Source organism: Streptomyces sp. NPDC002324 (assembly GCF_053593335.1).
This window is the reverse complement of the sequence record NZ_JBSFCF010000014.1, coordinates 94,849-195,455: the sequence shown is the minus strand read 5'-3', so window position 1 is coordinate 195,455 and position 100,607 is coordinate 94,849. Positions and strand designations below refer to the sequence as shown.

The window sequence follows — 100,607 nt, the reverse complement described above, 5'->3', positions numbered from 1 at the left end:
GCGGGCCCGGGGCGCCGCGCTGTGGCAACCCTACTCCTCTTCGCACCAGCGCGCCGTCGTCGGCCCTCACCAGTCCAGCAGCTCGTCCTCCCCGTCCCGGTCCTCCGCGTCCGCGTCGTCGCCCAGGGCCTCGGCCACCGCCGCGACCACCCGCGGATCGAGCATGGTGCGCGCGGCCGTGTCGCGTGTGCCTCCGAAGCCGGCGTCGCTCACCGCGACGCTGACGACGTAGCCGCCGTCCACGGAGAAGGTGCGGAACTGCCATTCGACACCCGTGCCCGGTGCCCCGTCCGGGGCCAGGACCCGCGCGGGCCGGCCGTCGCCGCTGAAGCCGAAGTCGGTGAAGCGGAACCGCAGCCCTTGCCCGATGGCCTTGCTGTAGGCCTCCTTCAGGGTCCACATGCGCACCAGCGCCGCGCCCCGCCGCTGCGCCGGAAGCCTCTCCAGGACGGTCAGTTCGTGCGGCGTGCAGACGTGGCGGTGCAGCCCGCGCGTGTAGAGCGGACGGTCCGCCCGCTCGGCGTCCACCCCGATCAGCCCCTTGGTGGCGAGCCCGATGAGCAGCAGGTCCTCGGTGTGGCTGAGGCTGATGTCCACCGCGTCGTAGCCCCGCAGATAGGGCCGGCCGGTGGGGCCGTAGCCGAGTTCGACGGCCTGCGGGGGCACGCGCAGCGCCACCGCGGCGGCGAACTTCAGCAGCACCCGGGAAGCGGCGAACCTCGTCCGCACGTCCGGGTGCGTCATCTCCAGGTAGCGGTCCCAGTCCCTTCCCAGCAAGGCGCGCAGCCGCGGACCGCCCGCCCGGTCCGGCCGCCAGTCGGCGAGCCGGGCGTGCAACACCGCGACCTCGTGCTTCTCCAGGTCCGCGCGCACCTGGTCCCAGGCTCCGTCACGACCGGAGATCCGCACCGGCTCCCCGAGCGATGGGCTGGGTGCCGTCGTCCTCCGCGCCGTCATCGAAGCCCTCCATTTCCTGCTTGAGATCACCGAGTACGTCGGCGGCGGCTCCGCCGTCGAGGATCCGGTGGTCGAAGGTGAGTCCGAGCCGCATCACCGGGGCGATCGCGAGCCGCCCGTCCCTGACGACCGGCCGGTCGACGACGCGGCCCGCGCACAGGGTGACGGCGGTGCCCCCGCTGGAGTGGAAGCCGTCGACGGGGCGGTGGCCCAGCGAGCTGACGGCCACGGTGCCGAAGACGCCCGGCCGTCCGGCGGGGTCGCGCGTCGCGGCGGCGAAGGCCAGCCGCCCGAGCGGCACCGGCAGCCGGCCGAGCAGCCGGACACCGCGGAACTCGGCCAGCTGTTCGGTGCCGGGTCCGCGGTAGCGGTCCACGCGCCGCTGGATCTCGTCCAGGCCGGCGCGTTCCAGGGCGGGCAGCAGCGCGGAGAGCACGGTCCGTTCCCCGTCCACGGTGCGGTCCAGCGCCAGCTTGGCGGTGACCTCCGTGAACCGCAGGGTCCTCGGTCCGCGCAGCCCGAACAGCCGCGCCGGGGCGAGTGCCGCGTTGGCCTCCGGGTGCCGGTGCAGCACCCGGCCGGTGGCGTGCAGCAGATAGGTGACGACCGAGTAGCGCCGCCCGGCGGCCCGCGCCGCCGCGCGATGGGCCTCGATCCGGGTCATGTCGATGTCGGTGTCGAGGTGGACGGGCCGCTGCCGGGCGGCGTGTTCCAGGAAGTACAGGGTGTGCCTGCGCCGGCGCTCGGGGTGCGCCCGGGCGGGGGCCGGCGGGTTCCCGCTGGCCCCGGAACCGGTCACGGCCGGGCCGCCAGCTGGTAGATCTCGCCGAGGCTGCGGGCCTCCAGCAGCCGGCCCACGGGCAGCGAGCGGCCGGCGGCCTGTTCCAGGGCGGTGACCAGTTTCAGCAGGTACAGCGAGTCCCATTCGGGCAGCTGGTCCAGGTCGGCGGAGACCTGGTACTCCTCCAGCGGCATCCCGAGCTCGTCCCTGACGAGGCGGACGAAATCGTCGATGGTGTGCATGCGTACGGCCCTCCGGGGCGGGTGTGTGACGGGGCGGGTTCGTGGGGGACGGTGTGTGGGGGACGGTGTGTGGGGGACGGTCAGATTTTTTCGAGGGCGAAACCGGACTTGATCCACTTGCTGGACTCGACGGCGACCGCCAGCGCGCGCTGCCCCTGGCCGATCTTCTCCAGCAGCGCCTCCAGCTGGAGGAAGGGCAGGGCGTTGCCGTTGTTCCCGGTGTCCGCGACGCAGGACACCTCGACGGCGCCGGGCAGGCCGAGTTCCTCCGCGATCCGCCGCGTCATACGGCCGGACAGCTGCGGCGGGAGCAGGAAGTCGACCTGTTCGGGGGTCCAGTCGAGGTCCTCCAGCAGCTCCCAGAGGATCTCCACGGCCATGACGGGGACGGACTCCTCGATGGCCTTGTAGTCCTCGCGTACCGCCTGCCGGTCCTCGTGGCGGTCGGCGAGCCCGAACCAGTCGATGATCTGGCCGGGCTCCCGGCCGAGGCCGGTGAACCGGTTGAGGACGTTGCGCAGGGCCAGGCGCTGTCCGCGCGGCTCCGAGGTGACCACGGCGGCGCCCGCTCCGTCGCCGAACAGCACGTAGTTGACGAGGTCGCTGGGGGCGGCCGCGGACAGGTCCCGGTTCAGGTCGAGGTGCTTGCTGCAGACGTCGCCGCCGATCACCAGGCCCGCCGTGTGTCCCCCGCCGGTGACCAGGGTGTGGCCGAGCTGGAGGGCCTGTACGGCGCCGGCGCAGCCGGACTGGAGCTGGTAGGTGGGGATCTGGTCCAGGCCGAGCTGGTCGGCGACGTGGTTGACGGTGGCCGGCATGAGGTGGTCCGGGGTCGCGGTGCCCATGACCACGAAGTCGATCTCGTGCAGGTCGAGACCGGACGCGCCGAGCGCCCGTTCGGCGGCTCGGGCGCACAGGTCGGCGAGCGACCAGCGCACCTCGCCGGTCTCCAGGTCCCGGGCGAAGTGCCGGGTCCGGGTGCCGATGAACACGTCGATCCACTCTTCGTTGACGCCGAGCGTCCTCGCCAGCGCCGCGTTGTCGACCGGGTCGCCCGGCAGCGCGGTGCCGACCGCGGCGAGGTAGGAGACCGGCCCGCCGGGAGCGGAGCCGTGCTGGGTGGGGTGTTCCGACTGCATACGAGCGGTCCTTCCTTGGAGTCCGTCACGGTGCGACGCCCTTGCCGTGACCACGGGGTGGTTACGCGACGGCCGAACCGGCGCGGTCCTGGAGGTAGTCGGCGAGGTCACCGACCGAGGACAGCCGGGGGAGCAGGTCCTGCACGCTGATCGTCTCCAGGCCGTCCAGCCGTTCCTGGAGCCGGTCCTTGAGCTCCATGATCATCACCGAGTCGAAGCCCAGGTCCTCGTAGAGCAGGGACTGCCGCGAGACCTCGTCCGTGGCGTAGCCGCCCACCTCCGCGACGGCCTCGATGACGGCGCGCGCCACCGGGGTCGCCGACGCGTCCTCCGCGGCGGTGGGCAGCACGGCGGTGAGGACGGCACCGTGCGCGGCCGGCTGCTCCCGGGGGTGCGGCGAGCCGGTGTCCGCGCGGTCGGGTACGACGCTGAGGTCGGCCGCCGGAGCGGCCCGTACGGCGGTGCGGGTCCAGAACCGGTGGGCGTCGGAGAACGCGTAGGGGGCGAGCCGCTGCGGCTGCCGCTCCTCCTGCGGGTAGACGGCGTCCCAGTGGGGGTCGAGTCCGCTGCGGAAGAGTTCGGCCAGCGCCTCGGCGAACGTACGGCCGTCGGCGTCCTCGCCCGACACGGGGGCCACGGCGTGCACCCCGGCACCGGCGGCGGAGCGCAGGGAGCGCGCCATGCCGCTGAGCACCGGGCGGGGGCCGACCTCCACGAGATGGGTGGGGCCCGCCTCCAGCAGCCGGGTCATCGCGTCACCGAACAGCACGGGGGCGCCGATGTGTTCGGTCCAGTACTTGGCGTCCATCGGCTCCGCCTCCAGGAGCCGCCCGCGCACGGTGGAGTACACCGGGAGCTTCGGTACTCCGCCGCCGATCTCGTCCGCGAGCGCGGCGAACCGGTCCAGCATCGGATCCATCAGCGGCGAGTGGAAGGCGTGCGAGACCTCCAGGCGGCGGGTCCTGACGTTCCGTCGGGTCAGCCGGTCGTCGATCCGTCCCAGTGCCGCCAGGTCCCCGGAGAGCACGGTGGCCCGGGGGCCGTTGACCGCGCCGACCCCCACCAGGGGTTCGGCGGCGACGAGTTCGGCCAGCTCCGCGAGCGGCGCCCGTACGGCGAGCATGCCGCCGCCCTCGGGCAGCCGCTCCATCAGGGCGCCCCGGGCGGCGATCAGCCGGGCGGCCTGCTCCAGCGGGAAGACCTCGGCCAGCACGGCGGCGGCGTACTCGCCGACGCTGTGCCCGAGCAGCAGCGCGGGCGGCACCCCGAGTTCGCCGAGACTCGCCGCCACGGCGTACTCGACGGCGAACAGGGCGGGCTGGGCCCAGCCGGTGCGGTGCACGGCCTCGTCGCCGGCGAGCAGCAGGTCGCGCACCGAGCCGCCGACGTGCGGGGCGAGCGCCTCGTCGGCCTCGTTGAGGAACCTGCGGTACAGCGGCGACTGCAGATACAGCCGCGCGGTCATCGCCGGGTACTGCGAGCCCTGGCCGGTGAACAGCAGCGCCACCTGGGGCCTGCCCGCCGTGTTGCCGACGAGCCGAGCGAGCAGGTCGTCGTCGCCGGCGGCCTCGCGCAGCGTCGTGACCAGTTCGCCGGTGTCCCGGGCGGGCACCGCGAAGCGGTAGCGGTGGCCCGTCTTGGTGCGGTTGCTGCTCCAGGACAGCGGGCCCGCCGGCACCCTGCGCTTGTCCAGGGTGTCGGCCTGGACCAGCAGGTTGCGGCGGAGGGCGGCCGTCGAGGGGGCGGTCAGCGTGAAGACGCCGGCGCCCAGCCCCGTGGCACCGGTGGTCCGGCCGGTACGCCCCGGCTCGGTGTCCCGCGCCTCGGGGCGCGCGGCGTAGGGCGGCGCGGACTCCAGGACGGCGTGGGCGTTGGTGCCGCCCATCCCGAAGCTGCTCAGGCCGCCGATCGCCGGCCCCGAGCGCAGCCGCAGCGGTGCCTTGAGCAGCCGTATCCCCAGCTTGGCGAGTTTCAGCGCCGGGTTCTCCCGGGCGGCGAACCGGCTGGCGGGGACCGTCTTGTGATGCAGCGACAGGGCGACCTTGATGAGCCCGGCGATGCCCGCGGCGCCCTCGGTGTGCCCGATGTTGCCCTTGACCGAGCCGAGGGCCAGCGGGCGTCCGGTGCGCCCGGCGTGCAGCTGGCCGAGGGCCTTGGTCTCGATCATGTCGCCCAGGACGGTGCCGGTGCCGTGGGCCTCGGTGAAGACGACGTCGGACGGCTCGACACCGGCCCGGCGGTAGGCGGCGGCCAGCACCTCCTGCTGGGACCAGCGGTTGGGTGCGGTGATGCCGTTGCTGCGGCCGTCCTGGTTGACGGCGGTGCCGCGGATCACCGCGTACACCGGCTGGCCGTCGGCGATCGCGTCCTCCAGCCGGCGCAGCACCACCGCGCCGACCCCCTCGCCCCGGCCGATGCCGTCGGCGTCGGCGCTGAAGGGCTTGCACCGGCCGTCGGGGGCGGACAGTCCGGCCTGTGTGTAGAAGATGCCGAGCGCCGGGGTGAGCGCCACGTTGACCCCGGCGGCGATGGCGGTGTCGCACTCCCCCGCCAGCAGCGCGTTGCAGGCCAGGTGGACGGCGACGAGGGAGGAGGAGCAGGCGGTGTCCACCGCCAGGCTGGGTCCCTTGAGGTCGAGGTGGTACGAGACCCGGTTGGCGGTCATGCAGTAGCCGTTGCCGGAGCCGAGCTGGGCGGTGACCTGGGCGTAGTCGGTCATGTGCAGGTGCGCCCACTCGTTGCCCATGATGCCCACGAAGACGCCGGTGTCGGTGCCGGCCAGTCGCTGCGGGGCGATCCCGGCGTCCTCGACGGCACGCCAGGCGCACTGGAGCAGCAGCCGCTGCTGCGGGTCCATCGCGGCCGCCTCGCGCGGCGAGACGGTGAAGAACTCGTTGTCGAAGGCGTCCGGGTCGGAGATGAACCCGCCCTCGGTGGTGTTGGAGTGTCCTTCCGCGCCGGCGCGCGAGTGGAAGTCACGGGCGTCCCAGCGTTGCCGGGGCACCTTCCCCACCCCGTCGCCGGAGCGCATCAGCATGTCCCAGTAGGCGGCCGGGTCGGGCGCCCCCGGGAACCGGCAGTCGATGCCGACGATGGCGACGGGCCTCATCGATTCTCGCCCTCCATCGCCCGCAGTTCCTCCACCAGGTGCTCGGCCAGCGCCGCGACGGTCGGGTAGTCCCAGGCCACGGTGGGTTCGAGGACGAGGTCGAAGTCCTCCTCGATGTCGCCGCACAGGCTCAGCGCCGCGACCGAGTCCAGTCCGTACTCGGCCAGCGGCACGGTGGGCGAGATCTCGGACGGCGTGCGCCTGAGGTAGAGGGCGATCCGGTCGGCGAGCCAGCTGCTCAGCGACTCGACGGTGTGTGCGGTGTGCTCGTTGTTCGCGGTGCGGTCGGTCGCGGGGACAGTCATGGGAGAACTCCTCGGTGAAGGCGCGTCGGGTCCGGCCGGCCTGCGGTCAGCCGGCCAGCGGGGTGTCGTAGAGGTCGTAGCTGCGGCGTTCGTGGAAGCGCCGGAGCACTTCCTCGTGCACCCGGCCCTCGCACCCGGGCGGCAGGTCGGCCGGGCGCTGCCCGAGCCGGCGCGCGAGCCGGTGCAGTGCGGCGGCCACCCAGGCCGGGTCGGCCAGGAAGGGATCGTCACCGCCCTGTGCCCCGCGCCAGACGCCGAGCACGGACGCGGCCGCGAGGAACACCGCGTAGCGGTCGGCGAGCGCGAAGCTGGCGGGGCTGGCGAGGGCCGTGCGGTCCTGCGGGGAGAGGCTCAGGCTGTCCTCCTGGAGTTGGCGCAGCTGGTCCAGCATCCGCATGACGAGGGCCTGCACCGCGAGTTCCTCGGGGGAGCCGCTGGGCAGCCCGTCGGCGGCGGCGACCAGCGAGGCGCTCAGGCTGTCCCGGCCGCTGGCGAGGGCGAGGCTCCCGAAGGGGATGCCGGGCAGCCCCTCCCGCGGCCGGAACAGACTCTGCGGGGCCTCGTCGCCCGAGAACCAGGCGCGCCGGGCCAGCCGGGACAACTGCGGGATGATGGTGGCCTGGCAGGCCGCCGAGCCCGCGTGGCCGAGGCTGAGCACCGGCAGGTCGCGGACGTGCTTCTGGAAGAGGCCGAACTCCCCCTCGCGCACGTAGAACCGCGCCCCGAGCACGATCGACAGGTCGTACATGGTGTCGGTGAGCATCTTGGGCACCAGGTACTTCACGGCCGCCGCGTAGACGCTGGTCTCGTCGGGCAGCAGATGCACCGCCCGGGTGCCGACCGTCGCCATGCTGTCGCAGATGAGCAGGTCGAGGAAGGCGCCGGTGAGGGTGGAGGAGGCGTGCGGGATCTCCATCACCGAGCGCCGGTAGAGCTGACGCCCGAGGGCGAACCGCACCACCGTGCGCAGGCTGGTGTCGAGGGCGCCGACGGCCATGCTGGGCACGGCGCTGCGGGTGATCTGGAAGGAACGCAGCGCCAGTTCCACGCCCTGGCCCCGGGCGCCGAGCAGGGTGCTGTCGGGCACCGGGCAGTCGGTGAAGTCCAGCCCGGACAGCCGGCAGCCGCGCACCCCGACGGCGGTGTAGCGGGGCAGGACCGCGAAGCGCTCCCGGTCGAGCTGGTCGCGTTCGACGAGCAGCACCGAGTGGCTGCGGCTGCCCGGACTGTCGTCGGTACGGCTGAACAGGGCGAAGGCGTCGGCCCGGTCCGCGTTGTTGATGACCTCCTTGCGGCCGTCGAGACGGAAGCCGCCGGGCACGGGGTCGGCCCGGAACTCGTTGCGCACGAAGTCGTTGCCGTGCGGCAGCTCGTGATAGGCGACGGAGACCTTCGATCCGCCCAGCAGCAGCTCCGCCGTCCGGCGGCGCTGCTCCTCGCTGCCGGCCGTCCACACGTTGACGGCGGCCATGAAGGACGTGATGCCGTAGCCGAGGCCGAGGGCGACGTCGCGCCGGAAGACCTGCCGCATCACGCGGACGAGCGTGTCGAGCCGGTCGAGGCGCCCGCCGAGGTCGGTGGGCACGAACTCGGCGTTGAGGACCACGTCGTCGAGGAGCCGCTCACCGGCGGCGGGCAGTTCCCCGGCCTCGTCGGCGGCCAGCAGCCCGGCGGCGCCGAGCGGGTTGGCGGGGTCCTGGGGGTCCCCGAAACGGTTCTCCAGGTCGGCGATCCTCGCCTGGACCGCGCTCTCGCGCGCCTGATGCGTGGCCGGGTCGGTGACAGGGGCGGTACCGGCCGGGGCTGCCTTGCCGTGCAGCCCCTGGACCGCGGGATCACTCAGCATGACGTCCCCTCGGGTGTCCGGGTGCCGCCGACGGCGGCCCGGGTGTCGGTGTGTCCTTGCGGTACGGCGGCCGGCGGACCGCCGTCACCGCCGGGTGCGTGGGTGCGCGGGGCGGCGCCGGGTGCGTGGGTGCTCCGGGTGTCACCGCCGGGTGCCCCGGTGCCCCGCTCGGTGGTCCCGCCCAGGGTGAACGGGAGCAGGGAGAACAGTTCGCCCGCCTGCCGCGCGGCCCGCAGCCGCTCCAGCAGCGCGGGGTAGGCGTCGGGGTCCCCCGCGTCCGGCTCGCCCAGCTTCACCAGCAGCCGGTCGAGGACGGGCCACAGCCACACCCCGTCGCGCCACAGCTCCCTGGTGCGTCCCGCGTCCGCCGCCCGGTGGTTGTACGTCCACAGGCCGAGGCAGGCGGCGCCGGCCAGGCACAGGCCGTACCTCCGGGCCACGTCGAAGGCGGCGGGCGGGACGTCGGAGACGACGGCGCGGTGGGCGTCCATCGCCTCGTGGACCCGGCCGGTCACGGCGAGCAGCCGCTCCGCCGCCCCCAGCGCGCCCTTGAGTTCCGGCCGCCGGGCGGCCTCGGCGCGCAGGTCCGCGACCGACGCCGGCAGCGTCGCCATGATGCCGCTGCCGCGCCGGGCCACGAGGGAGAGCCGTGCCGGGTCCAGCGGGGGCAGCGGGGTGGCCAGGTCGAAGGCGCGGACGGCGCCCTCGGTGTCGCCGCCGCCGCGCAGCCAGCCCCGGGACAGCGAACGGAACTGGTTGACCAGGGAGTTGAGGTTGACCAGGGTGTTGCCGTCGAAGAGGCCGACGATGCGGTGGTCGCGGTCGACCTTCTGGAACATGCCCCGGGCGTGGACGTCCTTCAGGAAGGCCCGGGCGCCGAGCAGCCGGGTCAGCTCACCGATCACGCCCTCGGTCCCGGTGGGCACCAGGTACTTGGTGACCGCGGCGGCCACGCTCAGCTCGTCGGGGACGGTGTGCACGGACCGGGCGGCGACGGTGGCCAGTGCCTCCCCGGCCAGGACGTCCGCCGCGGCCGAGGCGAGCACGTGCCGTGCCTGCGGCAGGTCGATCAGCCGCCGTCCGAACAGCTCGCGCCGCTCGGCGAAGTCCAGGGCGATGCCCAGCGCGTGGTCGGCCGCGCCCAGCGACAGCGAGGCGCACATGGTGCGGGTGAGCTGGAGGGCCTTGAGCACGGTCTCGACGCCGCCGCCCTCCCCGCCGACCGCCGCGTCCGCCGGCACCGGGGCGCCGTCGAGGACGATCCCGCTGATGTCGGCGCCCCGGATGCCGTGCGTGCGGATCTTGTCCACGTGGCGGTAGTGCTCCCCCTCGGTCAGCCGCCGCTTGTCGACGAGCAGCACGGTGAAGCCGCGCGGCCCGCCGTCCTCGGAAGTGCGGGTGAGCACCGACAGGAGGCTGCCCCGGGTGGCGTTGTTGATCAGCCACTTCTCGCCGCTGACCCGCCAGCCGCCGGCGCCGTCGGCCTCGCACCGCACGTCCCCGGCGAGCAGGTCGCTGCCGTGGGCGCGCTCGGTGAGGGCCAGCGAGACCGGCACCCCGGCCCGGATGTCCGCGGCGAGGCCGCGAGCCTGCTCGGGGGTGCCGGAGATCCAGACGCAGACCCCGCCCAGATAGGTCTTGCCGTGGCCGACGGCGACGGTCAGGTCGCGGCGGGCCACCACCCGCATGACCTGCATGACGGTCTCGTAGTCGGTGAGCCTGCCGCCGTGCTCGGCCGGGATGTAGAACTCCTGCAGCCCCCAGCCCTCCAACAGCCGGCAGAGGTCGGCCGGGAACTCCTCGTTCTCGTCCAGTTCCAGGCTGCGGGCGTGGGAGAAGACCGTGCCGGGGTCCTCGGGATCGCCGAGCAGCGACTCCAGCTCCTGCGCGACTCCGTAGGGAGGATGGTCCATGGCTCAGCCCACCGGTGCCATGGCCGGGTCGGCGGCCGGGGTGCCCTGGGCGCCGTGGGCACCGTCGGGGTTTCCCTCGACGAGCGTGCGCACCGACGGGTCCAGCACGGAGTGCAGCGCGGTGACCGCTCCCTGGAGGAACAGCTTGCGCATCAGCGTCCGCTGGATCTTGCCGCTGGTGGTCCTGCGCACGGTGCCGGGACGGACCAGCAGCACGTTGCCCGCCGGGACGGCGAACTCCATGCCGATGTGCCGCTGGATCTGGGTGGCGACGTCCTTCAGTTCCGCGCCGGCCGCGGCGGCCCGGATCTCGTGGATCACCACCAGATGCTCCTGGCCACCGGTGTCGACGGCGAACACGGCCCCGGCGCCGATCGCCGGGTCCAGACCGCGCACCGCGCTCTCCACGTCGTACGGGTAGATGTTGCGGCCGTTGATCAGGACCATCTCCTTCAGACGGCCCGTCACGAACAGTTCGCCGCCGCCCAGGACGCCCATGTCGCCGGTGCGCAGCCAGGTGCCCAGCTCCTCCTGGCCGGCGATCCGCGCGCCGAAGATCTCCGCGTTCACCTCCGGCCGCTCCCAGTAGCCGGAGGCCACGCTGGCGCCGCGCACCCAGATCTCCCCGACCTGGCCCTCGGGCCGCTCGGCGAGCGTCTCGGCGTCGACGATCCGCACCTCGAAGTCCTCGGCCAGCGCGACCCCGCTGCTGACCAGGGTCCGTCGCGGAGCGCCCAGGTACGGGCCCGTCAGGGTGCCCTGCTCCAGTCCGGCCGCGTCCACCTCGCGCAGCAGCGCGCCGCGGGTCTTCGGGGTACCGGTGACCAGCAGGGTGGTCTCGGCCATTCCGTAGCAGGGGAACATGGTCTCCGGCCGGAACCCGTAGGGGCCGAAGCGCTCGGTGAACGCCTGCAGGGTCTCGGCCCTGACGGGTTCGGCGCCGTTGCAGGCGGTGCGCCACGACGACAGGTCCAGGCCCTCCAGCTGCGCGTCGGTGACCCGGCGGACGCACAGGTCGTAGGCGAAGTTGGGGCCGCCGCTGGCGTTCACGCCGTACTCGCTGACCAGTTCCAGCCAGCGGGCGGGCTTGCGCAGGAAGGACACCGGCGGGATGAGCACGCTGGTGGTGCCCAGCCACAGCGGCTGGAGGATGTGCCCGATCAGACCCATGTCGTGGTAGAAGGGCAGCCATCCGCCGATCACCGTGTCGGGGGTGTTGCCGGTGGAGCGGGCGATGGCCGCCTCGTTGGCGAGCAGGTTGCCGTGCGAGACCATCACGCCCTTGGGGGCGCTGGTGGACCCCGAGGTGTACTGCAGGAACGCCAGGTGCTCCGGGCTCAGCCTCGGGTCGCGCCAGGCGGCCGTGTCACCGACGGGCCCCTGGTCGGTGGGCAGGCAGACCACGTCCGAGAAGCCCTCGGCCGCCAGCCACGCCTCCACCTCCGGGGCGTGCTCGGCGAGGGTCAGTACGGCACCGACCCGGGCGTCGCGGACGATCCCGGACACCCGGCGGAAGTGCTGGCCCTGCTCGGAGGGCAGCGGCGCCGGCACCGCGACGGCCCCGGCGTAGAGGCAGCCCGTGAACGCCTTCACGAAGTCCAGGCCCGAGGGGTACAGCAACAGGACCTGACGTCCCGCCAGACCCCGTTCCTGCAGCCAGGACGCGATGTCCTTGGCCGCACGGTCCAGGTTCCGGTACGGCAGTCGCTCGGGCACCTTGCCCCGTACGCCGTCCGCGAGGAACACGAACGCGTCCGTGTCACCCCGTTCGTCCGACCGCGTCAGCACGACCTCCGCGAATGAACCGAATTCCGCCACCGTCTTTCCCCTCGCCTCGAAGCGACTCGTATCGCGTTGACATCGGTCGGCCCGGTCGGACCGACTGTCCGCCGGACCCGTCGTGCCGATCGTCGGGTCCGTCTCTAAAGCCCCTCTTGCGGCCGGCGTCACTCCCGCCGGCCGGGGCCGTCCTCCACCCGTCCGTGCCTCTCCAGCTGCGCCCACAGCTCCCGTTCGCGCGGGGAGAGCGGGACATCGGCGACCAGGCGCTCGGGGTGCGCGGGCGGCGGCTCGTCGAGCGGGAGCGCGCCGGCCGGTCTCCCTGGGGCCGGGTCCGTGTCGTCGAGCCACCACTGCCTGGCCTGCTCCACGGAGGCCGGCGGGACCATGCCGAAGATGACGGCGAGCGCCCCGAAGCCGTCCACGAAGAACGTGACGACACCCTTCCGGATCCGTCGCGCCGCCGGGCGCGCGGACCACCACCCGCTGGCGGGCGAAGCGGCCACGCCGGCCGCCTCAGGACGAGCGCCGGGTGAAGTCCGTCCGCAGACGGACGTGCACCGGCGCCGCCGGCAGGTGTTCCTCGGACAGGTCGTGCCGGAACGACACGGTGCCGTCGGCGTCCTCGCCCGTCTCGGCGAAGCCCAGCGACGGGTACAGACCGCGCACCCGGTGGTTCTTGGCGCTGGGACGGTAGCGGGCGTACACGGCCCCCGCCCCCCGGGCCCGGGCCTCGCGCAGCACGGCGGTCAGGCAGGCCTGTTCGATGCCGCGCGCGAACACCCGGCAGCTCAGCAGCACGTTGTCGATGTGCCAGCCGCCGGCCGCCCCGCCGTCCCCGGCGTCCGTGCCGACGCCGCTCACCAGGACCGCTCCCACCAGCCCGTTGTCCCCGAACCGGTCGGCCGAGCGGATCGCCAGCACCAGCCCGTCGGCGGACTCGTGGCGGGCCCGCACATCGGCCTGCTGGAGCCGCTCGGTGGTGAGGTTGAACTGGTTGGTGCGCAGCGTCACCTGCGACACCCGCGGGATCTCGTGGTCGCGCGGGGGCGAGAGCGAGACCTCGACGCCCAGTTCAGCGAGGTAGTCCTCCATGGAGTCCGCGCCCTCCAGGAGGTCCTGGCGGGCCACCTCGGTGCGGTACTGCGTCGAGCGGGCGCGGTCCTCGGCGGTCAGTTCCCGTACGTCGAACCAGCCGTCGGCCAGCAGCCGTTCGATGTGCAGGGCGGGTTCCTCGTCGAGCCGGACCACGGCGACGCCGGGCAGGCTGCGGGAGACCAGACCGCACTCGAAGGGCGAGTCGTCGGCGAAGACGAAGCTGTCCACGCCGAGGTTGAGCCGCTGGGCGATCTCCAGCAGGTTCCGGTCCTTGGGCTCCCAGTTGGCGGTGACCTGCACGAAGTCGGTCTCCCGCAGGGCCATGTCGGGGTGCTCGCGCAGCACGGCGCGGACCGGCTCGATGTCGTTCTTGCTGCACACCGCGAGCAGCACGCCCTGCGCGCCGAGCTGCCCGACGGTCTTCTGGAACCGGCCGAACGCCTCGCCCCGGTAGGTGGTGGCGGCGGCGATGCCGTCCGGGCCGTCGTCGCCGAGGATGCCGTCCCAGAGGGTGTTGTCCAGGTCGACCACCAGCACCTTCTTGCTGCGCCCGCGCAGCACCCGGGCCAGATGGCCGATCTCCCGGGCGTACCCGGCCAGGAGTTCCTCGCCGAACTGCACCTTGGCGTAGGCGGCGAGCCGCGGCTCGTTGACCGGGCCGCCGGCCGCGACCAGGGGTTCGAGGTCCACGACGTGGACGCGCTCGTGCACGACGGCCAGCCGCAGCAGGCCGGCGTTGAACTCCCGCCAGATCACCCCGAGCCGGGCCCTGGAGCGGGCGTCGACCAGGCGGCGCAGATGGCCGCGCAGCAGGGGGACGGTGTTGAGGACCAGGGTGCCGCCACCGCGCGTGACGTAGCGCTCCACCAGCGAGCCGATCAGGTTCAGCTTCCCGGCGGTGACGCGCTGGACGTCCTCCACCAGCCAGGGGTGCGGGAGTTCACCGAAGACGATCTCGGCGTCCAGCACGCACAGCGCCAGATCGGCGTCGTACATCTCGCTGCCGGTGTTGTGCAGATCGCGGCGCCAGGAGTCGTAGTCGCCCTCGTGCAGCGTCGACAGCAGGCCGTGCCGGGCGAGTTCGGCGGTCAGCGGGGCCGTGAGCCCGCTCAGGGTGGAGCCGCCGGTGACGGCGACGGTGATCGTCTCGGTGCCGGGGTGCTCGCGCAGCACCTCGTCCCGGTCCAGCCGGGACAGCAGCTGCCCGGCTCGCGCCAGGTCGGGTGCCGGAGGTCCGGCGGGGTCTCCCGCCGCGGCCAGTTCGGACAACAGACCGGGCACCTCGTCGTACGCGTCGGCGAGGCGTCCTTCGGCATGGAGGGCGCGCAGCCGGTCCAGCGGTCCGGTCCGCTCGCCCACGGCGGTGCTCACAACCGTGGCCATGGTGTCTCCATTCACTGAATCGCCCGTCGCTCGGCCCTCCCGGTCCCCGGGAGCACCGACGCGGGTCCGCACCCCATCCCGGACACGGACCCACCACCACTGCCGGTGGCCGTCCCGAGCGTGCCGAGCGCGTCTTAAGCGCCCCTTGAGCGCTCGGACGGCGCCCGGCTCCGGACCGGCGGCCCGCCGGACGACGCCGGACCTCGGACCGGCGGCCCGCCGTGTGACATGCGTCCGTTCCGTTGCGCCGACGCGGTGGTCACGACGATCAGCGGGAGACGATGATGTGTGGGGGGAAGGTGGAGACAGGGGGCAACCATGGGCGTCGAAGGGGTAGTTGGGGACGGCGGGGACAGGGCCCCGTTGCTGGGCCGCTCCGCCGAACTGGCCCGGTTGGACGAACTGCTCGACCGTGCGGCGGGCGACGCGGGCGGCAATGCGGAGGGCGGGGAATTCTCCGACGGCGGCCGTTCCCGGCTCGTCGACATCACCGGTGTGGCCGGCATCGGCAAGAGCCGGCTGCTCGGCGAGGTCTGCGCACGCGCGCGCCGGCGCGGCATGACGGTCCTGCGCGGCAGGGCCACGGAGTACGAGCGGCGGGTGCCCTTCCAGGTGTTCACCGACGCGCTCGCCCACCTCGGTCCCCACGCCCTGGACGGCTTCCCGGAGGCCGACGCGGTGGCGCCCCTGCTGCAGCGCGGCGGCGCGGCCGACCGTTTCGCACTGCACCGGTCCACGGCCGCCCTGCTCGCCCGGCTCGCCGCCCCGTCCGGGCTGCTGCTGGCCCTGGACGACCTGCACTGGGCGGACCCGGCGTCACTGGAGCTGCTGGACCATCTGGTACGGCATCCCGTGCACGCACCCGTCGTCCTGGCCGTGACACGCCGTGACCGCCAGAGCCCCGAGTCCCTCACCGCCGGTCTCACCCGAGGACGCGACACCGGCGCGGTCGTCGGACTCGCTCTGCGACCGCTGAGCGCACACGACTGCGCCGAACTGGCCGGCCCCGGCCTGCCGCCCGCCGAGACCGCCGCGCTGTACGCCGCGAGCGAGGGCAACCCGTTCTACTTCCTGACCCTCCTCCAGGCCCACCGCGCGGGTACGACGCCCGGGTCCACGCAGCCGCCCGGCCTCGGCACCCTGCTGCTGGACGAACTCACCGTGCTCACCCCCGCCCGGCGCGGCATCGTGGAGGCCGTGGCCGTCCTGGGCGAGCACGCCACCCCGGCGATGGTGAGCCGGGTGACCGGCCGCTCCGGCACCGCGTTCGTCGACGACGTCCACGCGCTCACCCGCCGCGACCTGCTGCGTCCCGCCCCACAAGGGCTGTTGACCCTGCGGCATCCGGTCGTGAGGACCCTCGTCCACGAGAGCACGCCCTTCCTGAGGCGCGTCGAGATCCACCGGCTCGCCGCGCGGGAACTGGCCCGGGTGGGTGCCTCGGCCGCCGAGCGGGCGCACCATGTGGAACGGTCGCTGACCTCCTGGGACCCGGCGGCGGTGGCGGTGCTCGACGAGGCCGCCGCGCGCACCGCCCGCACGGCCCCGGCGAGCTGCGCCCACTGGCTCGATGTGGCCCTGCGCCATCTCCCGGACACTCCCGAACACGCCGTCCGCAGGCGTGAGTTGGTCCTGAGGCGGGCCCGTGCGCTGGCCGCGTGCGGGGGCCTGCGCGAGAGCCGCACCCTGCTCCAGGAGCTGATCGCCACCCCGCAGGCGCCGCCCGACGACCCGGCCACCGGCGAGGACCAGGGCCTCAGGGTGCGCGCGGTCGTCCTGTGCGCGCTGGTGGAGCGTCATCTGGGGCGCTCCACCGAGGCCGTCGCGCTGTTGCGCCGCGAACTGGCCCGCGGTCCGGCGCCGGGCCATGTCGTCCGGCTCGGCCTGGAGCTGGGCTCGGCCGCGCCCCTGGACAGCGCCACCTCGTACGCCCAGGTGCGCACCGAGGTCGAGGCGGCCCTCGCGGCGGCCCGCTCCACGGGGGACGAGGTCGGGGAGGCGGGCGTCCTCGCCGTCGCCGCCCTGGGAGAGGCGTACGAGGGCGACATGAGCGCGGCGCACCGGCTCGCCCGGCAGGCCGCCGCCCTGGTCGACTCCCTGCCCGACAACGACCTCACCGCGCTGTGCGAACCACTGGCCCGGCTCGGCTGGGCGGAGGCGTTCCTGGAGCACTACCCGGACGCGGAACGGCACGCCGAGCGCGGCCTCGACATCGCCCGCCGCAGCGGTCAGCTCTATGTCGTGCCCCATCTGCTGCTGTGCCTGTCCCATGTCCGGGTACAGACCTGCCGTATCCCGTCGGCGCTGGAACTCGCCGACCGGGCCGAGGACATCGCCCGCGGGATCGGCAGCGACCAGTTGCTCGCGTTCGTCCTGGCGAGCAGGGCCGCGGCGCTCGTCGCCGGCTGCCCGCCGGGCGATCCGCGCCCCCTCGCCGTCGCCGAGGAGGCGGTGGCCGCGGCCGGGAACGGGGTCGACTGGTGGGCCTCCACGGCCTGGTGCATCTTCGGCTGGGCCGCGCTCATGGCCGGCGATCCGGTCCGTGCCCGGGACGCGATGCTCCGGGCCGGCGGCCCCGAACTGCAGCGTGTCCAGCCCTCGATGCGGCCGCTCTACCTGGAGATCCTGGTCACGTCCGCGCTGGTGACGGGCAGGCCCGAGGAGGCCCGTGGCTGGGCCGAGCGGGCCCGTAAGGAGGCGGAACAGCTGGGGCTGCCGATGCAGCGGGCCTCCGCGCTGCGCAGCGCCGCCCACCTGCCGCTGGCACAGGGCGACACGGCAGCGGCGGCGGACCTGTTCGCTCAGGCCGCGGCGGAGAGCGCCCGCTGCGGCGCGGTCTTCTGGGAGGCCCACTCCCTGCTGCTCGGCGCCCCGCTGGAAGCGGCGGCGGGCCGCGGCCGGGACGGCACGCACGCCTGGCTCAGGGGGCGCCGGCTCGCCGAGGCGGGCGGCAGCGCCCTGCTGGTCGGCCTCGCCGACGCCACCCGTCCGCCCGGTGGTGGCGCCGAGGCCCCGTTCCGTTCCCCGGACCGCGCCGACGTCACCGAACGGCTGGCCGGCCTGACCGCCAGGGAACTGGAGATCGCCGAGCTGGTGGCGCAGGGGCTCACCAGCCAGGCCATCGCGGACCGGCTCTACGTCAGCCGGCGCACCGTCGAGACCCATGTCTCGCGCACCTTCCGCAAGACCGGGGTCTCCTCGCGTACCGCCCTGGCCGGGCTGATGGCCCGCCGCCGTACCGGGAGCCGTTTCGGGGACGCCCGCGCGGAGCGGGACTGAGCGTGCTCCGGGTGCCCTCGGCGGTGGTCGGTGAGCCCCTGCGCACCGACCACCGCGGGCCCGGCCGGAAGAGCGCCTACCTGACGTCGACGTAGTCGCCGGGTGCCGTCGCGGAGCCGGTCGTGCCGGTGCCGGCGAAGACGAAGCGGTAGTAGCCGTCGGAGCCGGCCCTGGTGGTGGTGCTCAAGGTGCCCGTGCCGCTGGTCTTGACCGTCTTGAGGGTGGTGTAGGTGCTGCTGCCCCTCTTGCGGAACTGCAGCTTCACCGGCTGGGCCGCGTATCCCGCGTTCTTGCCCGTGCTCCAGTTGGCGCGGCTCAGCTTGCCGGTGACGGTGATGGTCCGGCCCGCTCTCACCGGCTCCGGTGAGGCGTTGGCGGTCAGCTCGGCGGCACGCTTCATCCTGGTCCGGGCGACGTCGTCGTCGTAACTGGCGTTCGCGTAGAGGTCGTAGGCGCCCAGGAAGAGTTTCCAAGTTCCCGCGGTGCCGTTTCCGTCCTTGAAGGCGACCGCGGGGTCGATGGTGAAGACCGTGGTGCAGCTGTAGCTGTAGCCGCCCTGGACCGGCGTCTCCGTGCAGGTGGGGTAGGCGTCCGACTCCAGGGCGCCGGTGATGGTGTCCGTGCTCGAACTGTCGGTGCCCTGCCACAGGAAGGCCTGGGTGATGGCGACGCCTTCCTCGTCGAAGGCGGTGAACGTGACGGGGACGGCCTTCTTGCCCTTCACTCCGAGAACGATGTCCTTGCCCTTGTTGACGACCCCGTTCTTGAAGGTGGTGCCGCCCAGCGCGTCCTTCGGCCGGAGGCTCTGTGAGGTGACCGCTCTGAGATCCTTCGCCGCCCCGGAGTGCTCCGCCGCCTGCGCGGCACCCGGAAGAACGAGCGCCGAGAGCACGACGGCGCCGGAGACGACGGTGGCCACAGTGTGTGTACGCAAGTGGTTCCCCCCATGATGAGGTCGGTCGGCCCTGCCGGACTGCCCCCGTGGCAGGGCCTGTTGATGTGGTGAAGAGACCGGCGCCCGCCCGCCCGGTGTCGTCATGGACGCAAGCAAACGGCACGGGTGTCAGGGGCGCGTCGGTAGGAGTACGTATTCCAGGTACGTACTCGACCGGCCGACGGCCCGCCGTCCGCCGGGCCTTCGGATGTGCCGCGTCAGCGGGAGTGGCCGAGTTGGGTGAGGGCCAGGTCGAGCATGTCGGTGAAGAAGTCGACCGCGGTGGAGTCGACGCACAGCGGAGGCTTGATCTTGAGGATGTTGAGGTGGTCCCCGGTGGGCTGGACGATCACGCCGAGGTCGAGCACGCGGTCGCAGAGTTCGGCGGTCTCCTCCGTGGCGGGTTCCAGGCTCACGCGGTCCCGGACGAGTTCGAGGCCGAGGTAGAGGCCCGAGCCGTGGACGGCGCCGATGATGCCGTGGCGCTCGGCCAGTGCCTCCAGCCGGGCTTTCAGACGGCCGCCGACGCGGGCCGCGTTGCCCTGGAGGTCTTCGTCGCGCAGGGTGTCCAGGACGGTGAGGCCCACGACGCTGGAGACGGGGCTGCCGCCGGTGGAGGAGAAGAAGTAGCCCTGGTCGCGGTACCGGTCCGCGACGGCCCTGGACGTGATGACGGCGCCGAGGGGGTACCCGTTGCCCATGGCCTTGGCGACACAGACGATGTCGGGCACGGCCCCCTGCTGTTCGAAGCCCCAGAACCAGTGTCCCAGGCGGCCGTATCCGACCTGGACCTCGTCGGCGACGGCCAGGCCGCCGTGCCGCCGTACCGCCTCGTACACCTGGGCGAGATAGCCGTCGGGAAGGGCGACTCCCCCGGCGTTGCCGTAGAAGGTCTCGCCGATGAACGCTCCCGCCGGGCGGCCGGCGGCGGCCAGTTCGTCGAACACCGCGACGGCCTCGGGCGCGTAGCGCACGGCCTCCGGTCCGCGGTGGCGGCCGCGGTAGGAGTTGGGCGAGTCCACGGTGTGCACCCAGCCCGGGCGGGTGGCCAGGGCCTCGGGGTTGTCCTGGAGCGAGGTGGAGACCGCGTCGGAGGCGTACGTCCAGCCGTGGTACGCCTCGCGCAGCGCCACGACGTCGTGCCGGCCGGAGGCCCCGATGGCCAGGCGCAGGCCCAGATCCACCGCCTCCGAACCGGAGTTGACGAGGAACACCGTGTCCAGCGGGTCGGGCAGGAGCGCGGCGAGGCGCTCGGTGAACTCCACGACGGAGGCGTAGTGGAAACGCGAGTTGGTGTTGAGCCGCCGCAACTGCCGGGAGACCGCCCGCTCGACGCGGGGGTGGGCGTGGCCCAGTGGTGTGACGTTGTTGACGATGTCGAGGTACGACCGGCCGTCGGTGGACAGCAGATGGTGGCGCCAACCGCGTTCGATCCGCGGAGGGTCGGCGTAGTAGTGCCCCTGCACGGTGGCGAACACGGCGTCGCGCCGGTCGAGCAGGTCCCTGGCGCCCGTACGGTCGGAGTCGGCCGGGAGGCCGAGGAGCGGGGCGGGGTCGGCGGTCAGCGCGAGCCAGCCGGCGGCGTACTCGGGACGGACCAGGCGCGGGACGGCCGGGCCGTCGGCGGCGCGCAGCGCGACGTGGACCGGGGCACCGGCGCCGAGGTGGGCGATGTCCTCCCCCGCCCGCACCGTCGCACCGGCCGTGACCACGGGCTGGACCGCGCCGGGGAAGGACAGCGCCAACACCCGTGTGCCGTAGGTGAGTTCCACCTGCCCCGGCGTCGCGGCGAGGACCCTGCCCGCGGCGGGCGCCTGCGCCACGGCGTCCCGGCCGAGCCGGAGGTCGATGCCGGTGGGCACCGTGGCGGCGGACCGCGCCGACAGCGCCGGCGTCCGGGTCAGGCGCGCACGGGCGTACCGGGTGGCGACGGCCGCCGCTCCGTCCGCGAGGGCGGAGGTCGTCAGCCGGGCCTCGGTGCCGGGGTCCGTCCAGGCTCCGTGGTCCAGGGAATCGGCGTCGGTGGACAGGTCGAGGACGGTGATGTCGTCGGCGGCGAGGTCCCGCAGGAGCGGACGTGCCGGCGCGTCGGCGCGCGCGGTCCGGGCGGGCGTGCCGGCCGTGCCGGTCGCGTCCTCGACGAGGTGGGTCATCACCGCCAGGGGCAGGCTGGTGGCCTGTTCGAATATGCGCCATTCGCGGTCGAGCGCGTCCCTGGCGTAGACGTTGTCCCCGTCGACGACGGCCTGGTGGCGCCCGCTGGCCACCAGGACGGCGGCGCGCAGGACCACGAGCGGCCACACCGCCCCGGCCTCCTCGGCGCTGAGCGGCCGGACGGCGTGGAAGGCGCGGACGGCCGGCAGGACGTGGTGGGGCTCGATGCCGTCGTGGTGGAGCATCGAGGACAGGGACACGGCGAGTTCGCCGACCGCCCAGCTCGTGGTCACGTCACCGAAGTCGATGACCCCGTCGGGCAGGGGCGGACGGCTGTCGGGCGAGCGGATCAGATTGTCGTCGGTGAGGTCCAGGTGCACGGCCTGCGACGGCAGCGTGGCGGCGAGCCCGTCGACCCGGGCCCAGGCCTCCGTGGTCGCGGCCCGTACGGCGGCGCGCCGGTCGGGCTCGGCGATGTGCCCGGCGAGTTCGGCGACGACGCGATCAGCGTGGCGCGGGTCCCACTGGAGCACACGGTCGAGGCCCGGGTGCCGGAAGTCGCGCAGGGCGGTGCTGACCTTTCCGGCGATCGCGCCCATGGCCGCCACGGTGCCGGGAGACAGGTGCCGGGGTCCGGAGAGTGTGCCGCCGGGCAGGTGGCGCAGCAGCCGCGCGACGGCCGGACCGCTGTCGGTGTCCACCGTCGTGCGCCGGGGGGAGCCGTCGGGGCGGCGCAGGACCGTGGCGGTCCGCAGGTCCGGGCAGGCCGAGGCGATCAGGTCGGCGGCCGCGTCCGCGGCCTCGATCTCCGTCGCCCCGAAGGCGGGGTTCGCGATCTTCAGGATCGCCGTGGGCGTCCCGTCGTCGGCGCGCAGCAGGAAGTTGGCGTCCTGCTGGCTGCCCAGCGCCTGCGCGCGAGCGGTGACGCCGAGGTGTCCGGCGGCGATGCGCTCGGCCTCGGCCGGGGTCAGGCGGGGCGCGGGAAGGGCGCCCTCGGTGAAGAAGTCGATCGTGCGGCGCTCGTCGGGCGGCATGCGGGGTTCCTCGGCTGGTGCGGGCGGGCGGACGGGGTGGCTCGGACGGACGGGGCTCGGGCGGTGCTCCACACCGCGCTGCCTCAGTCGACGTGCCACAGGAAGCGGTGGGTGTGGATCGCGAAGTACGGGAAGTTCTCCACGGACGCGACCCCCTCGACGGGCCGCACGACGTCGTTGACGAAGTCCAGGAGGTCCCGGGGCCCGGGGCACACCACCTCGGCGAACAGGTCGAAGCCGCCGGCCGTCAGGACCGTGTAGACGACCTCGTCGTGCCGGGACAGTTCATCGGCGACCGCGCGGGGATCGCCGTCGACGCGCAGGCCCAGCAGTGCCATCGCCTGCTGGCCCATGGTCATCGGGTCGGTCACTCCGACGACCTGGACCGCCTTGGTGTCGATCAGCCGCTGCAGCCGGAGTCTCGCGGCCGAGGGTGACAGCCCCACCTTCGGCCCCAGGTCGGCGTACGGGATCCGGCCGTCGACCTGCAGCTCCCTCAGGATGGCCCGGTCGATGTCGTCCATGCGGACCTCTCCCCCGTGTGAATGGCAAGCCTTGTGCTTGTTTCAAGCACCATGCCGGATTCGCATGCTCGATTCAAGCGTCCGGACGACGGAATCGAGCGAAGGGCGAGGGATCCGAGCGGATCGCGCGGATCTCGTGGATCGCGCGGCCGGAGACCGGCGCCGGTGTGGGGTGTTCGGCGGTGCGGGGCGACGGGGGTGCCGCGCCGGTCTCGGTGCGGGCGGAACGTGCCGCGGCCCGCCGACCGGCCAGAGCCGGTCGGCGGGCCGGAGGCCGCACCGCGTCCGCCGGTTCACACCGTGGCGGGCTCGTCGTCGAGGCGGAACCTCGGGTCGCCCGGGACGGACGCGAGGAGTCGAGCGGTGTACGGATGGTTCGGCTCGGCGAAGGTGGCCCCGGTCGGGCCGAGTTCGACGAGGTCCCCGTGCAGCAGGACCGCGACCGTGTCGCTCACGTGCCGGACGACGGCCAGGTCGTGCGAGATGAACAGCATCGTCAGCGAGAGCCGGCGGCGCAGATCGGCGAGCAGGTTGAGGATCTCGGCCTGGGTCGTCAGGTCGAGGGCCGAGGTGATCTCGTCGGCGATGACGAACCGGGGACCCGGCGCCAGGGCCCGTGCGATGGCCAGCCGCTGCCGTTGGCCGCCGGAGAACTCGTGCGGGTAGCGGTCCATGCCGTCCGGGTCGAGGCTCACCTGACGGAGCAGTTCGGCGATCCGGGGCCGGACCGGCGCGACCCTGGCCCGGATCGGATCGAGTGCCTCGGCGAGCGACTGCGCGACGGTGCGCCGCGGGTCGAACGAGGAGTACGGGTCCTGCGGGATCATCTGGACCGTCGCGGCTCCCGCCCGTCCGCGTGCGGCGCGCAGCGGGGCGTCGTCCACGAGGATCCGGCCCCCCGACGGCCGGTGGACGCCGACGAGTGTCCGCGCGAGTGTCGTCTTGCCCGACCCGGACTCGCCGACGAGTGCGAGGGTCCTGCCCCGGGGGATGTCGAAGGAGACCCCCTTGAGCACCCTGCGGGCCGCGGCGCCGTGGCCGAGCTCGACGGTGAGGTCCTCGACGCGCAGCAGCGGGGCGTCCGCCCGCGGGTCCGGTGCGGTGGCTGGGGCGGACATCAGCGGCTCCCTTCCGCGGCCGGGGGGCGGTCCGCGGCTCTGTCGGATGGGACGTCCGGCGGCGCCCCGTCCGGCGGCGCCCCGTCCAGCGGCGCCCCCTCCGGCGGCTTCCGGTTCGTGGGAGCCGAGGACGCGTCGGCCGCCAGCAGGTCGGCCGACAGCGCATCGACCGCCAGCGCATCTGCCGAAGGCACGTCGGCCAAAGGCGCATCGACCGCCAACACATCCGCCGAAGACACGTCAGCCAAAGGCACGTCGACCGCCAACACATCCGCCGAAGGCACGTCGACCGCAGGCGCATCAACCGACGGCGCGTCGGCCGTCCACCGGACCGCGCTGAGCGTCCCGCCCGCCTCGACCGCGGTGGGCGTCGCCGCGAGCAGCGCGCGGGTGTACGGGTGGGTGACGGTCCCCTGTCGCAGGTCACGGCCCGTCGTACGGTCCACGACCCGGCCGCCGTGGAGCACCAGGACGGTGTCGCAGAGCACGCCGACCACGCCGATGTCGTGCGAGATGAACAGCATCGCCGTGCCGTGCTCACGGTTGATGCGGCGGAACTGCCGCAGCACCTCCGCCTGGACGGTGACGTCCAGTGCCGTCGTCGGCTCGTCGGCGATGAGCAGCCGCGGGTTCGTCGTCATCGCGGAGGCGATCGAGGCGCGCTGGAGCATGCCGCCGCTCAGCTCGTGCGGGTGCTGGCGCAGCCGCCGCTCGGGCTCGGTGACGTGGATGTCGGCGAGGGCGCGGACCATGTCCCGCGTGGCCTGGCGCCGGGGCGTCCCCAGATGCGCCCTGGCCACCTCGGTGAGCTGGGTACCGAGCCGCAGCGCCGGGTTGAACGTGCCGATCGGGTCCTGGTAGACGATGCCGATCTCGGTCGCGAGGCGTCGCTCCGGCGGTGTGCCGAGCAGGTCGAGGTCGCCGAGGGCGAGGCGCGAGGCGTGCGCCCGTACGCCCTCGGGGAGCAGCCCCGCGACCGCCATGGCGATGGTGGACTTGCCCGACCCCGATTCCCCCACGAGGCCGACGATCCGGCCGGCCCCGATGGTGAACGACACGTCGTCGACGAGTGTCCGGTCACCGGCCCGCACGGTCAGCCCGGCGACGGTCAGCAGCCCGTCCTGCTCCGCTTCGGCCACCGTCCTCGCACCGCCCGACGCCCGAAGCGCGCGAGACGCCTCGGCCTGGCCGGCCTGGCCGGCCGGTCCCGCCGCGTCCGCCGTCCCGGCCGGAGCGGGCGCCGTGCCGCGGGTGCGCGGGTCGAGGAGTGAGGCCACGCCGTCGCCGAGGAGCATGGCGCCCACACCGGTGACGATGAGCATGATCGACGGGGCGAGGACGACCGACGGCTGGGCGAAGATCGACGGCAGCGCCTCGTTGAGCAGCCGGCCCCAGTCGTACTGCGGGCTCTGCACACCGAGGCCGACGAAGGACAGGCTGCTGATGTCGAGCAGGGACAGGGTGAAGCTCGAGCTGAGGAGCACCAGCAGCGGCCCGCTGATGTTCGGCAGGACGTGGCGGCCCAGGATGCGCGGGCCGGGAACGCCGAGCAGCCGCGCGGTGAGCACGTAGTCCTTGTCCGCGACGGTCGCGGCGAGATTCGCCGTCAGCCGGGCGAACCCGGGGACGCCGGCGACGGCGATCGCGACGATCGCGGACCCCGTGCCCGGGCCGAGCACCGCCGCGATGACCAGGGCGAGCACGAGCGAGGGGAAGGCGACCGCCGAGTCGATGAGCCGCAGACAGGTCTCGCGCAGCCACCCGGGGGCCAGGTGGACGAGCGCGCCGATCGCGACGCCGACGACGAACGAGGCGGCGGTGGCGGCGGCGGCCATGAGCAGGGTGAGCCGGGTCGCGACGAGCGCGCGGGCGAGGACGTCACGGCCGAAGGCGTCGGTGCCGAGGAGGTGCCCGGCACCGGGCCCCAGCCGGGCGTTGTCGGTGAGCGTCTCGGCGGAACCGCTCAGCAGCGGCGGGGCCACGAGCGCCACGACGAGGAGCAGTCCGAGGATCACGGCGCCGGACAGCAGCGACGGGTTGCGGCGCCATGGGCGCGCGGTCGTGTCAGTGGCCACGCCGGCCTCCGTCGAGAGTGCGGGGGTCGACGATGCCGAGGACGACGTCGACGAGGAGGTTGACGAGCAGGGCGAGCATGCCGACAACGAGGATGATGCCCTGGATCACCGGATAGTCCTTGTAGATGATCGCCTGGACGACCTCGGTGCCGAGGCCCGGGTAGGTGAAGACGTTCTCCAGGATGATCGTTCCGCCGAGCAGCGAGGTGAGGACGAGTCCGCTCAGGGTGAGGACGCTCGTCACCAGGTTGGGCAGCGCGTGGCGGAGGTGCAGGCGCACGGATCCCAGGCGGTGGCCGCGGGCCGTCCTCATGTAGTCCTGGGCCAGCACCGAGCCCGTCTCCTGCCGGACGACCCGGGCGATGGCGAAGGCCGGGCCGATGCACAGCGCGGCGATCGGCAGGACGAGCGCGCTCGGTGTCGTGGCGCCGCCGGACGGCAGCAGCCCGAGGCTGATCGAGAACAGGACGATGAGGAGGGTCGCGACGACGTAGACCGGGGCCGACGCGAGGAGTCCGGCGACCGTGCCGAATGCGACGCCGAGCCGGCGGCGGCGTCCGTCACGGGTGAGGACGCCGACGGCCATGCCCAGCGGGACGGCGATGAGCAGGGAGAGCAGGACGGCCGGGATGACGAGCTGGACGGTGTACGGCAGCCGGGTCGCGACGATGTCCGCGACCGGGGTGTCGAACCGGAACGAGGTGCCGAGCCGTCCGGACGCGATGTCGCCGAGGTAGTGGACGAACCGGGTCGCCATCGGCTCGTCGAGGCCCAGTCGTTCACGTATCGCCGCGAGCGTGGCCGGGGACGTGTTGGTGCCGGCGATCGCGCGGGCCGGGTCCCCGGGCAGCAGGGGCACGATGAGGAACGTCACGACGACGAGCAGCAGCATGGACATCAGCAGCCCGCCCGCCCGGCGCACGGCGAAGCCTGCCCAGCCGCCGCCGAGGCGCGGCCGGGGGACCCGCCGGGCGGCCGCGGCGGGCAGCGGCCCCGTCGGGACCGCGGACCCGGCGCTCACAGCGCCCCCGCGAGCGCCGCGTCGTCGGGATGCCGCTCGTACCAGCGGAACCGCGGTTCGAGCTGGGCGGACAGCCGCAGCAGCGTCGCCTCGTCGTAGGGCGCGCCGATCAGCTGGGCACCGACCGGCAGCCCGTCCGCGGTCGTGTGGACCGGCAGCGAGATCGCGGGCAGCCCGGCGATGTTGACGAACGCCGTGAACGAGACCATCCGGGTCTCGGTGGCCCGGGGGCCGTCCGGGTCGGAGTTCGCCTCGTCGTACACGGGGCCGACCGGCGGCGCCACGACCGCCGTGGTCGGGGTGAGGAGGACGTCGAAGTCCCGGCCCCACTGGGCGACCACCTCGCGTGACTCGGCCTGCAGGCGCGCCGCCGTCCGGGCGTAGTCGCCCGCGGTGACCTCCAGCGCGGTCTCCCGGCGGCGCCGGATGTAGGGGTCCACCGCGTCGGGGTCGTCGACCTCGACGGCGTAGGTGGAGGCACTGATGATCGTCCAGGTGAAGCCCATGATGGCCTCGTAGGAGAACATCTTGGGGCGGGCCTCGACGACGTCGTGGCCGAGGTCGCGCAGCGCCTGCGCGGCCGTCAGCGCCGCCGTGCGGCACTCCTCGTCGACGGGCAGCCCGGTCGGCGCGTCGAGGAGCAGGCCGATCCGCAGCCGCCCGGGGTCGGCACCGACCTCGTCGAGGTAGGGGCGCACCGGTTCGGGCGCGCTGTACCAGGAGAGCCGGTCGCTACGCCCCATGACGTCGAGCAGGAGGGCCGTGTCGCCGACGGTGCGGGTGATCGCGCCCTCGGTCGTGGAGTGTTCCCAGGCCCGGACGAAGGCGGGCACGCGTCCCCGGCTCGGCTTGAGTCCGATGAGGCCGGTGACGGACGCCGGGACCCGGATCGATCCACCGCCGTCGCCGGCGTGCGCCACCGGGGCGAGCCCGGCCGCGACGGCCGCCGACGCGCCGCCGCTCGACCCGCCGGAGGTGTGGGCCGTGTTCCACGGGTTGCGCGTCTTGCCGTGCCGGGCGTTCTCGGAGACGGTCAGCGCGCCGAACTCCGGCGAGTTGGTCCGGCCGAGGGGGATCGCGCCCGCGTCGAGGAGGAGCTGGACGTCGGGGTCCGTGACCGTCTGCGGGGTGTCGCGGATCGCCAGCGAGGACATCGTGTTGGGCTGTCCCGCGACGGAGCTGAGGTCCTTGATGGGGACGGGGACGCCGTGCAGCGGGCCGAGCCGGTCGCCGCGCAGCACCGCCCGCTCGGCCCGGACGGCCGCCGCGCGTACGGCGTCGGCGTCGAGCCAGACGACGGCGTTGACGGCGGGGTTGATCCGCTCGATGCGGTCGAGGTAGGTCTCGGCCACCTCCACCGGGCTGACCTCCTTGGTGCGTATGAGGTCGGCGATCTGCTGGGTGGTGCTGAAAGGGTCGATCACCAGGGGGCTCCTGTGTCGGAAACGGGGCACGGGGGATGCGGGGCGTCGGAGCGGCACGGGCCGACCGGCACGGGCCGACCGGCACAGGCCGCCCGGCACGGGACGGGCGGGTCCGACCGCGTGGGCCTGCGCGTGTACGGGCGGCCTGTCCGTCAGCCGGTGACGTGCCGCCGGTGACGCTCAGCCGGTGACGCTCAGCCGGTGATGCGCAGGATCGGGTCGTCGAGCGAGCCGCCGAGCATCTGTGCGCCGAACCCCTCGCGCAGTGCGTAGATAAAGGGGTCGTTGACCAGCGGCACCGCGTCAACCTGCGAGATCAGGGCCTTGGCGGCCTTCTGGTAGGCGGCGCAGCGGGCGCCCTCGTTCGTCGCCTCGGCGCCCTGGGCGAAGGCCTTGTCCAGCACGGGGTTCTTCACCGCGCCGAGGTTGCCGCCGCCCTCGGGCACGGTCGGGCCCACGAAGTGGCCGAGCGGGTTGGCGAGGGTGCCGAGGAAGTTGAGGTCGGCGAAGACCGTAAGGTCCCAGGCGTCGGGCTTGCCGAACACGGTCCCGACCCAGGCGCCGACGTCGACGTTGGCGAGGGTGACGTCCGCGCCCGCGGCCCGCAGCGCCTCCTGGACGTACTGGTTGCCGGCGCCGGCGGGCCCGACGACCTGGGGGCCGACGAGGCGGATCTTCTTGCCCTTGAGCACGGCGGCCGCCGCGTCCTCGTCCTTCGGTACGAGGAACGAGGAGCCGGGGTCGTTGCAGGGGATGTCCTTCTGCACGAACATCGTCGACGGCTCCCCCGTGTCCTTGGAGACGACCTTGGTGAAGGCGGCGCGGTCGACGGCCTGGGCGACGGCCCGGCGGGTGTCGACGTCCGCGAAGACCGTGCCGGGGCGTTCGTTGAAGAGCAGGTAGAAGTCGGAGAACCGGCTGATGCTGACGCTGCGGCCGTCCACGCCGTCGAAGCGCGGGATGCCCGAGGCGTCGATCTTGCCGATGTCGAGCTGGCCGCTGGTCACGAGGTTGCCGGTCGCGGTCGGGTCGGGTGAGACGAGGTACTCCATCGTCGCGGCGACCTTGCCGGGGATCTTCGTGCGCCAGGCCGGCCATGCCTTGTACTCCGGGCGGAGCGTGTAGGAGTACGAGACGCCCGACTGGGACTTCCCGAGAAGGTAGGGGCCGGACTGCGAGCCCTTCGCCTTTCCGGCGGCGAGTGCCTTGAGGTCCTTGAGTCCGGCCGGGCAGACGATGCCCGTGCTCGCGATCGACAGGCCGGTGACCATGTCGCCCCACGGCCTGGTCAGCGCGATCTTCACGGTGTGCGCGGCGTCGTCGGCGGTCACCTTCACCGTGTTGCCGGGGCCGAAGACCGTGGGGAGGTCGGGCGCCGCCGTCTTCGGGTCGGCGAAGCGGTCGAGGGAGGCCTTGACGATCGTCGGCGTGATCGGCGCCCCGTCGGCGCACGTGGCGTCGGTGCGCAGGGTGAACGTCGCCGAGGTCGGCGTGTTCTTCCATGCGGTGGCCAGCCCGCCGACGAGCCCGCCGTCGTCCTTGCGCACGAGGGTGTCGTAACTGTTCCGGGCGAGCTGGTAGTCCGGCAGGGACAGGGCCTTCGCCGGGTCGAAGCCTGCCGGTACGTCGATCGTCGTCCGGATCCTCGTCGTGGCCGCGGCATCGCCGCCGCCCGGATCTCCGGACGTCGAGCCCGTGGTGGTACAGCCGGCGAGTACGGCCGTCATGGCTACGGCCGCGGTCACCGGGACCGCGCGGGTACGGGTGTGGCGCATGGGTGCTCCTGAAGAGGGTGTCGCGCTCTGCGCGGGTCGCACGGGATCGAGCGGGACGAGCGCGAGCAGTTCGGGGCGGAGGCGGTGCGCGCGGCGCTCGGCGGACGCTGCGTGGGAGCGAACCGTGGAGCACTCGGTGGGGAGAGGATGCAGCCAAGTGAACGACGTAGTCAATAGCGTTAACTATCTTTGCCCGCGCCTGGCCGGAACGTTGCGATACGGGAGGAGGGGTGAGGCCTGGAACGCAGCCGCACGGGAGTGGCGAAGCCCGGCTGCTGCCGCACCGGAGCGGCGAAGCCCGGCGCAGGGTGCGCCGTCAGTCGCGCGGGAGCGCCGCCGCCTCCGCCTGGAGGGCCGCGAGGAGGATGTCCATCTGCCGGTGGAAGACGTCGGTCATGTCGAGGTTGCGCAGATGCTCCTTCGCCGCCTCGGCGTAGGGGTAGGTGGCTGGGTTCGCCGGCTGGTACTCCTGCACCCAGTTCACCTCGGCGCCGAAGCGCTGGCTGACGAGCTGCCAGGCGTAGTTGCTCGCCACGGCGAGGGCGAAGTTCGAGAACGCCTGGTAGTGCAGGACGGCCGCCCGGCCGCGCCAGCCGCCGCGGTGGAACGCTTCCAGGATGGCGTCGACGGCGCGCAGTTCGTGCACGCCCCGGGTGACTCTCCCCATGCACAGCGCGGCGGCGGCCGGGTGGTCCAGGGCGGTGTTCCAGGCACGGATCGCCAGGTCCCGCAGCGACTCGGTCCACGACTCGTGCGGCTCGTACCCGTCGAGGGAGAGCCGGTCGAGCTCCTCCGCGACGGCGACCATGATGTGGTCGCGACTCGCGAAGTGCCGGTAGACGGCGGTGGCGGAGGCGGACAGTTCCTTGCCGAGCCGCTGGAAGGTCAGCGCGTCCGGCCCGTCCTCGTCGAGGATCCGCAGCGCGGTCGCCACGATGAGCCCCTGGGAGAGGGTTCCCCGTTGGAGCCGCTTCGTCGACCGGCCACCAGCCGCTGCCACTCGAACGCCTCCCTCGGACGGACGGCGAGCGTACGCCGCCGCGGCCTGCGCCTCTTCACCGGCGACCGTGGGACCAGCCTATGCGACCGATTTCGAGCAGGTCTCCTGGGCTCACTCACCGGAGGCCCAGGCCCGCGACCACCCCTGCGGTCACGCCGACGCGGGGCCTGCCGTAGCGCGGGGTGGACGAGACGCTCGAACATGTCGCGGCCGGCCGGGGCATCTCGTTCCTGGCCCGTTCGGCGTCCGTGTTCTCCTCACATCCGAACGTCGTCCATGTGCCCATCCCGGATATGGCGCCCGCCCAGGTGTGCCTCGCGGTGGCGGCATCGCATACCTCGCCAGTGCACACCGGCGACGACGGTACGACGGCGCGCTCCCTCAGCCTGCAAGCGCACGCGTGGGCGGCTGCCCCTGTCCGGGCAGCCGCCCACGTGTCCCGCGTTCAGGCAGCACTGATCGACGAGTCCCGGCGAGACAGCCCGGACGGAGGCGGTACACCACTCCACCACCGCGAAGGCGCCGTCCTGCCGGGCGGTGTCAGTGGGTGGTGAGCATGCCCTCGCGGAGCTGGGCCAGGGTGCGTGACAGCAGCCGGGACACATGCATCTGGGAGACGCCGAGACGCTCGCCGATCTGGGCCTGGGTCTCTTCCTCGACGAACCTCCAGTGCAGGAGCTTGCGCGACCGCTCATCGAGACCGGCGATCATCGGAGCGAGTGCGTGGAAGTCCTCCACCAGTTCCAGCGCGCCGTCCTCGTCGCCGATGAAGTCGGCCAGTGCCGTCTCGCCGTCCTCACTGTTGTTGATGGCCGCGTCCAGGGAGGAGGAGCGGTAGCCGTTGGAGGCCAGCCGCGCCTCGATGACCTCGTCTTCCTCCAGGTTCATCAGCTGGGCCAGCTCCGCCACGGTCGGGGTACGGCCCAGGCGGCTGCTCAGCTCCTCGGTGGCACGCGCCAGTTGGACGCGGGCCTCCTGCAGGCGGCGGGGGACGTGCACGGCCCAGGTGGTGTCACGGAAGAACCGCTTGATCTCTCCCACGATGTAGGGGATCGAGAAGGAGGTGAACTCCACCTCACGGGAGAGCTCGAACCGGTCGATGGCCTTGATCAGACCGATCACACCGACCTGGACGATGTCCTCCATCTCCTCCGCGTCCCGGCTGCGGAACCGGGAGGCCGCGTAGCGGACCAGGGAGATGTTCATCTCGATCAACGTGTTGCGCGCGTACTGGTACTCCGGCGTGCCCTCCTCCAGACCGGCAAGCCGTTGGAAGAACACGCGGGTCAAAGCACGCGCGTCCTTGGGAGCGACCTTCGACGGGTCGGCCACCTCCGGCAGTGCACCGCGGTGCGCATCCATCGTCGCTGCCGTATCCGTGATCATGTGTCCCTCCCCTGTCGGCCCTGCCGACTCCGGCCATGTCAGCTCACCGCTGCCGCGTGTACCCCCTGGCCCGGTGGTCATGCCCACGACTTCCGACCCGCGCCCGCGTCTCGCCCCGACGCCGCATCAGAACGACACCGCATCAGAGCACCTCTCGTCCATGGTCAGCTCGTCCCGCTGAACAGCGCAGGACGGGGTAACAGGATGCCGGGGGTCCGGCAAGAATTCCCCGCAGGATTTCCCAGCAAAGTTCCCAGCAAGGTTGCCGGCAAGGTTCCCAGCAAGAAAGTGATGCCCAGCCCCATGGCACAGACTCGAGACGTCGTTGAACTCATTCTCCAGGACCACCGAAAGATGGAGGATCTCTTTCGTCAGATGCGCAGCGTCGAAGCCGACCGGGCCGCCGCTCTCCGGGAATTCTCCGATCTGCTGATCGCGCACGCGCTGGCGGAAGAGGCCAAGGTCTATCCCGCCCTCAGGCGCTACAAGAACATCGACGACGAAGAGGTGGAACACGGCGAGGAGGAGCACGAGGAGGGCAACAAGGCACTTCTGGAACTCCTGGAGGTCGACGAGGTCGGCTCCCAGGAGTGGGACGAGAAGCTGGAAGAGCTCGTGCGGGCCGTCACCCACCACGCCGACGAGGAGGAGCGCACCATTCTCAACGGAGCGCGCGAGAACGTGGCCATGGAACGCCGGGAGGAGCTGGGCGAGGCGTTCACGGAAGAGCGCGCGCGCCGGTTGAAGGCAGGCTGCGGGGACGTCGACAGCGTGCGACGCATCGTCGAAGTCGGTAGCTGACCACACCGGCTTTTCGGGCGGATGTTTCCATCCGGGACATGCCTGTGGGCCCCCTGCATTCGGGGGCCCACAGGCATTGTCACCGCTTGACGGATTACCAGCGATACCAGCGTCCCTTGCGGCCGCCTGTGTCCGCGGAGCGCATGACGAAGCCGAGCAGCCATACGACCAGTACGACGACGGCGATCCACCACAGTGCCTTCAACGCGAAACCCGCGCCGAAGAGGATCAGAGCCAGCAGAAGAACGAGAAGCAGGGGAACCATTGTTATCAACCTCCGTCCCTCCTCGTGCCCCGCGAATACGGGAACACGCTGTCGATTTCCAGGTTTCTCCACTACGCATCCGGGAACCGAAAGTCAGATCCCATGGCTTGACCCGCGCCGACAGGGGCCCCGCACTGGATCAGGCCGTACGAGCGTCAGGTCTCCCGCCCGGAACAGGCGAACACCGAACTGTCGGCGCGGCTGGAGGAGAGGGACGCGGAGCCGGAGGCTGCCCGGGCGGCCAACGGCGAGCCGCCCCGGCACGGACCAGAAGGAAGCCGCGCACCGCCAGGTGCCGGCCGGCCCGGTCGTCCAGCTTCCAGTCGACGTAGCCCTTGGCCGCGGAGCCGCGCTCCGGTGGAGCGCCTCCCGCTTCGACCGCCGCCCCGAGGAGGCCGACGCGACCGCGGCCGATCTTGCGCAGTCGAGCGACGGCAAATACTTGGCTAGCCACATGTTCTCTGTTACGTTGATTATGTGTCCAGCCACCTAAATGGGTGGCGGCATGAGAGGAGCCCTCATGAAAGCCATCCTGTTCGACCGTTTCGGCGATACCGCAGTGCTGCACGAGGCGGACATCGAGGTCCCGCAGCCCGGCCCCGGACAGGTCCGCGTCCGCGTCGAGGCAGCCGGGCTGAACGCGCTGGACGGCAAGATCCGCTCCGGGGCGATGGAGGCCGTGTTCCCCACGCCGCTGCCCTCCGTCCCCGGTCACGAGCTGGCCGGCGTGGTGGACGCCCTGGGTGAGGGCGTGCGGAATGTGCAGGTGGGTGACGAGGTGCTGGGCTGGTCGGACACCGGCTCGTACGCCCGATACGCGCTGGCCACCGTCGTGGCCCCCAAGCCCGCCGGCCTCGACTGGCAGCACGCGGTCGCGCTGCCGGTGGCGGGCGAGACCGCCGAGCGGGTCCTGGACCTGCTCGGCGTCACCGCCGGGGAAACCGTACTGATGCACGGCGCGGCCGGAGCGGTCGGCACCCTCGCGGTCCAGCTCGCCACGGCCCGCGGAGCGCGCGTCATCGCCACCGCCGGCCCCGCCAACCAGGACTACCTCACCTCGCTCGGCGCCACCGCGACCCTCTACGGCGAGGGCCTGGTCGACCGGGTCCGGGCGCTCGCCCCCGACGGCGTGGACGCGGTGTTCGACCTGGCCGGCAAGGGAGCCCTCGAGGACTCCATCACCCTGCGCGGCGGCACCGAGCGCATCGTCACCATCGCCGACTTCCGCGCGCACCAGCTCGGCATCACCTTCTCCAGCGGTGGCCAGGAACGCTCGGCCGCCCGCCTTGCCGCGCTGGCGCAGGACGCCGCGACCGGCAAGCTCGTCACCACCGTCACCGCCTACCCGCTCGACCAGGCCGCCACGGCCCAGCAGATCAGCGACGCCGGGCATGTCCGGGGCAAGCTCGTCCTCACCCTCGGCTGATCACGCCCGCCATGCCCCCTTGTTCCGATCATCACCTGGCCATCACCGCACCGAAGGACCACTCATGCTGAACGCCCTCTGGGCGCCGACCACCGTCGGCGACATCTCCCTCCCGCACCGCCTGGTCATGGCCCCCATGACCCGTGACCGCTCCACCCCCGAAGGCATACCGACCGAGCTGAACGCCGAGTACTACGCCCAGCGGGCCTCGCACGCGCTCATCATCACCGAGGGCACCCAGCCCAACGCCGACGGCCAGGGCTACCTCCTCACCCCCGGCATCCACAATGACGATCAGATCGCCGGGTGGCGCAAGGTCACCGACGCCGTGCACGCGGCCGACGGCCGGATCGTCATCCAGCTGATGCACACCGGACGCATCTCCCACCCTGACAACACCCCTCACGGCCGTCAGCCGGTCGCCCCATCGGCGATCCAGCCGCAGGGCGCGATGTTCACCGCGTCCGGGCCCCAGGAGATGCCGACGCCCCGTGCGCTGTCGACGCAGGAGGTCGTGGCCACCGTCGACGACTTCCGCCGCGCCGCGGCGGCCGCCGTCGCGGCAGGCGCCGACGGCGTGGAGATCCACGGCGCCAACGGCTACCTCCTGCACCAGTTCCTCGCCGACAACACCAACCAGCGCACCGACCGCTACGGCGGCTCCCTCGACAACCGCATCCGCTTCGCCGTCGAGGTCGCCGCTGCCGTGGCCGACGAGATCGGCGCCGACCGCACCGGCCTGCGCATCTCCCCCGGCAACCCCTACAACGACATCGCCGAGTCCGACACCGCCGAGCTGTATCCGGCGCTCCTGCGCGCCCTCAGCCCGCTCGGCCTCGCCTACCTCCACATCCTCCACGCGGGCGACGAGGAGCTGCTGGGCACCCTGCGCGCGCTGTGGCCGACCACGCTGATCCTCAACCGGGCGGGCACCGACCTGCCGACCCGCGCCAGGGACGTCGACAACGGCACGGCCGACCTCGTCTCCGTCGGCGCCCTCGCGCTCGCCAACCCGGACCTGGTCGAGCGGCTACGCTCTGACGCGCCGCTGAACACCCCCGACCCGGCGACCTTCTACGGCGGCGGAGTGGCCGGCTACACCGACTACCCCACCCACACCGTCTGAGGAACCGATGCCCACCCCCACACACCGCACCCCCTCCACGGCCGGCGAGGGGCCGATGAGCTACGCGATCTTCCAGCTCGCCCGCGCCCACCGGGCCCGCGCCGCCGCCATGCTCCGCGAAATGGACCTGCATCCCGGACAGGAACTGCTGCTCATGCAACTTCTCGACCGGGACGGCCAGACCCAGTCCGAACTGCTCGAAAGCGTCGGCCTGGACCACTCCACCGTCTCCAAGTCCCTGCGCCGCATGCAGGACGCCGGCCTGCTCGTGCGCGAGCCGGCCGAGCACGACCGGCGCGTGATGGTCGTCCACCTCACCGACAAGGGCCGTGCCATGCGCGAGCCCATCGCTGCCATGTGGCGGGCCCTGGAGGAGACCTCCGCGCGGAACCTGTCCGCGCAGCAGGCGGAGTCCTTCGTCCGCACCGCCTACGCCATCGCCGACGCGATCAGCAGCCGGGACGTTGCGGCGGGAGGGTCCGAGTAACTCCCTTCGGGTGCACCCCGGTTCCGGCCCGGAGTACGAATCGTTTCCCGCGTTCCCGCGAAGTGGACAGTGCTGCAGCACACTCGGCTCACTGAGCCCGTGCTGAACGGACCTCAGCGTGAGGGGCAGGCGCGAGCTGTACATGCCCCTGGTGCGGCGGCAGATGCTGGATCCATGAGCGGCCCGGGCCGGGGTGGAGTGCGGAGGTTCACACCCCGGCCGGGTCTCATCGGATGTGCTTCGCCGGCTTGGTGGCGGCGTTGAGCAGGTACTCCAGGGGGCCGCGGCGGAAGAAGCGGGACCAGATCGCGGCGAACAGGATGGCTCCGAGGACGTAAAGGATCAGGGGCAGCCAGGACTGCTGGGTGCCGGTTCCGGCGGGCGTGGAGAACGCGGTCTGTGCGAGGAAGTGGCCGACGTAGGCGGTCAGGGACATGGTGCCCACGGCGATGACCGGTTTCGCCAGACGGCGCAGTCGCGGCATGCGGTCCATCAGCACCGTCGCGCCCACGACCACGAGGATGGCGACACCGACGCTGCCGATGATGTCGAACGTGGTGCCGCTGTGCGGCCCGGCCGTCAGCAGCGCCGACGCCGGCAGGTCGGGGAACGAGCCGCCACCAGACGGCATCGAGGCGCTGTCGAGTGGCATCGAACCGGAGCCGCTGGACGACGGCCCGTCTTCCGCCGTGCTCCGCAACGCACCTGAGCCGGCGAGCAGCAGGGACATGCCGTAGGCGGCCGTGATGAGGGCGGCGCCGAACGCGGCCAGGCGCTTCTGGACGGTGGTGGAGGACAGGTCGAGGCGGCCCAGCGCCATGCCCGCGATCACGAACGACATCCACGTGAGCGCCGGGTAGAAGCCGGTGAGCAGCAGATCGAGGACGCCCACCTCGCTGAGGCGGCGGAGCGGGTCGTAGGCGTTGATGCTCTCCTGGACCGACGAAGTCAGCAGCGAGGTGAGGACGAACGCCAGCTGCGGCGTGACGAGGGCGAACGCGGCCGCGATGATCGCGAGGGTCCTGGCGCTCAGTCGCACCAGGGGCAGGGCGAGGAGGAAGTAGACCCCGTAGAAGCCGAGGATGATCACTCCCCCGTACTCCATCGTCAGCACGGTGCCCAGCACCAGCAGGATCACGGCGCGGATCGCGATGCGGGCCCTCGCCTGCCGGCCCGCCAGGCCCGTCTTCGGCTCGCGGCGGCCGGCGATCAGCATCAGCGAGAACCCGGCGAGAGTGGCGAACAGGACCGACGAGTGGCCATCCGCCATGTAGCGGATCCAGCTCGCCACGCCGCTCGTGGCGGACAGTGGGGGGCCGATGTGCACGACGTACATGCCGAACACCGCCAGCGCGCGGGCCAGGTCCACCCCGACGAGGCGTCCCATCGAGGGACCTGGCGAGGCCGGGGACTCGGGGGAGGTCCGGGGCGGCGGAGGCGAGTTCTCCTGCGGAGCTGACGTCTCCCGCGGAGCTGACGTCTCCTGCGGCGGCTGTGTCTGTGTCATACGGAGAATCTCGCGTGGGCGTCCGGGGGCGGACCATCCGGCAGTCTTCGGGCTCTCCCCCGCCGATCGGCGGGTACCGCCCTGCCGACAGGCGGAGTCTCGTCCTGACCGGTCGGTCCGGTGCGACCGGACGGGCGGTGTTGTTCGGCCACTTGGCGGGGGTGGACCCGACGGTTGCCGGATGGGCCCGTGTCGGCCGGGCTCGAAGACTGGAGGCATGACAGACCGCGCCGGCACAAGGAGCGCGAGGACTGTCCCGGCAACTTCGGCCCGCATACCGGGTGGTGACGCCGCGACACCGCAGAAGAAAGGAACTTCGTGAACACCGCATCCGCTCCGACGACGGATGAGCCGTCCCCGACGGATGAGCCGTCCCTGTCCGCCCGGGAGACGATCAAGGCACTGGGCGCGTATGTGCGGCCGCACCGGTGGGCGGTCGCCCTCGGTCTGTTGTGCTCCCTGGTCGGGGCCGCCGGAGGACTGCTGCAGCCGCTGGCCACGAAGGCGCTGGTGGACCGGCTGGCCTCCGGTGAGACCATCGCCGGGATCCTGATCGCGCTCACCGTGCTGGTGGTGCTGGGTACGGCCGTCGAGGCGTTCGGCGCGTACGTGCTGGAGCGGACGGCGGAGTCGGTGGTCCTGGCCGCGCGGCGCACCCTTGTGGGGCGGCTGTTGCGGTTGCGGATCGCGGAGTGGGAGCGGATCCCGCCGGGCGATCTGATGTCGAGGGTCACCTCGGACACCACTCTGCTGCGGGCGGTCAGCACCCAGGCGGTCGTCTCCGCGGCCACCGGCGCGGTGGCCTTCGTCGCGGCGGTCGTGGTGATGGCGTTCCTGGACGTCGTGCTGCTGGGTGTGACGCTCGGTGTGATCGTGTCGGTCGGTGGGGCCGCCGCGCTGGTGATGCCGCAGATCGCGCGGGCCACCGAGCGGTCGCAGGAGGCGGTCGGGGAGATCTCCGTCGGATTGGAGCGGTCTCTCGGGGCGTTTCGCACGGTGAAGGCGTCCGGTGCCGAGGAGCGGGAGACCGCTCGGGTGGTGGCGGCGGCGCGGCGGGCGTGGCGGCACGGCGTGAAGAGCGCGAAGTGGGAGGCCGTGGCAGGCTCGACGGACGAACTCGCCGTACAGCTGGCCTTTCTCGCGGTGCTCGCGGTCGGCGGGGCGCGGGTGGCGTCCGGGGAGATCCCCGTGTCCACCCTCATCGCCTTCCTGCTGTACCTCTTCTATCTGATCGAGCCGGTGTCCAAGCTGGTCGACGCCGTGACCTCCTATCAGGAGGGGGCAGCCGCGATCTCCCGCATCGCGGCCGTGGAACGCCTCTCGACGGAACCGCCCGCTCGGCGGACGGACGCCCTGCCCCGGCAGGGGACAGCCGCGCCGGGTCCGGCGTCGGTCCGTTTCGAGGACGTGTCCTTCCGCTACCGTCCGGGCCTGCCGTACGTCCATCAGCGGGTGCGTTTCGAGGTACCGGGTGCCGGGATGACGGCCTTCGTGGGCCCCTCGGGTGCGGGCAAGTCGACGATCTTCGCGCTCATCGAGCGGTTCCACGAGGCCACCGGTGGCCGGGTGCTGGTCGACGGCAAGGACGTACGGCACTGGCCGCTGCCCCAACTGCGGTCCGCCATCGGATACGTCGAGCAGGACGCCCCGGTGCTGGCCGGCACGCTCCGCGAGAACCTCGTCTTCGCCGCGCCCGATGCGACGGACGACGCCCTCCGCGACGTCCTGGCCCGCACGAAGCTCGACACCCTCGTCGAGCGTCTGCCCCACGGCCTGGACACCCCGGTCGGCCACCGCGGCTCGAAGCTGTCGGGCGGTGAGCGGCAGCGCATCGCCATCGCCCGCGCCGTACTGCGCAAGCCCCGCCTGCTGCTGTTGGACGAGGCGACCTCGCAACTCGACGCCGTCAACGAGCTCGCGCTGCGGGACGTCATCGCGGACGTGGCTCGGGAGACCACTGTGCTGGTGGTGGCCCACCGCCTGTCGACGGTGACAGGCGCCGACCGGATCGTCGTCATGGACGCCGGCCGGGTCCGGGCGGTGGGCACCCATGAGCAACTGGTGGGCCAGGACCGGCTGTACGCGCGGCTGGCGGCCACCCAGCTCCTGACACCCGCGCGATGACCCACCCCACGCGGGGCTGTCCGGTCGCCCACTGCCCCGGTCCCGGCCGGACAACCCCACGCACCGGCACCCACGGAAACCAAGACCGCGAAAGGCCCCCTATGCGCACCGAGTCCGCCATCCGTCGCGGACGTGGGCTATGGGACTGGCTGGCCCAGCCGACCGCGCTGTTCGGCGGCGTGTACGGGCTCCTGGTGTCGAGTTCGGCCGTCGCCGCGCTCACGCAGTTCGGCGAGGTGACTCGGGCGGCGCGCATGGACGACGCCGTGTGGGTCCTGTTCACCGCCCTTGCCTCGGCCCTGGCTCATGGATACGCCCACCAGATCGCCCACCGTGACGCGCAGGGCCATCCCGGCGTACGGGGTGTGGTGCGCGCAGTCCTCGCCGAATGGCCGCTGGTGGTGGCGGCGCTGCCCACCACACTGCTGCTGTGCGGGGCGGGCCTCGGCTGGTGGCACTCCACAGGCATCGAGTACGTCGCCTTCGGAATCAACACCGTCCTGCTCCTGGGCTGGGGCCTGCTCGCCTCCCGGGCCGCAGGCCGTACGTGGGGCCGAGCCGTCAGGATCGGCGGTACTGACGCGCTCTTGGGAGTGGCCGTCGCCTTGGTCAGCACCCTGTTGAAGTGAGGCGGCGATCAGGGCTGTCAGCCTTGCGCCGAGGCTTCGCCCCGCTACGTGGGCCGGACCCTCAGCGGCTGGTGGCAGCCGGTGACGAACGTGCGACCCTGCCGTTTCACCCCGGTGATGTCGACGCCCGGCAGTTGCGGCGGCAGGAAGGGGTCGATGGTGAGGGCGTCGGCCCCCCGGCGCACGTACCGGAGGCGCGTGCAGGGGGTGGCGCTCAGGCGGAGTCGGGGAGGGGGCGCCGGGCGACCTCGTGGGCGTCGTCCGGTGGCACGCCCAGCATGCGCAGGACCATCTCGGCCAGGTTCAGCGCGGCCTCGTCGCCGTCCAGGTCGGGGCGGGCGAACCTCAGCTCCACCAGGGACAGTAGGGTGCCGCCCAGTGCGGACAGAGCGACCGCCGGGTCGACGGCGGTGAAGCGGCCCGAGGCCATGCCGACCTCGAGGTCGCGAAGTGCCCGCCGGGCCAGGCCGTTGTGCGAGTGGATGTGGCCAAGGCCGCGACGGCGCAGGACCTGCATCAGCTCCGGGTGGGAGTCGGCCATGCGGGCGCTGAGACGGAAGCCGGCCGCGACGAGCTCCGCCGGGTCGTCGATCCCGGCCAGGCGCTCGTCGAAGCTCTGGCCGTACTCCTCCAGGGCGTCCACCACCGCCGCCTCGAACAGCTCCGTCTTCGACTCGAAGTGGTTGTAGAAGGAGCCGAAGCCAACGTCCGCGCGCTCCGCGATCGCCTGGATGCTCGCGCTTGTGTCCCCTGTCTCGGCGAGTATCTGCCTCGCGGCGCGAATGAGCGCGCGACGGGTCTCGGTGCGGCGCCGCTCGAACCGGTTGCTGGGCGGGGCTGACGTAGACATGCGCAGAGTCTAACCGCGAGGGCGATGACCCCAGCAGGTCTGATGAATTCATCATTTCCTGCCGCGAACGTCTTGACGACGAGACCATCAAACTTGATGATTTCATCATCACGACAATGTCGCTCGGAGGGCACCATGCCTGAAACCCGCGTCCACGGGCCCGATGTCAAGACGGCCCACCAGGACCTGCACAGCGAACAGGGCGCCCTGCGCGGGGAGCATCCCGGCCGCTCCCGTAATCCCGTGATCAAGGTGGCGGACCTGGCCTGGCTGGAGTTCGAGAAGCCGGACCTGGATCGGGCCGAGGCCTTCGCCCGGGACTTCGGCTTCCAGGTCGCCGCGCGCACGGAGAGCGAGTTGTGGCTGCGGGGCACCTTCGCCGGCACGCCGTGCATGGTGATCCGGCGCGGGCGGACGTCCCGTTTCATCGGACCGGCGTTCCACGCGGCGGAGCGGGCCGATCTGGACCGGCTGGCGCGCGCCACCGGCTCCGACGTGCGGGACGCGGACGTGCCGGGCGGCGGCAAGGAGGTCGGCCTGCTCGATCCCTCGGGCTTCCCGGTGCGGGTGGTGCACTGCGGCGAGCAGCTCCCGGCGCTGCCCGAGCAACGCCCGCTGCTGCTCAACTTCGGCACCGATCACCGCCGTACGAACACCACGCAGCGCCCGCCGCGCGAGCCGTCCCGCATCCAGCGACTGGGACATGTCGTCCTGGAGACCCGCGTGTTCAACCGGGCCCTGGACTGGTACCTGGACACGCTGGGGATGATCGTGTCCGACTTCCAGTTCCTGGACGGGCAGCGCGAGCGCGGCCCGGTCATGGCTTTCATCCGCTGCGACCTCGGCAGTGTGCCGGCCGACCATCACACGCTGGCCATGCACCTGGGCCCGGGCACCGGCTATGTCCACTCGGCCTACCAGGTCACCGACCTGGACTCGATCGCCGCCGGCGGCGAGTACCTCAAGGAGCGTGGCTACCAGCGCAGTTGGGGGATCGGCCGGCACGTCCAGGGCAGCCAGCTCTTCGACTACTGGCGCGATCCCGACCGCTTCATGCTGGAGCACTTCGCCGACGGCGACCTGTTCTCCTGCGACGTCGAGCCCGGCTGGGCGCCCCTGTCGACCACCGGCCTCGCCCAGTGGGGACCGCCGGCCACCCGCGACTTCCTCGGCGCCAGCCCCTCCCCCCAGCGCGTCCGCGATGTCATCCAGGCCCTGCGCGGCAACAACGAGATGGACCCGGCGCGCCTGCTGGGCCTGCTCAAGGCCGCCAAGTCCTGACCTCCCCGATTCCCTCACGAAGGTACTGACATGAGCACCAACGTCCTGCGCACCGCCGACGGCTGGTGGGTGGTCCTCCCCCAAGCTCTCGACTCCGCTCGAGCAGGGGGGACTTCCATCGACCGGGCCGTCCCCGTCGACACCAAGGCCGTCACCACCGCCGAGCTGATCGCCGACCGTGACGCCGTACGGGTTGCGGCGCTGTCGGCCGACGCGGGCACGCCCGTCGCCGACCTGGTCGCCCTCTCGCCGGTCACCACCCCCTGCCGGGTCGTTGCCCAGATGGTCAACTACCGTAGCCACGCCCGCGATTCAGGCTTCACCGACGACATCCCGCCCACCTTCTTCCGCAAGGCGTCCGGCTCGGTCAGCGGACCCGGCGACGCCGTCGTGCGGCCCTCCCACGTGAAGTTCCTCGACTACGAGATCGAACTCGGGCTCGTCATGGGCGCAGCCCTGCCCGTCGGCACCGTGGTCGAGGAGCGGGACCTGCCGTCGTACGTCGCCGGGCTGGTGATCACCAACGACATCAGCGCCCGCGATGTCCAGCTGACCAAGACGCAGTTCTACGAGAGCAAGTCGTACCCGACCTTCACGCCGACCGGCCCGTACCTGGCGCTGCTGGAGCCGGAGGACTTCGCCCATCTCCTCGATCTGCGCCTGAAGTTGTCCGTCAACGGCGACCTGCGCCAGGACCGAACCCTCGCCGACATGATCGTCCGCCCGGCGCAGGCCCTGACCCTGCTGGCCCGCTTCCAGACTCTCGACCCCGGCGACCTGCTGCTGACCGGCACGCCCGGCGGTACGGCGCTGAAGGCCCCGCCGAAGCCGGTGGAGAAGATCGGCGCGCTGCTGCCGCCCGCGGTGAAGTGGAAGGCCTTCTTCAAGTCCCAGGCGAAGAACCCGCACTATCTGCACGCGGGTGACGTGATGACAGCGACGATCGCGACCCCGGACGGCCGGATCGACCTCGGCGAGCAGCGAACCTCCGTCACGGACACCCATGAGACCCCGAAGTGAGCCGCACATGACCGTCCAACCCAACGGGGCCGACGTACCCGTCGTGATCATCGGCGCCGGACCGGTGGGCGTGACCGCCGCCCTCCTCCTCGCCCGGCACGGAGTCCGCACCGTCGTTCTGGAACGCCACCAGGACGTCTACCCGCTCCCGCGCGCCGTCGCCACCGACGACGAGGTCCGCAGGATCCTCCAGGCCGCGGGTGTGGAGGAGGAGTTCACCGCGATCGCCCGCCCGGCGAACGGGCTGCGGCTGCTGGACGCCCGGCACCGGGTGATGGCCGAGTTCCGCCGCACCGAGCACGGCCATCACGGGTACCCGCAGACCAGCATGTTCGACCAGCCCGAGCTGGAGCAGTTGCTGCGCGACACCCTCGCCCGGCGCCCGGAGTGCGAACTGCGCGGCGGTGTGGAGGTCACCGGCGTCGGCCCGGACACCGCCGGCCCCGTGTGTGTGACCTATCGCGACGACGACGGCGAACACGAGCTGTGGGCCGAGGCGGTCCTCGGCTGTGACGGTGCCAACGGCCTCACCCGTGACGCCATCGGCGCCGTCTGGGAGGACCTGCGCTTCGAGGAACGCTGGACTGTCATCGACGTCCGCACGAAGGCCGACGTCCGCTGCTGGGAGGGCGTCGACCAGGTCTGTGACCCGCGTCGCCCGGCGACCTTCATGCGCGTCGGTGAGGACCGCTACCGCTGGGAGTTCCGGCTCGGGGACGCCAAGGAGCCGGTCGGCGAGCTGGTCGCGCCATGGCTGCCGCCCTCCTGCGACGGGGACTTCGAGATCATCCGCGAGGCGCAGTACACCTTCCGTGCGCGCGTCGCCGACCGATGGCGCAGCGGACGGGTCTTCCTCCTCGGTGACGCCGCCCACCTCACCCCGCCGTTCATCGGGCAGGGACTGTGTTCGGGGCTGCGGGACGCCTACAACCTCACGTGGAAGCTCGCCCGCGTCGTCCAGCACGGCGGCGACGAACGGCTCCTGGACACCTACGAGAGCGAGCGCAAGCCGCACGCCCGGCATGTGATCAAGCTCGCGGTCGCCATGGGCCGGGCCATGACCGGCGACCAGGACGGCGCCGCCGTGATCCGCCGAAGACTCCTGGCCGCGGCCTGCCGCATACCCGGCCTGACCGCGATGGCCGGCCGCGACCTCAGCCCGCCCCTGACCGCCGGGCCCCTCGTCCGACGCCGCATGCGCAGGAGCCTGGTGGGCACCCACTGCCCGCAACCGTGGATCACCGCCGAGGGACGGCGCATGCGCCTCGACGAGGTGCTGGGCGACTCCTTCACCGTTCTGACCGCCGCAGAACCCTGGCCCTCGCTCAACGCCCTCGCCCACGCGATCGGCGGCCGGGCGATCCCGGTGACCGGCCTCGGCGACGACGGCACGCTCACCGCCTGGCTGCGCGCCGGCCGGGCCGACGCCGTCCTGTTGCGCCCCGACCGCGTCGTCATGGACGTCGTCCCGGCCGGGGCCTACGCCTTCACCGACACCGCCACCTGGGCCTCCCTTCTGCACACCACGCACAGCCCCCTGGCACCCCAACGGACCGTCCAGAACAGCCTGCAGAGGAGCGCCACCCGATGACCGTGCCCGAGCCTTTCACGGCGCCCGACCCGCAGGCCGTCGCGAACAGCCACATCACGGACTTCGCCCGCCACGTCGGCATGGCCGGCTCCGACTATGCCGCCCTGCACCGCTGGTCGGTCACCGACCTGGAGGGCTTCTGGGGCGCGGTGTGGGAGTACTTCGACATCGACGCGGACACTCCGTACGAGCAGGTGCTGGCGCAGGAGCGGATGCCCGGCGCCCGCTGGTTCCCCGGCGCCACCCTCAACTACGTCCACCACGCCCTGCGCAACCTCGCCGACGACGCCGTGGCGATCATCGCCCTCGACGAGACCGGCTCCTGCTACGAGGTGGCCGGAGGCCGGCTGCGTGCCCAGGTCGCCTCCGTCGCCGCCACCCTGCGCGACCTGGGCGTCGGCAAGGGCGACCGCGTGGTGGGATACCTGCCCAACACCCCGTGCGCGATCGTCGCGTTCCTCGCTGCCGCTACCCTGGGCGCCGTGTGGTCGGTCTGCGGGCAGGACTACGCCCCCAAGGCCGCCGCCGACCGCTTCGCCCAGCTCGAACCCACCGTCCTGATCGGCGCCGACGGCTACCTCTTCAACGGCACCACCCACGACCGCCGCGACGCCACCCTCGAACTCGCCGGCGCGCTGCCGACGTTGAAGGCCACGCTCCTGGTGGACCACGTGGGCCTCCCGTGGCCGTCGCAGGCGTACCCGTCGCTGGTCGTCCCGTGGGAGAGCGCCGCCACCCGCACCGAGGAACTCACCTGCACCCCGGTGCCGTTCGACCACCCCCTGTGGGTCGTCTTCTCCTCCGGTACCACCGGCCTGCCCAAGGGCATCGTCCACGGCCACGGCGGTGTCCTGCTGGAGCATCTGAAGACCCTCGGCCTGCACTCCGACCTGGGACCAGGCGACCGCCTGCTGTGGTACACCACCACCCACTGGATGATGTGGAACCTGGTCGCCTCCACGCTGCTGACCGGCGCCACCACGTGCACGTACGACGGCAGCCCGGCGCCCTTCGCCAAGCTCGACGTCCTGTGGGAACTGGCCGCGCGCCACCGGGTGACCGTCTTCGGCACCAGCCCCCAGTACCTGCTGGGCATGGCCAAGTTCGGCATCGACCCCTCGGCGCACGACCTGTCCTCGATCCGTGTGGTCGGCTGCACCGGCTCCGCACTGCCGGCCTCCGCATACCCCTGGGTCCGCGACCACGTCGGCGACCACGTCCTGCTCACGTCCATCAGCGGCGGCACGGACGTCGTCTCCGGCTTCGCCGGCAGCGCACCCAACACTCCCGTCTGGGCAGGAGAGTTGTCGGCACCCCACCTGGGCGTGGCGCTGGCCGCGTACGACGCTGAGGGCTTCCCGGTCGTGGACCAGGTCGGCGAACTGGTCGTGACCCGCCCGATGCCGTCCATGCCGCTGTACTTCTGGAACGATCCGGACGGCACCCGCTACCGCGACGCCTACTTCTCCCCCTACCCGGGCGTGTGGCGGCACGGCGACTGGATCACAGTAACGGGCCACGGCTCGGTGATCGTCCACGGCCGCTCCGACAGCACCTTGAACCGCAACGGCGTACGCCTGGGCAGCGCCGACATCCACGACGTCGTCGAACGCCTCCCCGAGATCACCGAGGCCCTCGTCATCGGCGCGGAGGAACCCGACGGCGGCTACTGGATGCCGCTGTTCGTCGTCCTCGCCGCCGGGGAGACCCTGGACGACCCGCTGCGCGAGAAGATCAAGGAGACCATCCGGACCGGGGCCTCACCCCGCCACGTTCCCGACGAGATCATCGAAGTGCCGGGCATCCCGCACACCCGCACCGGCAAGAAACTCGAAGTCCCCGTCAAACGCCTCCTCCAGGGCGCCCCGGTCGAGCAGGTCGTCAACCCCGCAGCCGTGGACGCGCCCGGCCTCGTCGATCACTTCGCCCGCCTGGGCGCCGAACGCCGGGACCGGTCGACGTGAGAACCGCACAGATCACCCTCGCAGTCGTCCTGACCCTGGTATTCCTGCCGCTGGGAGCGGCGAAGACCGCCGCGTTGCCGTTCATGCGGCAGGCGGCAGGCGGCAGGCGGCAGGCGGCAGGCGGCAGGCGGCAGGCGGCAGGCGGCAGGCGGCAGCGCACCTCGGCATGTCGCCGGGACTCTACTGCGATGTCAGCGACGGGTACCCGTGGTTTGGCCACCTCCTGGTAGTCCTCCAGCCAGGCGCAGGTGTCGTCGATCACCGCTTCCCCGCCCACCGGGCCATGGCCCGGGACCACGATCCGGCGTTCTCCCAGGGCCTGGACCTTGTCCAGCGCGGTGAGCCATGACGCGGGGTTGTTGGTGTCCGCCATGTAGCAGTGCGAGTGGTGGTTGAGCAGGTCCCCGGCGATCAGGGCTTGCGCGTCGGGCTCATGCGGGCGGATCCGCACGAGGCCGCCCGTACGCCTGATCTGATCAAGCGAGCGGCAGGGGAGGACTTCTTCCTCACGCTGCTCACCGAAGGGTCGGCCAGACTCCAGCAGGGCGACCGCGACGCCGAGGTGGGTCCCGGCGACTTCACCCTCGTGGACAGCGCCCACCCTCCGTGTTCCGCTTCGACCGCCCGTTCCGCTCGGTGGTCCTGCAGATACCCCGCGCGATGCTCACCTCCCGCTGCGCCGCAGCCGAGCACATCACCGCCGTACCGTTCCGTACCGCGCACGGGTGCCTTCGTCAGTCCCGTCCTGCGCGCCCTGGCCCAGCAAGGTCATGACCTTGACGAGACCACCGCCGCCTCGTTCATGAGCAACCTTCTCGATCTCCTGGCCACCGCCTGTCACGCGATCGGCCCGGATATCTCCGGGAAGGCGAGTGCGACCGTCCACCGGCGTGACCTTCAGCGGGCCAAGGCCCACCTCGCCGACCGGCTCCACAACCCCGACCTCACCTCGGTGGTGCCGCCGATCGAGTATTGCGGGTCTCGGTCAGCGGGGCCGAGATCGACGACGACAGTGAGACGTCCGTCGGCATCCGGTACGACGCTGCTGGGCATGCCGTTGATCACGACCGTGACGGCTCTGGCACCGTGGAACAGGGGCGGCGTCGTGACGCGGGTCGATCCACTGCCCGTGACGGTGAACCCACCGGCACTTACGTTGTGCAGGTCCAAGAACTCCAGAGCGCGGTTCGGGTCAGCCGTGACCGACCAGCCGAACACTGAGAACTCCGGCTCGATGGACCGGTAGTCGAAGATCGCCGGCTCCGATGTGCTCTGGGAGAACCGGGCCGCGAACCGGCCGAGGCTTTCGGTGATCTCCTGCTTGAACAGGGCGGGCGTGTGACATCCCCAGTCGTACGCCCTGAACGTGTGCGGGATGCCGAGCGCAAGGAGCCGGGTGTGCAGGCTGTGCGTCTCCGGGCTGACGATGCCGGACTCCAGAACGCAGCCGGTCGAACTGGTGAGATCGCTCACCTCAGCGGCTCCCGGAAGTCCGTTTCCGGTGTAGAGCTGCACGTCGACACTGCCCAGGTTCCCCGCCAGGTCGGTCGGGTTGTGCCCCCGCCAGCGGATCTCGTTGGTCACGCGGGGCCCGTAGATCGAGTCCGGAGGGGCGAGGTTCAGAACAGGGCTGAGCGAGAGGACCGCGGCTCCGGGAACCCAGTTGCTGTCGGCCGCTCCGGACAGGCTTGAGGTCGCGGCGAACAGATCCGGGTGCCTGGCGGCGAGCATGAGGGCGCCGTAGCCGCCCATCGAGGCACCGAGGATCACGCGGTGGGCGCGATCGGCGATGGTGCGGAAGTTCGCTTCGATCAGCGGGATGAGCTGCTTGGTCACGAAGGTCTCGTACATCGGCGGGCCACCCGCGCCGTTGTTGTACCAGTCGCTCCAGTACCCGGAGTTGCCGCCAGGGATGGTGTCACCGGTGTCGACGACTCCCTGGAGCGGGCTCGCGCTCGGTGAGACGACGATCGACGGGTAGGAGGAGGTGAGGCTCTCACCGTCCGCCGTGGTACGGAACATCGTCTGGTCACCGTTGGTCCCGACCAGGAAGTACGTCACCGGCCACCGGCGGGTCGGGGCGGCTGCGTAGCCGGTAGGCAGCGTGACCTCGACCTTGGCCGGTGTGGTGAACGACGGTGTCGCGACGGTCAGCGACACGGTGCGCTGGGTGACCCACTGCTCTCCGGTGATCGTCGCGCCGGCGACCGGCACGGTTCCCGGCATCGGCGGCAGGTCCCCGATCGCGGCCGATGCCGATCCCGGCGCGAGGCCGGTGACCATGCCCGCGGAGACACACAGGGCGATCAGCGCGGCACGGATGCCGCTGGTGCGGGCGCAAAGGCGAAGCAGACTCATACAGATCCTTCGGGCTGAGTCGGTTCGGAACGTACTGAGGGGATGTCACCGACGTTGGGCCACTGCACGGGTTACCGGGACGTGTCGGTGGTGACTTCGCTCTGCCACTCGGGGTAGCGATGGCAGGCGACCGTCCGGCCGTCGGCCGTCGTCCGGGCCTCCGGTCGGGTCTGCCGGCAGCGTTCCTGAGCGACCGGGCATCGGGCGGCGAACGGACATCCGCTCCCCGGCTGCGGGTCGCCGTTCGCGAGTTCACCGGCCGCGGCGATCGCACGGCGCTTCCGTTGGGCAACGGGGTCGGCGACCGGGGCGGCCAGCAGGAGTGCGCGGGTGTACGGGTGGGCGGGTTCCCGTGTGACCAGGCGGGTCGGTCCGGCCTCCATCACCTGCCCCCGGTACAGGACGGTGACGTCGTGGCAGATGTGCCGTACGACGGACATGTCGTGCGAGATGAACAGGTAGCCGACTCCATGGCCGTCCTGGAGGTCCGCCAGGAGATTGAGGATCTGAGCCTTGACCGACAGGTCCAACGCGCTGACCGACTCGTCGCAGATCACCAGTTGGGGCTCGGTCATCAGGGCACGGGCGATGGAGATGCGCTGGCGTTGGCCTCCTGAGAAGTCGCGCGGGTACCTGGCGGCAGAGGCCGGGTCCAGTCCCACGTCCTCGAGCATCCTCGCCGTCCGGCGCGCGATGGTCTCCCGGGACCGGATGCCCTGGGCCAGCATCGGCTCCGCCAGGCTGCGGCCCACGGTGTAGGAGGGGTTGAGGGAGCTGTTCGGGTCCTGGAAGACGGCTTGCAGCGAGCTGCCGAGCTTCCTTCTTTCCGCAGGTCTCAGGTGGGTCGTGTCCGCGCCGAGCAGCCGCACGCTGCCGGATTGGGTGGGCGCGAGGCCCAGTACCGCCTTGGCGAGCGTGGACTTGCCCGATCCCGACTCTCCGACGAGCCCCATGGTCGTACCACGCGGAATGGTCAGACTGACGTCGTCGAGTGCCTGGAACAGCGGTTCCCGCCGTCGGCGTCTGAATCCCACACTGACGTTACGGACCTCCAGAACGGGTGACTGCTCCTCGGTCATAGCGGTAGTGCTCCTTCACGGACGAGATCCTCGGTGCGGATGCAGCGGGCAGCCGTGTCGGGGCCGACCGGCAGGAGGGGGATGGGCCCGCCGGTGCACTGCTCGCGCGCGTGGACGCACCGGCCGGCGAACCGGCATCCGGTGGGCCAGGCCCCGGGGGGCGGCACCCGCCCGGGCAGCGTGGGCAGTCGCGCCCCCTCCTCCGCGGTGCTCGGATCGGCGGCCAGCAGCGCCGCGGTGTACGGGAAGCGGGGCGCGTGGAACAGACTCCGGGCAGGGGCCTGTTCGACGACCTCCCCGGCGTACATGACCACGGCCCGGTCGGCGATGTCCGCGACGACGCCCCAGTCATGGGTGATCAGGAGGATCGCCATGCCGGTGCTCTGCTGCAGCTCGCGCAGCAGAGCGAGGATCTCGGCCTGCACGGTGACGTCCAGCGCGGTCGTGGGTTCGTCGGCGATCACGAGTTTCGGCCGGCCGGCGAGCGCGAGGGCGATGTTGACGCGCTGGGCCATGCCGCCGGAGATCTCGTGCGGGTACGAGGCGAGCACTCGGTCGACGTTGTGCAGCTTGACCTGGTGGAGCAGTTCGGCGGCTCGTGCGCGCGTCGCGGGTCCGGAGAGCCGCTCGTGACGGCGGATGACCTCCTTGAGGTGGCTGCCGACCGTGTGCGTGGGGTCGAGGCTGCCGAGTGCGTCCTGGGCGATGTACGCGATGCCGGAGCCGCGGACGGCTCGGTACGCGCTGGGACCGCCGGCCACGAGGTCCGTACCGCGATGGACGACCTCGCCGCCGGTGACGTCGACACCGTCCGGCAGCAGCCCCAGCACCGCGAGGGCGGTCATGCTCTTGCCGCAGCCGGATTCTCCGACGACGGCGACCGTCTCTCCGGCACCGATGCTGAACGTCACGTCGCTGACCAGGGTGGTGTCCTCGCCGGACGTGCTCGCCGTCACGGTGAGTCCCCGCACGTGGAGCAGGCCGTCATCCGGTGTGCCCGGCGACGTCACTGCCCTCGCCCGCTGTGCCGTGTTCGTCCTGCGGCCGTGTCCCGCCCGGCGCCCGCGCGGTGCGGCTGTCCTGTGTTCGACATCCGTCTGCTCGCGGATGGCGTCGCCGAGCACACCGAACGCGAGCACGGTGAGGGCGATCGTCACCCCGGGAGGAACGAGCAGCCACCCGTCGGAGGTGACGACGGTGGACGCCTGGCTGATCATCTCTCCCCAGCTCGGCCGCTCGCCCGCGGACATGACGCCGAGGAAGGCGAGCACGGCCTGGAATCCGAGGCCGACGCCCGCGAACACCGACGCCTGGGCCAGAATCGGGCCGAGCACCCGGCGCAGCACATGGCCGCTCATGATCCGCAGAGGGCGTACACCGGCGACCCGGGCGGCGGTGACGAACAGTTCCTCGCGGACCACGAGCGTGGCGCCCCGCACGAGCCGGACCAGTCCCGGTGCGCCGAGCAGGCCCAGGGTGATCATGGCCGCGGTGGGGCTGGAGGAGAAGACACCGAGCACCACCAGGACGATGATGATCGCGGGGACGCCGAGGACCAGTTCGGCCGTACGGCTGATCGCGGTGTCGAGCCAGCCGCCCCGGTAGCCGGCGAGGATGCCCAGCGGCACACCCAGCAGCAGGAACACCACCAGCGCGGTGAGCGTGTTCACGAGCCCGGGGTTGATTCCGTACAGCAGGCGACTGAGCACGTCTCGGCCCACCGTGTCCGTACCCAGCCAGTGCGCACCGGATGGGCCGCTGAGTACGGTGCTCAGGTCCTGCTCATCGGGGGAATAGGGGGCGATGGCGGGGGCGAGCAGCCCGGCCAGTACCAGCAGGGCCAGGTAGGCCGTCGCCACAGCGCCCAGTGGCTGCCGGCCGAGGGCGCGGCGCAGCCCGCGGGGTTCGAGGGCCGGCTTCACTGTCGGTGAGGATGCCTGGGAGACCTCTCGGTTCATGGCATTCGTCGTCATGAGGTGCGCACCCTCGGGTTGACGACGTGGTAGGCCACATCGACGAGGAGGTTCACCGCGATGACGATCAACGTGAAGTACACGACGACTCCTTCGATCAGTGGCAGGTCGTGGGAGGCGGTCGCCTGGACGGCGGTGCTTCCCAGGCCGGGGATGGCGAAGATGAACTCCACGGCCACGGTCCCGCCGAGGGCGCCGACGAACACCGTGCCGATCACGGTGAGGACCGGGACCGCGGCGTTCTTCAGGGCGTGCCGGTAGATCACGGACCGTTCCGGCACCCCGGCCGCCCGCAGTGTGCGGACGAAGGGCTGGTCGAGCGCGGTCGCCACGGCGTCGCGGCTCTGCTTGGCGATCACGGCGGTGGCCGGGACCGCCAGGGTGACGACCGGCAGGACCAGGGAGTTGAACCACGCCGCCGGGTCCTCGGGCAGTGCCACATAGCCCGTGGGCGGGAAGAAGGGCAGCTGCACCGCGAAGAGGACGACCAGGACGAGCCCCAGCCAGAAGTCGGGAACGGCGAGGCCGATGACGGATCCCGACTTGACCGCCTGGCCCAGGGCGCCTCGCCGGGCTCCCCGGACTCCGAGGAGGACCCCGACGACGGCGGCGAGGAGGGTGGCGCCGATGATCAGCGACAACGACGGCCCGAGTCGGTCGCCCAGTTGGGCGGCGACCGGCTGCCGGTTGATCAGTGAGGTGCCGAAGTCACCCTGCAGCGCCTTGGACAGCCACCGCCAGTACTGGACCCACAGGGGTTGGTCCAGGCCCAGTTCATGGCGTGCGGTGTCCAGTTGTGCCTCGGTGGCGTTCTGCCCCAGCAGGGAGCGGGCGGCGTCGCCCGGCAGGAGCGCCACGAGGACGAAGGAGACCGCCGAGGCCACGAGTGCCAGCGGGACGGCCCAGGCCAGCCGACGCAGGACGAGCCTCAGCATCGGTCACCTCTGCTCACGGGCGTGCTCATCAGCTCGCCGGGCGCAGATCGGCGAACGTGGGAACCCCGGAGTTGGCCGTCGTGGCCTCCAGACCGGTGAGGCCCTTGGCGAGGTAGTAGCTCAGCGGTGCGCCGACGACGGGAAGTACCCATGCCTGCTTCATGAGGTAGGCGTTGATCTGCTTCTGCACCGCGGCGCTGTCCTTCTCGTCGGCCGCGAAGTACTGCTTGTACAGCGCGTCGAGGTGCGGGTCGGACGTGTGGAAGGGGTTGAACGGCCCCTGCGGATTGACGACACCGACGTGCAGCGTGGCCATGTTGGCCAGGCCGTAGGCGATCACGGGGGCCGGATACTTCCCCGAGGTCATCGCTACGAAGTAGTCGTTCGCGGTCGGCTTCGTGGTGATCTTGAGTTTGACGCCGACCTTCGACAGCTGGCCGGACACCGCCTGCGCCATCTTGTCGAGTCCGACGACCGTGGTGTCGAGCACGGGCAGTGTGAACCCGTCCGGGTATCCGGCCTCGGCGAGGAGCCGCTTGGCCCGCGCCGGGTCGTAGGGATAGGTGGCGTCGTAGGAGGCCCTGTACCCGGCCTGTCCGGGGAGTGCGTACTGGGCGAGCGCCAGCTTCTCGTCGCCGTACAGCGCCTTGGCGATGGCCTTGCGGTCGACGGCGTAGTTCAGTGCCTGTCGCACGCGGACGTCGCGCAGCGGCTTGCTCACCTTGCCCTTGCGGTCCGCGAGGTTGAGCCCGGTCATCGCCTGCTGCGGGGCCAGTACGGTGAGTCCGGCGCCCGCGGCCGCCTTGAGTGTGGTGCCGTCGCCCAGCGCCGCCTGGACCTGGCCGGCCCGCATCGCCTGGATCATCGACGACGAGTTGGGGATGACGCGGATCGTCACCTTCTTCCAGTGCTGCCGGTCCTTGTTCCAGTAGTGCGGGTTGGGGACGAAGGTGTAGTGGTCCGAGGCGACGGTCCGGCTCGCGTCCAGCATGTACGGCCCGGCGCCGGCCGTGCCGTTGTCCAGCGACGCGGGCTTGCCCACCGCCTTCGGGCTGGCGATGTTGCCCGCGCCGAACGCCTGGGCGAAGGCGAACGTCAGGTTGGGGTCGGACACGCGCAGTTCGAGCCGCACGGTGAGGGGTCCGGTGGCCTCGATGGTCTCCACGTTGGCCAGCAGGCCGGCCACGCCGCCGGTCTTCTGGGATCTCTCGTAGTCCAGGTACGTCTTCACCGCCTGGGCGTCGAGCGCCGTGCCGTCGCTGAACTTGACGTCCTTGCGCAGGGTCAGCTCGTAGGCGCGGTTGCCCTTCCCGACGTAGCCCCACTTGACCGCGAGGCCGGGGCCGAACTTGCCGTCGGGCTGCATGACCATCAGCGGGTCGTACGCCCACTGGTAGAAGGAGCCGTAGGAGGGGTCACCGACCGCCGGGTTCAGACTCGGCGGCGACAGCGGAGAGCCGAAGGTGAGGTCGTCGCCCACGCTCCCGGCAGCGCCCTTGGAGCTTGTGCCCGCCGAACAGGCGGTGAGGGCCAGGGCGGTGGCGACAACTGCGGCGACCGCCGCGCTGCTGCGCGGTCGGGGTGCCTGGAATCTGCGGTGAGACAGGCGAAAGGACACGTTCATCTCCGGCGACTCTGGGAGTTTATCGATTTAGCAAGCGAGAACTCGGCTACCAGGTGTGCCGGTTCGTTTGGCTGTTGGCGTCAGGATGTTCGGGAAGGCCCGCCTGATGAGGCAGGAGGCTCGTTCGCGGCTCCACGAACTACAGGTGTCCCGCGGTGGCGAGATCTCGATGTACCTTGCTCAAAGGTTTTAGCAGGATGCGCCCGCCTGGGCGCCTCGTCAAGACCCCGTTCTATGCTTCCCGAGCCCAGGTACCGGACGACGCGAACCACCGATGGAGGAGCCCATGCCTCAGCGGCGGGTGACACTGGCCGACGTGGCCCGGCGCGCGGGACTGTCCACGACCGCGGCCTCGCTGGTACTGAACAAGCGGCCGGGCACCCGGCTGTCCGAGGACGCGCAGCAACGCGTCCTCGCCGCCGCCGAGGAACTGGGCTACCGTCCCAACGCCGCTGCGCGCAGTCTCCGTACCCGCAAGAGCGCCACCGTCGCCTTCGTGTCGGACACGGTCGCCACCACGCGTTTCGCCGGGGACATGATCCGGGGCGCTCTCGACGCGGCACGGGAAGCGGGACATGTGCTGCTCATCGCCGAGACCCAGGGCAACGCCGATCTCGAGCGGGAGGCGATCGAGGCGATGCTGGACCGCCAGGTCGACGGCATCGTCTACGCGGCCATGTACAGCCGCAGGATCGCGGTCCCCCAGGAAATCCTGAGCCGGCCCACGGTCCTGCTCAACGCCACCTCGGACGACCGGCTGCCCTCCGTACTGCCCGCCGACGAGGAGGCGGGACACACCGTGGCCACCGCGCTCCTCGACCATGGACACCGCCGGATCGCCGTCATCGGACGCTCGGCGGAAAAGGAGCGCGACCCGTGGAAGTCCCTTGCCGTCGGCCCACGACTGCGGGGCATACGGCGGGCCCTCGCCGATCGCCGTCTACGGCTCGTCGGCGCCGAGTACACCGCCGAATGGGAGCCTTCGCACGGGCATGAGGCCATGACCGCGCTACTGGGGCGGGCCAACCCGCCCTCGGGGGTCATCTGCATGAACGACCGGCTGGCTCTCGGCGCCTACCAGGCCGTGGCCGAGGCAGGGCTGAGCATCCCGAGCGACATCTCGGTCGTCTCCTTCGACGACGATCCCATCGCCACCTGGCTCCGCCCCGGGCTCACCACCGCCGCCCTGCCCCACGAGGACATGGGGCGACTGGCCGTCCGGCTGCTGCTCGACGAAAATCCCGGTCCGGGAGTGCGCTGGGTGCCGATGCCCCTGCGGGAGCGCGGTTCCATCGGCGCCCCCTCGCGCTGACCGACATCACCGGTCCGGAAAGCGCGACGAACTGGCCCTTGCGTGGGAGCCGTACCGCACACCATGATGCTAAATCGATTGAGCAAGGAGACCACAGCATGCTGCTTCTGGCCGACCACTGGGTCTGGGACAGCTGGTACGCGCAGGACGACGAAGGCCGTCACCACGCCTTCTTCCTCCGCGCCTCCCGCGCCCTGCACGATCCCGAACGCCGTCACCGAAGGGCATCGATCGGGCACGCCGTCTCCACCGACCTGCACACATGGGAACTCCGTGCCGATGCCCTCGTGGCCGCCGACGCGCCCGCCTGGGACGACCTCGCCACCTGGACCGGCAGCGTGGTACGAGGCCCGGACCGGCGGTGGTACCTCTTCTACACCGGCCTCACCCAGGCCCCCGACCGCCATGTGCAGCGCATAGGCGTGGCCGTGTCGGACGACCTGAACGTCTGGCAGCGCCACGGCGACAAGCCCGTCGTAGAGCCCGACCCGACCTGGTACGAGGACTGTGACCGCTCCGCGTGGCCGGGCGAGGCGTGGCGCGATCCCTTCGTCTTCCCCGACCCGTCGGGCGACGGCTGGCACATGCTCATCACCGCCTATGCCAAGCAGCGCCCCGCCCACGGCGGTGGAGTGATCGGACATGCCTGGTCACCGGATCTGCTCACCTGGCAGGTCCGGCCGCCGCTGACGGAACCGGCCGGATTCGGCCACCTGGAAGTCCCCCAGGCGGCCGTCGTCGACGGCCAGCCGCTCCTGCTGTTCTGCAGCAACTACGCCGAACGGCCCCTCGCCCATCAGATCTGGGTGGTGCCCGGCCCTTCCCTCACCGGCCCCTGGGACATGGCACGGGCGCGGCCCGTGCTGGTGGAGAACCTTTACGCACCACGCCTGGTGCAGGACGCGGCCGGGGGCTGGAATCTCATGGGCTTCGTCGAAGAGCGCGACGGGCTGTTCGCGGGTGGGCTGTCCGACCCGATCCCTGTCCGCTACACACCCGAAGACGGCCTCAGTGTCGCACCTTGCTGAATCCATTCAGCAAGGTGCATCCTGCGGAAACGTGACCCGAGAGATCCTGAGGAGGAATGCCATGGACGCTCATCACCACCGGGCCGGTCGGTGGCATGAGGTGCGGCGATGAGCCCGGCGCCGGTGCCTTCCCCACCCGTGGACGGCCTGGTGGCCGCCGGCTACGGCACAGTCGCCGACGCCTTCACCACGGCACTGGCGCGCAGCACGCGCGGCGGCGGGGCACTGACGGTCATGGTCGGCGGTCAGAAGGTGATCGACGTGTGGGGCGGGGCCGCTGACGCCCGAGACGGCCGCGCCTGGAACCAGGACACACCCAGCGTGACGTTCTCCTGCAGCAAAGGGCTCCTCGCCGTCCTCGTCGCCCGGCTCGTGGAAGCCGGAAAGATCGACCTCGACCTGCCGACCAGCACCTACTGGCCCGAGTTCGGCCAGACCGGCAAGGAGACCATCCCCGTACGGTGGCTGCTCTCGCACCAGGCCGGCCTGTCCTGTCCGACCGAGGACATCACGAAGGCCGACGTCCTCGCATGGCATCCCGTCGTGGACAAGCTCGCCGCCCAGGCGCCACTGTGGGAGCCCGGCACCGGTCACGGCTACCACGCCTTCACCTACGGCTGGCTGGTCGGCGAGGTGGTCCGCCGCGTCACCGGCCAGAGCGTGGGTGAGGCGTTCGCGGAACTGGTCACCGGGCCGCTCGGCGCGCGGGCGTGGTTCGGCGCACCGCAGGAGGAGCTCGCGTCGGTGGCGGTTCTCGCGATGGCCCCCGACCTCGACGTCGACGCGTTGCCGCTTTCACCGGAGCTCGCCCCTGTGAAAAGGGCCATCACCCTCGGCGGTGCTTTCCCCGGCACTGTTGCCGGGAATGGCACGGGCCTGAACGATCCGGCCATCCAGGCCGCCGAAGTCCCCGGCGGTGGGGCGGTCGCGACCGCGCGGGCACTCGCCGAGATCTGGTCCTCGACGATCCTGCCCACGAGCGCGACCCAGCCTCTCCCGAAGCACGTGGTGGCGGACATGGTGCGCGTCCGGTCCTCCGGGCAACAGCTCCTGGGCCTCCAGGGCATCCCTCAGCCCAGCTGGGGAACGGGCTTCATGGTCGACAGCCCCGCCCGCCCGTTCCTGACCTCGTCGTCCTTCGGCCATGACGGCATGGGCGGCCAGCTCGCGTTCGCCGACCCGACCCATGGAATCGGTTTCGGCTTCGTCACCAACGACGCGCAGGGAGCAGGGGACACCCGAGCCCTGGACATCCTCGACGCGCTCCGCCGTACCCTCTGAAGGGCCCTTCGACCCGATGAGGATCAATGGCCTGCGGGCGCAGCCGGAAGGCCGGGATCCGCTGCCGACGGCCGATGATCGACGCGCGGTCGGTTCGAAGCGTCCGTACGAAGCGTCGGTACGAATCCGTACGAAGCGTCGGTACGAAGCGGACTCCCTCACCACCTTCCACAGCCGGGGCACCTACTGCCTGGCCGCTCTCCGGCCGGCGCCGGCGATCGTCATCCACAGCGCGCCGACGGCCTCTCGGTACCTGCGCCCCTGCCCGCGAACCTCGCGCCGACGAGTCACGTTCCGAACCCGTCCACCGAAAGAACCGGAAATCAGGCAATGACCACCGCGCTTCCGCCGCACACCAATGCTGCACCGCCGAGTCTGGCCGCTCGCGTAACCGACCGGGTCATGGCGCGCCTGCTGGCGTTGCCGGCCGCGCAAAACCACTACCGGGTCGAGCGGAACCTCCCGGCGGCCACGCGCGACGGCGCCATTCTGATGACGGACCACTACGCCCCCGTCACCGACCAGCCGAGAGGCACCGTCCTCCTGCGCACACCGTACGGACGCGGCTTTCCCGGCGACGTGGAGGCGAGGGTCTACGCGGGCCACGGGTATCACGTCGTGCTGCAGAGCTGCCGCGGCACGTTCGGCTCCACGGGAGAGTTCTACCCGATGGCGAACGAGGCCGACGACGCCCAGGACGCGGTGGCCTGGCTGCGGACCCAGCCCTGGTTCGACGGACGGCTCGCGACCGCCGGGGGTTCCTACGTGGGCTGGACCCAGTGGGCGCTGCTGATGGATTCGCCCCCCGAGCTGCGTACGTGCCTGATCGCCGTCGCCCCGCACAACATGTACGAGGCGGTCTACGGAGGCGGAGCGTTCCAACTGGGCGACTTCCTGCAATGGGCAGCGATGATGATCAACCAGGAGCGATACACCGGGCTGCGGGCTGTGGCCCGGGCCCTGACGATGAAGCGACGGCTGGCCCCGGTCTTCGACGCCCTCCCGTTGGCCGAGGCGGCAGACGCGGCGACCGAGCACCGCGCGCAGTGGCTCCGGGAATGGCTGACGACGCCCGGCTCCAACGATCCGGCATGGGATCGGCTCAAGCTCGACGAGGCTCTTCAGCGGGCGACCGTCCCGGTGCGGCTCACCGCCGGCTGGCAGGACCTCTTTGTCGACCAGACCCTGCACCAGTACCGGTCGCTGCGTGCCCGTGGGGTCGACGTCTCACTCACCGTCGGCCCCTGGACCCACAACGAACTCGGTCAGAAAGGCATGGGGCGCCTGCTTCGCGGCAATCTCGAATGGCTGGAGACACACCTCGCCGGCGAAGCGCCGGAACACCCACGGTCCGCACCCCCCGTCGAGGTGTACGTCACCGGACAGGGCGCCTGGCGACACCTGGCCGAGTGGCCGCCGGCGGCGGGTGAGACCGTGCGCTACCTGCAGCCGGGCGGGAGGCTTCTGGCCGACGAGCCGAGCGGCGGCGCGCCGTCGACGTACGTCTACGACCCGGCGAACCCCACACCGACCCTCGGTGGCCCCCTGCTCACCCTCGACGCCGGAAGCAAGGACAACGCGAAACTGGAGAGCCGCTCCGATGTACTCATATTCACCACCGACCCCCTGACCGCGCCGCTCGAGATCATGGGAGCACCGGTAGTCGAACTGGCGCACACCAGGAGCAACCCCCACGCCGACGTCTTCGTACGACTCTGTGACGTCGACCTCGAAGGCGTGTCCCGTAACTTCGCCGAAGGACTCGTCCGGCTGGACCCCGCCTCGCCCCTCGACCAGGTCCAGACCGTACGCGTGCGGCTGGATTCCTGCGCACACGAGGTCAAGGCCGGACACCAGATACGCCTGCTGATCGCCGGCGGCTCCCACCCACGGTACGCACGCAACGAGGGCACCGGTGAACTGCCCGGCACCGGAACCGAGTTGCGGCCCTGCACGCACACCATTCACCACGACACCGGCGCGGTGTCCCGCGTACTCCTGCCGACGCTTTCCGGGTGACATGAACAGTCATGTCAACCGATCTCCGGGCTACGCGGGAACGTGCCTGACGCTACCCGCGCCAGAGCCGGCGACGCACCGACCCGGACAAGCAGCGGGCGTAGGCGAGCGCAGCAACGGCGTGGCGCGGCAGGCGACGTCCCGGGCCGGCCATGGGCAGGTCCGGCCGCTGTCGCCGCAGGTGGCGATGGTCAGCTGGGGAGCGTTGGTCACCTGAGGGCGTTGGTGGCGCACCTGGCGACACCCTCGCCAATCAACCGCCCTGCCCCCAGAGCGACCAACGGGCGGCAGCGGCGCCAGCGACCGGCCCGGCTCACCTCCGACCCGGAGGACCTCACCGCGCTGCGCGGAGGACGTGTCACCGTCATCAAGATCTGACAACGACCCACCCGGCCACGACGAGCCGAGGACCACCTGAGCCATCTCCGCGGGCGGGCCCCGTCCTCCGACGGTCAGCACGTCGAACGCCCTGGAACGAACGCAGACGAGTCACCAGCCGCAGACTCCGATGACGCCCAGGCACCGTCGTCGTGTCACCGCGGCGCGCCTGTACGACGGGACCGGCTCCGTGAAGAACTCGCCGGGGAACCCCTCGACCTGGACACGGCTGCGCCGTCTTGCTGGACCACCCGCGAGGAACTGCGGATCGCGATCGTGACCTGAATCGAACGGACCTACCACCGCCGCCGCAGACAAGCCGAACTCGGCCGGCTCACCCCCGTCGCATTCGAGACCGTCATGACCACCCGGCCCCCCAAGCCGCGTGACCACACCTGTCACCCGAACCTGCATCAGACCCCCTGTCCATCGCCACCTGAGACACACTCCCTCGCCAAGCAAAGTCGCCGGAGCACGCCTCCCGCGGGCGGTGAACGGGCATCGGAACAAGGTCAGCTCCCGGCAGTCCGTAGTCCGAGCAACCGAACGGGGTACGCCGGCAACCCTCGGCTTACATGCCCCGCCGAAACCGTGAGGCACGGGGGGCGACTCCGTGGTGCGATCTGGGGCCGTTTTCAGTACGGGCCGTTTCTCCCCCACTCCGACCGGCCACGTCGGCAACGGCACGATCCGGGCGAGCCCAGTTGCCACCACACCGCGCCGACTCCGCTACACCCCTGGCCAGAGTGGATGACTCGGCACCGGAGCTACCACTTCCGGTTTCCTCGCGTCCAGCCAGCGTCCAGTGCCCAACCAGCCACAGGAGCCATGTACCGCATTCAACCGCCGCGAACTGGAACATCCATGCTGGTCAGAGGCATCCACACTACCGACACCGGCAACGAGGCCGAACTCGCGCGCAGCGGATTCGGTCCGTTCAGCCGAAGTCGACGACCCGACAGGACAAAATGATCGTTTCCGCAGTTCAGAAGCCTGCACAGGTGGGGCGGGTGGGACTCGAACCCACGGCCGACGGATTATGAGTCCTTTGAGGATCTTGGCGGTCCTTGCCGATCAACGCTCATCCATGACGTTATGGCTGGTCAGAGGGGGTTAGCCACGTCGGCGTTCCTCTGTCCTTGTCGGCCTGTTCCCATCCTTGCGTCCCGAACTCGTCCTGCACGCGTCCCGGATGGACAGGCTCGGCCGACGCAGAGCCGGTTGCACCGGCCCATGAAAGAGCCTCGAACCCGCGCGCAGCGGATTCCCCTTCCACAGGGGGAGACTCCGCCCCTCGTCGGCGAACGCGCGGGCGGTGGTGACCACTTCCGTCGACTTGGAGGTGGACAGAGCGGAAGCGCGGGCCGTAGAGGTTCCAATGTGCCTGTTCGGCGACCAGGGGCAGGTCGAACAGGTCGGCCAGGGCGCCGGTGATCTGGCGGTCACTGTCGGAGAGCGGGCTCCTGACGAAGGTCATGGCTGGGCATACTCCTCTCGCCGTGGGGTGTGGGGCCGCGGGGATACGGACTCGGCTGCCTCCGGCCGTGGACCGGGCGGGATGACGGTGTTCACGCAGTGACGTGGGCTCCGGCTCCGATGGCCAGCCACTGCACGCGCCCATGGATGTCCTGCGGCGCCTTGGCGAACTCCCGTTCGACGACGTCGCGCCCTTGCCGAAAGTGCCTCCATCCCTCGTAGTGCACCGGCATGGCCGTGTGCGGGCGGACGAGGCGGCACACCTCGACAGCGTCCTGTGCCGTCATGCTGTAGCGCACGGGCCCGGTGACCGGGAAGCGCACGCCCCCCATATGCAGGAGCATGGTGCCGACCCGCAAACGCTCCGCGACTCCTCGTACACCGCGGTGGAGCACGGTGTCACCTGAGATCCACAGGGCTCCGTGCCGCTGGCCGTCCCAGCGCAGTGCGAAGCCGGTCGCTTCGCCGACGAGCGGGCGGCTCAGCGGTGGGCCGTGGCGGGCCGGTGTGGCGGTGATCTCGATCGGCGGCCCGCCCGCGGCCTCGAGCCGGGTGACGGCCCATGGCTCGAGCCCGCGGGCGTTGCCGCCCAGGCGCTTCGCGCCGGGCACCGTGGTGACGACGACGCCGGCCGACGGAGTAACGCGCGTCCGGCGTCGTCGAGGCTGTCGCCGTGGTGGTCGTGGGTGAGGAGCACCGCGTCGATCGGTGGCAGGTCCTCGGCGGCGAGGGCCGGTCCGGCCACCTTGCGGGAGGAGGTCCCCCAGCCGAACGCGTAGGTCCGGCCGGGGGCGTCGAAAGTCGGGTCCGTCAGCAGGCTCCAGCCGTCGAACTCGATGAGGACCGGTAGGACCGCCGATGTGGGTGAACCTGACTTCCGTCATTCGAGGTGCCCCTGTCTGCCGTCGGCCGGTCAGCTGTGGTCGAGTGCCCAGGTGAGGGCGGCGTCGGCCACTTCCTCCCAGCCGTGCTGGGCGGGCATGAGGTGGGAGCGCCCGGGGAATTCGATCACTTCGGTGAGGGCGTTGGACTTGTAGTGCCTGGCATTGGAACGCTGGATCTTCGGCGGCATGAGGTTGTCGTTCTCGCCTGCGATGAACAGGAGCGGGGCGCGGTCGTCGTTGTGGTAGTCGACCCAGCTGTCGGCGTGCCCGGGGTGGATGTTGGCCAGGGCACTGCCCCAGAACACGTGGCCGGATGCGGGGATGTGATAGCGCTCGTAGGTGGCGCGGGCCTGGTCCTCGGGGAAGGTGTTGGTGAAGGCGTAGCGCCACTGGTCGTAGGTGAAGCCGATGGCTTTGTGGCGGTTGGCGGGGTTCTTCAGGACCGGGAAGGTGGCCTTCAGCTGGGACAGCGGGATAACCGCGACGCCTTCGGTGGGTGCGGAGTTGATCGCCACGCCGGCTGTGCCGTAGCCGTGGTCGAGCAGGATCTGGGTGAACACCCCTCCCGCGGAGTGGCCCATGATGATCGGCTGCCGGTCGAGGCCGTCGATGAGTTTCTCGATCGAGGAGACGATCTCCGGGACCTTCAGGTGTTCGATCGGGCTCGGGTCGGCGTTGAGCGCCTCGACCTCGGTCTCGAAGCCCGGGTAGGCGGGGGTGAGGACCCGGAAGCCCTTGGCCTCGTAGTAGGTGACCCAGTTCTCCCAGCTGCGGGGAGTGACCCAGAAGCCATGGACCAGGACGATGGTGTCGGGTTTCTCGCTCATGGTGACGGTTTTCTCCCTCAGCGGGTGGCGGCGTAGGCCTTGAGGATGACGGCCGTGGCGGCGTCGGGGTGCGAAATCATGACAACATGGGACGACTTGACTTCGGTGACCTTGCTGCCGGCGCGCTTGGCCATGAACCGCTGGGCGGCCGGCGGGATGACCTTGTCCCCGGTCGGGATGAGGTACCAGGACGGGATGGACTTCCACGCCGGGGCGCCGCTGGGGCCCGCGAGGCCGTTGACGCTGCCGGGCCGCTGGGCGGCGGCCATCAGCCGGGTCTGCGACGCGGGCAGGTCGGCGGCGAACACCGCGCGGAACTTGGCGGGGTCGATGTAACCGTCGATCGTGGGGCGACCGTCGGGCAGCGGCGGGTAGGGGCGCTGGACGAGGGCGGAGCCCAGTTCGCTGCCGGGGAACTGCTGCGCCAGCTGCAGCGCGCTTTCCCCCTTGTCGGGGGCGAACGCGCCCAGGTACACCAGCGCCTTGACGTTGGCGTGCCCGCGGGCGGCGTTGCTGGTGACGATGCCGCCGTAGGAGTGGGCCGCGAGGATGACCGGCCCGGGCAGGGTGTCGAGGACGCTGGAGATGTAAGCGGCGTCGTCGGCGGTGTCCCGCAGCGGGTTGGCCGGGGCGATGACGGGGAAGCCCGCCTTCTGCAGCCGGGAGATGACGCCGTTGAAGCCGGAGGCGTCGGCGAACGCACCGTGCACGAGCACGACGGTCGGCTTCGGAGCGCCGGTCTCCTTCGTCTGCGCCTGGGCGGAGACGGCCCCCGTGGCGATGAGGACGGCGACGGCGACGGCGGCCGGCAGCCGCCTCAGGGAAGGGGTGCGCATGACCGTACGTCCTTTCAGGAGGCGAGGAAGGCGAGCAGGTCGGCGTTGAACTCGTCCCTGAACTCCCCGTACAGGCCGTGCGGCCGGCCGGGGTAGATCTTGAGGGTGGCGTCCTTCACGAGCTTCACCGACTCAAGGCCCGAGGCGACGAGGGGGACGATCTGATCGTCGTCGCCGTGCGCGATGAGTGTGGGGATGTCGAACCGCTTGAGGTCCTCGGTGAAGTCGGTCTCGGAGAACGCCCGGATGCAGTCGAGCGCGCCCTTCATACCGACCTGCATGGACTGCAGCCAGAACGCGTCCGACACGCCCTGCGACACCTGCGCGCCTTCCCGGTCGAACCCGTAGAACGGCACGCTGAGATCGGCGTAGAACTGCGAGCGGCCGCCCGAGACACCCGCCCGGATCTCGTCGAACACTTCGATCGGCAGGCCCTGCGGGCTGGCGTCGGTCTTCAGCATCAGCGGCGGTACCGCGCCCAGCAGAACCGCCTTCGCCACCCGTGACGTCCCGTGCCGTCCGATGTAGCGGGCGACCTCGCCGCCACCGGTGGAGTGCCCGACCAGGACGACGTCGCGCAGGTCGAGGGCGTCGAGCAGCGCGGCGAGGTCGTCGGCGTAGGTGTCCATGTCGTTGCCGTTCCACGGCTGGCTGGAGCGGCCGTGCCCGCGCCGGTCATGGGCGACGGCCCGGTAGCCGTTGGAGGCGACCAGGTGCAGCTGCTCGTCCCAGGCGTCTGCGTTCAGCGGCCAGCCGTGGCTGAACACGACCGGCTGCCCCGAGCCCCAGTCCTTGTAGAAGATCTCGGTGCCGTCGGTGGTGGTGATGGTGCTCAAGACTCGTCCTTTCGTCGCCTCGCGACCAGCAAGAAGTTCCGGTGGGCGTGTGCCTGGATGAGTACGCTCCCGCTGCGTCGGCCTGCCCGGCCTTGGCGCACCGTCGCATCGGGACGACTTGACGCTAGGTCGCACAGCGGCATCAGCAATCGGTCAGATGACTGCATGCCTGTGGCGGGCCTGCCGTACGTGGACCGTGTCCGGGCATCCGAGGTACCGCGGTGGACCCGCCTGCCGCGGGGCCTTGCCCTTAGAGGTGCGCCAGTGCGTCGCGCAGGGCGGAGCGCGAGGTGATGCCCAGCTTGGGGAAGATCCGGTAGAGGTGGGCGCTGACGGTACGCGGGGAGAGATACAGCCGCTCGCCGATCTCCTTGTTGCTGAGCCCCGACGCCGCCAGCTGCGCGACCTCCCGTTGCTGGGCCGTGAGAGCGACGGTGGCGGGGTCCGCCGCCATGTGCGAGGCGGCCTCGCGCACGGCGGCCACGCCGGTGGCGCGCAGTTCTTGCTCGGCGCGGCGGCGCCAGGCGGTGGCGCCGACGCGGGCGAAGATGTCGGCGGCGCGGCGTAGTTCGGGGCGGGCGTCCCCAGGACGGTGTCGGCGGCGGTGGAGTTCGCCCAGAGCCAGCCGTACCCGGGCGTGGTCGAAGGGCCACCGCTCGATGTGGGGCAGCGCGAGGGCCGCCTTGAACAGGGGTACCGCGTCCTCGTCGGGGGCGGTCATGGCGCGGGCGGCGAAGATCTGCAGCCGCAGCCGCGGGGTCAGATCAGCCAGGGCGGCCCGGTCTGCGGCGGCGAGATGAGCGGCCGCCTCCTGGGTGCGTCCGGTGTGCACCGCGGCTTCGACCAGATCGAAGACCATCCACGGCGCGTAGGCGCGATGCGGGGCCAGGGTGCCGGCCGGGCTGACCCTGAGGCACTGGGCGTAGGCGGTGTCGTAGTCGCACTCCGACAGTGCGGCCAGTGCCAGGTTGCGGGCCGACAGTGTCAGATGCAGGGTGCTGCCCCGGGGCGCGGCCCACTGCTCGATGGTCTGGCTGTAGGCGCGGGTGCTGTCACTGTCACCGCGTGCGGCGGCCAGCCAGCCCAGGTTGCACCGCAGATCATGCGCGAGCAACTCCAGGTCGTGGCGGATGCACAGGTCCAGGCCCACGGTGGCGGCCTTCTCGGCGGCCTCCCATTCCCCGGACAGGTAGTGGTCGTGGGCGGCGAACCAGTAGCCGCTGGCGGCATAGGTCACCGCTCCCTGCCCGTTCTCCTGCGTGATCAGGTCCCGGACATGCGTACGGTAGTCATGCAGCAGGTCCAGCCACGCCGCGGACCGGCACAACTCCGCGACCAACCCAGGCGGCGCGCTCCCCGACAGGCCGTCGAAGGCCGCCCGCAGACGGGGCGCGGCACCATGACCGGTGCGCGGGACATCACACAGCACGTCGTGCAGCAGAAGCACATGGCGACCCAGCTGATCCCCGCGCCCGGTGACCACCTCCCCCAGCTCCTGCCACTCGGCCGGATCCTGCGTGTACGAGGCGGCCACCACCCGGGCCAGCACGGTGCGGTCGTCGGAGGTGACGGCCCGGGCCAGCAGCCGCCGGACGGCCGCCAGATCCCCGTCGCGCAGCAGCAGGATCCGTGCCTTGGTGGTCATGCCGTGCCCCAGGCGGGCCGGGTCGTCCACGTGCTCTCGCGCCTGGTCCAGAAGCTTCTGGGACAGCCGCAGCTGACCGGCTTCACCGGCCAGCTCAGCGGCTCGGTGCAGCCGCCGGCCCGCGTCGCCGGGGTCCGGGCTGAGGGCGGCGGCCCGCCGCAGGGCGCTGACGGCCAGACCGGTGCCGCCACGCACACTGACCGCGCGCGCGGCCTGGTCGATCTCGGCGGCCACCTCCTCGCTCGGCTCCACCGCGGCGGCGGCCAGATGCCACATCCGGCGTTCGGGGTCCGCCCGGTACTGCTCGGCCAGAGCGGTGTGTGCGGCCCGTAGTTCATCGGGTGAGGCGGTGTTGACGATGGCCGACCGCACCAGCGGATGACGGAACCGCACACCTGAGGGCGTGGAGTCCCGCGTGATCAGCCCGACCCGCTCCACCGCGATGATGTCGTGGGCCGGCAGAGCCGTCGGACGCACCGGGTCCGCGCGGTGCTCCAGCCGGTCCCCGTCCAAGGCTGTCAGTAGCAACGCGGTACGCAAGGCGTTCGGCAGCGACAGCACACGGCCCGCGTAACCCGACTCCAGCCGGGTACGTACGGGCGCCCCGTCGGGCAGCCTCTCCAGGCCGGTGGCGGCATCGGTGCCGAACGCCTGGGGTAACTCCGCCAGCGCCAGCGGATTGCCCGCCGCCTCCTGCAGCACCCGCCGGCGTACGGCCTCGGGCAGCCCGGGGTGGAGCAGGCCCAGGAGTTCCCCCGCCGCTTCCTCCGCGAGCGGCTGCACCTCCAGCATCTGGATCCCCGGAGTCACCCGCTCGGTCGCGGTCAACGACCGCCGGGCGAACACCGCCCGGATGTCGTACGGCTCCAGCCTCAGCAGCAAGAACATCATCACCTCCCGGGTGGCCACATCCACCCAGTGCGCGTCCTCCACCGCGATCAGCACCGGCCCGTCCTCGGCCACCGCGGCCAGTGCCGCCACCGTGGCCACCGAGATCGCCAACCGGTCCGGCGGGGGCCCGGCCTGCATGCCCAGGACCCGCCGCAACACGTCCCGGTGAAACGGATCGATCCGCTCCAGGTACTCCATCACCGGCGCGAACAGCTGATGCAGGCCGGCGAAGGCCAACTGCGCCTCGCTCTCGTATCCCGCCCCGCCCAGCACCCGCAGGCCCCGCTGCCGCGCATGACCCACACACGCCCGCAGCAACACCGTCTTGCCCACTCCCGGATCCCCGTGCAGCACCAGATTCGGCAAGGCGCCCGGAACCCGGTTCACCACGTCTTCAAGCGCGCCCAGTTCATGAGCCCGTCCGATGATGTCCACGTCGCACATTCCCCTGCTCTGTGAAGAGGTCAGCAACTGCAGTCATTTGACCGATGGCCCGGCACGGGCGCCGGACGACACTGGGGCCCACCAGCAAAGGAGTGGCCATGCCGCGCATCATGGTGGGAACGGAGAACAGCGCCGAAGTCAGCCTCTACTACGAGGACTTCGGCACCGGCGACCCCGTCGTCCTCGTCCACGGCTGGCCACTCACCCAGGACTCCTGGGAGCCCCAGGTGGGTGCCTTCGTCGAAGCCGGCCACCGGGTCATCACCTACGACCGGCGCGGATCCGGCCGCTCCACCCGCACCTGGACCGGCTACGACTACGACACCCTCGCCGCCGACCTCCACACCCTCGTGGAACACCTGGATCTCACCGCCTGGTCGCTGGTCGGTTTCTCCTCCGGCAGCGGCGACGCCACCCGCTACGTCGCCGGCCACAGCACCCACCGCATCTCCAAACTGGTGCTGGCCAGCCCCATCCTCATCGGTGGTTCCACACGCGCCGGGACCGCCACGGCATCCGCCGGCGAGATGACCGCCGACCTGCTCGCCGCCGCCCGCCGACACCGCGTCCCCATGCTGGACGACCTGCTCACCAGGTTCTTCTCCGTCAACGGTGACAGCGCCCTGGACGAACCGACCCGGCTCTACCATCTGCACACCGCCGTGTCCGCCTCGCCCAAAGGCGCCGCCGACTCGATCAGCGCCTGGCCGACCGCCAACCGGCCCGAGGACCTGGCCCGCGTGGACGTACCCGCACTGGTCGTCCACGGAGAAGACGACGCCTTCATGCCGTACGAGACCACTGGCCGGCCCGTGGCCCGGGCCATACCGGACAGCCGGACCGTGACCATCCCGCACGCGCCGCACGGCGCACCACTGACCCACCCCCAACAGTGGAACGAGGCCGTCCTCGCGTTCCTGGCGGGATAAGGACTGACGTCTCCCCGGTGGACCTCGGCGATCGGCACGCATGCCCGTACCCCCCTGGTTCGGCCTCCGTAATCGTCCAACGGTCCGTACGCCGGTACTTAGGTCATTTGACTGGGCATCTGGCCGTGTCCGTGACCGGCCCGGCCGGGGCTATCCGTCGCCGATGCCGTCGAGGGCCTCCCGAAGCTGGGAACGGGTGCTGACTCCCAGCTTCGGAAAGGCCTGGTACAGATGGAATCCGATGGTGCGGGGCGACAGCAGGAGACGTTCGCCGATCTCCCGGTTGGTGAGTCCCGCGGCAGCGAGCCGGGCGATCTGGAGCTGCTGCGCGGTCAGCTCCCCACTGCCGCTCATCGCCCGTTCGGCATGCGGCGCGCTCACCCCGCAGGCACGCAGCTCGGACGCGGTTCGGGTGATCCAGGGCCGGGCACCGAGCCGTTCGAACACCGCCAGCGCCTGGGGCAGCACCGACCGGGCCTCCCCCGTCCTGCGCTGCCGCCGCAGCCACTCGGCGTGGTCGAGCCGGGTCTGCGCGCGTTCGAAGGGCCACTGGTCACCTGCCGGGTCGGCCAGTGCGGCCAGGAAGTGCCGCTCGGCGTCCGAGGGCGCCGACAGCAACGCCCGCGCCCGGTGCAGCAACGCTGTGAGCCGTACCGACATCCGGCCGGACAACTGACGCACCACCGCGTCCACCACCGGGCGTGCGTCGTCCTGCCGGTGCGCGCGTACAGCTGCCGCCGCCAGGTCGGCGATGCCGTAGTAGGAGATGTGGTAGTGCAGGGGAAGCGGGTCGGCGCCTGCGGTGAACAGACCGCGCAACTCCTCATACGCCGCCGCATAGTTGCCGTCGACCACCGCAGCAGCGCCCAGGATGATCCGCGCCCGGGCGTCCAGACCGCCGCTCCTGGACAGGTCGATGCCGGCCAGCACCTGCGCGAGTGTGCCGCGCGCCCGGTCGGTGTCCCCCCGCATCGCGAACAGCGTGGCGCGGACGCAGCCGGACGCGGCGGCGGGTAACTCCAACCCGTTCTCGACCGCGACCCGACGGGCGTCCTCGGCCATCGACCTCGCGGCTTCCCACGCACCGGTCTCGTACTGAGCCAGAGCCATCGCCTGCGCCACCGTGGCGTTGGTACCGGCCGTCGTGGAACGACGCAGATGGTCCAGGGCCTCGCCCCACAACCGGACAGCGGTGTCGGTCTCGTCCAGCGCCCAGGCGGCCGCCCCGAGGACGACCAGTTCGGTCAGTGGACGATCCGGTACGGCGGCGGCCTGCCGGAGAAGACGGAGACGTTCGTCGCGGCTGCCGAACGGATCGGACCCGACCCACGCCCAGAGCCGGTCACCCTCGGTGCCGGCCTCTGTCCCTATCGATGCGGCTATCCGCAACGCCGCCTGGCGGTACATGTCATCACCCGAGTTGTAGATGACGTTCGTTGCGGTGCTGAGGGCGTCGATGGCCCGGTCGGGGTCGGTTCTCACGGTGGATTCGGCGATCGGCAGCAGGTAGCCCAGGGAGGCCGCGTGCCGAGTGGTGACGGCCAGTGCCCACCCCGCCCGCAGTGAGGCCTCGACGAGCAGGCCCGCGTCGTCGGTGGCCGCTGCGGCCCTGGCGGTGATCTCCTCGACCCACCGTGGCCGGCCCGCGAACATGGCCATGGTCGCGGCGTCGACGAGCCGCCGGGCCTGCACCTCGGGGGCCGGGCTGAGCTGGGCGGCCCGTTCGAGGGCTGCCGCCGCAGCGTGGTACCCCCCACGCCGCCGGGCCCGGTCGGCGGTGGCCACCAGTGCCGTGGCGATCTCCTCGTCCGGCACGAGGGTGGCGGCCGCCAGGTGCCAGGCCCGGCGGTCGGGGCTGCCGGCAAGCGCCTCGGCCAAGGCCAGATGGGCCTCTCTGCGGGCTGCGAAGGGCGCTGCCTGGTACACGGCGGAGCGCACCAGCGGGTGACGGAAGCTGATGTAGCCGCTGTCCAACCGGATCAGTCCGGCCGCCTCGGCCGGCAGCCACACATCCAGACCGCCGTCCGGCACGGTGGCGGATGCGGCGACGAGGGCGGCGGGCAGATCAGGGTCGCCCGCGGCGGCAACGAGCAGCAGGGTACGCCGGGTGGCCTCCGGCAGCTCCGACAGGCGTACGGCGAAGATCTGCTCCAATCGGGCTGTCAGCGGCAGCACGCCGAGGGACCAGTCCGGCAACGCATGGCGTACGCCCGGTCCTCCCGGCCTTCCGGGTACGCCGGCCGTCGCTCGGGCCAGCTCGACCAGGGCCAGCGGATTGCCCCCCGCCTGCTCCAGGATCTGCGCCCGCACATGCCCGGCAGGCGGTTCCGGCTGGAGGTCCAGCAACCGGTCGGCGGCCTCCTCGGGCAACGGCGGTATCGTCAACCGGCCGAATTCCGCACCGAACTGGGCAGGCACGGACCCCTTGCGGGCACCTACCAGGACGGCCACGGGCTCCTCGGCCAGCCGCCGCGAAACGAAGGCGAGCGTGTCCAGCGAGCCGCCGTCGAGCCACTGGGCGTCGTCGACCACGACGAACAGCGGCTGCCGGTACGCCGCGTCGGACAGCAAGGTCAGCGTGGCCAGATGGATCAGCAGCGGCTCGGGACGCTCCTCGGAGGAGTCCGGACCGGCTGTCGCGAGCCCGAAAGCGCCCAGCAACGCCGCACGCTGACGGTCCGGCAGCTCCCGGGCACCGTCCAGCACCGGTCGCAGCAACTGGTGAAGTCCCGCGAAGGCCAGCTCCGCCTCGCCCTCGTCGCCCCGGACCCTGAGCACGCGCAGGCCGCACCGCCCAGCCTCCTCGGCCGCGGCGTCCAGCAACGTGCTCTTGCCCGCTCCCGGCTCCCCGACCGCGATCAGCGGGCGGCCGGCGCCCGTCCCGCCGACCAATAACTCTCCGATCCGGGCCAGTTCGCCGTCCCGCCCGACGATCCCCCGCCCCGCCCGGCCCACCTCGAACTCACGCCCCACGTCTCCCCCTCGTCATGCGACTGCCGATCGGCCAACGCCACGGCACACCCCTTCGCACAACCTATCGACCCTTTGACGCCCGCGCGCGGAGCACTCAGCGGCCCGTGGAGTCATCTGACCGATGACCGACACCCGCCCGATCCTGAACGCTGTCACCAGGGGCGGGCCGCCTCGAAGGCGCTCGGCGCCGCCCCGCCCGGAGGCCGCTGACGCCACACCTCGGGCGGGGACATGTCCGTGCTGCCCGACCGGCACCGCCGGGACGGGCTGCCAGAAGGGGAGAACCATGAAGACCACCGCGACCTACATCGGCACCGCGACCGTACTGCTCGAAGTCGGCGGATTACGACTGCTGACCGATCCCGCGTTCGACCCGGCCCCGGCGGAGTACCCGAAGGGACCGGTCACCCTGCGAAGCCTGACCGGTGCCGCCGTCGCGCCCGGCGACCTGCCCGCCATCGACGCGGTACTGCTCAGCCACGACGAACACCCCGACAACCTGGACGAGGCAGGTCGGGCGCTGCTCGCCGGCCGGACCGTGCTCACCACCGTCAGCGGCGCGGAACGGCTGGGCGGCAAGGCCGTCGGTCTCGCACCTTGGACGGCATACGAACTCGACTCCGACGGTGGGAGCGTGCGCATCACCGCCACTCCCGGACGACACGCCGGCGACGTGATCGGCTTCGTCATCCAGACGCCCGGCCAGGACGAAGCCCTGTACATATCCGGCGACACCGTCTACTACGACGAACTCGACGAGATCGGCCGACGCTTCCCGGTCGGTACCGCCCTGCTCCACTTCGGCGCCGCTGTCGTCGAGTGGTTCGGCGACGACTTCATCACCATGGACGGCGCTCAGGGGGCGGCGCTGGCAAAGTCGCTGGGAGCCACAACGGTCGTACCCATCCACTACGACGCCTGGGACCACTTCACCCAAGGGCGCGAGGGCATCGTCGAGGCCTTCACCCAGGCAGGGATCCCCGACCGCCTGCGCTGGCTGACGCCCGGGGTCGCCACGCTCCTCGGTCAGCCCTGATCGTTCGGGGGTACGGGCACTGGTCTGCCTCTCCCCCCCCTCAGGACCGACCGGGCATGACCCAAGGGGTAAGCGGACGGCAGTCTCCGGGCGGTGTACCGCTCGGAGCTGTGCCGTTCCAGTCCGACAGCGGACGCCACCGGCCGGGGCATGGTCGTGCGGCTCTACGACCAGCTGATGGCCCTGGCCCGGACCTCGGTGTCCAGCCCCTTGCCCCGGGGCTGATTCCGGGTGCTTTTCGAGCGAGTGGACACACAGGGACTCGATCCGGTTGGAGGGCAGCGAGCGACCGAGGACCTGCCCTGCCAGGACACATGTCCCGGATGGCCCCCGCCCGAGGTCAGAAGGTGGACGAGCGGCTCTCCGGTTCACCTCCGCTCGCGCCGAGAGCAGTCCTCCCGTGGTGAACTTGCCTGATTCGGCGACGGTTCACCTCCGCTCGCGCTGAGCCTGGAGTCCGCCGACAACCTGGTGAGCTTCCGCGCGAAACAGGAGCAGAAGCGCCAGGAGTGGGGCGACGCTTACGTCGAGACCGGTCGCGTGTGGACGCACGAGAACGGTGAGGCGCTGCACCCGGACTGGATCTCCAGACGCTTCACCCGGCTTGTAGAGCTGTCCGGCCTGCCGCCGGTCCGCCTCCACGACCTACGCCACCTGGCGGCCACGCTCTCCCTGCTCGCCGGAAACGACATCAAAGTGGTCCAGGAGAAGCTGGGGCACTCCTCGCGCCAGATCACCTCCGACACTTACACCGGCGTCCTGCCCGAGATGATGCGGGCCGAGGCCGAGTCGGTCATCGCCGTGGTCCCGCGCGAGGTCCCCTTCAAGGTGCACACGCCCTTGGAGGTTCCCGAGCCGGTCTGGCAGGGCGACCTCGCCGTCTTCTTCGCCCACGGAGCCCGGAAGTCGGGCGACGACTGGTCCGTAGGGGCCAGGACTCGACCTGACTCGGATCTTCTCGGCCTGATCACGCTCGGCGGCCGGGGCCCGGACGACGCCGCCAACGCCGCCGTGAAGTGGATGCGTGATCACTGCACCACGAACGGCCTGGAGCTGGTCCGGATCGAAAACTTCAACGACCAGTACCAGGGGGATCAGCGCCAGGAGTTCGTCCTCCTCCGCTTCACGATCGCCCGGGCGGAGACTCCGAGCATCGCCGGCTGGGACTCCGCCCGCCCCTCGCCTCTCGGCGGCAACAGCAGGAAGAACAGGGCTCGTCTTCGCGCCGCGTGACCTGCGTCCCGAATTTGCCCTGCCGATCATGAAACCATGATCACGACAGGGTCGCCAGGACCCTCACACCCTCGCCCCGACCAGCGAAAGTGCTGGTCAGAACGGTTCTTCTCGCGTAGCGAGTGGTGGGGCGGGTGGGACTCGAACCCACGGCCGACGGATTATGAGTCCGCTGCTCTAACCGGCTGAGCTACCGCCCCGTACGGCGTGTCGCGTACATGTGTGCGCGCCGTCTGCCGCAGCATAGCCGCTCATACGATCTCCTGCTTCGGATGGTCGGCCTTCGCATGCGCTTCTTGACCTTGAGGACTTCGGCGGCGCGCACGCGGTTCCCCGGGACATGAAAAAGGACCCCGACGGGGTCCTTCCTCACTGCTCTCCCGACTGGACTCGAACCAGTAACCTGCCGGTTAACAGCCGGCTGCTCTGCCAATTGAGCTACGGAAGATCGAAGCTCCCCCGACTGGACTCGAACCAGTAACCTGCCGGTTAACAGCCGGCTGCTCTGCCAATTGAGCTACGGAGGATTGCCTCGGTGCATCGAACGTACCTCCCTGGGTATTCGCCAGGGGGCGTGCGCTCGCTGCGACACATACATTAGCGCAAGCAGGGGGGTGCTCCGCCAATCGGTATCCCCCGCGCCCGTCGCGCGCGCAGGGCACGCAAGGGACCGACGCAGACGTAAGGGAAGGGTGGCCGCCATGCGCTATCGGCTCACGTTCTTTGCCGGACTGGCCCTGGGCTACGTACTCGGGACGAAGGCCGGACGCGAACGCTACGAGCAGTTGAAGAAGTCCGCGCGACAGGTCGCGCAGAACCCCGCTGTGCGCAACACCGCCGAGTCGGCCGCCCAGCAGGGGCGCGTCTACGCGGGCAAGGCGTACCACGTGGTCAGCGAGAAGGTCGGGGACCGTGTGCCCGACCTGGTCGCCGAGCGGGTCCGCTCACTGCGTGAACGCAACGCGAACGGCTCCGCCGCGGACGACTGGGGCACGAGCAATACCTAGGGACCACATCGGGTCGGCCGGACCGACGCGCGGCGCCCCCACCCCTTCCGGTGCGGCAGAATTTCTGCCATGGGGATAGTCGCCGGGCTGGACAGTTCGCCCGATTTTACGCGCATTGTCGTCTGTGACTCGGACACAGGGGCCGTGCTCAGGCAGGGGTATGCCCCGCACCCGCTGGAGCCGGCGGAGGGCGGGGGGCGTCCCGCGGACGTCGACCCCCAGGCCTGGCTGCTGTCCCTGGGCGAGGCGGCTACCGGTGGGCTGCTGGAGGGTGTGCAGGCGATCGGGGTCTCGTCCCAGCAGAACGGGCTGATCGCGCTGGACGCACAGGGCAACAGCGTGCGTCCGGCGATGGTCGGCGGCGACAAGCGGACCCAGGTCGCGGCGGCCGACCTCGTCGACGCGCTCGGAGGGCGCGGGGCGTGGGCGGAAGCCGTCGGCTGCGTACCGGGAGCCGCTCAGCCGGTGACGAAGCTGCGCTGGATGAGCCGTACGGAACCGGATGCGGCGATGCGGACGGCCGTGCTGCTGCAGGCGCACGACTGGCTGGTCTGGCAGTTGCTGGGGCGGCCGGTCAGAAGGACCACGGACCGGGGCGGGGCGTCCGGGACCGGGTACTGGAACGCGGCGACCGGGCAGTACCGCACGGATCTCGTCGAGATGGCGCTCGGGCACCAGGTCATGCTGCCGGAGGTGCTCGGCCCCTCGGACGCCGCCGGGACGACGCCGGAGGGGCTCCTCATCTCCGCCGGCACCGGGGAGACCATGGCCGCCGCGTTCGGGCTCGGTATCGGGCTCGGGGACGCGGTCGTGTCGCTGGGGGCCTCCGGGTCGGTCATGGCCGTGCACACGACGGCGCTCGTCGACTCCTCCGGGATGATCACCTCGCTGGCCGACGCCACGGGGATGCATCTGCCGGTCGTCACCACGCTGAACGCCGTACGGACGTTGCGCGGGGCCGTCGAACTGCTGGGCGTGCCCGATCTGGAGGCGCTGTCCGACCTGGCGATGAAGTCGACGCCGGGGTCGCACGGGCTGGTGATGCTGCCGTATCTGGAGGGCGAGCGGACACCGAACCTGCCGCACACGGCGGGGACGCTGGCCGGGCTGCGGCGGGAGTCGATGAAGCCGGAGCACTTCGCGCGGGCCGCGTTCGAGGGCATGCTGTGCGGTCTCGCGGACGCGCTGGACGTGCTGCGCGGCCGGGGTGTCGACGTGCGGCGGATCTTCCTGCTGGGCGCGGCGGCGGAGCTGCCGGCGGTGCAGGCGGCGGCGCCGGCGCTGTTCGGGGTGCAGGTGGTGGTGCCGCAGCCGGCGGACTACGCGGCGGTGGGTGCCGCGCGGCAGGCCGCGTGGGCGCTCGGGGTCTCGCAGGGGGCGCTCGATCCGCGCACACCACCGATGTGGCCGGGGGCGGCGGCGCAGGTGCTGGACCCCGGGGACGAGCTGGCGGTGGGGCAGGCGGTACGGCAGCAGTACGTGGCGGTGCGTGAGCAGACTCATCCCGGGGCGTTCCGGGCCTGAGGACCGGGTCCCGGCTGCAAGGTTCGGTCATCGGAGCCCCACCGTCGGGTTAATTCGGTTGAGGTAACGCGGGGGGAGTGTTCGACGATGGGGGGTGGTGCGTCCCGAACCCCGTCCTCGACTCCGAGAGATCTCGCGTGCTCATACGATTGCTGAGAAGCCATCTTCGTCCGTACCGGACACCGATCACCCTGCTGGTGCTGCTGCAGTTCGTGCAGACGTGCGCCACGCTCTACCTGCCCACACTGAACGCGGACATCATCGACAAGGGCGTCGTGGAGGGGGACACGGGCTACATCCTGTCCTTCGGCGCGCTGATGATCGGCATCTCGCTGGTGCAGGTCGTCTGCAACATCGGGGCCGTGTACTACGGCGCCCGCACGGCCTCGGCGGTCGGCCGGGACATCCGGGCGGCCGTGTTCGACCGGGTGCAGTCGTTCTCGGCGCGTGAGGTCGGTCACTTCGGAGCGCCGTCGCTGATCACACGGACGACGAACGATGTGCAGCAGGTGCAGATGCTGGTGCTCATGACGTTCACGCTGGTGGTGTCGGCGCCGATCATGTGCGTCGGCGGCATCGTGCTGGCGCTCGGGCTGGACGTGCCCCTGTCGGGGGTGCTCCTCGCCGTCGTACCGGTGCTCGGCGTCTCCGTCAGTCTGATCGTGCGCCGGCTGCGCCCCCTGTTCCGGGCCATGCAGGAGCGGCTGGACACGGTGAACCGGGTGCTGCGGGAGCAGATCACCGGCAACCGGGTGATCCGCGCCTTCGTACGGGACGACTACGAGAAGGATCGGTTCCGCAAGGCGAACGCCGAGCTGACGGAGGTGTCCCTGGGCACCGGGCGGATGCTCGCCCTGATGTTCCCGATCGTGATGACCGTCATCAACCTGTCGTCGGTCGCGGTGGTCTGGTTCGGTGCCCATCGCATCGACAGCGGCGGGATGGAGATCGGCGCGCTCACCGCGTTTCTCGCCTATCTGATGCAGATCGTGATGGCGGTGATGATGGCCACCTTCATGTTCATGATGATGCCGCGCGCGGAGGTGTGCGCCGAGCGCATCCAGGAGGTGCTCGACACCGACAGCAGTGTGGTGCCGCCGGTCGCGCCCGTCCGGGAGCTGCGGCGGCACGGGTTCCTGGAGGTGCGGGGCGCGGGCTTCCGTTATCCGGGCGCCGAGGAGCCGGTCCTCCGGTCGATCGAGGTCGTCGCGCGGCCCGGTGAGACGACCGCCGTCATCGGGTCCACGGGCAGCGGGAAGTCCACGCTGCTGGGGCTCGTCCCCCGGCTGTTCGACGTCACCGAGGGCGAGGTGCTGGTGGACGGCGTCGACGTACGGACGCTCGATCCGCAGCTGCTGGCCAGGACCGTGGGGCTGGTGCCGCAGAAGCCGTACCTCTTCTCGGGGACCGTGGCGACGAACCTGCGGTACGGCAATCCCGACGCCACCGACGAGGAGTTGTGGCACGCGCTGGAGGTGGCGCAGGCCAGGGAGTTCGTGGAGCGGCTGGAGAACGGGCTGGACTCGCCCATCGCACAGGGCGGGACGAACGTGTCCGGCGGGCAGCGGCAGCGGCTCGCGATCGCACGGACGCTGGTGCAGCGGCCGGAGATCTATCTGTTCGACGACTCCTTCTCGGCGCTGGACTACGCGACCGACGCCGCCCTGCGCGCGGCGCTGGGGCGGGAGACCGCCGACGCGACCGTGGTGATCGTGGCCCAACGGGTGGCGACCATCCGGGACGCCGACCGGATCGTCGTCCTCGACGAGGGCCGGGTCGTCGGCACCGGACGCCACCACGAGCTGATGGCGGAGAACGAGACCTACCGGGAGATCGTCCTCTCCCAGCTCACGGAAGCGGAGGCAGCCTGATGGCCGGGCCGTTGGCACGGATGGCGGGGGCCGGGGCCCCCGATCAGCACTCCATGGACTTCAAGGGGTCCGGGAAACGGCTGCTCGCGCAGTTCAGGCCCGAGCGGTACACGATGTACGCGATGATCGTGTGCGCGGTGCTCAGCGTCGGTCTCTCGGTGCTGGGGCCGTACATCCTCGGCAGGGCGACCGACCTGGTGTTCGCGGGGGTCGTCGGGCGGGAGATGCCGGCGGGTGCCACGAAGGCCGAGGTCCTGGCCTCCATGCGCGAGCGCGGGGACGGCGCGGTCGCCGACATGCTGTCGGGCACGGACTTCACCCCGGGCAAGGGCATCGATTTCGACGCCGTCGGCACGGTGCTGCTGGTTGCCCTCGGCATCTTCCTGGTCGCGGGGCTGCTGATGGCGGCGGCGACCCGGCTCTCCAACCGGGCCATCAACCGGACCGTCTACCACATGCGCGAGGAGCTGCAGGCGAAGCTGTCGCGGCTACCGCTGTCGTACTTCGACCGGCGGCAGCGCGGTGAGGTGCTGAGCCGGGCGACCAACGACATCGACAACATCGGCCAGACGCTCCAGCAGTCCATGGGGCAGCTGGTCAACTCGCTGCTCACCATCATCGGTGTGCTGGTGATGATGTTCTGGGTGTCGCCGTTGCTGGCGCTGGTCGCGCTGGTGACCGTGCCGGTGTCGTTCGTGGTCGCCACCCGCGTCGGCAAGCGGTCGCAGCCCCATTTCGTGGCGCAGTGGCGGGTCACCGGGAAGCTCAACGCGCACATCGAGGAGATGTACACCGGGCACACGCTCGTGAAGGTGTTCGGGCGGCAGGAGGAGTCGGCGAAACAGTTCGCCGAGGAGAACGAGCGGCTGTACGAGGCCGGGTTCAAGGCCCAGTTCAACAGCGGGATCATGCAGCCGCTGATGTTCTTCGTGTCGAACATCAACTACGTGCTGGTCGCGGTGGTGGGCGGACTGCGGGTCGCGTCCGGGGCGCTGTCCATCGGTGACGTGCAGGCCTTCATCCAGTACTCGCGGCAGTTCTCGATGCCGCTGACGCAGGTCGCCTCGATGGCGAACCTGGTGCAGTCCGGGGTCGCCTCCGCCGAGCGGATCTTCGAGCTGCTCGACGCGGAGGAGCAGGAGGCCGACGCGGTGCCCGGCGTGCGGCCGGAGGAGCTGCGGGGGCGGGTCGCGCTGGAGAACGTCTCCTTCCGGTACGAGGCCGACAAGCCGCTGATCGAGGACCTGTCGCTGGTGGTCGAGCCCGGGCACACCGTGGCGATCGTGGGGCCGACCGGGGCCGGGAAGACGACCCTGGTGAACCTGTTGATGCGGTTCTACGAGGTCACGGGCGGGCGTATCACCCTGGACGGGGTCGATGTCGCGTCCATGTCGCGGGACGAACTGCGGGACGGCATAGGGATGGTGCTCCAGGACACCTGGCTGTTCGGGGGGACCATCGCGGAGAACATCGCGTACGGGGCGTCCGCCTCGCGGAAGGTGACGCGCGGGGAGATCGAGGAGGCGGCTCGGGCCGCGCACGCGGATCGGTTCGTGCGGACGCTGCCCGAGGGGTACGACACCGTGATCGACGACGAGGGGAGCGGGGTGAGCGCGGGTGAGAAGCAGCTCATCACGATCGCCCGGGCGTTCCTGTCGGATCCGGTGATCCTGGTGCTGGACGAGGCGACGTCTTCGGTGGACACGCGTACGGAGGTGTTGATCCAGAAGGCCATGGCCAAGTTGGCGCACGGGCGTACGTCGTTCGTGATCGCGCACCGGCTGTCGACGATTCGGGATGCGGACACGATTTTGGTGATGGAGAACGGGTCCATCGTGGAGCAGGGGGCGCACGAGGAGTTGTTGGCGGCGGACGGGGCGTATGCGCGGTTGTACAAGGCGCAGTTCGTCGAGGCTGTGGCTGAGGTGGACTGAGGGGTGGGCTGAGGGGGTGGGCTGAGGGGTGCGGTGTCGGGTGCGGGTGCGTGGGGGCTGGTCGCGCAGTTCCCCGCGCCCCTGGAAAAACAGGGGCTGCGCCCACTGCTTTCCAGGCCCGCCACAGGCCCACGCACCCGCACCCGCCTACGAACCCCCTCAGTCCAGGTAGCCCCGCAGCTGGTCCGCGAAGGCGTGGTCGCGGAGTTTGTTGAGGGTTTTGGACTCTATCTGGCGGATGCGTTCGCGGGTGACGCCGAAGATGCGGCCTATCTCCTCCAGCGTGCGGGGGCGGCCGTCGGCGAGGCCGTAGCGGAGTTGGACGACCTTGCGTTCGCGTTCGCCGAGGGTGGAGAGGACCGCCTCCAGGTGCTCGCGCAGGAGGAGGAACGCCGCCGACTCCACGGGGCTCGCCGCGTCGCCGTCCTCGATGAGGTCGCCGAGGGCCACGTCGTCCTCCTCGCCCACGGGGGCGTGCAGGGAGACCGGTTCCTGGGCGAGGCGGAGCACCTCGCTGACGCGTTCGGGGGCGAGGTCGAGATGGGCGGCCACCTCGTCCGGCGTGGGCTCGTAACCGCGCTCCTGGAGCATGCGGCGCTGGACGCGGACGACCCGGTTGATCAGCTCGACCACGTGGACGGGGACACGGATCGTGCGGGCCTGGTCGGCGAGGGCGCGGGACATGGCCTGACGGATCCACCAGGTCGCGTACGTCGAGAACTTGTAGCCGCGGGCGTAGTCGAACTTCTCGACGGCCCGGATGAGGCCCAGGTTCCCCTCCTGGACCAGGTCGAGCATGGTCAGGCCGCGGCCGACGTAACGCTTCGCCACCGATACCACGAGCCGCAGGTTCGCCTCGATGAGGCGGCGCTTGGCCATGCGGCCCATGACGACCAGCTTGTCGAGGTCGAGGGCGAGCCGGGTGTCGAGGTCGGAGGCGTTGCCGAGCCGCTCCTCGGCGAAGAGGCCGGCCTCGACGCGGCGGGCCAGCTCGACCTCCTCCACGGCCGTCAGGAGGGGGATGCGGCCGATCTCGCGCAGGTACTGCCGGAACAGGTCGGAGGACGGGCCACTGGTGTCCGTGCGGACGCGCGGCAGTTCCACGGGTTCGGACTCGGGGGGTTCGGCCGGCCCGTCGAGTTCGGGCGGGTCGTCCGGGGCCGCCTCGGGGTGGTGCGTGGCACGGCTCTGGGCGGGCACCGCGCCGATGACATCGGTCGGCGTGTCCGGCTCCGCGACGTCGCCGCCGATGGCCGTACCGGTGTCGTTCTGTACGAGGGTCTGGGTCTGCACGGGGGCGACCTCCAGGAATGTCGCTGCCCGGGCGTGCGGCAGCGGTACGTCTGGGATGGCGCGGGCGGCCTCTCCGCCGTCCATCCCGTACTCATCGAGCGGAACCGCGGGGGTCTCGGACCCATGGGGGACGGGTCGGCCGCGCTCCGAGGACTCAGGCACCGGACCCCAGTGTGGAGTACGACACACAGCCGCCACGAGGGGCGTGCGGTGACTTTTTGCGTCCGGCCCGTGACCGCACGGTTACCGAGCCGTACGAGTGCGCTGCTGGGAGGGCCGTACACCGCTCGCGGGCCTCAGGGAACGGGGTGGCTCCGGCGCGGATTGGCATGTGCTCCGGGGACGTGCACGGCGGGGGGCGCGTGCCGGCATGGGCTCAGAGCGCCTCCGCGCCCCTCTCCCGCAACGCCTGGTCGTACTGCTGGAGGACCCACAACTCGTTCTGTACGGCGGCCAGCTGGGCCGGGTCGCCCTGGGCGGCCGCCCTCGCCAGGCTGCCCTGGACGTCGCGCACCCGGCGCTCCACGGCCCGACGGCGCACGGTGACCAACTGCGCGCCCGCGTACACCTCGTCGACCGTCTTGCGCATGATCGCCTCGACCGCCAGCTCGGTCACCATGGCCCGCACCGTGTCGTCGGGCGCCGCCTCGCGGACCCGGACCAGATACTCCTGCGGGTCCTCGGCGCCGTATTCGACGCCGCCGGCCTCGATGATCGCCACGCGGACGGCCGCGTAGGGGGCGGCGGTGAACTCGTCGACCCCGTACGCGTCGAAGGCGGGGGCGACCAGCTCCGGGCGCTGGAGGGCGAGTTTGAGGAGTTCACGCTCGGTGGCGTAGACCGGGTTGCGCAGGGTGAGGGCCGGTCCGGAGGGGGGCCGGATGGTGGACTCGTACGGCTGGGCCGAGCGCTGTGCGGTGGGGGCGGGGCCCTGGCCGCCCCGGTCGCGGGCCCAGCGGGCGAGCTGGGCGACGCGCTTGACGACGAACTGGGTGTCGAGGATGCCGAGCATGCCGGCGAGCTGCACGGCGACCTCGTGCTGCGCGCCGCTGTTCTTGATGCGGGCCACGACGGGCGCCGCCTCGTCGAGGGCGGAGGCACGGCCCGCCGGGGTCTCCAGGTCGTAGCGGGCGACGATCTGGCGGAGCGCGAACTCGAAGAGCGGGGTGCGGGGTTCGGTCAGCTCGACCACCGCGTCGTCGCCCTTGGCCAGGCGCAGCTCGCAGGGGTCCATGCCGTCCGGGGCGATGGCGATGTAGGTCTCGGCGGCGAACTTCTGGTCGTCCTCGAAGGCGCGCAGGGCGGCCTTCTGGCCGGCCGCGTCGCCGTCGAAGGTGAAGATCACACGGGCCGAGCCGTTGTCCATGAGCAGCCGGCGGAGGATCTTGATGTGGTCGCCGCCGAAGGCCGTGCCGCAGGTGGCGATGGCCGTGGTCACCCCGGCGAGGTGGCAGGCCATCACGTCCGTGTAGCCCTCGACCACGACGGCCCGGCTGGCCTTGGCGATGTCCTTCTTGGCCAGGTCGATGCCGTAGAGGACCTGGGACTTGCGGTAGATCGCCGTGTCCGGCGTGTTCAGGTACTTCGGGCCGTTGTCCGACTCGTAGAGCTTGCGGGCGCCGAAGCCGACCACGTCGCCGCCGATGTCGCGGATGGGCCACATCAGCCGGCCCCGGAAGCGGTCGATGGGGCCCCGGCGGCCCTCCTGGGACAGCCCGGACAGCAGCAGTTCCTTGTCGGCGAAGCCCTTGCCGCGCAGGAAGCGGGTGAGGTGGTCCCAGCCCTGGGGGCTGTAGCCGACGCCGAAGTGGACGGCGGCGGCCTGGTCGAAGCCGCGCTCGGCGAGGAAGATCCGGCCGGTGTCGGCCTCGGGGCCGGTGGCGAGCTGTTCCGCGTACCACTCGGCGGCGATCTTGTGGGCCTCGACCAGGCGGATGCGCTCTCCGCGCTGGTGGGAGGGGTTGTACCCGCCCTCCTCGTAGCGCAGGGTGATGCCGGCCTGGGCGGCGAGGCGCTCGACGGCCTCCGAGAAGGAGAGGTGGTCGACCTTCATCACGAACGTGATGGTGTCGCCGCCCTCCTGGCAGCCGAAGCAGTGGAACAGTCCCTTGCTCGGGCTGACCTGGAACGACGGCGACTTCTCGTCGTGGAAGGGGCAGAGGCCCTTGAGGTTTCCGCCGCCCGCGTTCCGCAGCTGGAGGTACTCGGACACCACGGCGTCGATCGGGACCGCGTCCCGAACCGCCTTCACGTCCTCGTCGTTGATCCGTCCTGCCACGCGGTGATTCTACGGTGGCCCACTGACACGGATGTGCTGCGGAAGGGGCGCGGGGACCCGCGCGGCCGGTCGCACACGGTCCGCGGCCGCCCCGGCCCCCTCCGGCGGTCGGCTAGGCGATCAGGCTCTCCAGCGGTACCTGGGGGTTCGCGAGCGTCTCGACGTCCACGGCGGCCCGGGACCGGATCAGCTTCTGGATCGGCTCGGTGACATCCCACACGTTCACGTTCATCCCGGCGAGCACCCGCCCCTCCTTCACCCAGAACGCGATGAACTCCCGCTTGCCGGCGTCCCCGCGGATCAGCACCTGGTCGTACGACCCGGGCGGCGCCCATCCCGAGTACTCCATCCCCAGGTCGTACTGGTCGGAGAAGAAGTAGGGCACCCGGTCGTAGGTGACGTCCTTGCCGAGCATCGCGCGCGCGGCGGCCGGGCCGCCGTTGAGCGCGTTGGCCCAGTGTTCGACCCGCAGCCGGGTGTCGAACAGGGCGTGCGGGAAGGAGACGACGTCACCGGCGGCGTAGATGGAGGGGTCGGACGTACGGAGCCGGGCGTCCACCGCGATGCCCCCGCCCTGGGACCGGTCCGCCAGCTCCAGTCCGGCGGCCTCGGCGAGGCCGACCCGGGGTGCCGCTCCGATGGCCGCGAGGACGTCGTGCGCCGGGTGCTCCTCGCCCGTGTCCGTGCGGGCCGCGAGGACCATGCCGTCCTGGCCGACGATCTCGGTGAGCCGCGCGCCGAAGCGGAAGCGGACGCCGTGCTCGCGGTGCAGTTCGGCGAAGAGGTTGCCCAGCTCGGGGCCGAGCACGCCGTGCAGCGGGGTGGGTCCCGGCTCCACGACGGTGACCTCCGCGCCGTACTCGCGGGCCGCGGCCGCCACCTCCAGCCCGATCCAGCCGGCGCCCGCGATCACGAGGTGGCCGTTGTCCCGGCCGAGCGCGGCGAGGACGCCCTTGAGGCGTTCGGCGTGGGCGAGACGGCGCAGATGGTGGACGCCCGCGAGGTCGGTGCCCGGGATGTCCAGGCGGCGGGGCTCGGCGCCGGTCGCCAGCAGGAGGGTGTCGTACTGGACGAGGGTGCCGTCGTCGCCGAAGCGGACGGTCTTGGCCGTACGGTCGATCGCGTCGACGGTCTGGCCGAGGTGCAGCTCGATGTCGTGGCGGGCGTACCAGGACGGTTCGTGGACGAAGACGCTGTCGCGCTCGGCCTTGCCGAGGAGGTAGCCCTTCGACAGCGGCGGGCGCTCGTAGGGGTGGTCCCGTTCGTCGCAGATCAGTATCACGCGGCCGGTGAAGCCCTCCGCTCGGAGCGTCTCGGCCGCCTTCGCGCCGGCGAGACCACCACCGACGATGACGAATGTCTGATCCGCGTCGACCACTTGATGCCTCCTCTTGAGGTTGCGTCCACATGCGAGCGTCCCGCACACAGCGTGATGCGGGAAGAGGGAGTGACCCGATCAGGCCACGGAGGGTCACGTGTCAGTCATATCCCCGTATACCCCTGTCCCGTCCGCCCCGTCAGTCTCGCGTGCAACGTGCGGGCGGAGGGGTCGGTGAGCGAGGCGATCTGGTCGACGATCACCCGCTTGCGGGCACGGTCGTCCCGCGCCTCGTCGAACAGTGCGCGGAACTGGGGTTCGAGTCCCTCCGGTGCGCGGGCGGTGAGCGCCTGCGCCAGCTCGGCGACGACGATCCGCTGGTCGGCGCGGAGCCGTTCCTGCTCGGCGCGCTGCATCACGTACCGGTCGGCGACGGCCTTGAGGACCGCGCACTCCAGGCGTGTCCCGCGCGGGACGACCAGTTCGGCGGCGTACCGGGTGAGGGGGCCGCTGCCGTACGCCTGCCGGGTGGCGCCCTCGGCGGCGAGGCAGAAGCGGCCGATGAGCTGGCTGGTGGCGTCCTTCAACCGGGCCTGGGCGACGGCCGTCCCGTCGTAGCCGTGCGGCCACCACTCCTGGTCGAGGAGGCGGTCGAGGGCCGCGGCGAGTTCGGCCGGGTCGGTGTCGGCGGGTGCGTACCGGCCGCGCGCGACCTCGAACACCGCCTGCCGTTCGGGCTCGGCGTGCAGGCAGTTGGGGTCGATGTGGCCCGCGTGGAGGCCGTCCTCGACGTCGTGGACGGAGTACGCCACGTCGTCGGACCAGTCCATGACCTGGGCCTCGAAGGTCGTGCTGGTGCCGGGGGCGTCCTTGCGGACCCAGTCGAACACCGGGCGGTCGTCGTCGTAGACGCCGAACTTGGAGGACCGCGGGTCGGTGGGGTGGGCGCCGCGCGGCCAGGGGTACTTGGTGGCGGCGTCCAGGGCGGCGCGGGTGAGGTTGAGGCCGACGCTGACGAGTTCACCGGTGGTGTCCGAGGGCACGAAGCGCTTGGGTTCGATCCTCGTCAGCAGGCGCAGGGACTGGGCGTTGCCCTCGAAGCCGCCGCAGTCCTCGGCGAACTCGTTCAGCGCCTGTTCGCCGTTGTGGCCGAACGGCGGGTGGCCGAGGTCGTGGGAGAGGCAGGCCGCCTCGACGAGGTCCGGGTCGCAGCCGAGGGCGGCGCCCAGCTCGCGGCCGACCTGGGCGCACTCCAGGGAGTGGGTCAGGCGGGTGCGGGGGCTGGCGTCCCAGGCGAGGTTGCGGGTGCCGGGGGTGACGACCTGGGTCTTGCCGGCGAGTCTGCGCAGGGCGGCGGAGTGCAGGACGCGGGCGCGGTCGCGCTGGAAGGCGGTGCGGCCCGGGCGTTTGTCGGGCTCGGGGGCGTAGCGCTCCGCGGAGGGCGGGTCGTAGGCGGGCGGGGTGTCGTGGCTCGCGGCGGTGTCGTGGCTGGGGGGTGTGGTGCCTTCCATGATTCGACAGTACGGGGAGGGTGTGACAAATGGGTGCCTACTCGTCCACCGGGTCCGGTGCGTGGGTGGCTGCGGGGCGGTTCGTGGCCGGTCGCGCAGTTCCCCGCGCCCCTTCCGGGGCGTTCCGGGGTTCCACGGCCCCCTATGCCGTGGCCAGCGCCGGCAGTGGCCTCGCCCTGCTCGTCAGGGACTCGTCGTAGCGGTGGAGGATCAGCTTGGCCATGGTGGGGTGGGCGCCCAGGGGGGCCGCGGTGATCCAGGGGGCCGCTTCGGCGCATTCCCTGGCGAAGCGGCCGGGGGCGGTGAAGTAGGAGGCCACGGCTATGCGGGTGCGGCCTCGGGCGGTGAGGCAGCGGACGGCTTCGGGGACGGTGGGGGCCGCGGCGGAGGCGTAGGCGGGGAGGACGGGGACGCCGAGGCGGTCGGCGAGGAGGCGGGCCGTGCGGCCGGTGTCCTCGGCGGCCTCGGGGTCGCGGGAGCCGGCGGCGGCGAGCACCACCGCGCTGGTGCGGCGGGTGGCGGCGCTCATCCGGGTGCGCCAGCCGGCCTCGACGAGACGGGCGTGCAGGGTCTCCACGAGGAGGGGGTGCGGGCCGAGGGGGGCGGCCAGCCGGGTGCGGGCCTCGGCGGCGGCCGCCATCTCGGGGATGTCCTGCTTGACGTGGTAGCCGCGGCTGAGGAGCAGAGGGACGAGGACCGCTGCCCGGTCGCCGAGGGCGGCGAGGGTGTCGGGGAGGAGGGGCTCGTTCAGCTCGATGTGGCCGAGGTGCACGGCGAGGCCGGGGCGCCGCTCGCGGACGCGCTCCATGAGGGTGCGCACGGTCGCCAGGGCGCGCGGGTCGCGACTGCCGTGGGCCACGAGGACCAGGGCGGGCGGTGCCGGACGCCGGGTTCCGTCGCGGGAGACGCGGCTGAGCTGGGCGGCCAGCTGGTCGGTGATCAGGTTCATGATGTGCGCCGTACTGTCGAGGTCCGCGTTCGACTTGCTCGTCGTCGCCGTCATGGATCCATGGTGCCGGGGGGAGGTTGCCTGCCCGTTGCACGGTGGTCACGGGTGTTTTCCAGCGGTTCACCGCGCGGGATGCGGGTGTGTGAACCCGCGTGACCTGGCGTTTCCACTCGTCCGAGTGAAGCTTGTCACGCCTGGCGGTGAACCGGAGCGACACGGATGACGTCTTCGTTGGTCGGAAGGACGGGCGCGGTGGGGCCCGTCGGAAACAACCAGGACACATTCGCCGGACGCCTACGGGGTCCGGGAGACGGGGGTGGGCCGCCGTGAGGCGTGTCGGGCGGGTGGTGCGGCTGCCGCGTACGCGGACGGGCCGGCGGCGGGCCGTGCAGGTGGTGATGCTGCTGTGCGTGCTGGCACTGCTGCCCTCGACATGGATGTTCACGGCGGCCGGCGACCGGCTGCGGAGCACGGCCGACGTGCCGCGCACCGAGGTCGCGATGGTCTTCGGCGCGGGGCTGTGGCAGGGCGAGCCGTCCCCGTACCTCGCGCGCCGGCTGGACGCGGCGGCCGAGCTGTACCGGTCGGGGCGGATCAAGGTGGTGCTGGTCACCGGGGACAACAGCCGCGTGGAGTACGACGAGCCGGACGCGATGCGCGGCTATCTCACCGAGCACGGCGTGCCCGACGACCGCATCGTCAGCGACTACGCCGGGTTCGACACCTGGGACTCCTGCGTCCGGGCCAGGAAGATCTTCGGCGTGGACCGCGCGGTGCTCATCAGCCAGGGCTTCCACATCCGCCGGGCGGTCGCGCTGTGCCAGGAGGCGGGCGTCGAGTCGTACGGCGTCGGCGTGCAGGACCGGCACGACGCGACCTGGTACTACGGGGCCACCCGTGAGCTGTTCGCGGCGGGCAAGGCCTCCCTGGACGCGCTGTTCGAGCCGGACCCCCGCTTCCTCGGTCCTGAGGAAACGGGGGTCTCGAAGGCGCTGGCGTCAGCGGGCCGGTGAGCGCGCCGTCAGTGCTGGACGGTGCCCCAGGTGCCCTGGTCCACGGCGCAGCCCCACTTCTTGCCGTCCGTGGTCTTGCCGTAGACGGCGAACTTCACCTCGTAGAGGTCGGTGCGCAGCATGCGGGTGCTCACCTTGAAGGCGGCGCTCTTGCCGGGCTTCAGCGTCTTGGCGGCGACCTTGACGATCTGGTTGGTCTTCTGCGTGATCTTGGCGCCCTTGGTCGTGACCGTCGCCTTGCCGAAGCGCAGGCTCTTGGTGTTGGTCACCTTGAGGCTGACGTCCTTGAAGGTCACCTTCTTGCTGGAGTTCGTGAGACCGAACCGGAGACCGCCGTTGGTCACCCAGTTGTTGTTGTCCACGTAGAACTTCTTCAGGTAGGTGATCTTGATCGGGCAGCTCGCGGCGGCCTGCGTCTGGACGGTGGGCTGCGACCCGGTGGACGCGGCGGACGCCGCACCGGCGAGGCCCAGCTGGGCGGCGGTGAGAGCACCGGCGGCCCCCAGGACGGCGACGGTGGTGCGCATACGGTTCACGGTGTTTCCTCTTCCCCCTACGGCCCTCGCACGGGCCATGTGACAGGACGTACGCCACACCGGGGCTCGCGGCTCGGTCCCCGTTCGGTCCCCGTCGTCGGTGGCGCCTGTAGTTCTTAGCACGCACGGGCCGAACACGTGGACGGTAAGCGCTTGCCCGGCCGCCTACGGTGACAGAACCGGGACATCGACACACCCGTCGTTCACCCCTCGCGCCGCGACGGCGCCGACCGGCTCCTCACGCCGGGCGCGGGCGCGCCGGGAGGTCCCCGTGCCGGTGGCGTAACGGGGAGCGTCCCGGCGCGTAACACGTCCGCCGCACGCTGGGCGGTATGCCGAACTCCGCGACGCCCACCCACTGCCCGTACTGCGCCCTGCAGTGCGGAATGAACCTGACGCCCGGTGCGGACGGGACCGAAGGGGTCGTAGTGGTCACGGAGCGCGCGGACTTCCCGGTGAACCGGGGAGCGCTGTGCGGCAAGGGCCGTACGGCGCCGGCGGTGCTCTCGTCCCGGGTCAGGCTGACCAGTCCCTTGGTCAGAAGGGCGGGCGTCCTGGAGCCCGCCACCTGGGACGAGGCACTCGACCGGATCGCCGAGGGGCTCACCCGCACGCGGACGGAACATGGCCCGGACGCGTGCGGAGTGTTCGGCGGCGGCGGGCTGACGAACGAGAAGGCCTACGCGCTCGGCAAGTTCGCGCGAGTGGTGCTCGGCACCTCGCAGATCGACTACAACGGCCGGTTCTGCATGTCCTCGGCGGCGGCCGCGGGGATGAAGGCGTTCGGGCTCGACCGGGGGCTGCCGTTCCCGCTGGAGGACATCCCGAGGACGGGGTGTGTGATCCTCGTCGGCTCCAATCTCGCGGAGACCATGCCGCCGGCGCTGCGGTATCTGACGGAACTGCGCGACAACGGCGGCACGTTGATCGTCATCGATCCGCGCCGCACCCGTACGGCCGAACAGGCCGACCTGCATCTGTCCCCGCGTCCCGGCACCGATCTGGCCCTGGCCCTCGGCCTGTTGCACCTGATCGTGGCGGAGGGGCGCACGGACGAGGAGTACATCCGCGAGCGGACGAGCGGGTGGGAGGAGGCCCGTGCGGCGGCCATGGCGCACTGGCCGGAGTACGTGGAACGGATCACGGGGGTGTCCGTTCCCGAACTCCGCGAGGCGGTACGGCTGTTCTGCGAGCCGGAGCACGCGATGGTGCTCACCGCGCGCGGCCCCGAGCAGCAGTCCAAGGGCACGGACACCGTCGGCGCGTGGATCAACCTCACGCTGGCGACGGGCCGGGCCGGCCGGCCGCTGTCCGGGTACGGCTGCCTCACCGGGCAGGGCAACGGGCAGGGCGGGCGCGAACACGGCCAGAAGGCCGACCAGCTGCCCGGCTACCGCAAGCTCGTCGACCCCGAGGCCCGGCGGCACGTCGCCGAGGTGTGGGGCGTGGACCCCGACAGCCTGCCCGGACCGGGCCGCAGCGCGTACGAACTGCTCGACGCGCTCGGCGGCGACATCAAGTCCCTGTTGCTGATGGGCTCCAACCCGGTGGTGTCGGCGCCGCGTGCCGCGCACATCGAGGACCGGATCAGGTCGCTGGACTTCCTGGCCGTGTGCGATGTGGTGCTGTCGGAGACGGCGGCGCTCGCGGACGTCGTGCTACCGGTGACGCAGTGGGCGGAGGAGACCGGCACGACGACCAATCTGGAGGGTCGGGTGCTGCTGCGGCGGCGCGCGATCAGCCCGCCCGACGGGGTCCGCAGCGACCTGGAGGTCATGCACGCGCTGGCCGACCGGCTGGGCGTGGAGAAGGGCTTCGCGACCGATCCCGAGGAGGTCTTCGAGGAGCTGCGGCGGGCCAGCGCGGGTGGCCCCGCCGACTACTCGGGGATCACCTACCGCCGGCTGGCGGAGGAGAACGGGGTGTTCTGGCCCTGCCCCGCGCCCGTCGGCGACCTGCCCGTCGGCGATCTGCCCGCCGGCGACCTGCCCGCCGTTCCGGGTGCCGAGGCGCACCCCGGCACCCCGCGGCTGTTCCTCGACCGGTTCGCCACGGATGACGGCCGGGCCCGGTTCGTGCCCGTCTCGCACCGGGCGGCGGCCGAGGAGCCGGACGCCGAGTACCCGGTGCTGCTCACCACCGGGCGCGTGGTCGCCCAGTACCAGTCGGGCGCCCAGACCCGGCGGGTCGACGAGCTGAACGCCGCCGCGCCCGGCCCGTTCGTGGAGCTGCACCCCCGGCTGGCCGAGCGGCTCGGCGCGGTGGAGGGTGCCCCGCTGGCCGTGGTCTCCCGCCGGGGCCGGGCGGTGGCCCCGGCGCGCATCACGACCGCCATCCGCCCCGACACGGTCTTCATGCCGTTCCACTGGCCGGGCGAGGGTCGTGCCAACACCCTCACCAACCCGGCCCTCGACCCCACCTCCCGCATGCCGGAGTTCAAGACGTGCGCCGTGCGGGTGGAGACCGTGGGCGAGTGAGGTCACGCCCGGGGTCGGGCTGATGGCGCTTGAACGTTCACGCTTTCCCTTATGTTGATCCCGTGTGGTTGTCCCGACGCATCACCATGGTGGGGACGGCGCAGGCGCAGCTCGCCGTGACCGCACGGGAGTACAGCCGACCCGGGGGGATCGCATGCCGGAGCACGACAGTCACCGCTGGACCGACTCGTTCCCGTGGAGCCTCTCCTACCGCTGGGGGCACTCCGCGCTGACCGCCGAGTTCGACCTGAGCGGTGACACGCCCCGGCTGCTGCGCGTACGCCGGCCCGGCGAACCCGAACCGGGCCCCGAGGAGGCCGGGACCGACCGCTCGCTGCCCCTGGTGGACCTGGTTCTGCTCGGCGAGGGCACGGGCTGGGCGAGACCCCGCTTCACGGGGACGGCGATCGGGGGGCGTCTGCGGTACCGGGCACACCACTCGACGTACGGGGCCGGGCTCGACGCGGCGGCGCCCACAGCCGCGTCAGGGTCCGCTGCCGGGTCCGGGGCTGGTGCCGGGTCCGGGTCCGGGTCTGATTCCGGGTCTGATGCCGGGTCTGGGGCTGATGCCGGGTCCGGGTCTGATGCCGGGTCTGGGTCCGGATCAGGGTCCGGTTCCGGTTCCGGATCAGGCGAGAGTGACGGCTGGCACCGGCTGACGTTCGAACTGCATGACCCGGTCAGCGGGTTGACCGCCTTCGTCGAGTACGCCTCGCCGGACGGCGTCCCCGTGCTGCGTTCCCGGGTCCGGCTGCGCAACGACGGCGCCGGGACGGTCACCGTGCGCTCCGTCGGCAGTCTCCTCCTCGGCGGGCTCCCCTCCCCCGACGAGCTGTCCGTCCTGCGGGCACGCAACGACTGGCTCGCGGAGTGCCGTTGGTACACCGAGCCGCTGCGGGACTCCGTGCCCGACATCGACCACCGGGTGCACGGCGGCAACGGACACGCGGCGGCACGCCTGGCCGGGCGCGGCAGCTGGCCCACCGACGGGCATCTCGCGATGGGCGCACTCCGGCACCGCAACGACGACCGCACCTGGCTGTGGCAGATCGAGTCGGCGTCCAGCTGGGTCTGGGAGGCCGGCGAGTCGGCGGGCGGGGCGTATCTGGCGCTCGGCGGCCCGACGTACGACGAGCACCGGTGGCGCGCGGTGCTGGAACCGGGCGCCGACTTCACGACGGAGTGGGCGGCCCTCGCCCTCGGCACCCGCTTCGACGGCGCCCTGGCGGCCCTGACCTCCTACCGCCGAGCCGTACGCCGCCCCCACCCGGACCACACCCGGCTGCCGGTGATCTTCAACGACTACATGAACACGCTGATGGGCGACCCGACCACGGAGAAGCTGCTGCCGCTCATCGACGCGGCGGCGGAGGCGGGCGCCGAGTACTTCTGCGTGGACGCGGGGTGGTACGACGACGGGGACGGCGGGGAGGACGGCCGGAGCGGGGGAAGCGCGGGCACGGACGACGCCGACTCGCCCGGGGGGTGGTGGGACAGTGTGGGCGCCTGGCTTCCGTCGGCGCGGCGCTTCCCCGGTGGTGGTGACGTGGGTGGCACCGGTGACGGTGGCGGTGGTGATCCCGCCGCCGGCATCCGGGTCGTGCTCGACCGGATCCGGGAGCGGGGGATGGTGCCGGGGCTGTGGCTGGAGCCGGAGGTCGTCGGGGCCCGCAGTCCGCTCGCCGGTGAGCTGCCGGCCGAGGCCTTCCTCCGGCACGAGGACGGTACGCGCGTGACCGAACAGGGCCGCCATCAGCTGGATCTGACCCACCCGGCGGCCCGCGCCCACCTCGACGGGACGGTCGACCGACTCGTCGGTGAGTGGGGCGTCGGCTATCTGAAGCTCGACTACAACATCACCACCTCGGCGCCGGCCCACCTCGCCCACTCCCGGGCCTGGTTGTCCTGGCTGACCTCGATCCTGGACCGCCACCCCGGGCTCGTCGTCGAGAACTGCGCCTCCGGCGGTATGCGCATGGACGGCGCGTCACTGGCCGTGGCCCAGCTCCAGTCCACCTCCGACCAGCAGGACCCCCTGCGCTACCCGCCCATCGCGGCCGCCGCCCCCACCGCCGTGCCTCCGGAGCAGGGTGCCGTCTGGGCCTACCCCCAACCGTCCTGCACGGACGAGGAGATCGCCTTCACGCTCGGCTCCGCGCTGCTCGGCCGCATCCATCTCTCCGGCCACCTGGACGGTATGACGGACCATCAGATCGCGCTGGTGCGCGACGCGTTGACGGTCCACAAGGCGATCCGGGCCGACCTGCGCACATCCCTGCCCTTCTGGCCCCTCGGACTTCCGGGCTGGACGGACGACTGGATCGCGCTCGGGCTGAGACCGCCGGTCGCGGGCGCGGGGCCGGTGTACGTCACGGTCTGGCGGCGGGGCGGCTGCACCGAACGGTCCCTCACCATGGGGCCCTTCGCCGTCCCCCGCACCGGGACGGGCGCGCCGCGGGTGGACGTCCTGCATCCGTCCGCGACCACGGGTACGGCCGCCTGGGACGGACCGGAACTGCGTGTGCGCCTGCCCGAAGCCCCGTCGGTCCTGCTGCTGAGGCTGACACCGTCCGCGTCGCCGGAAGGGGTACGGGGCAGCGCGGTCTAGGGCCGTCAGAAGGGCCCTAGGCGGACGGCGGCGGGCGGCGGCCCCGCCAGTCGCCGTCCTCGATCAGTTTCCCGCCGGCCCGCAGCCCGGCGGCGACGGCCGGGGCCGCGACGTACACCCAGGCCCGTACGACCGTGCCGTCGTCGAGGGTCGCCGGGCGTTCCACCCGTTCGTAGAGGTTCGCGGGGTCGCCCGGGGCGTACTCCTCCAACTCGTCCAGGGCGCGCAGGAGTTCGGCGTAGGACTCGGTCCGGGCGGTGACGAGTTCGCCGGTCACGGCGCCTCCTCCCCCGCGGCCCCCGCCGGTCTCCTCCGCGGTCTCCTCCACGGCGTAGGGGTATCCGGGGCCGTCGTACAGGGCCATGCCGCGCATTCTGGCGGGGCGCTCGGCGCGGGTGCGGCCACGCAGGAAGAGGTCGTGGTTGACCTCTCCGGGGCGGAGGGTGCCGTAGACGAAGAAGGGGAGCACCGTACTCCTCCGGCGGGTCGAGCGGATCAGGAGGGTGGGAGGGGGAGGCCGTCCGTGTAGTCGTTGTACGGGCGGGGGATCTTCTTGAGGCTGTGGGCGTCGAGGGCCGCCTCGGCGGAGCTTGTGCCGAGGGTGCCGGCGTGGTGCCAGGTACCGGTGAGGGTGACCCAGGTGTCGGCGGGCGGGGCCGGGGTGTCGTGGACGCGTACCTTCACGAACTGGGCGTCGGCGGCACAGCAGCTGAAGATGACGCGGGTGAGGTACCAGCCGGCGTCCCCGGCGCCGTCGCCCGTCCCGGAGGAGGTTGCCCTGTCCGGGGTGACGAAGCCGGTCAGCTGGACGGTGCGGCCCTCGATGGCCCGGTCGCGGTCCTGCTGCACCCGGCGGGTGAAGTCCGTGAGGGTCATCGGGAGCGGTGAGGTCTTGGGCAGGGGGTCGAACGCGTCCTGCTCGGTGATCGTCACCGCCTTGGGGGGCTCACGGGAGGCGGTGTACGCGCCGATGGCCGGCGGGGCGTAGAACAGCAGGCTCAGGGCGGGGAGGAGCAGGAGCCAGGCGACTCGGGGCGGGGTGGAGTGATCGTGACCGTGGCCGTCCTCATGGTCGCCGTCGTCCTCGTGGTCGCCGTCGTCCTCGTGCCCGTGTCCGTCGTCGTACTCGTGCCCTTCGTCGTGGCGGTCCTGGGCGGCGGTCCTGCGCTGCCTCCACAGTGACCACGCCTCGGCCGCGCCCAGCACGAGCAGCAGCGCGCCCGAGGCGACGAGGAGGGGGTGCATGCCCTTCTTGACGTATCTGAGGTAGTGGTCGGTGAGGAGGGTGGCGTGCAGAAGGCCGAGGCCGCAGAGAAGGAGAAGGAGCGCCTGCAGGGGTCGTTTCACAGCAGGACGGCTCCGATCAGGACGCTGCACAGGATCGCAACGACGACGGTCGCGCTGGAGAAGCGGACCGCGAAGGCCCGGCCGAAGGTGCCGGTCTGCAGGGCGATCAGCTTGAGGTCGACCATGGGCCCGACCACCATGAAGGTCAACCGCGCGGTCGGTGAGAAGCCGGTGAGGGACGCGGCGACGAAGGCGTCGGCCTCGGAGCACACCGAGAGCAGGATGGCGAGCGCGGCGAGGAACAGCACCGACAGCCAGGGCGAGTCGGCGAAGGTGTCGAGCACGGTACGCGGGACGAGGACGTTGAAGGTGGCCGCGGCCATCGCGCCGACGACGAGGAAGCCGCCCGCGTGCAGGAAGTCGTGCTGGAAGCCGGTGCGGAACTCGTTCCAGCGGCTCTGCCCGGGCCGGTGTCCCGTGTGCCGCGCGACCGGCTTGAGCCACTCCGCGCGCCCCAGCCAGAGCCACAGCCAGCCCATTCCGGCGGCCGTGACGAGGGAGGCGAGCAGCCGGGCCAGCACCATCTCGGGGCTGCCGGGGAAGGCGATGGCCGTGGCGGTCAGGACGATCGGGTTGATGGCGGGCGCCGACAGCAGGAAGGCGAAGGCGGCGGCCGGACTGACCCCTCGCCGGATCAGACTGTGCGCGACCGGCACCGACGCGCACTCGCACCCGGGCAGGATCACCCCGGCGGCACCGGCGACCGGGACCGCGAGCGCCGGCCTGCGGGGCAGTACCCGGGTGAACACCCGCGCCGGTACGAACGCGTTGATGGCACCCGACAGAGCCGTACCGAGCAGCAGGAACGGCAGCGCCTGCACGGCGATGGAGAGACAGACGGTCCGCCACGCCAGTACGGCCGGTTCCTCCATCCACCTCGCCATGGCGAACAGCGCGACACCGGGGACGACGGCCGCGCCGAGGAGCAGCAGGGGCCAGTGACGGGGCCAGGTCTGGTCGGGGGACGCGTCGGCGTCGGAGGCCGCGTCGGCGTCGGCGGGTGTCATCGGCCCGGCCACCGCGGCTTCCGGGCCGTCCGTCGCCCCGTGTGGCCCGGGGGTCGCCGGCGCTTCGGCCGGTTCATCTGTCTTCTGCATGCCCACTCCGCACATCCGGACGTTCGGGTCGAACATAGCGGGCGCTCGGGGCGGCCCGTCTCAGACCCCGTCCAGCAGGGACGCGAGGCCGTCTTCGAACGCCGGACCGAGGGTCTCGCCGCCGAGCGCGACGACGGCGTACGAGCGGCGCAGGAAGCGGCGAAGGGTGGGTGTGTCGAAGCGGATCATGGCCATGCCGTGCGGTGAGCGGAGTTCCACGACGGTGTGGGCCGAGCCGTAGGGCCACAGGTGTACGTCGCCGATGCCGGTCGGCCTGTCCAGCCCCTCCGCCAGCAGGGCGCGAGCGAACGCCCAGGTCACGTTCACGTCGTCGGCGGAGACGCCGGCCGGGAAGTCGATGTGCACGGCGAAGGGGTCGTCCGGGGTGTAGCGCAGGGTGGTGCGGACCGGGACCTCGTCGTAGTCGGGGGTGATCAGGCGGGCGCGGGCGCGTTGTTCGAGAGCTGGGGGTGTGGGCACGGTGGGCTGCGCGGGGTGCATGAGCGGTCTCCAGTTCAAGCACGTCAGGTGCTTCGGGTCCTTCGGGTGCTGCGGGTGCTGCGGGTGCTGCGGGTGCTGCGCGTTCCTCGGGTGCTGCGCGTTCCTCGGGTGCGGCTGGTGCTGCGGGTCCGTCGGGGGTTTCGGGTTCTTCGGGCGCTTCGACTTCTTCATGCGGTTCAGGCCCTTCGGATGCTCGGAGGTCGCGGGCTCGTGTGTTCGTCAGTTGTCTCTTCGGGTGACACCCGGTCCGACTGCGCCAAGGCCCCCTGTATTACGCCGCCTTGGCGGTAACCCGCTGTGATGTGCGTCACTTTGTGTAATTACTTGAGATTTTTGTCATTGCAACATACAAAATCGGCCACATCCCATCAGCAGGTGACTGGAGAGCGTTCCCGCCATGACCGACGGCCTGCCCGCGTCCACGTCCGCGACCGCCGCGTACACCCGGATCTTCGAGGAACAGCACCCGCGCCTCGTCGCGTACGCGCGCTCCCTCACCAGGAACTCCTGGACCGCCGAGGACCTCGTCGCGGAGGCGCACTTCCGCGTGTGGCGAAGGCTGTCGGCGGGGCACGAGATCGACAACGTCCCGGCCTATCTGACGACGACGGTCCGGCATCTCGCGACGGCCGCGGGGACGGCCGCCACGCGCGAGACGCCGCTGGATCCGACGGCTCCCGAGCGGGTCGAGGCCGACGTCCGGGTGGCCGCCGGTGCCGCCGACCCCGCTGAACAGGTCTCCTCCGTCGATCTGCTGGTGCGTGTGCTGGGCCAGCTGCCCGAGCGGTGGGTGCGGGCGCTGTGGCTGGCCGAGGCCGAGGGGCAGCCGCTGGAGACGGTCGGGCAGCGGATCGGTGCCAAGCAGGGCGCGACGGCGGTGCTGCTGCACCGGGCGCGTGAGGGGATGCGTCAGGCCTTCCTGCGCGAGCAGCCGGGGGCGCCGGTCGATCCGGCGTGTCAGGTGCGGTGGGGGCGTATGCCGGCGTACGTACGCGGTACGGCGACCTCGCGGCAGTCCGAGCAGTTGCTCGGCCATGTGGACGTGTGCGACGACTGCCGGGCGCGGCTCGCGGTGCTGATGCGCACGAACGACCGGCTGCCGGCGCTCGTCGGTCCGGCGCTGGTGGTGTTCGTCGTGGGCGGGGGTGGGGGCAAGTTGCTGCTCTCCCTGACGGCGGGGTCCGCCGGGGCGGTCACCGCGCTGGGCGGGGCGGGTGGGTATGGCGGGCAACTGCTGCATGCGGTGCGGCAGGTGGCTACGGGTGGGGCGAGTGGGGCTGGTGGGGTGAAGGTGCCCGCGGTTGCGGCCGTGGGGGTGGCTGCGGCGGCTGCCGTCGTGGTGGGCGGTGTCCTTCTCGCGCCCCTCGACTCGGATGTGGGGGCGGCTCGGCGGGTGCCGGTCGCGCAGGCTCCGGTGCCGCATCGGCCCGAGGGGCGGTCGCCGGAGGTTGTCGAGCGCCGGGGTGTGGTGGTGGGGGTGGGGTCGCGTCTGCCTGGTGGTTTCGGGGCGGGTGGGGGTGAGGGGGTGTCGGTGCGGGAGGGGGTACCGGTGGAGGGGGCGCCGCCTGTGCGGGAGGGGGCGCCGGGCGAGGAAGCGCCGCCTGTGCGGGAGGCGCCGCCGGGCGAGGAAGCGCCGCCCGTGACGGAAGAACCACCCGCGGTGGAGGCGCCGCCCGTGCAGGAGGCGCCGCCGGGAGAGCAAGCGCCGCCCGTGCAGGAGGCGCCGCCGGGAGAGGAAGTGCCGCCCGTGACGGAAGAACCACCCGCGGTGGAGGCGCCGCCCGCCGAGGAAGCGCCACCCGTGCAGGAAGCGCCGCCGGTCGAGGAGGCGCCGCCTGTCGAGGCGGCACCACCTGTGCAAGAGGCGCCGCCCGCCGAGGAAGCGCCACCCGTGCAAGAAGTACCGCCGGTCGAGGAGGCGCCGCCTGTCGAGGCGGCACCACCTGTGCAAGAGGCGCCGCCCGCCGAGGAAGCGCCACCCGTGCAAGAAGTACCGCCG

General features: G+C 71.7%; 74 protein-coding genes, 3 tRNA genes and 3 pseudogenes. 30 read left to right on the top strand and 50 right to left on the bottom strand.

The features are described from left to right. Nucleotides 1-66 precede the first annotated feature (66 nt). From ACWCRJ_RS20515 to ACWCRJ_RS20465, 11 genes are all read right to left on the bottom strand, one after another. Entirely contained in the window at nt 67-957 is an 891-nt protein-coding gene (locus ACWCRJ_RS20515; protein WP_450940587.1) for a 4'-phosphopantetheinyl transferase family protein, read from the bottom strand. Further along, nucleotides 890-1,756: a 2-oxo acid dehydrogenase subunit E2 gene (locus tag ACWCRJ_RS20510; protein WP_450940586.1), complete on the bottom strand. Its 867-nt coding sequence runs from the start codon at nt 1,754-1,756 to the stop codon at nt 890-892. The genes ACWCRJ_RS20515 and ACWCRJ_RS20510 overlap by 68 nt, the downstream gene beginning before the upstream one ends. Then, entirely contained in the window at nt 1,753-1,980 is a 228-nt protein-coding gene (locus ACWCRJ_RS20505; protein WP_450940585.1) for an acyl carrier protein, read from the bottom strand. The genes ACWCRJ_RS20510 and ACWCRJ_RS20505 overlap by 4 nt, the downstream gene beginning before the upstream one ends. Before the next feature lie 80 nt (nt 1,981-2,060). Next, nucleotides 2,061-3,119 carry a 3-oxoacyl-ACP synthase III family protein gene (locus tag ACWCRJ_RS20500; protein WP_450940584.1) on the bottom strand — a complete coding sequence of 353 codons (1,059 nt, stop codon included), beginning with the start codon at nt 3,117-3,119 and terminating at the stop codon, nt 2,061-2,063. 61 nt (nt 3,120-3,180) lie between these two features. Beyond that, the gene (locus tag ACWCRJ_RS20495) at nt 3,181-6,228 is read right to left on the bottom strand and encodes a type I polyketide synthase (RefSeq protein ID WP_450940583.1); all 3,048 of its coding nucleotides are present in this window, start codon (nt 6,226-6,228) and stop codon (nt 3,181-3,183) included. Then, on the bottom strand, nt 6,225-6,533 hold the full coding sequence (locus tag ACWCRJ_RS20490) for an acyl carrier protein (RefSeq protein ID WP_005478986.1): 309 nt from the start codon (nt 6,531-6,533) through the stop codon (nt 6,225-6,227). The genes ACWCRJ_RS20495 and ACWCRJ_RS20490 overlap by 4 nt, the downstream gene beginning before the upstream one ends. A gap of 46 nt (nt 6,534-6,579) precedes the next feature. Next, the gene (locus tag ACWCRJ_RS20485; RefSeq protein WP_450940582.1) at nt 6,580-8,379 is read right to left on the bottom strand and encodes an acyl-CoA dehydrogenase family protein; all 1,800 of its coding nucleotides are present in this window, start codon (nt 8,377-8,379) and stop codon (nt 6,580-6,582) included. Further along, entirely contained in the window at nt 8,373-10,292 is a 1,920-nt protein-coding gene (locus tag ACWCRJ_RS20480; protein ID WP_450940581.1) for an acyl-CoA dehydrogenase family protein, read from the bottom strand. Before ACWCRJ_RS20480 ends, ACWCRJ_RS20485 begins: the two co-directional genes overlap by 7 nt. A 3-nt stretch (nt 10,293-10,295) precedes the next feature. Continuing rightward, nucleotides 10,296-12,110, bottom strand: a complete 1,815-nt coding sequence (locus ACWCRJ_RS20475) for a fatty acyl-AMP ligase (protein WP_450940580.1) — start codon at nt 12,108-12,110, stop codon at nt 10,296-10,298. 128 nt (nt 12,111-12,238) lie between these two features. After that, nucleotides 12,239-12,577 carry a DUF6059 family protein gene (locus tag ACWCRJ_RS20470; RefSeq protein WP_450940579.1) on the bottom strand — a complete coding sequence of 113 codons (339 nt, stop codon included), beginning with the start codon at nt 12,575-12,577 and terminating at the stop codon, nt 12,239-12,241. 10 nt (nt 12,578-12,587) lie between these two features. Beyond that, nucleotides 12,588-14,552 (bottom strand): HAD-IIIC family phosphatase, encoded by a 1,965-nt coding sequence (locus ACWCRJ_RS20465; protein WP_450940578.1) that lies wholly within the window; start codon nt 14,550-14,552, stop codon nt 12,588-12,590. A 318-nt stretch (nt 14,553-14,870) separates the two neighbouring features. On the opposite strand from ACWCRJ_RS20465, the gene ACWCRJ_RS20460 reads away from it, so the two are divergent. After that, on the top strand, nt 14,871-17,831 hold the full coding sequence (locus ACWCRJ_RS20460; RefSeq protein ID WP_450940577.1) for a helix-turn-helix transcriptional regulator: 2,961 nt from the start codon (nt 14,871-14,873) through the stop codon (nt 17,829-17,831). A 76-nt stretch (nt 17,832-17,907) separates the two neighbouring features. On the opposite strand, the gene ACWCRJ_RS20455 is transcribed toward ACWCRJ_RS20460, so the two are convergent. The 9 genes from ACWCRJ_RS20455 to ACWCRJ_RS20415 all read right to left on the bottom strand — a co-directional run bounded on the left by ACWCRJ_RS20455 (nt 17,908) and on the right by ACWCRJ_RS20415 (nt 30,890). Then, on the bottom strand, nt 17,908-18,765 hold the full coding sequence (locus ACWCRJ_RS20455) for a hypothetical protein (protein WP_450940576.1): 858 nt from the start codon (nt 18,763-18,765) through the stop codon (nt 17,908-17,910). Between the two features lie 218 nt (nt 18,766-18,983). After that, nucleotides 18,984-21,953: an aminotransferase gene (locus tag ACWCRJ_RS20450; protein WP_450940575.1), complete on the bottom strand. Its 2,970-nt coding sequence runs from the start codon at nt 21,951-21,953 to the stop codon at nt 18,984-18,986. 83 nt (nt 21,954-22,036) lie between these two features. Beyond that, nucleotides 22,037-22,477 (bottom strand): Lrp/AsnC family transcriptional regulator, encoded by a 441-nt coding sequence (locus tag ACWCRJ_RS20445; protein ID WP_450940574.1) that lies wholly within the window; start codon nt 22,475-22,477, stop codon nt 22,037-22,039. A gap of 293 nt (nt 22,478-22,770) precedes the next feature. Further along, nucleotides 22,771-23,595, bottom strand: coding sequence for an ABC transporter ATP-binding protein (locus tag ACWCRJ_RS20440; protein WP_450940573.1), 825 nt, complete (start codon nt 23,593-23,595; stop codon nt 22,771-22,773). Next, nucleotides 23,595-25,670 carry an ATP-binding cassette domain-containing protein gene (locus tag ACWCRJ_RS20435; protein ID WP_450940572.1) on the bottom strand — a complete coding sequence of 692 codons (2,076 nt, stop codon included), beginning with the start codon at nt 25,668-25,670 and terminating at the stop codon, nt 23,595-23,597. The genes ACWCRJ_RS20440 and ACWCRJ_RS20435 overlap by 1 nt, the downstream gene beginning before the upstream one ends. After that, the gene (locus ACWCRJ_RS20430; protein WP_450940571.1) at nt 25,660-26,691 is read right to left on the bottom strand and encodes an ABC transporter permease; all 1,032 of its coding nucleotides are present in this window, start codon (nt 26,689-26,691) and stop codon (nt 25,660-25,662) included. The genes ACWCRJ_RS20435 and ACWCRJ_RS20430 overlap by 11 nt, the downstream gene beginning before the upstream one ends. Further along, the gene (locus ACWCRJ_RS20425) at nt 26,688-28,115 is read right to left on the bottom strand and encodes an amidase (protein ID WP_450940570.1); all 1,428 of its coding nucleotides are present in this window, start codon (nt 28,113-28,115) and stop codon (nt 26,688-26,690) included. The genes ACWCRJ_RS20430 and ACWCRJ_RS20425 overlap by 4 nt, the downstream gene beginning before the upstream one ends. Before the next feature lie 194 nt (nt 28,116-28,309). Further along, complete coding sequence (locus ACWCRJ_RS20420) at nt 28,310-29,890, bottom strand: ABC transporter substrate-binding protein (protein ID WP_450940569.1); 1,581 nt, start codon at nt 29,888-29,890, stop codon at nt 28,310-28,312. A gap of 316 nt (nt 29,891-30,206) precedes the next feature. Further along, nucleotides 30,207-30,890 (bottom strand): TetR/AcrR family transcriptional regulator, encoded by a 684-nt coding sequence (locus ACWCRJ_RS20415; protein ID WP_450940568.1) that lies wholly within the window; start codon nt 30,888-30,890, stop codon nt 30,207-30,209. Between the two features lie 182 nt (nt 30,891-31,072). Here ACWCRJ_RS20415 and ACWCRJ_RS20410 point away from each other — a divergent pair, with 182 nt between their 5' ends. Beyond that, a complete protein-coding gene (locus ACWCRJ_RS20410) occupies nt 31,073-31,444 on the top strand; it encodes a hypothetical protein (protein ID WP_450940567.1) in 372 nt (123 codons plus the stop codon). Here the strand turns inward: ACWCRJ_RS20410 and ACWCRJ_RS20405 are convergent. Next, entirely contained in the window at nt 31,431-32,276 is an 846-nt protein-coding gene (locus tag ACWCRJ_RS20405) for an RNA polymerase sigma factor SigF (protein ID WP_450940566.1), read from the bottom strand. The two genes, ACWCRJ_RS20410 and ACWCRJ_RS20405, sit on opposite strands and share 14 nt — an antisense overlap. 303 nt (nt 32,277-32,579) lie before the next feature. Here ACWCRJ_RS20405 and ACWCRJ_RS20400 point away from each other — a divergent pair, with 303 nt between their 5' ends. Beyond that, nucleotides 32,580-33,077: a hemerythrin domain-containing protein gene (locus tag ACWCRJ_RS20400; RefSeq protein ID WP_450940597.1), complete on the top strand. Its 498-nt coding sequence runs from the start codon at nt 32,580-32,582 to the stop codon at nt 33,075-33,077. A 94-nt stretch (nt 33,078-33,171) separates the two neighbouring features. Here ACWCRJ_RS20400 and ACWCRJ_RS20395 read toward each other — a convergent pair whose 3' ends face one another. Further along, nucleotides 33,172-33,342, bottom strand: coding sequence for a hydrophobic protein (locus ACWCRJ_RS20395; RefSeq protein ID WP_307031245.1), 171 nt, complete (start codon nt 33,340-33,342; stop codon nt 33,172-33,174). 520 nt (nt 33,343-33,862) lie between these two features. Between ACWCRJ_RS20395 and ACWCRJ_RS20390 the strand changes: the two genes are divergently transcribed. The 3 genes from ACWCRJ_RS20390 (at nt 33,863) to ACWCRJ_RS20380 (ending at nt 36,381) form a co-directional block, all read left to right on the top strand. Continuing rightward, the gene (locus tag ACWCRJ_RS20390) at nt 33,863-34,768 is read left to right on the top strand and encodes an NADP-dependent oxidoreductase (RefSeq protein ID WP_450940565.1); all 906 of its coding nucleotides are present in this window, start codon (nt 33,863-33,865) and stop codon (nt 34,766-34,768) included. Between the two features lie 64 nt (nt 34,769-34,832). Beyond that, the gene (locus tag ACWCRJ_RS20385) at nt 34,833-35,894 is read left to right on the top strand and encodes an alkene reductase (protein ID WP_450940564.1); all 1,062 of its coding nucleotides are present in this window, start codon (nt 34,833-34,835) and stop codon (nt 35,892-35,894) included. Nucleotides 35,895-35,901: 7 nt separating this feature from the next. Further along, nucleotides 35,902-36,381, top strand: coding sequence for a MarR family winged helix-turn-helix transcriptional regulator (locus ACWCRJ_RS20380; protein WP_450940563.1), 480 nt, complete (start codon nt 35,902-35,904; stop codon nt 36,379-36,381). A 226-nt stretch (nt 36,382-36,607) separates the two neighbouring features. Here the strand turns inward: ACWCRJ_RS20380 and ACWCRJ_RS20375 are convergent, their stop codons facing one another. Beyond that, a complete protein-coding gene (locus tag ACWCRJ_RS20375; protein ID WP_450940562.1) occupies nt 36,608-37,768 on the bottom strand; it encodes a DUF418 domain-containing protein in 1,161 nt (386 codons plus the stop codon). Nucleotides 37,769-38,206: 438 nt separating this feature from the next. Between ACWCRJ_RS20375 and ACWCRJ_RS20370 the strand changes: the two genes are divergently transcribed. Further along, complete coding sequence (locus ACWCRJ_RS20370) at nt 38,207-40,012, top strand: ABC transporter ATP-binding protein (protein ID WP_450940561.1); 1,806 nt, start codon at nt 38,207-38,209, stop codon at nt 40,010-40,012. A gap of 101 nt (nt 40,013-40,113) precedes the next feature. Then, nucleotides 40,114-40,641 (top strand): hypothetical protein, encoded by a 528-nt coding sequence (locus ACWCRJ_RS20365; protein WP_450940560.1) that lies wholly within the window; start codon nt 40,114-40,116, stop codon nt 40,639-40,641. Nucleotides 40,642-40,685: 44 nt separating this feature from the next. Here the strand turns inward: ACWCRJ_RS20365 and ACWCRJ_RS20360 are convergent, their stop codons facing one another. Continuing rightward, entirely contained in the window at nt 40,686-40,826 is a 141-nt protein-coding gene (locus ACWCRJ_RS20360; RefSeq protein ID WP_450940559.1) for a hypothetical protein, read from the bottom strand. A gap of 29 nt (nt 40,827-40,855) precedes the next feature. Continuing rightward, nucleotides 40,856-41,491, bottom strand: a complete 636-nt coding sequence (locus ACWCRJ_RS20355) for a TetR/AcrR family transcriptional regulator (RefSeq protein ID WP_450940558.1) — start codon at nt 41,489-41,491, stop codon at nt 40,856-40,858. 135 nt (nt 41,492-41,626) lie between these two features. Here ACWCRJ_RS20355 and ACWCRJ_RS20350 point away from each other — a divergent pair, with 135 nt between their 5' ends. The 5 genes and pseudogenes from ACWCRJ_RS20350 to ACWCRJ_RS20330 all read left to right on the top strand — a co-directional run. Then, nucleotides 41,627-42,772: a VOC family protein gene (locus ACWCRJ_RS20350; protein ID WP_450940557.1), complete on the top strand. Its 1,146-nt coding sequence runs from the start codon at nt 41,627-41,629 to the stop codon at nt 42,770-42,772. Nucleotides 42,773-42,802: 30 nt separating this feature from the next. After that, a complete protein-coding gene (locus tag ACWCRJ_RS20345) occupies nt 42,803-43,792 on the top strand; it encodes a fumarylacetoacetate hydrolase family protein (protein ID WP_450940556.1) in 990 nt (329 codons plus the stop codon). A 7-nt stretch (nt 43,793-43,799) separates the two neighbouring features. After that, a complete protein-coding gene (gene mhpA / locus ACWCRJ_RS20340) occupies nt 43,800-45,383 on the top strand; it encodes a bifunctional 3-(3-hydroxy-phenyl)propionate/3-hydroxycinnamic acid hydroxylase MhpA (RefSeq protein ID WP_450940555.1) in 1,584 nt (527 codons plus the stop codon). Beyond that, nucleotides 45,380-47,347 (top strand): acetoacetate--CoA ligase, encoded by a 1,968-nt coding sequence (locus ACWCRJ_RS20335; RefSeq protein WP_450940554.1) that lies wholly within the window; start codon nt 45,380-45,382, stop codon nt 47,345-47,347. Before mhpA ends, ACWCRJ_RS20335 begins: the two co-directional genes overlap by 4 nt. A gap of 379 nt (nt 47,348-47,726) precedes the next feature. Beyond that, nucleotides 47,727-48,167: pseudogene (locus ACWCRJ_RS20330) on the top strand (AraC-like ligand-binding domain-containing protein); the annotation flags it as partial. A 77-nt stretch (nt 48,168-48,244) separates the two neighbouring features. On the opposite strand, the gene ACWCRJ_RS20325 reads toward ACWCRJ_RS20330, so the two are convergent. From ACWCRJ_RS20325 to ACWCRJ_RS20305, 5 genes are all read right to left on the bottom strand, one after another. Next, the gene (locus tag ACWCRJ_RS20325; RefSeq protein ID WP_450940553.1) at nt 48,245-49,705 is read right to left on the bottom strand and encodes an alpha/beta hydrolase; all 1,461 of its coding nucleotides are present in this window, start codon (nt 49,703-49,705) and stop codon (nt 48,245-48,247) included. A gap of 71 nt (nt 49,706-49,776) precedes the next feature. Beyond that, nucleotides 49,777-50,784: an oligopeptide/dipeptide ABC transporter ATP-binding protein gene (locus ACWCRJ_RS20320; RefSeq protein WP_450940552.1), complete on the bottom strand. Its 1,008-nt coding sequence runs from the start codon at nt 50,782-50,784 to the stop codon at nt 49,777-49,779. Next, the gene (locus tag ACWCRJ_RS20315) at nt 50,781-52,757 is read right to left on the bottom strand and encodes a dipeptide/oligopeptide/nickel ABC transporter permease/ATP-binding protein (RefSeq protein WP_450940551.1); all 1,977 of its coding nucleotides are present in this window, start codon (nt 52,755-52,757) and stop codon (nt 50,781-50,783) included. Before ACWCRJ_RS20315 ends, ACWCRJ_RS20320 begins: the two co-directional genes overlap by 4 nt. Next, nucleotides 52,754-53,692, bottom strand: a complete 939-nt coding sequence (locus tag ACWCRJ_RS20310; RefSeq protein ID WP_450940550.1) for an ABC transporter permease — start codon at nt 53,690-53,692, stop codon at nt 52,754-52,756. Before ACWCRJ_RS20310 ends, ACWCRJ_RS20315 begins: the two co-directional genes overlap by 4 nt. Before the next feature lie 28 nt (nt 53,693-53,720). Further along, on the bottom strand, nt 53,721-55,316 hold the full coding sequence (locus ACWCRJ_RS20305; RefSeq protein WP_450940549.1) for an ABC transporter substrate-binding protein: 1,596 nt from the start codon (nt 55,314-55,316) through the stop codon (nt 53,721-53,723). 286 nt (nt 55,317-55,602) lie between these two features. Between ACWCRJ_RS20305 and ACWCRJ_RS20300 the strand changes: the two genes are divergently transcribed. The 5 genes and pseudogenes from ACWCRJ_RS20300 to ACWCRJ_RS20280 all read left to right on the top strand — a co-directional run. Beyond that, a complete protein-coding gene (locus ACWCRJ_RS20300; protein ID WP_450940548.1) occupies nt 55,603-56,628 on the top strand; it encodes a LacI family DNA-binding transcriptional regulator in 1,026 nt (341 codons plus the stop codon). Between the two features lie 98 nt (nt 56,629-56,726). Continuing rightward, a complete protein-coding gene (locus tag ACWCRJ_RS20295; protein WP_450940547.1) occupies nt 56,727-57,656 on the top strand; it encodes a family 43 glycosylhydrolase in 930 nt (309 codons plus the stop codon). 108 nt (nt 57,657-57,764) lie between these two features. Then, on the top strand, nt 57,765-58,937 hold the full coding sequence (locus tag ACWCRJ_RS20290) for a serine hydrolase domain-containing protein (protein ID WP_450940546.1): 1,173 nt from the start codon (nt 57,765-57,767) through the stop codon (nt 58,935-58,937). Between the two features lie 402 nt (nt 58,938-59,339). Further along, the gene (locus ACWCRJ_RS20285) at nt 59,340-60,956 is read left to right on the top strand and encodes a CocE/NonD family hydrolase (RefSeq protein ID WP_450940545.1); all 1,617 of its coding nucleotides are present in this window, start codon (nt 59,340-59,342) and stop codon (nt 60,954-60,956) included. A gap of 621 nt (nt 60,957-61,577) precedes the next feature. Next, nucleotides 61,578-61,700 (top strand): annotated as a pseudogene (locus ACWCRJ_RS20280) (IS3 family transposase); the annotation flags it as partial. 930 nt (nt 61,701-62,630) lie between these two features. On the opposite strand, the pseudogene ACWCRJ_RS20275 reads toward ACWCRJ_RS20280, so the two are convergent. The 6 genes and pseudogenes from ACWCRJ_RS20275 to ACWCRJ_RS20250 form a co-directional block, all read right to left on the bottom strand. Beyond that, nucleotides 62,631-62,811: pseudogene (locus tag ACWCRJ_RS20275) on the bottom strand (DNA starvation/stationary phase protection protein); the annotation flags it as partial. Nucleotides 62,812-62,902: 91 nt separating this feature from the next. After that, complete coding sequence (locus ACWCRJ_RS20270) at nt 62,903-63,421, bottom strand: MBL fold metallo-hydrolase (protein WP_450940544.1); 519 nt, start codon at nt 63,419-63,421, stop codon at nt 62,903-62,905. A 302-nt stretch (nt 63,422-63,723) separates the two neighbouring features. Further along, the gene (locus ACWCRJ_RS20265; protein WP_450940543.1) at nt 63,724-64,521 is read right to left on the bottom strand and encodes an alpha/beta hydrolase; all 798 of its coding nucleotides are present in this window, start codon (nt 64,519-64,521) and stop codon (nt 63,724-63,726) included. Between the two features lie 17 nt (nt 64,522-64,538). Then, on the bottom strand, nt 64,539-65,357 hold the full coding sequence (locus tag ACWCRJ_RS20260; RefSeq protein ID WP_450940542.1) for an alpha/beta fold hydrolase: 819 nt from the start codon (nt 65,355-65,357) through the stop codon (nt 64,539-64,541). A 14-nt stretch (nt 65,358-65,371) separates the two neighbouring features. Next, complete coding sequence (locus ACWCRJ_RS20255; RefSeq protein WP_450940541.1) at nt 65,372-66,193, bottom strand: alpha/beta fold hydrolase; 822 nt, start codon at nt 66,191-66,193, stop codon at nt 65,372-65,374. Nucleotides 66,194-66,443: 250 nt separating this feature from the next. Continuing rightward, entirely contained in the window at nt 66,444-69,164 is a 2,721-nt protein-coding gene (locus ACWCRJ_RS20250; RefSeq protein ID WP_450940540.1) for an AAA family ATPase, read from the bottom strand. Between the two features lie 107 nt (nt 69,165-69,271). Between ACWCRJ_RS20250 and ACWCRJ_RS20245 the strand changes: the two genes are divergently transcribed. Next, nucleotides 69,272-70,102: an alpha/beta fold hydrolase gene (locus ACWCRJ_RS20245; protein WP_450940539.1), complete on the top strand. Its 831-nt coding sequence runs from the start codon at nt 69,272-69,274 to the stop codon at nt 70,100-70,102. A gap of 150 nt (nt 70,103-70,252) precedes the next feature. Here ACWCRJ_RS20245 and ACWCRJ_RS20240 read toward each other — a convergent pair whose 3' ends face one another. Further along, nucleotides 70,253-73,075 (bottom strand): AAA family ATPase, encoded by a 2,823-nt coding sequence (locus ACWCRJ_RS20240; RefSeq protein WP_450940538.1) that lies wholly within the window; start codon nt 73,073-73,075, stop codon nt 70,253-70,255. Nucleotides 73,076-73,361: 286 nt separating this feature from the next. Between ACWCRJ_RS20240 and ACWCRJ_RS20235 the strand changes: the two genes are divergently transcribed. The 3 genes from ACWCRJ_RS20235 to ACWCRJ_RS20225 all read left to right on the top strand — a co-directional run bounded on the left by ACWCRJ_RS20235 (nt 73,362) and on the right by ACWCRJ_RS20225 (nt 75,344). Continuing rightward, the gene (locus ACWCRJ_RS20235) at nt 73,362-74,111 is read left to right on the top strand and encodes an MBL fold metallo-hydrolase (protein WP_450940537.1); all 750 of its coding nucleotides are present in this window, start codon (nt 73,362-73,364) and stop codon (nt 74,109-74,111) included. A gap of 93 nt (nt 74,112-74,204) precedes the next feature. Next, a complete protein-coding gene (locus ACWCRJ_RS20230; RefSeq protein ID WP_450940536.1) occupies nt 74,205-74,336 on the top strand; it encodes a hypothetical protein in 132 nt (43 codons plus the stop codon). 246 nt (nt 74,337-74,582) lie between these two features. Further along, nucleotides 74,583-75,344, top strand: coding sequence for a tyrosine-type recombinase/integrase (locus tag ACWCRJ_RS20225; protein WP_450940535.1), 762 nt, complete (start codon nt 74,583-74,585; stop codon nt 75,342-75,344). Nucleotides 75,345-75,467: 123 nt separating this feature from the next. Here ACWCRJ_RS20225 and ACWCRJ_RS20220 read toward each other — a convergent pair. The 3 genes from ACWCRJ_RS20220 to ACWCRJ_RS20210 all read right to left on the bottom strand — a co-directional run bounded on the left by ACWCRJ_RS20220 (nt 75,468) and on the right by ACWCRJ_RS20210 (nt 75,871). After that, nucleotides 75,468-75,544 (bottom strand) — tRNA-Ile (locus ACWCRJ_RS20220). A 175-nt stretch (nt 75,545-75,719) separates the two neighbouring features. After that, a tRNA-Asn gene (locus ACWCRJ_RS20215) sits at nt 75,720-75,792 on the bottom strand. 6 nt (nt 75,793-75,798) lie between these two features. Further along, nucleotides 75,799-75,871 (bottom strand) — tRNA-Asn (locus tag ACWCRJ_RS20210). A gap of 174 nt (nt 75,872-76,045) precedes the next feature. Here ACWCRJ_RS20210 and ACWCRJ_RS20205 point away from each other — a divergent pair. From ACWCRJ_RS20205 to ACWCRJ_RS20190, 4 genes are all read left to right on the top strand, one after another. After that, the gene (locus ACWCRJ_RS20205; protein ID WP_037726468.1) at nt 76,046-76,351 is read left to right on the top strand and encodes a hypothetical protein; all 306 of its coding nucleotides are present in this window, start codon (nt 76,046-76,048) and stop codon (nt 76,349-76,351) included. Nucleotides 76,352-76,420: 69 nt separating this feature from the next. Then, nucleotides 76,421-77,875, top strand: coding sequence for an FGGY family carbohydrate kinase (locus ACWCRJ_RS20200; RefSeq protein ID WP_450940534.1), 1,455 nt, complete (start codon nt 76,421-76,423; stop codon nt 77,873-77,875). A gap of 137 nt (nt 77,876-78,012) precedes the next feature. Continuing rightward, complete coding sequence (locus tag ACWCRJ_RS20195; RefSeq protein ID WP_450940533.1) at nt 78,013-79,746, top strand: ABC transporter ATP-binding protein; 1,734 nt, start codon at nt 78,013-78,015, stop codon at nt 79,744-79,746. Further along, nucleotides 79,746-81,680, top strand: coding sequence for an ABC transporter ATP-binding protein (locus ACWCRJ_RS20190; protein WP_450940532.1), 1,935 nt, complete (start codon nt 79,746-79,748; stop codon nt 81,678-81,680). The genes ACWCRJ_RS20195 and ACWCRJ_RS20190 overlap by 1 nt, the downstream gene beginning before the upstream one ends. Before the next feature lie 159 nt (nt 81,681-81,839). Here the strand turns inward: ACWCRJ_RS20190 and ACWCRJ_RS20185 are convergent, their stop codons facing one another. The 5 genes from ACWCRJ_RS20185 to ACWCRJ_RS20165 form a co-directional block, all read right to left on the bottom strand. Then, on the bottom strand, nt 81,840-83,135 hold the full coding sequence (locus ACWCRJ_RS20185; RefSeq protein ID WP_450940531.1) for a sigma-70 family RNA polymerase sigma factor: 1,296 nt from the start codon (nt 83,133-83,135) through the stop codon (nt 81,840-81,842). A gap of 214 nt (nt 83,136-83,349) precedes the next feature. Then, complete coding sequence (gene dnaG / locus ACWCRJ_RS20180) at nt 83,350-85,251, bottom strand: DNA primase (protein WP_450940530.1); 1,902 nt, start codon at nt 85,249-85,251, stop codon at nt 83,350-83,352. A gap of 112 nt (nt 85,252-85,363) precedes the next feature. Continuing rightward, a complete protein-coding gene (locus ACWCRJ_RS20175) occupies nt 85,364-86,629 on the bottom strand; it encodes an NAD(P)/FAD-dependent oxidoreductase (protein WP_450940529.1) in 1,266 nt (421 codons plus the stop codon). 104 nt (nt 86,630-86,733) lie between these two features. Further along, on the bottom strand, nt 86,734-88,080 hold the full coding sequence (locus tag ACWCRJ_RS20170; RefSeq protein ID WP_450940528.1) for a deoxyguanosinetriphosphate triphosphohydrolase: 1,347 nt from the start codon (nt 88,078-88,080) through the stop codon (nt 86,734-86,736). A gap of 142 nt (nt 88,081-88,222) precedes the next feature. Beyond that, nucleotides 88,223-89,083, bottom strand: a complete 861-nt coding sequence (locus tag ACWCRJ_RS20165; protein WP_450940527.1) for a sirohydrochlorin chelatase — start codon at nt 89,081-89,083, stop codon at nt 88,223-88,225. Nucleotides 89,084-89,427: 344 nt separating this feature from the next. On the opposite strand from ACWCRJ_RS20165, the gene ACWCRJ_RS20160 reads away from it, so the two are divergent. Next, nucleotides 89,428-90,042 carry a SanA/YdcF family protein gene (locus tag ACWCRJ_RS20160; protein WP_237547372.1) on the top strand — a complete coding sequence of 205 codons (615 nt, stop codon included), beginning with the start codon at nt 89,428-89,430 and terminating at the stop codon, nt 90,040-90,042. Between the two features lie 8 nt (nt 90,043-90,050). Here the strand turns inward: ACWCRJ_RS20160 and ACWCRJ_RS20155 are convergent, their stop codons facing one another. Continuing rightward, nucleotides 90,051-90,569 (bottom strand): hypothetical protein, encoded by a 519-nt coding sequence (locus tag ACWCRJ_RS20155; protein WP_450940526.1) that lies wholly within the window; start codon nt 90,567-90,569, stop codon nt 90,051-90,053. A gap of 341 nt (nt 90,570-90,910) precedes the next feature. Here ACWCRJ_RS20155 and ACWCRJ_RS20150 point away from each other — a divergent pair, with 341 nt between their 5' ends. Both ACWCRJ_RS20150 and ACWCRJ_RS20145 read left to right on the top strand, forming a co-directional pair. Beyond that, nucleotides 90,911-93,055, top strand: coding sequence for a molybdopterin oxidoreductase family protein (locus ACWCRJ_RS20150; protein ID WP_450940525.1), 2,145 nt, complete (start codon nt 90,911-90,913; stop codon nt 93,053-93,055). Nucleotides 93,056-93,209: 154 nt separating this feature from the next. Then, entirely contained in the window at nt 93,210-95,663 is a 2,454-nt protein-coding gene (locus ACWCRJ_RS20145; protein WP_450940524.1) for an alpha-galactosidase, read from the top strand. Nucleotides 95,664-95,679: 16 nt separating this feature from the next. On the opposite strand, the gene ACWCRJ_RS20140 is transcribed toward ACWCRJ_RS20145, so the two are convergent. Genes ACWCRJ_RS20140 through ACWCRJ_RS20125 form a run of 4 tightly spaced genes read right to left on the bottom strand, consistent with a single transcriptional unit; the run spans nt 95,680 to nt 98,608 of the window. Beyond that, nucleotides 95,680-96,132, bottom strand: a complete 453-nt coding sequence (locus tag ACWCRJ_RS20140) for a gamma-glutamylcyclotransferase family protein (RefSeq protein ID WP_450940523.1) — start codon at nt 96,130-96,132, stop codon at nt 95,680-95,682. A 26-nt stretch (nt 96,133-96,158) separates the two neighbouring features. After that, nucleotides 96,159-97,010, bottom strand: coding sequence for a TIGR03943 family putative permease subunit (locus tag ACWCRJ_RS20135; RefSeq protein WP_450940522.1), 852 nt, complete (start codon nt 97,008-97,010; stop codon nt 96,159-96,161). Beyond that, nucleotides 97,007-98,143: a permease gene (locus ACWCRJ_RS20130; protein WP_450940521.1), complete on the bottom strand. Its 1,137-nt coding sequence runs from the start codon at nt 98,141-98,143 to the stop codon at nt 97,007-97,009. Before ACWCRJ_RS20130 ends, ACWCRJ_RS20135 begins: the two co-directional genes overlap by 4 nt. Nucleotides 98,144-98,167: 24 nt before the next feature. Beyond that, nucleotides 98,168-98,608, bottom strand: a complete 441-nt coding sequence (locus ACWCRJ_RS20125) for an SsgA family sporulation/cell division regulator (RefSeq protein ID WP_450940520.1) — start codon at nt 98,606-98,608, stop codon at nt 98,168-98,170. A 397-nt stretch (nt 98,609-99,005) separates the two neighbouring features. Between ACWCRJ_RS20125 and ACWCRJ_RS20120 the strand changes: the two genes are divergently transcribed. Beyond that, the coding region (locus ACWCRJ_RS20120) for a sigma-70 family RNA polymerase sigma factor (RefSeq protein ID WP_450940519.1) at nt 99,006-100,607 on the top strand (1,602 nt) is incomplete at its 3' end.

What these genes read in the sequence shown, in the direction of transcription:
- ACWCRJ_RS20515 (WP_450940587.1), bottom strand. Translation starts at nt 957, where the DNA reads ATGACGGCGCGGAGGACGACGGCACCCAGCCCATCGCTCGGGGAGCCG.
- ACWCRJ_RS20505 (WP_450940585.1), bottom strand. Translation starts at nt 1,980, where the DNA reads ATGCACACCATCGACGATTTCGTCCGCCTCGTCAGGGACGAGCTCGGG.
- ACWCRJ_RS20500 (WP_450940584.1), bottom strand. Translation starts at nt 3,119, where the DNA reads ATGCAGTCGGAACACCCCACCCAGCACGGCTCCGCTCCCGGCGGGCCG.
- ACWCRJ_RS20495 (WP_450940583.1), bottom strand. Translation starts at nt 6,228, where the DNA reads ATGAGGCCCGTCGCCATCGTCGGCATCGACTGCCGGTTCCCGGGGGCG.
- ACWCRJ_RS20490 (WP_005478986.1), bottom strand. Translation starts at nt 6,533, where the DNA reads ATGACTGTCCCCGCGACCGACCGCACCGCGAACAACGAGCACACCGCA.
- ACWCRJ_RS20485 (WP_450940582.1), bottom strand. Translation starts at nt 8,379, where the DNA reads ATGCTGAGTGATCCCGCGGTCCAGGGGCTGCACGGCAAGGCAGCCCCG.
- ACWCRJ_RS20480 (WP_450940581.1), bottom strand. Translation starts at nt 10,292, where the DNA reads ATGGACCATCCTCCCTACGGAGTCGCGCAGGAGCTGGAGTCGCTGCTC.
- ACWCRJ_RS20465 (WP_450940578.1), bottom strand. Translation starts at nt 14,552, where the DNA reads ATGGCCACGGTTGTGAGCACCGCCGTGGGCGAGCGGACCGGACCGCTG.
- ACWCRJ_RS20460 (WP_450940577.1), top strand. Translation starts at nt 14,871, where the DNA reads ATGGGCGTCGAAGGGGTAGTTGGGGACGGCGGGGACAGGGCCCCGTTG.
- ACWCRJ_RS20450 (WP_450940575.1), bottom strand. Translation starts at nt 21,953, where the DNA reads ATGCCGCCCGACGAGCGCCGCACGATCGACTTCTTCACCGAGGGCGCC.
- ACWCRJ_RS20445 (WP_450940574.1), bottom strand. Translation starts at nt 22,477, where the DNA reads ATGGACGACATCGACCGGGCCATCCTGAGGGAGCTGCAGGTCGACGGC.
- ACWCRJ_RS20440 (WP_450940573.1), bottom strand. Translation starts at nt 23,595, where the DNA reads ATGTCCGCCCCAGCCACCGCACCGGACCCGCGGGCGGACGCCCCGCTG.
- ACWCRJ_RS20420 (WP_450940569.1), bottom strand. Translation starts at nt 29,890, where the DNA reads ATGCGCCACACCCGTACCCGCGCGGTCCCGGTGACCGCGGCCGTAGCC.
- ACWCRJ_RS20405 (WP_450940566.1), bottom strand. Translation starts at nt 32,276, where the DNA reads ATGATCACGGATACGGCAGCGACGATGGATGCGCACCGCGGTGCACTG.
- ACWCRJ_RS20400 (WP_450940597.1), top strand. Translation starts at nt 32,580, where the DNA reads ATGGCACAGACTCGAGACGTCGTTGAACTCATTCTCCAGGACCACCGA.
- ACWCRJ_RS20395 (WP_307031245.1), bottom strand. Translation starts at nt 33,342, where the DNA reads ATGGTTCCCCTGCTTCTCGTTCTTCTGCTGGCTCTGATCCTCTTCGGC.
- ACWCRJ_RS20390 (WP_450940565.1), top strand. Translation starts at nt 33,863, where the DNA reads ATGAAAGCCATCCTGTTCGACCGTTTCGGCGATACCGCAGTGCTGCAC.
- ACWCRJ_RS20385 (WP_450940564.1), top strand. Translation starts at nt 34,833, where the DNA reads ATGCTGAACGCCCTCTGGGCGCCGACCACCGTCGGCGACATCTCCCTC.
- ACWCRJ_RS20380 (WP_450940563.1), top strand. Translation starts at nt 35,902, where the DNA reads ATGCCCACCCCCACACACCGCACCCCCTCCACGGCCGGCGAGGGGCCG.
- ACWCRJ_RS20375 (WP_450940562.1), bottom strand. Translation starts at nt 37,768, where the DNA reads ATGGGACGCCTCGTCGGGGTGGACCTGGCCCGCGCGCTGGCGGTGTTC.
- ACWCRJ_RS20365 (WP_450940560.1), top strand. Translation starts at nt 40,114, where the DNA reads ATGCGCACCGAGTCCGCCATCCGTCGCGGACGTGGGCTATGGGACTGG.
- ACWCRJ_RS20355 (WP_450940558.1), bottom strand. Translation starts at nt 41,491, where the DNA reads ATGTCTACGTCAGCCCCGCCCAGCAACCGGTTCGAGCGGCGCCGCACC.
- ACWCRJ_RS20350 (WP_450940557.1), top strand. Translation starts at nt 41,627, where the DNA reads ATGCCTGAAACCCGCGTCCACGGGCCCGATGTCAAGACGGCCCACCAG.
- ACWCRJ_RS20345 (WP_450940556.1), top strand. Translation starts at nt 42,803, where the DNA reads ATGAGCACCAACGTCCTGCGCACCGCCGACGGCTGGTGGGTGGTCCTC.
- mhpA (WP_450940555.1), top strand. Translation starts at nt 43,800, where the DNA reads ATGACCGTCCAACCCAACGGGGCCGACGTACCCGTCGTGATCATCGGC.
- ACWCRJ_RS20335 (WP_450940554.1), top strand. Translation starts at nt 45,380, where the DNA reads ATGACCGTGCCCGAGCCTTTCACGGCGCCCGACCCGCAGGCCGTCGCG.
- ACWCRJ_RS20325 (WP_450940553.1), bottom strand. Translation starts at nt 49,705, where the DNA reads ATGAGTCTGCTTCGCCTTTGCGCCCGCACCAGCGGCATCCGTGCCGCG.
- ACWCRJ_RS20320 (WP_450940552.1), bottom strand. Translation starts at nt 50,784, where the DNA reads ATGACCGAGGAGCAGTCACCCGTTCTGGAGGTCCGTAACGTCAGTGTG.
- ACWCRJ_RS20315 (WP_450940551.1), bottom strand. Translation starts at nt 52,757, where the DNA reads ATGACGACGAATGCCATGAACCGAGAGGTCTCCCAGGCATCCTCACCG.
- ACWCRJ_RS20310 (WP_450940550.1), bottom strand. Translation starts at nt 53,692, where the DNA reads ATGCTGAGGCTCGTCCTGCGTCGGCTGGCCTGGGCCGTCCCGCTGGCA.
- ACWCRJ_RS20305 (WP_450940549.1), bottom strand. Translation starts at nt 55,316, where the DNA reads ATGAACGTGTCCTTTCGCCTGTCTCACCGCAGATTCCAGGCACCCCGA.
- ACWCRJ_RS20300 (WP_450940548.1), top strand. Translation starts at nt 55,603, where the DNA reads ATGCCTCAGCGGCGGGTGACACTGGCCGACGTGGCCCGGCGCGCGGGA.
- ACWCRJ_RS20295 (WP_450940547.1), top strand. Translation starts at nt 56,727, where the DNA reads ATGCTGCTTCTGGCCGACCACTGGGTCTGGGACAGCTGGTACGCGCAG.
- ACWCRJ_RS20290 (WP_450940546.1), top strand. Translation starts at nt 57,765, where the DNA reads ATGAGCCCGGCGCCGGTGCCTTCCCCACCCGTGGACGGCCTGGTGGCC.
- ACWCRJ_RS20285 (WP_450940545.1), top strand. Translation starts at nt 59,340, where the DNA reads ATGGCGCGCCTGCTGGCGTTGCCGGCCGCGCAAAACCACTACCGGGTC.
- ACWCRJ_RS20265 (WP_450940543.1), bottom strand. Translation starts at nt 64,521, where the DNA reads ATGAGCGAGAAACCCGACACCATCGTCCTGGTCCATGGCTTCTGGGTC.
- ACWCRJ_RS20260 (WP_450940542.1), bottom strand. Translation starts at nt 65,357, where the DNA reads ATGCGCACCCCTTCCCTGAGGCGGCTGCCGGCCGCCGTCGCCGTCGCC.
- ACWCRJ_RS20245 (WP_450940539.1), top strand. Translation starts at nt 69,272, where the DNA reads ATGCCGCGCATCATGGTGGGAACGGAGAACAGCGCCGAAGTCAGCCTC.
- ACWCRJ_RS20235 (WP_450940537.1), top strand. Translation starts at nt 73,362, where the DNA reads ATGAAGACCACCGCGACCTACATCGGCACCGCGACCGTACTGCTCGAA.
- ACWCRJ_RS20205 (WP_037726468.1), top strand. Translation starts at nt 76,046, where the DNA reads ATGCGCTATCGGCTCACGTTCTTTGCCGGACTGGCCCTGGGCTACGTA.
- ACWCRJ_RS20200 (WP_450940534.1), top strand. Translation starts at nt 76,421, where the DNA reads ATGGGGATAGTCGCCGGGCTGGACAGTTCGCCCGATTTTACGCGCATT.
- ACWCRJ_RS20190 (WP_450940532.1), top strand. Translation starts at nt 79,746, where the DNA reads ATGGCCGGGCCGTTGGCACGGATGGCGGGGGCCGGGGCCCCCGATCAG.
- ACWCRJ_RS20170 (WP_450940528.1), bottom strand. Translation starts at nt 88,080, where the DNA reads ATGGAAGGCACCACACCCCCCAGCCACGACACCGCCGCGAGCCACGAC.
- ACWCRJ_RS20165 (WP_450940527.1), bottom strand. Translation starts at nt 89,083, where the DNA reads ATGACGGCGACGACGAGCAAGTCGAACGCGGACCTCGACAGTACGGCG.
- ACWCRJ_RS20160 (WP_237547372.1), top strand. Translation starts at nt 89,428, where the DNA reads ATGCTGCTGTGCGTGCTGGCACTGCTGCCCTCGACATGGATGTTCACG.
- ACWCRJ_RS20155 (WP_450940526.1), bottom strand. Translation starts at nt 90,569, where the DNA reads ATGCGCACCACCGTCGCCGTCCTGGGGGCCGCCGGTGCTCTCACCGCC.
- ACWCRJ_RS20150 (WP_450940525.1), top strand. Translation starts at nt 90,911, where the DNA reads ATGCCGAACTCCGCGACGCCCACCCACTGCCCGTACTGCGCCCTGCAG.
- ACWCRJ_RS20145 (WP_450940524.1), top strand. Translation starts at nt 93,210, where the DNA reads ATGCCGGAGCACGACAGTCACCGCTGGACCGACTCGTTCCCGTGGAGC.
- ACWCRJ_RS20130 (WP_450940521.1), bottom strand. Translation starts at nt 98,143, where the DNA reads ATGTTCGACCCGAACGTCCGGATGTGCGGAGTGGGCATGCAGAAGACA.
- ACWCRJ_RS20125 (WP_450940520.1), bottom strand. Translation starts at nt 98,608, where the DNA reads ATGCACCCCGCGCAGCCCACCGTGCCCACACCCCCAGCTCTCGAACAA.